This window comes from Clostridium sp. AM27-28, from assembly GCF_003480955.1.
GTDB classification, from domain to species: domain Bacteria; phylum Bacillota; class Clostridia; order Lachnospirales; family Lachnospiraceae; genus Otoolea; species Otoolea fessa.
Genome location: NZ_QUJT01000005.1, coordinates 57,672 through 173,014, shown reverse-complemented (window position 1 = coordinate 173,014; position 115,343 = coordinate 57,672). Strand labels below are relative to the sequence as shown.

94 protein-coding genes, 3 tRNA genes, 1 other RNA gene, 1 pseudogene, 1 riboswitch and 1 other annotated feature (2 of these 101 cut by a window edge) are annotated in these 115,343 nt (G+C 49.4%); of the genes and pseudogenes, 12 read left to right on the top strand and 87 right to left on the bottom strand.

All coding sequences use genetic code 11. From position 1 onward, the window contains the following. Together DW720_RS07595 and DW720_RS07590 are read left to right on the top strand one after the other, a co-directional pair. A protein-coding gene (locus DW720_RS07595) for a CvpA family protein (RefSeq protein WP_243023720.1) crosses the window boundary here: on the top strand, nucleotides 1-1,712 show its 3' portion. 4 nt of this gene lie to the left of the window's left edge; the window shows 1,712 of its 1,716 coding nt (coding positions 5-1,716); the start codon falls outside the window, past its left edge; its stop codon occupies nucleotides 1,710-1,712. A 7-nt stretch (nucleotides 1,713-1,719) separates the two neighbouring features. Continuing rightward, nucleotides 1,720-2,730 (top strand): nucleoid-associated protein, encoded by a 1,011-nt coding sequence (locus DW720_RS07590; RefSeq protein ID WP_117795671.1) that lies wholly within the window; start codon nucleotides 1,720-1,722, stop codon nucleotides 2,728-2,730. Nucleotides 2,731-2,797: 67 nt separating this feature from the next. Here DW720_RS07590 and DW720_RS07585 read toward each other — a convergent pair whose 3' ends face one another. The 43 genes from DW720_RS07585 to DW720_RS07375 all read right to left on the bottom strand — a co-directional run bounded on the left by DW720_RS07585 (nucleotide 2,798) and on the right by DW720_RS07375 (nucleotide 47,426). Beyond that, entirely contained in the window at nucleotides 2,798-3,526 is a 729-nt protein-coding gene (locus tag DW720_RS07585) for a histidine phosphatase family protein (protein ID WP_118570419.1), read from the bottom strand. Nucleotides 3,527-3,612: 86 nt separating this feature from the next. Further along, on the bottom strand, nucleotides 3,613-4,425 hold the full coding sequence (locus DW720_RS07580; protein WP_118749460.1) for a hypothetical protein: 813 nt from the start codon (nucleotides 4,423-4,425) through the stop codon (nucleotides 3,613-3,615). After that, nucleotides 4,422-5,642 carry a DUF5716 family protein gene (locus DW720_RS07575; protein WP_118522717.1) on the bottom strand — a complete coding sequence of 407 codons (1,221 nt, stop codon included), beginning with the start codon at nucleotides 5,640-5,642 and terminating at the stop codon, nucleotides 4,422-4,424. The genes DW720_RS07580 and DW720_RS07575 overlap by 4 nt, the downstream gene beginning before the upstream one ends. 27 nt (nucleotides 5,643-5,669) lie before the next feature. After that, nucleotides 5,670-9,248, bottom strand: coding sequence for a DUF5717 family protein (locus tag DW720_RS07570; protein WP_118742601.1), 3,579 nt, complete (start codon nucleotides 9,246-9,248; stop codon nucleotides 5,670-5,672). Nucleotides 9,249-9,833: 585 nt separating this feature from the next. Then, nucleotides 9,834-14,723 carry a prepilin-type N-terminal cleavage/methylation domain-containing protein gene (locus tag DW720_RS07560; protein WP_118749458.1) on the bottom strand — a complete coding sequence of 1,630 codons (4,890 nt, stop codon included), beginning with the start codon at nucleotides 14,721-14,723 and terminating at the stop codon, nucleotides 9,834-9,836. 81 nt (nucleotides 14,724-14,804) lie between these two features. Beyond that, entirely contained in the window at nucleotides 14,805-15,476 is a 672-nt protein-coding gene (locus DW720_RS07555) for a type II secretion system protein (protein WP_117795685.1), read from the bottom strand. Between the two features lie 11 nt (nucleotides 15,477-15,487). Beyond that, the gene (locus tag DW720_RS07550) at nucleotides 15,488-15,913 is read right to left on the bottom strand and encodes a hypothetical protein (RefSeq protein ID WP_146143891.1); all 426 of its coding nucleotides are present in this window, start codon (nucleotides 15,911-15,913) and stop codon (nucleotides 15,488-15,490) included. Then, the gene (locus DW720_RS07545) at nucleotides 15,903-16,766 is read right to left on the bottom strand and encodes a hypothetical protein (protein ID WP_118749457.1); all 864 of its coding nucleotides are present in this window, start codon (nucleotides 16,764-16,766) and stop codon (nucleotides 15,903-15,905) included. Before DW720_RS07545 ends, DW720_RS07550 begins: the two co-directional genes overlap by 11 nt. Nucleotides 16,767-16,769: 3 nt before the next feature. Beyond that, nucleotides 16,770-17,465: a hypothetical protein gene (locus DW720_RS07540; RefSeq protein WP_118749456.1), complete on the bottom strand. Its 696-nt coding sequence runs from the start codon at nucleotides 17,463-17,465 to the stop codon at nucleotides 16,770-16,772. Further along, nucleotides 17,462-18,088, bottom strand: a complete 627-nt coding sequence (locus tag DW720_RS07535) for a hypothetical protein (protein WP_118749455.1) — start codon at nucleotides 18,086-18,088, stop codon at nucleotides 17,462-17,464. Before DW720_RS07535 ends, DW720_RS07540 begins: the two co-directional genes overlap by 4 nt. 12 nt (nucleotides 18,089-18,100) lie before the next feature. Continuing rightward, nucleotides 18,101-19,162: a pilus assembly protein PilM gene (locus DW720_RS07530; protein ID WP_182426172.1), complete on the bottom strand. Its 1,062-nt coding sequence runs from the start codon at nucleotides 19,160-19,162 to the stop codon at nucleotides 18,101-18,103. 13 nt (nucleotides 19,163-19,175) lie between these two features. Further along, a complete protein-coding gene (locus DW720_RS07525; protein ID WP_107000047.1) occupies nucleotides 19,176-19,952 on the bottom strand; it encodes an A24 family peptidase in 777 nt (258 codons plus the stop codon). Nucleotides 19,953-20,070: 118 nt separating this feature from the next. Further along, nucleotides 20,071-20,604, bottom strand: a complete 534-nt coding sequence (locus tag DW720_RS07520) for a type II secretion system protein (protein ID WP_118468771.1) — start codon at nucleotides 20,602-20,604, stop codon at nucleotides 20,071-20,073. Nucleotides 20,605-20,703: 99 nt separating this feature from the next. Beyond that, nucleotides 20,704-21,150 carry a prepilin-type N-terminal cleavage/methylation domain-containing protein gene (locus DW720_RS07515; RefSeq protein WP_117795698.1) on the bottom strand — a complete coding sequence of 149 codons (447 nt, stop codon included), beginning with the start codon at nucleotides 21,148-21,150 and terminating at the stop codon, nucleotides 20,704-20,706. Nucleotides 21,151-21,254: 104 nt separating this feature from the next. Continuing rightward, nucleotides 21,255-22,478, bottom strand: a complete 1,224-nt coding sequence (locus DW720_RS07510; protein ID WP_118749454.1) for a type II secretion system F family protein — start codon at nucleotides 22,476-22,478, stop codon at nucleotides 21,255-21,257. Nucleotides 22,479-22,823: 345 nt separating this feature from the next. After that, a complete protein-coding gene (sufU, locus tag DW720_RS07505) occupies nucleotides 22,824-23,258 on the bottom strand; it encodes a Fe-S cluster assembly sulfur transfer protein SufU (RefSeq protein ID WP_107000051.1) in 435 nt (144 codons plus the stop codon). Next, nucleotides 23,248-24,459, bottom strand: a complete 1,212-nt coding sequence (locus DW720_RS07500) for a SufS family cysteine desulfurase (protein WP_107000052.1) — start codon at nucleotides 24,457-24,459, stop codon at nucleotides 23,248-23,250. The genes sufU and DW720_RS07500 overlap by 11 nt, the downstream gene beginning before the upstream one ends. Nucleotides 24,460-24,538: 79 nt before the next feature. Then, nucleotides 24,539-25,681 carry a SufD family Fe-S cluster assembly protein gene (locus tag DW720_RS07495; RefSeq protein ID WP_118749453.1) on the bottom strand — a complete coding sequence of 381 codons (1,143 nt, stop codon included), beginning with the start codon at nucleotides 25,679-25,681 and terminating at the stop codon, nucleotides 24,539-24,541. Between the two features lie 91 nt (nucleotides 25,682-25,772). Continuing rightward, nucleotides 25,773-27,179: a Fe-S cluster assembly protein SufB gene (sufB, locus tag DW720_RS07490; protein WP_118749452.1), complete on the bottom strand. Its 1,407-nt coding sequence runs from the start codon at nucleotides 27,177-27,179 to the stop codon at nucleotides 25,773-25,775. A 99-nt stretch (nucleotides 27,180-27,278) separates the two neighbouring features. Beyond that, the gene (sufC, locus tag DW720_RS07485) at nucleotides 27,279-28,049 is read right to left on the bottom strand and encodes a Fe-S cluster assembly ATPase SufC (RefSeq protein ID WP_107000429.1); all 771 of its coding nucleotides are present in this window, start codon (nucleotides 28,047-28,049) and stop codon (nucleotides 27,279-27,281) included. A gap of 259 nt (nucleotides 28,050-28,308) precedes the next feature. Then, nucleotides 28,309-28,758 (bottom strand): SpoVA/SpoVAEb family sporulation membrane protein, encoded by a 450-nt coding sequence (locus DW720_RS07480; RefSeq protein ID WP_107000055.1) that lies wholly within the window; start codon nucleotides 28,756-28,758, stop codon nucleotides 28,309-28,311. Nucleotides 28,759-28,773: 15 nt separating this feature from the next. Continuing rightward, nucleotides 28,774-29,337, bottom strand: a complete 564-nt coding sequence (locus DW720_RS07475) for a stage V sporulation protein AB (protein WP_118749451.1) — start codon at nucleotides 29,335-29,337, stop codon at nucleotides 28,774-28,776. Beyond that, nucleotides 29,327-29,962, bottom strand: a complete 636-nt coding sequence (locus DW720_RS07470) for a stage V sporulation protein AA (RefSeq protein ID WP_118468785.1) — start codon at nucleotides 29,960-29,962, stop codon at nucleotides 29,327-29,329. Before DW720_RS07470 ends, DW720_RS07475 begins: the two co-directional genes overlap by 11 nt. Beyond that, entirely contained in the window at nucleotides 29,959-30,171 is a 213-nt protein-coding gene (locus DW720_RS07465) for a hypothetical protein (protein ID WP_022358678.1), read from the bottom strand. The genes DW720_RS07470 and DW720_RS07465 overlap by 4 nt, the downstream gene beginning before the upstream one ends. Nucleotides 30,172-30,291: 120 nt before the next feature. Continuing rightward, on the bottom strand, nucleotides 30,292-31,014 hold the full coding sequence (locus DW720_RS07460; RefSeq protein ID WP_118468787.1) for a SigB/SigF/SigG family RNA polymerase sigma factor: 723 nt from the start codon (nucleotides 31,012-31,014) through the stop codon (nucleotides 30,292-30,294). Next, nucleotides 31,007-31,465 carry an anti-sigma F factor gene (gene spoIIAB / locus DW720_RS07455; protein WP_118742714.1) on the bottom strand — a complete coding sequence of 153 codons (459 nt, stop codon included), beginning with the start codon at nucleotides 31,463-31,465 and terminating at the stop codon, nucleotides 31,007-31,009. The genes DW720_RS07460 and spoIIAB overlap by 8 nt, the downstream gene beginning before the upstream one ends. A 142-nt stretch (nucleotides 31,466-31,607) precedes the next feature. Then, the gene (locus DW720_RS07450; protein WP_022358681.1) at nucleotides 31,608-31,955 is read right to left on the bottom strand and encodes an anti-sigma factor antagonist; all 348 of its coding nucleotides are present in this window, start codon (nucleotides 31,953-31,955) and stop codon (nucleotides 31,608-31,610) included. A gap of 246 nt (nucleotides 31,956-32,201) precedes the next feature. Then, nucleotides 32,202-33,623: a tetratricopeptide repeat protein gene (locus DW720_RS07445; protein WP_233430161.1), complete on the bottom strand. Its 1,422-nt coding sequence runs from the start codon at nucleotides 33,621-33,623 to the stop codon at nucleotides 32,202-32,204. Between the two features lie 6 nt (nucleotides 33,624-33,629). Continuing rightward, nucleotides 33,630-33,785, bottom strand: coding sequence for a hypothetical protein (locus DW720_RS15715; protein WP_022358683.1), 156 nt, complete (start codon nucleotides 33,783-33,785; stop codon nucleotides 33,630-33,632). A 54-nt stretch (nucleotides 33,786-33,839) separates the two neighbouring features. Next, on the bottom strand, nucleotides 33,840-35,183 hold the full coding sequence (locus tag DW720_RS07440; protein WP_118749450.1) for a Mur ligase family protein: 1,344 nt from the start codon (nucleotides 35,181-35,183) through the stop codon (nucleotides 33,840-33,842). A gap of 297 nt (nucleotides 35,184-35,480) precedes the next feature. Further along, nucleotides 35,481-35,553: transfer RNA gene (locus DW720_RS07435), tRNA-Thr, on the bottom strand. A 45-nt stretch (nucleotides 35,554-35,598) separates the two neighbouring features. Next, nucleotides 35,599-35,670: transfer RNA gene (locus DW720_RS07430), tRNA-Glu, on the bottom strand. 18 nt (nucleotides 35,671-35,688) lie between these two features. Continuing rightward, nucleotides 35,689-35,762 (bottom strand) — tRNA-Pro (locus DW720_RS07425). 130 nt (nucleotides 35,763-35,892) lie between these two features. Beyond that, entirely contained in the window at nucleotides 35,893-36,228 is a 336-nt protein-coding gene (locus DW720_RS07420) for a metal-sensing transcriptional repressor (RefSeq protein ID WP_022358560.1), read from the bottom strand. Between the two features lie 73 nt (nucleotides 36,229-36,301). Continuing rightward, nucleotides 36,302-38,974, bottom strand: a complete 2,673-nt coding sequence (locus DW720_RS07415) for a heavy metal translocating P-type ATPase (RefSeq protein WP_118749449.1) — start codon at nucleotides 38,972-38,974, stop codon at nucleotides 36,302-36,304. 211 nt (nucleotides 38,975-39,185) lie between these two features. Then, nucleotides 39,186-39,692 (bottom strand): small multi-drug export protein, encoded by a 507-nt coding sequence (locus tag DW720_RS07410; RefSeq protein WP_022358562.1) that lies wholly within the window; start codon nucleotides 39,690-39,692, stop codon nucleotides 39,186-39,188. 3 nt (nucleotides 39,693-39,695) lie between these two features. Beyond that, nucleotides 39,696-40,271: a zinc ribbon domain-containing protein gene (locus tag DW720_RS07405; protein WP_118472868.1), complete on the bottom strand. Its 576-nt coding sequence runs from the start codon at nucleotides 40,269-40,271 to the stop codon at nucleotides 39,696-39,698. Nucleotides 40,272-40,520: 249 nt separating this feature from the next. Beyond that, nucleotides 40,521-42,938 carry a DUF6449 domain-containing protein gene (locus DW720_RS07400; protein WP_118472869.1) on the bottom strand — a complete coding sequence of 806 codons (2,418 nt, stop codon included), beginning with the start codon at nucleotides 42,936-42,938 and terminating at the stop codon, nucleotides 40,521-40,523. Further along, a complete protein-coding gene (locus DW720_RS07395) occupies nucleotides 42,913-43,812 on the bottom strand; it encodes an ABC transporter ATP-binding protein (RefSeq protein ID WP_022358565.1) in 900 nt (299 codons plus the stop codon). The genes DW720_RS07400 and DW720_RS07395 overlap by 26 nt, the downstream gene beginning before the upstream one ends. Continuing rightward, the gene (locus DW720_RS07390; protein WP_107000076.1) at nucleotides 43,799-44,191 is read right to left on the bottom strand and encodes a GntR family transcriptional regulator; all 393 of its coding nucleotides are present in this window, start codon (nucleotides 44,189-44,191) and stop codon (nucleotides 43,799-43,801) included. Before DW720_RS07390 ends, DW720_RS07395 begins: the two co-directional genes overlap by 14 nt. Before the next feature lie 183 nt (nucleotides 44,192-44,374). Next, nucleotides 44,375-44,668, bottom strand: coding sequence for a hypothetical protein (locus DW720_RS07385; RefSeq protein WP_118472870.1), 294 nt, complete (start codon nucleotides 44,666-44,668; stop codon nucleotides 44,375-44,377). Between the two features lie 329 nt (nucleotides 44,669-44,997). Then, nucleotides 44,998-45,795: a TIGR03915 family putative DNA repair protein gene (locus tag DW720_RS07380; protein WP_118472871.1), complete on the bottom strand. Its 798-nt coding sequence runs from the start codon at nucleotides 45,793-45,795 to the stop codon at nucleotides 44,998-45,000. 20 nt (nucleotides 45,796-45,815) lie between these two features. Next, entirely contained in the window at nucleotides 45,816-47,426 is a 1,611-nt protein-coding gene (locus DW720_RS07375; protein ID WP_118749448.1) for a putative DNA modification/repair radical SAM protein, read from the bottom strand. Between the two features lie 287 nt (nucleotides 47,427-47,713). On the opposite strand from DW720_RS07375, the gene galE reads away from it, so the two are divergent. Beyond that, on the top strand, nucleotides 47,714-48,739 hold the full coding sequence (gene galE, locus DW720_RS07370; RefSeq protein ID WP_117795725.1) for a UDP-glucose 4-epimerase GalE: 1,026 nt from the start codon (nucleotides 47,714-47,716) through the stop codon (nucleotides 48,737-48,739). 199 nt (nucleotides 48,740-48,938) lie between these two features. Here the strand turns inward: galE and sigK are convergent, their stop codons facing one another. Together sigK and DW720_RS07360 are read right to left on the bottom strand one after the other, a co-directional pair. Next, nucleotides 48,939-49,568 carry an RNA polymerase sporulation sigma factor SigK gene (sigK, locus tag DW720_RS07365; RefSeq protein WP_022358454.1) on the bottom strand — a complete coding sequence of 210 codons (630 nt, stop codon included), beginning with the start codon at nucleotides 49,566-49,568 and terminating at the stop codon, nucleotides 48,939-48,941. Nucleotides 49,569-49,701: 133 nt separating this feature from the next. Continuing rightward, nucleotides 49,702-51,039, bottom strand: a complete 1,338-nt coding sequence (locus tag DW720_RS07360) for an MATE family efflux transporter (protein ID WP_118749447.1) — start codon at nucleotides 51,037-51,039, stop codon at nucleotides 49,702-49,704. Nucleotides 51,040-51,514: 475 nt separating this feature from the next. Between DW720_RS07360 and nhaC the strand changes: the two genes are divergently transcribed. Together nhaC and DW720_RS07350 are read left to right on the top strand one after the other, a co-directional pair. Next, the gene (gene nhaC / locus DW720_RS07355; RefSeq protein ID WP_118749446.1) at nucleotides 51,515-52,903 is read left to right on the top strand and encodes a Na+/H+ antiporter NhaC; all 1,389 of its coding nucleotides are present in this window, start codon (nucleotides 51,515-51,517) and stop codon (nucleotides 52,901-52,903) included. 155 nt (nucleotides 52,904-53,058) lie between these two features. Further along, on the top strand, nucleotides 53,059-53,937 hold the full coding sequence (locus tag DW720_RS07350; protein WP_118749445.1) for an MBL fold metallo-hydrolase: 879 nt from the start codon (nucleotides 53,059-53,061) through the stop codon (nucleotides 53,935-53,937). A 94-nt stretch (nucleotides 53,938-54,031) separates the two neighbouring features. Here the strand turns inward: DW720_RS07350 and DW720_RS07345 are convergent, their stop codons facing one another. The 11 genes from DW720_RS07345 to DW720_RS07295 form a co-directional block, all read right to left on the bottom strand. Continuing rightward, the gene (locus DW720_RS07345) at nucleotides 54,032-54,826 is read right to left on the bottom strand and encodes an ATP-binding cassette domain-containing protein (RefSeq protein ID WP_117796464.1); all 795 of its coding nucleotides are present in this window, start codon (nucleotides 54,824-54,826) and stop codon (nucleotides 54,032-54,034) included. A gap of 47 nt (nucleotides 54,827-54,873) precedes the next feature. Beyond that, nucleotides 54,874-55,779 carry an ABC transporter permease gene (locus tag DW720_RS07340; protein WP_118749444.1) on the bottom strand — a complete coding sequence of 302 codons (906 nt, stop codon included), beginning with the start codon at nucleotides 55,777-55,779 and terminating at the stop codon, nucleotides 54,874-54,876. Nucleotides 55,780-55,871: 92 nt separating this feature from the next. After that, nucleotides 55,872-56,951 carry an ABC transporter substrate-binding protein gene (locus DW720_RS07335; RefSeq protein WP_243099715.1) on the bottom strand — a complete coding sequence of 360 codons (1,080 nt, stop codon included), beginning with the start codon at nucleotides 56,949-56,951 and terminating at the stop codon, nucleotides 55,872-55,874. A gap of 85 nt (nucleotides 56,952-57,036) precedes the next feature. Next, nucleotides 57,037-57,373: a binding site (T-box leader), on the bottom strand. A 292-nt stretch (nucleotides 57,374-57,665) separates the two neighbouring features. After that, the gene (locus DW720_RS07330; RefSeq protein ID WP_118749443.1) at nucleotides 57,666-58,085 is read right to left on the bottom strand and encodes a C-GCAxxG-C-C family protein; all 420 of its coding nucleotides are present in this window, start codon (nucleotides 58,083-58,085) and stop codon (nucleotides 57,666-57,668) included. A 347-nt stretch (nucleotides 58,086-58,432) separates the two neighbouring features. Beyond that, on the bottom strand, nucleotides 58,433-59,335 hold the full coding sequence (gene argF, locus DW720_RS07325) for an ornithine carbamoyltransferase (RefSeq protein WP_022358782.1): 903 nt from the start codon (nucleotides 59,333-59,335) through the stop codon (nucleotides 58,433-58,435). Between the two features lie 2 nt (nucleotides 59,336-59,337). After that, the gene (locus DW720_RS07320; RefSeq protein ID WP_107000102.1) at nucleotides 59,338-60,516 is read right to left on the bottom strand and encodes an aspartate aminotransferase family protein; all 1,179 of its coding nucleotides are present in this window, start codon (nucleotides 60,514-60,516) and stop codon (nucleotides 59,338-59,340) included. A 123-nt stretch (nucleotides 60,517-60,639) separates the two neighbouring features. Beyond that, nucleotides 60,640-61,506 (bottom strand): acetylglutamate kinase, encoded by an 867-nt coding sequence (gene argB / locus DW720_RS07315; RefSeq protein WP_118472016.1) that lies wholly within the window; start codon nucleotides 61,504-61,506, stop codon nucleotides 60,640-60,642. Beyond that, complete coding sequence (argJ, locus tag DW720_RS07310; protein WP_118749442.1) at nucleotides 61,506-62,714, bottom strand: bifunctional ornithine acetyltransferase/N-acetylglutamate synthase; 1,209 nt, start codon at nucleotides 62,712-62,714, stop codon at nucleotides 61,506-61,508. Before argJ ends, argB begins: the two co-directional genes overlap by 1 nt. 295 nt (nucleotides 62,715-63,009) lie before the next feature. Next, nucleotides 63,010-63,948, bottom strand: a complete 939-nt coding sequence (gene argC / locus DW720_RS07305) for an N-acetyl-gamma-glutamyl-phosphate reductase (RefSeq protein WP_118749441.1) — start codon at nucleotides 63,946-63,948, stop codon at nucleotides 63,010-63,012. 22 nt (nucleotides 63,949-63,970) lie between these two features. Further along, the gene (argH, locus tag DW720_RS07300; protein WP_022358445.1) at nucleotides 63,971-65,362 is read right to left on the bottom strand and encodes an argininosuccinate lyase; all 1,392 of its coding nucleotides are present in this window, start codon (nucleotides 65,360-65,362) and stop codon (nucleotides 63,971-63,973) included. Nucleotides 65,363-65,491: 129 nt separating this feature from the next. Further along, nucleotides 65,492-66,742 carry an argininosuccinate synthase gene (locus tag DW720_RS07295; RefSeq protein WP_022358444.1) on the bottom strand — a complete coding sequence of 417 codons (1,251 nt, stop codon included), beginning with the start codon at nucleotides 66,740-66,742 and terminating at the stop codon, nucleotides 65,492-65,494. A 400-nt stretch (nucleotides 66,743-67,142) separates the two neighbouring features. On the opposite strand from DW720_RS07295, the gene DW720_RS07290 reads away from it, so the two are divergent. Further along, nucleotides 67,143-68,297, top strand: coding sequence for an NADP-dependent malic enzyme (locus DW720_RS07290; RefSeq protein ID WP_117796457.1), 1,155 nt, complete (start codon nucleotides 67,143-67,145; stop codon nucleotides 68,295-68,297). Between the two features lie 87 nt (nucleotides 68,298-68,384). Beyond that, on the top strand, nucleotides 68,385-68,924 hold the full coding sequence (locus DW720_RS07285; protein ID WP_107000108.1) for a DUF4364 family protein: 540 nt from the start codon (nucleotides 68,385-68,387) through the stop codon (nucleotides 68,922-68,924). Between the two features lie 152 nt (nucleotides 68,925-69,076). On the opposite strand, the gene glmS is transcribed toward DW720_RS07285, so the two are convergent. Further along, the gene (glmS, locus tag DW720_RS07280; protein WP_118749440.1) at nucleotides 69,077-70,918 is read right to left on the bottom strand and encodes a glutamine--fructose-6-phosphate transaminase (isomerizing); all 1,842 of its coding nucleotides are present in this window, start codon (nucleotides 70,916-70,918) and stop codon (nucleotides 69,077-69,079) included. Nucleotides 70,919-71,806: 888 nt separating this feature from the next. Between glmS and DW720_RS15930 the strand changes: the two genes are divergently transcribed. Then, on the top strand, nucleotides 71,807-72,070 hold the full coding sequence (locus DW720_RS15930; protein WP_243099714.1) for a hypothetical protein: 264 nt from the start codon (nucleotides 71,807-71,809) through the stop codon (nucleotides 72,068-72,070). A gap of 159 nt (nucleotides 72,071-72,229) precedes the next feature. Here the strand turns inward: DW720_RS15930 and DW720_RS07265 are convergent, their stop codons facing one another. Then, nucleotides 72,230-73,771: a carboxypeptidase M32 gene (locus tag DW720_RS07265; RefSeq protein ID WP_118749438.1), complete on the bottom strand. Its 1,542-nt coding sequence runs from the start codon at nucleotides 73,769-73,771 to the stop codon at nucleotides 72,230-72,232. A gap of 358 nt (nucleotides 73,772-74,129) precedes the next feature. On the opposite strand from DW720_RS07265, the gene DW720_RS07260 reads away from it, so the two are divergent. Beyond that, entirely contained in the window at nucleotides 74,130-74,582 is a 453-nt protein-coding gene (locus DW720_RS07260) for an NUDIX hydrolase (RefSeq protein WP_022358438.1), read from the top strand. A 524-nt stretch (nucleotides 74,583-75,106) separates the two neighbouring features. Further along, nucleotides 75,107-76,423 (top strand): 6-phosphofructokinase, encoded by a 1,317-nt coding sequence (locus DW720_RS07255; protein ID WP_118490580.1) that lies wholly within the window; start codon nucleotides 75,107-75,109, stop codon nucleotides 76,421-76,423. A 203-nt stretch (nucleotides 76,424-76,626) separates the two neighbouring features. Here the strand turns inward: DW720_RS07255 and DW720_RS07250 are convergent, their stop codons facing one another. The 8 genes from DW720_RS07250 to leuC all read right to left on the bottom strand — a co-directional run bounded on the left by DW720_RS07250 (nucleotide 76,627) and on the right by leuC (nucleotide 85,340). Next, nucleotides 76,627-78,933, bottom strand: coding sequence for a SpoIID/LytB domain-containing protein (locus tag DW720_RS07250; protein WP_242995777.1), 2,307 nt, complete (start codon nucleotides 78,931-78,933; stop codon nucleotides 76,627-76,629). A gap of 47 nt (nucleotides 78,934-78,980) precedes the next feature. Then, complete coding sequence (locus DW720_RS07245; RefSeq protein WP_107000114.1) at nucleotides 78,981-80,237, bottom strand: AI-2E family transporter; 1,257 nt, start codon at nucleotides 80,235-80,237, stop codon at nucleotides 78,981-78,983. 120 nt (nucleotides 80,238-80,357) lie between these two features. Beyond that, a non-coding RNA gene (gene ssrS / locus DW720_RS07240) (6S RNA) lies at nucleotides 80,358-80,538 on the bottom strand. Between the two features lie 137 nt (nucleotides 80,539-80,675). Further along, nucleotides 80,676-81,338, bottom strand: a complete 663-nt coding sequence (locus DW720_RS07235; RefSeq protein ID WP_118482037.1) for an HAD family hydrolase — start codon at nucleotides 81,336-81,338, stop codon at nucleotides 80,676-80,678. Between the two features lie 299 nt (nucleotides 81,339-81,637). Beyond that, the gene (locus tag DW720_RS07230; protein WP_118749437.1) at nucleotides 81,638-82,459 is read right to left on the bottom strand and encodes a cell wall hydrolase; all 822 of its coding nucleotides are present in this window, start codon (nucleotides 82,457-82,459) and stop codon (nucleotides 81,638-81,640) included. A gap of 438 nt (nucleotides 82,460-82,897) precedes the next feature. Further along, the gene (gene ybaK, locus DW720_RS07225; protein ID WP_117796452.1) at nucleotides 82,898-83,365 is read right to left on the bottom strand and encodes a Cys-tRNA(Pro) deacylase; all 468 of its coding nucleotides are present in this window, start codon (nucleotides 83,363-83,365) and stop codon (nucleotides 82,898-82,900) included. Between the two features lie 40 nt (nucleotides 83,366-83,405). Further along, a complete protein-coding gene (gene leuD / locus DW720_RS07220; protein ID WP_022359393.1) occupies nucleotides 83,406-83,891 on the bottom strand; it encodes a 3-isopropylmalate dehydratase small subunit in 486 nt (161 codons plus the stop codon). A 183-nt stretch (nucleotides 83,892-84,074) separates the two neighbouring features. Continuing rightward, nucleotides 84,075-85,340, bottom strand: a complete 1,266-nt coding sequence (gene leuC / locus DW720_RS07215; RefSeq protein WP_022359392.1) for a 3-isopropylmalate dehydratase large subunit — start codon at nucleotides 85,338-85,340, stop codon at nucleotides 84,075-84,077. A gap of 338 nt (nucleotides 85,341-85,678) precedes the next feature. Here leuC and DW720_RS07210 point away from each other — a divergent pair, with 338 nt between their 5' ends. After that, on the top strand, nucleotides 85,679-86,563 hold the full coding sequence (locus tag DW720_RS07210; protein WP_118749436.1) for a LysR family transcriptional regulator: 885 nt from the start codon (nucleotides 85,679-85,681) through the stop codon (nucleotides 86,561-86,563). Nucleotides 86,564-86,674: 111 nt separating this feature from the next. On the opposite strand, the gene DW720_RS07205 is transcribed toward DW720_RS07210, so the two are convergent. From DW720_RS07205 to DW720_RS07115, 19 genes are all read right to left on the bottom strand, one after another. Beyond that, nucleotides 86,675-87,838, bottom strand: a complete 1,164-nt coding sequence (locus DW720_RS07205; RefSeq protein WP_182436525.1) for an acyltransferase family protein — start codon at nucleotides 87,836-87,838, stop codon at nucleotides 86,675-86,677. 144 nt (nucleotides 87,839-87,982) lie between these two features. Beyond that, the gene (gene ilvC / locus DW720_RS07200) at nucleotides 87,983-89,005 is read right to left on the bottom strand and encodes a ketol-acid reductoisomerase (RefSeq protein ID WP_118482033.1); all 1,023 of its coding nucleotides are present in this window, start codon (nucleotides 89,003-89,005) and stop codon (nucleotides 87,983-87,985) included. Nucleotides 89,006-89,141: 136 nt separating this feature from the next. Continuing rightward, a complete protein-coding gene (ilvN, locus tag DW720_RS07195) occupies nucleotides 89,142-89,642 on the bottom strand; it encodes an acetolactate synthase small subunit (protein ID WP_118651104.1) in 501 nt (166 codons plus the stop codon). A 260-nt stretch (nucleotides 89,643-89,902) separates the two neighbouring features. Continuing rightward, a complete protein-coding gene (nudC, locus tag DW720_RS07190; RefSeq protein WP_118749434.1) occupies nucleotides 89,903-90,901 on the bottom strand; it encodes an NAD(+) diphosphatase in 999 nt (332 codons plus the stop codon). Between the two features lie 169 nt (nucleotides 90,902-91,070). Further along, on the bottom strand, nucleotides 91,071-92,243 hold the full coding sequence (gene nspC, locus DW720_RS07185; RefSeq protein ID WP_118749480.1) for a carboxynorspermidine decarboxylase: 1,173 nt from the start codon (nucleotides 92,241-92,243) through the stop codon (nucleotides 91,071-91,073). Between the two features lie 102 nt (nucleotides 92,244-92,345). Beyond that, the gene (locus tag DW720_RS07180) at nucleotides 92,346-93,548 is read right to left on the bottom strand and encodes a saccharopine dehydrogenase family protein (RefSeq protein WP_022360539.1); all 1,203 of its coding nucleotides are present in this window, start codon (nucleotides 93,546-93,548) and stop codon (nucleotides 92,346-92,348) included. Between the two features lie 206 nt (nucleotides 93,549-93,754). Further along, nucleotides 93,755-94,630, bottom strand: a complete 876-nt coding sequence (speB, locus tag DW720_RS07175; protein WP_118626931.1) for an agmatinase — start codon at nucleotides 94,628-94,630, stop codon at nucleotides 93,755-93,757. Continuing rightward, nucleotides 94,611-95,471 carry a polyamine aminopropyltransferase gene (gene speE, locus DW720_RS07170; protein WP_107000123.1) on the bottom strand — a complete coding sequence of 287 codons (861 nt, stop codon included), beginning with the start codon at nucleotides 95,469-95,471 and terminating at the stop codon, nucleotides 94,611-94,613. The genes speB and speE overlap by 20 nt, the downstream gene beginning before the upstream one ends. Before the next feature lie 28 nt (nucleotides 95,472-95,499). Next, entirely contained in the window at nucleotides 95,500-97,077 is a 1,578-nt protein-coding gene (locus tag DW720_RS07165) for an aminotransferase class I/II-fold pyridoxal phosphate-dependent enzyme (RefSeq protein WP_227589718.1), read from the bottom strand. Between the two features lie 60 nt (nucleotides 97,078-97,137). Next, nucleotides 97,138-97,905 carry an adenosylmethionine decarboxylase gene (gene speD, locus DW720_RS07160; RefSeq protein WP_022360543.1) on the bottom strand — a complete coding sequence of 256 codons (768 nt, stop codon included), beginning with the start codon at nucleotides 97,903-97,905 and terminating at the stop codon, nucleotides 97,138-97,140. A 669-nt stretch (nucleotides 97,906-98,574) separates the two neighbouring features. After that, on the bottom strand, nucleotides 98,575-99,639 hold the full coding sequence (locus DW720_RS07155) for a glycosyl hydrolase family 18 protein (RefSeq protein ID WP_118749432.1): 1,065 nt from the start codon (nucleotides 99,637-99,639) through the stop codon (nucleotides 98,575-98,577). A 96-nt stretch (nucleotides 99,640-99,735) separates the two neighbouring features. After that, complete coding sequence (locus tag DW720_RS07150) at nucleotides 99,736-101,610, bottom strand: hypothetical protein (RefSeq protein ID WP_118749431.1); 1,875 nt, start codon at nucleotides 101,608-101,610, stop codon at nucleotides 99,736-99,738. Next, nucleotides 101,603-103,474, bottom strand: coding sequence for a glycosyltransferase (locus DW720_RS07145; protein ID WP_118749430.1), 1,872 nt, complete (start codon nucleotides 103,472-103,474; stop codon nucleotides 101,603-101,605). Before DW720_RS07145 ends, DW720_RS07150 begins: the two co-directional genes overlap by 8 nt. A gap of 8 nt (nucleotides 103,475-103,482) precedes the next feature. Then, a complete protein-coding gene (locus tag DW720_RS07140; protein ID WP_118749429.1) occupies nucleotides 103,483-106,593 on the bottom strand; it encodes a polysaccharide deacetylase family protein in 3,111 nt (1,036 codons plus the stop codon). Further along, complete coding sequence (locus tag DW720_RS07135; RefSeq protein ID WP_243099713.1) at nucleotides 106,581-107,921, bottom strand: nucleotide sugar dehydrogenase; 1,341 nt, start codon at nucleotides 107,919-107,921, stop codon at nucleotides 106,581-106,583. Before DW720_RS07135 ends, DW720_RS07140 begins: the two co-directional genes overlap by 13 nt. A 44-nt stretch (nucleotides 107,922-107,965) precedes the next feature. After that, nucleotides 107,966-108,077: riboswitch (cyclic di-GMP riboswitch) on the bottom strand. A gap of 151 nt (nucleotides 108,078-108,228) precedes the next feature. Beyond that, on the bottom strand, nucleotides 108,229-109,020 hold the full coding sequence (locus DW720_RS07130; protein ID WP_118749428.1) for a prolipoprotein diacylglyceryl transferase: 792 nt from the start codon (nucleotides 109,018-109,020) through the stop codon (nucleotides 108,229-108,231). Nucleotides 109,021-109,212: 192 nt separating this feature from the next. Continuing rightward, the gene (locus DW720_RS07125; RefSeq protein ID WP_118749427.1) at nucleotides 109,213-111,312 is read right to left on the bottom strand and encodes a heavy metal translocating P-type ATPase; all 2,100 of its coding nucleotides are present in this window, start codon (nucleotides 111,310-111,312) and stop codon (nucleotides 109,213-109,215) included. Nucleotides 111,313-111,418: 106 nt separating this feature from the next. Further along, on the bottom strand, nucleotides 111,419-111,733 hold the full coding sequence (locus tag DW720_RS07120; protein WP_022359851.1) for a DUF6110 family protein: 315 nt from the start codon (nucleotides 111,731-111,733) through the stop codon (nucleotides 111,419-111,421). Between the two features lie 176 nt (nucleotides 111,734-111,909). Continuing rightward, nucleotides 111,910-112,185 carry a transcriptional repressor gene (locus DW720_RS07115; protein ID WP_118651120.1) on the bottom strand — a complete coding sequence of 92 codons (276 nt, stop codon included), beginning with the start codon at nucleotides 112,183-112,185 and terminating at the stop codon, nucleotides 111,910-111,912. Between the two features lie 431 nt (nucleotides 112,186-112,616). Here DW720_RS07115 and DW720_RS07110 point away from each other — a divergent pair, with 431 nt between their 5' ends. Then, nucleotides 112,617-113,123 (top strand): flavin reductase, encoded by a 507-nt coding sequence (locus DW720_RS07110; protein ID WP_107000129.1) that lies wholly within the window; start codon nucleotides 112,617-112,619, stop codon nucleotides 113,121-113,123. 123 nt (nucleotides 113,124-113,246) lie between these two features. On the opposite strand, the gene nadA is transcribed toward DW720_RS07110, so the two are convergent. Continuing rightward, the gene (gene nadA / locus DW720_RS07105; RefSeq protein WP_117796479.1) at nucleotides 113,247-114,158 is read right to left on the bottom strand and encodes a quinolinate synthase NadA; all 912 of its coding nucleotides are present in this window, start codon (nucleotides 114,156-114,158) and stop codon (nucleotides 113,247-113,249) included. A gap of 346 nt (nucleotides 114,159-114,504) precedes the next feature. After that, nucleotides 114,505-115,343 (bottom strand): annotated as a pseudogene (locus tag DW720_RS07100) (IS1182 family transposase) (it continues 644 nt past the right edge of the window).

Here is a 115,343-nt window from a genome sequence, read left to right as displayed (position 1 = left end):
AAAAATTCACTTCGGCGTTTGGGCGTCTGTTTCTCTCTGCCGTCCTTATTTTTCTGGTGTTCTACACCATGATGCCCGCCATCAATCTGCACGATCAGGATTTCATCGTATTCCTGATTATCTGCATTCTGATTGTACTGGCAGTCAACTTTATGGAAAGCATTCTCATATTCCTGAAAACAGTGCAGCAAAACCGCGGCGTCGAGGTCGTGCGCGATCCTGTGACCGGACGGATGGTTCTGCGGCGCAAGTACTCCAACGTCTCCGGCAGTCCGTTTGCCGGTTTTAAGGCGATGGGACGCCCGTGCAAATATGGCATGATCGCGATCGCTGTCCTGATCTTCTTTTCCCTGATCGCCTCGGCGGCGGGCATCCAGCTTTTTAATGCGTCCCGCTACCGCGATCTGATCACCGTTACCGAGGGCGATTTTGCCTCAGATGTCGCAGAGCTTGGCATGTCGCAGATCCCGGTCGTTGATAAGGATACCGCCTCCCGGCTCGGAAGCAAAAAGCTCGGTGAGATGACCGACCTGGTCTCCCAGTTTGAGATTCAGGAAAATTACACACAGATCAACTACAAGGGGACACCGTACCGCGTGACGCCTTTGCGCTATGCCGACCCGATCAAATGGCTTTACAACCAGAAGAAGGGACTTCCGGCATACATTGCTGTCAATATGGTCGATCAGAATACCGATCTCGTCTGGCTGTCCTCCGGCATGAAGTATTCCACCAGTGAATATTTCTTCCGCAATATCAACCGCTACATCCGTTTCTGCTACCCGACACGGATGTTTGAGACGGTCTCCTTCGAGATCGACGACGATGGAAACCCATACTGGGTGGCGCCGACCATCGCCTACCGGATCGGCTGGTGGAACGGCAAGGACATCGACGGCGCGATCCTCGTCAATGCTGAGACCGGCGAATCTAAGTGGTACGCCAAGGCGAATGTCCCGCAGTGGATCGACCAGCTCTATGATTCGAACCTCATCATGGAACAGCTCGACGACAACGGCAGATTCCAGAATGGTTATTTAAACTCTATCTTCGGTCAGCGCGGCGTGCGTCGGACGACCTACGGCTACAACTATCTCGCCATCGACGACGATGTGTGGCTGTACACCGGCATGAGCTCTGTAACCTCAGATGAGTCGAACATTGGCTTCGTCCTCGTCAACCTGCGGACGAAAGAAACGAAATTTTACACCGTTCCGGGCGCCACCGAGCTCGCCGCAATGGATTCCGCGCGCGGACAGGTGCAGCACTTAAATTACAGTGCGACCTTCCCGCTTCTCTTAAATATTTCCGGACGACCGGCATATTTCATTTCCCTGAAAGATGCTGCAGGGCTTGTGAAAATGTATGCGTTCGTCGATGTCGCGCAGTACCAGATCGTCGGCACCGGACAGACGATCGATGAGGCGAAGCGCAATTACCGTGAGACGCTGGGACAGGAGGAAATTGAAGATCCGACTGCCAAGGAACCGGCGGCAAGCGAAACTGTCTCCGGCACGGTCGAGGCGATCGAGAATGTCGTCGTTTCCGGTAACACCTACTACTATTTCACGCTGACCGATGACCGCACCGACAGCGTCTACACCGCTGCGATCACCGTTTCCGAGCGGCTTCCGTTCGTGCAGGCGGGCGACTCCGTTTCCTTTGAGTGCGTCGAGAATGGTTCTACAAAAGAAGTTATAACCTGGAGGTAAGATAACATTGAAAAGTGAAGATATGATTTTAAAGGCAGCCATCGTACACATCCTCGATTCTTCGGTGGGAATCCCGGTTCTCTCCGACCAGAGCATGGAGGTCGGACCCGATTTTTCCGACTTCCTGAAAGCGCATATCGAGAAAATAACGGAAAGTGACGATGTCAAGCACTGTACATTTGCAGAAGGATCCGAGGTCAAAGAGCTGCTGCAAAACTGCACCCCGGACAATTTCGTCGAGACGAGCAAACAGCTCGCCGAGCGCCTCTACGACATCATGAATGCGAATATTGACATTCCAGCCGCCGATGTGGCGATGACCGTGTTCGGCTGCAAGGGCAAGGATTATCTGGCATTCTTAAAGATGAACTACAAGACCTCCTACACGCATCAGACCAGGGAAACGGACGGCGGCAACAGCAACGAGATCATTTTACAGCGCGCACTGCTTCCGGGACAGGGACAGCGCCTCTCCGAGGCATTTGTCCTCGATCTCTCCGACGGCTCCCTGATTCTGGCTGAGAAAAAATATGAGGTCAACGGCGAAAAATGCTTCTATTTCTCCGAGCTCTTCCTCGAATGCCGCGCTCCGCTCTCCCAGAAATCCAAGCTCGACATCGTCACCCGCGCCGTCGATCAGGTTGCCAAAAAATATTACGGCGACGAGGATGCACAGAAAAAGATGGAAATCAAAGACATTATCTGTAATGAATTAGAGGAACAGGGCGAAATCAAGGTGTCCGAACTGCGCGAAAAAGTATTTCCCGGCAGCCCGGAGATGCTCGAGGAGCTGGATGAAAAACTCGACCGCTACAACCTCTCCTACGAGACGGTCGCGCCGAAAAATGAACAGACGATCAAGAAATTCCAGAAACAGAAGCTGTACACTGACACCGGCATCGAGATCACGATCCCGATGGAAGAATACAGAAATCCCGACCATGTGGAGTTTATCACCAACATGGACGGGACAATCTCGGTGTTGATTAAAAATATTGGGATGCTGAGCAGTAAATAGCCTCTCACACAAAATTTATTTATCGGCTGATTCAAACGATTGCGATACATAATAACAGAAACATCCATCAGTCATGCCGTTGATCAAACCGTGTATACACCTCACAGAACCGCGCCGCAAACGACGGCTCGCGTCCACCCGCATACAGATGAGAAACATCCCCAAAACGGCTCATGCGGAAGGATGCAACGCCGGAGCGGCGCTCTTCTGTATAGAGCACCGTCACCGACGACGGTGCCGCACAGGTTCCGTGCCAGAGCTGCATCGGAGAGATATTTAAAAGATGGGAAAGCAGGACGCACTCGACGCCAAAATGACAGAATAAAACAATCGTGTCCTCATTCGGTGCCACGGCCCGGTAAAACAATCCATTTCTCACATATCCGTGCCGTCTGAGCAGCCGGTCAAGCTCTCCAGTCACCCAGTCGTACTCTTCTTTTACATGGGCGTTCTGAAAGACTTCTGTTTCATGCCAGTGATCCTTATCAAAATACTTCGGCTCCGCCATCCACGCATCCGGCAGCCAGTCCCAGACACAGTGCCCGGAATCCTTTCCCGGATGTACCGCCTGCGGGGCAAATTCACGCAGCCAGCTGCAGATTTCTGCCGTGCGGCAGGCTTTTTTTAAGGTCAGGGACGCCGTGTCCTTCGCACGCCCCAGCGGCGATACATAATAAGCCGCCACCGGAATCGGCGCCAGACGGTCTGCCAGAAGCTTTGCTTCCTCCCAGCCAGCCGGGGTCAGGGAATCAATTGAGTAATCAGGATCCGCATGGCGGACAATCAGAAGGCGCATAGGAAAACTCCTTTCGTAAAGAAATGGTAACTAGGAATGATCTTGATGACCGGGTATACCTGGAAAGGACACTGGCGCGAGCAAAATTAGAGCATCTTCCGATACTCCTGCTTCCACCCATTTAAAAGTTCTCCCGCACTCTCCATCCGCCGGACCGGATTGCGGTCAAACATCGTTTCGACCATGCGGACATTCCCGCACTTCTCTGCGGTCTGGTTCGCCTCGTCGAGTTCCCGTTTCCAGATCTCCTTCTGTTCCGGCGTCATCGCAGCCGCATGGCGCTCCTTAAGCTCCAGCTTCGGGTCAATCAAGGCAAGCTGGTACAGGTGCTTCAGCATCTCCGGGCTCTTGTCGAAATTGTACGCCATTTCATAAGCGGTAAACGCTTTCTCAAACCAGAAAATCCCGGCATACGCTGCCCCGATATTGTTCCAGATCTTCGCGGTAAATTCGTCCGTCAGCGATTTGACCCGCCAGTCCTCCAGAATCCGGTTGTAGTAATAGATCGCCGTCCCAAACTGCCGCAGGCGGAAATAGTAATCCGCCGTCTCCTTCTGGAACTCCGCCGCATTCATTTTGCGAAATGCCGCCAATTTCTGGCGGTATGCCGCAATCTCCTTTGCCGTATAATAACAGCACTCCTGCAGAATCACGATCGGCAGCTCGTCCTGGCTCTCGCCGCTCCGCTGCCATGCCTCCAGTTTGCCGGCCAGAAACGAAAGTCCCAGCTCCGAACGGATAAACTCAATCAGGCGGTCATCCACAAATCCATCCAGCGCCAGAAGCGGATTCTGATAAATGACATAACACAGCTCCTGCGACGATGCGATATGGACGCCCAGCCGTTCTATGTAAAAAGGATGTCGAACCGGCTCCTGCCGGCAAAGTATCAGACTCATAATGAAACCTCTTGTTTAATCATCCGGTTTGTCGCCGGAAACAATTCTCCAAATCCCAAATCACGTATCATGACGATCATCGTGTCTTCCCCGGTAAATCCAAATGCCATCTCGATCCGGGTCGTCCGGTCCGGGCGTTTCGGGAATCCCTCGAGCGGAATCTTCACCGTCTTCTTTTTGCGCGGTTCCAGCGGCTGGAGTGAAAATTCTACCTCCGGCGTGCCCGACACGATAAATTCCGCCGTCATTTTCGTCTCATACCAGCTGTCCCCGGCGGATGCCAGCACCAGCTGTCCCTCTTTTTCACGCTCCTGAATCTTTAAGGAAACCGTTGTTTTCAGACGCCCCTCACAGATACAGGTAAAATGGTACGCACTCTGCGCTTCACAGAGATCTTCCGAGCGGATCAGCGCCCCTCGGGTAAATACATCCATCTCCGCAAACACCCGGCGCCGTTTGCAGATCTGCTGCATAAAATCTGCCGCCCAGTCCGTCTGTGCAAATCCCCTGCCGGTCAGGATGATCGCTGAAAACAGGCGCTTCTGCAGCAGCCGTTCCGCACAGGAGGAAAGAATCCGGTCTGCCATCTGGATGCCCGCGTCGCTGTCCAGCACATTTAAGTGGAATGACTCCTCCAGTTCCTCCTGATCCGCGACCACCTGCATCTGGCGCAGCCCGCGCTGCACTCTCAATTCATAATAATGAAGACCATTCTCCGAAAGCTCAAACATTCCCACCTGGTTGCTCCAGACTTCCCGTTTCTGGCTCATCACGTAATATACAAAGCTCTCCGCGTGACTGATCACATGAACCCGGCTCCGGTCGATTTCCAGAAAATCGGCACAGTACATCAGGCAGTCCACCAGCTTTACCTCAAGCTTTGGCACCGTGATCACCAGGTTTTCTATCTCTTCTTTTCCGGACGCCTGTCTGGGAATCGCAAGCACCTGCTTCAGGAACATTTTCAGCAGATATAAGCCCTCGTAGCGAACACCATCGATCGTGGCGGTGCCGTCCTTCATCGCCAGGGAAAGCAGCTTATCTTCCACTACCATGCCCTCTAACGCGCCCCCGGCACTCTCCTCTGCCACCCGCCAGACGTCCGAATCCGGTTCTTTTCCGATCCGGGTCGGAACCGACCAGATCGTCTCCTGACCCTGACAGGATATATGTGTGCATGAATCACACAGATCCATGCCAATTATAAGTCCATTCATCTATCGTTTGTCCGTCTATCCCTTTCCTCAGGCGATCGGGAAAAGTGCGCTTACCGCCGCATCTCTCTTCTGGTACTCCCGCATCTTTTCCCGAAGCGCCGTCTCGTTATTTACCTTTAAAGAAAGACTCATCTCATTGAGCGCCGCAAACCGGCTTTCCCGGCTGCGTCCCGGAATCTCCCGGCAGGAAATCTCTCCCTTTTCTTTCGTCTTCCGGACGCCGTCCTCTTCCTCTTCGATCTGATATTCCAGCGTCTCGCCCTCAAAAATCACCTTTTCACGGATGTAAATATCCCGGTAAACGAGACGCATTTCCTCATAGTGGAACTCTTCCTCCTGCGGCAGAATCCGCAGCCGCAGATACGGGCGCACCGCCCGGTTTCCGTGATACTCGATGATTTCTTTATCTAAAATATTGCCCGGGATATGGATAAACCGCGCCAGATCCTTAAAATAGGCAAAAATCATACCCGCATCTAAAAGCACATCCACCACCGACTGGCATAGGCGCCGCTGTTCCTCCGAAAGCTCCGGCAGCGTCGCATAATACTTTGTCAGCGCCAGCAGATAAATATCCGGGATCCGCTCCCGATCAGAGCTTCCCTGCACAGCACCCTCCAAAAATGCGAACACCTTGTCGTCCGTCGGACGGTTTTCCAGAAAATATTCCACGCTCTTGACCGTGAAATACGCGCGCACGATATTTTCCCCTGTTTTCTTGCGTGACGCATAAAGCTCGAACACCCGGTCTAACTTTGCTGTATTGCCGGTAAAGAGCATCTGCGCCACCAGCCGTTCCTCCAGATCGTACGTCTCCACCCGGAGCCGCAGCCCCTGCATCAGGACGCGGTACATCTGATCCACCGTACCGTTGAAATGTTCGCAGAGATAATCGAGAATCACACTGTCCGGCTTCTCGTGTTCAAAGACATACCAGGTCAGATAAAGCAGGTGGTCATCCCGGTCAAAGAGATTTTGAAGCAGCATTCTCCCGCAAAGCCGCAGCAGCAGATTGACCGGCAGACCTTCTAGACCATACCGGCACACCATCTCATACGCCTCGCTGAAATGCCCGCACCGGATCAGCGTCCCGCAGACGCCGTTTCTCTCATCCCGCGTCAGCTGGTCCTTGTCAAGACTCAGAAGGTATGAAACACTTCCATCCTTTTTCGCATCCTCAATCCCATCCGCCATCCTCTTATAATACCGCACGATCGCTGACAGCACCTTTGCCCTAAACAGCGGGTGCAGCTCCATCTTCTGATCCGCGTGCTCCAAAAGGATCGCATCGTCCCCGGTCAGCACCTCCTTGCGGCAGGCTTTTGCACACGCATTCATAAAGAGGAACGGATGCATCGGATTCATTTCAAAACAGGTCTGTAAAAGTTCCTCCATATCCGTAAATACCGGCTGGATGGCGCAATTTACCCGCGCATACCGCGTCTCATTTTCATCCTGGAATAGAACCAGATCGCGCTCCGAAAACAGCGGCACATACGCCGTGCCCTCGTTCAGCACATACGCGTCCTCCGTCATCTGCTCCTCATGGCGCACCACCACGTATTTCATCGCCGGTTCCCGGCATTCTACCCGGCAGGATTTCAAAATCCCCGGCAGGACACGCGCCATCTGCGTATCGATCAGTTCCGGATAGATCAATTTCCGGTACAGGACCGCCAGGGCACCGTCTATCCGTTCCTTGAAAAGCTGATCCACCGCAAACTCTTCCATCGCCCGCTCGTACATCCGGTAAATATCCGAATCCGGCGTTCCATATGTAAGAAGGTTCGCATAAAGCTTCGCCAGTGACCCCGCATCCAAATTTGCCGAATACGAAAAGTATAAAAATACCTCACGCGACATCAGGCGGTCATAATTCTCCGGCATCGCATATAAATAATATTCATACAGGCGCGTCAGACTCAAATCTGCCTCCAGCGCCCGGCTATACCATTCAAAACAGGCTGTCTCCCGGCAGTCTCCCCGGATCAGCATTGCACAGAGTGCCTCCAGAATCTCCGTCTCCGGATACAGCCCGTAAAGTTCCGTCAAAAGGCGTCTGTAAAACTCCCGGTACGAACGGGACGCACGCATCACCCGGACCGCCGCCAGTGCCAGCTCGCGGCTGATAATTTTCCGGCGTGCCCCATAGTACAGGGCATGAAGCTCAAAATTGCCCGCATTGTCTAAAAGGAGCGGATCACTCTCCAGAAGTTTCAGTCCCGCCGCATAGAGGAATGGGCTGTGACAGCCATCCTTAAACTCCTGCTCCATGCTGATCAGCACCGTAACCGGATTTTTCTGCAGTTCCTCATCCAGACGCAGAAGCATCAGATAATAAAACAGGCTGCTGCCCGTCTCCTCCGACGCATACTGCTGCAGCAGGCGGATCAAAGTGTCCTTCTGCTCGGCATTGCCGGTCAGCGTCACGTACAGATAGCGGTACAGGCAGTTAAGCTTCCGGTCGCCCGATATTTTAAGCGCCGCTGAATCCTGCAGCTCCTTTAAAATCGTCTGCGCTTTCTCACGCCGATCAGTCAAAAGGTATAATTCCGCCTGCAAAAGCCGCAGTCCCGCGTCATAGTGCGTCATTTTCATCAGATCCAGCTCCCGCTGCATCTGGTGAACCGCCTCCGGGCCGCCGATCCCATTTTCATACGCCAGACGGGCAGTCAGATAATTTCCAAGCTCTTTCTGGAATGACATATGTGCCCGGTCGCATCCGCCCGCATCGGCAGCCGATGCCTCGATCGGGATCCGCACGGTTTCTCTGGCAGTGTGAATCAGGACGGCACCGAAATTCTTTCCGGCATGCAGCCGTTCCGCCAGAATCCGTACCGGAAGACGGAGCAGACCATCTTCAAAATCCGCCTGCGTCGCACTCTTCTTCGGCAGATGGAGGAACTCGCCGTCTGCCGTCACCTCCAGGTACACACTGCCCCAGTTATCCATCCGGATCTCGATCGTGTCCTCGGCATTCTCAGCCAGCTCGGCATATACGCGCGCCCTGCCCGGAATCGTCAGACCGACCGGCTTTTTCACGCCCAGTCCAACCAGAAATTCTTCCATAAAATTTGCCCGGCTGCCGTGCCCCTTCAGGCCGTCATAGAGTGCGCGCACATGCAGATCCTGCATAAACGGCACTTCCACAAAATCCGGGTACTCCAAAAGCCGGAGCGCCGTCTCCATATCATTTTCCGCGATGTGCAGAAAATCTTCCGCCGTTTTCAGATCACCTAAAGTCTTCCCGGCGTCTGCCACCTCGACGTGAAACTCATACGGAATCTCCTCTTCCCCGCAGTTTGTCACCAGATAAAAAGAACCTGTGATCGTGTCGCCTGCCGTCAGGAACGAAGTGTCCACTTCATATACGATCCGGCACCGGAGTCCGCCAAACGAATTGTTATCCCCCGGAATCCGCACCCGCAGGTTTGAGGAATACACAAATCCCTTCACACTTAATCCATTTTCGCTCCCGATCCATAAATTTCTCTGCATCAGGGTATTCATCCGCAGCGTCTCGTCTATCTTTTCAGGCGACCAGGTCATCTTCGGCTGTTCCGAATCGATGATTCCCTTCGCCAGCCGGTTAATTCTCTCTTTCATTCCTATCACCTGCCGTTTCATTATCCTGTCCCGGTAACTGCTTTGTCTTCCCACAGTTCCGTCGGTTCGAAATCTCGTACCTTATATCATACCATATTTTGTCTGCATTTACATCAGGGAATTGGAGAATTTCGCTGATTGCCCATCCGGCATTTTTTCAAGTCGAACGTCCGTGAGACTTGGCGCGTGATTCTGGTCAGCGAAGCTGACATATTCGTTGCTGTTCACTTATACTGTTCTCAGCAACGGGATTTTGCCGATGCTTCGCATTCCAAATCGGCAAAATCTGCTGCCAGAGCTGTATCGTACGGAATTTTCAGTTCAGAAAATTCCTATATGCAAGTAAAACACTTATTCTGTGCAGAATCACTGCGCATCCTCGCGGAGCGTTTATCTCAGTCGGAGACCCAACTCCCACTGAGACAAATTTGCTATTACTCACCACCTGAAGAGGTGGGAGTCTTCTCGACTGAGATAAAAACAAGCGCTATCCTGCCTGCCGGGCAAAAATTTGATGATTCCGCCCGGTATGTGGAATAGCGCCTGTTTCCAGTTTTCGATCGTTTTCTAATTTTTCTTAATTTCCTAATCCCAGTCGCCCACATACAGGCGTGTGCCAGTCTGCCAAGCTGTTGGTTCATAGATCGTCCAAATTGGATATGGATATGCTTTTCCTTGCAGAGAATCATCTATTGCGATCGTCTGATCAACGCCATTTGTGCCTGTTTTGGAGGACAGGTCAGCGGCACTCGTCCTAGTAATACTGGAATAGCTGTCCTTTACAGAGCTGCTGTCCACATAAGGTGCGCCGATGATTGCGTCGCTTAACTTTGGCAGATACCAGCATTCTTCCGGGACCGAAAGAATGCCAGCTTCCAGCTGGGCTCCTGGTCCCCACCACCAGGTATTGTTCAACTGACCAATATAGTATCCAAGGAACCTTGAGGTTCCAGCCGCTTTCACACTTCCTGTTGTATAGCAGTTCGAAAGAACCAGTTTTGCAGAATCATATTTTCCAAACAAACCGCCTGCGATGGCATCATATGTTTTTCCACACACATCCGCTGCACTGAAACTCCGTATTACCGAAATCGGACCATCCATCCATCCCACCAGACCTCCGGCACACCAGCCGCCTGACACATTTTTTCTATCTGACAGCATCTTCGCACCACTTTCCGTATAACCGTAAGGGCGGTTCCGTCCGCCGACATAACTGTTTTCAATGCTGAATTCTTTCCCGGCAGTTCCGCCATTCTGGTTGTTTTTCAGATATCCATACAAACCTCCAGCGATTCCAATTGTATCCACATACCCAGAGAAGAAACTGTTTTGCAGCTTCATCTGACCAGAGCTCTCGGCAAAGCCGACCAGACCTCCGCTAGCATCGGTTCCCTGTATCCGTGCATTTTTTCCTGAAACATATACGTGATTCATCACTAAATCACTTACTTTTGCTTCCCCGATCAAGCCTCCGGTTTTTCCTCCGCTTATTTGCAGCGTCGGTGCATCTACAACTACATGTTCAAGTGTCAGACTGCCATTATTTGTGCTTCCAACCACCGCGCCTGTTGCCAGCGTTCCAGAAATCCGGGATTCTTCTCCATATATATGGATATTTTTAATCGTTAGATAGCTGTCCGCCGAAGTGCCTGCCTGCGCCACCAGCCCTGCTGTATTCTGCCCCTGACAGGAAATGTCCGGATCCTTCAGATTCAAGTTTGATATCGTCAGATGATCCGTCTTCTGAAATAAAGCCGCACCATTCCAGGCAACAGGAGTTATCTTTAAGCCTGCAATCGTATAACATTCACCCAGTTTTGCTTTTTCTTTCTCATCCACCTCCGCATCATAAGAGATAATATCCGGGTTGTTAATCGGCCAGAAACTTCCACCTTCATACTTGGAATTTCCCGGACTGTAGATCGTCATCTTTCCGTATGCATCTTTCACCTCTTTACAATACGCTTCCGTCTGTGAGGTAATCGAATCATCCTCCTGCCAGAGAATATTATCGGTCTGAATGACCCGTGTGATCTTTAAACCACCATAGCCTTCTCCGCAGAAATTCAGATTCTGCAGATGACGTCCATTGGCGACCTTAACCGTATAGGTATCCGTTCCATCACCATTTCGTTCAATTACATCGGCAAAGCAGCTGTTGAACTTGTATGAGAGCTTTGTATTTTCTGTCGGCGGATAGCCATCCTCGCTCAATTTTACGATAACATTTTCTCCATTTATGTAACCGCCCGGCTGATAACCTCCCCAGGTACCCAGACTACAGAAATTTCCACCCTCACGTGATAAATCATCCAGATAGAAACGCAATTTCAACTTTTTATCTTTCGTTTTGCCTATTTCAAAACGATTTACCCTGTTTTTTTCATCAAAGCCGTTCCAATTGCCATTTTCCTCATTTTCTGCACAGCTGGCAGCTTTCCTTTCCGTATCTACAAAGCAAAATTTCGATCCCTTTCTCAGAGTATCTTCCTGCAAATCACCAGTATTGACTTGGAGAACATACCACATCGTTTTATGGCTCAATTCGCCGGTAATCGAAAATATCAGATGTATTCTCTGATTTTCTTCAAGCGGAGACGGAGAGACATAATCGATATACAGCCTGTTTCCAGTATGCAGCGCCTCTTCGTTCTCTTCCTTGTCCCAGTCCCCGACATGGTTATTCAGAAACCAGGACAATCCCTTTGATACGTTCTGCGCAGCAAGTTTTTCCGCTACCTTCTGGATCGTCGGCATGGGATAAATCGGTATCTCTGCTTTCTTTAATTCTGGATCATACGGATATGTATTCTTGCTGTCTGCACCCGTTCCCTCAGCACCAAACAGTTCTGAAAGTTCTTCTGCGTATGCGAGCACATACTTCTCATTCACCTTACTGCACGCATAACAGCCCGGATAAACTGATTTTTTGTTTGTTCCCGTACCGCTCGTCTCCGACGGCAGCATTCCATCCGTTCTATTTGCATAATCATAGAACGCAACAAACGCAGGTGCTTTCAGCGCCGGATTCTCTGTTTCATCCGCTGCCGTTCCGCTTCCATCCTCCGTTTCATCCGATTTTTCCTCAGCCGTCGGCGAATACACCGACGCCGACACATATGTATTCGCTATCTGACTGTCTGCCGGAAGCTGTGCGGCGAGACCTCCTGCGAATCCGCCGGTATATGCCGCTACATTATAACGTCCGGTAAGATTCTCAAAGGCTGCATTGGCATTTGCCCCATTCCCCGGTTTCTGGGATGTGTCAAACTTCTTGTTTGCTGTATGACCGCCGACATAACAGCTCTGAATCTGCACCGTGGGACCGCTTGCGGCGGCTGCAGTTGATGCTTTCTCAACAGTTCCGACCAGACCGCCGGCGTACATGCCTTCCACATAGAGTGCCGCTGCGCTGTCGGTCAGAGAAATTTCCCCCTTTGCCGTGCCGATCAGGCTGCCCGCCGTTCCCTTTAAAGCGCGGATCCGGTATTTGCTTTCTTCCTCCTGCTTCAGATCTGCCGCTTTTTCTGTGCTGCTTCCCAGCTTATCACGGAAATGGTTCTCCACCAGTGCATCCTGGACGGTCAGAGTGACGCCCTCAAATGTGCCCACCAACGCACCGGCAGAAGCGCCGGTCTGCTCTGCCTGTACCTGCGGATATTCAATCTGCACATTTTTAATTTTCACCGTTGCCAGATTCGTAGTTCCCCGGGAATCCGTTCCCGGCGTCACCGCACCAATCAAAGCGCCTGCACTCGCCTTCGTCCGGACCACCGGCTGGCAGATCAGCAGGTTTTTAACACTCATATCCTGTGTTACCGTTCCAAACAGTCCACCCGTCCCATCTACTGCTGTGATTGAACTTCCCGCCGTTTTTCCTACCTGCAGACCATCGATCCGGTATGTATTTCCCTGATAGTCCAGTGGATACGGCAGACTAAGCGGAAGATAGCTTCCCGCCTCCGTGGTATATGCCTGTGCCGTCGGGTTCGTCCGATCTGCATTCGTTTGATCCGTCACCCGGTAGGCAATCGAGATGGTTTCCGCATTCTGATTCAAAAAATTCGAGCCAAATGCCGTATGCAGCTTCGCCACATGTCCGCAGTAACCGCTCTCGTCCGCAATGTTTTCTCCCGCTTTCCAGGTCAGATCACTATTCTGCATCGCCGTAACCGTTTTGGATGTAGTCACCGCCCCAGTGTACAGCTGATCCGGATCCCAGCCTGAAACCCGCTCATCCAGATTTTCCAGATGGCGGAAGCTGCCAATCTCCGCGCTTCGGTCCGTACTGATCGATGCAAAGAGGCTGCTGCCGGATTCTATATTGCTCGTCTTAACCTGCGAAAGCGCTTCATTGTTGAAAACCTGCGCGTACACAAAGATATTTTCGTCCGGAATAAAGGAGGCAAAACCTCTTTCATCCTGCTGAAATATCATATCCGTCTGTGCCGGCTGGTTGAAATCCATAAATTTGAATCCTGTACTTGTGCCCGTGCCGGCTGGTGCCGCTATGTCATCCAGAATGACCTGATACGTTCCATCCGAATTGCCCGAAGCTCCGGACACCTTCGCCACACGCGCCGAGCGGCTGGTTCCCGGGGGATTGATCTCGATGTATCCGGTTGTACCGCTCTTTTCTCCCTTTACAAACAGACTCAGTGAATGTTCATTTTTATTCGGATCCTCGATTTTTGCATATAAAATATCATCATTCACCAGTTTCACTGTCGGCGCCTCGAATTCCTCCACCGGCAGTTCCGGGACTTCCAGATTTCCTGATGCGTAATATCCGATCGGCAGTTTCTGATCCTTATAATTGGAGTTAGCTCCCGTAAACCGCTCCCGTTTTCCGGCATCAGACGCCGCCGCCATAAGTGCCTCGCTTCCGATATCCGTCTGCACAAACTGATAATGATCCGAATACCACACCTCGCGGACCAGTCCTGCCTCCGGATCATAGAAAATAAGATAGCTCCCGTCTCCACGGACGGTCTCATCAATCGATCCAAACGGAAGAAGGCGCTGCCGGATCTCCTCGGTCACATTCGCAGATGCCAGCGCCATCTCACCGCCAGACTCTTCTTGTTCCGATTCAGGCTGCCCTGCCTGTTTTTCCGGCACATAGAGAACCCCGTAGATATTTCCCTCTTTCTCCTCCGCCAGCACTGTATTATCTACCGAAATTCCCAGCTTTGCCTGCTTTTGATCGTCTGAAAATTCCCCCTGTGCCTCCATATGGAGCAGACGCGGAATCGTCCCACTGGAGACCTCCAGTGTCAGATGATTCTGCGCCGCCAGAAAGATCTCCTTCGCCGTCTGATCCATCTCCAGACGGCGGAGCTTTCTTTGGTAATGAATCACCGCAACAAAAGAAAGACTGGCAAGAATACCGACAATCGCAATCACCGTCAAAAATTCCGCCAGTGTAAACGCCGCCCTTCTCTTCTGTTTGTTCTGTCTCTTCTGCTCCATCTGTCCTCGTTCCTCTTTTTATTGTAACTGTTCAGTACCTTCACAGTCACGCGCAGACCTGCTGAACAGTTAGTTTTTATTTTATTTCTGATCCAGGTTGACTGCACGCACGGTCAGGTTAATCGGCTTTACCACCGCTTTCCGGGAGGTTCCCATCGTATCTTTTTTCCGGTAGATCGCCAGATTTTGAACCGTAAAGCATGCTGTCTCCTCCGAATAGGTATAGCCGTCAAATGCCGTATAGTATTCATCCGAAATCGCCGCCTGCGTCAGCAAGGATATCTTATTATACGCATCATCGTAAGTATAATCCCCATACCATTTTTCAATGCCCGTGCCAGACCAGTCTGTCGCACTGAAGTGCAGCCACAGGTGGCTGTTTCCACTCCGCAAAAGAGGTGTTACCAATTCTCCTGTTGCGGAAGTCCCGGCAGAATTTTTCACTTCCAGCGCATTCGCAAATTCATCGGTCATCAGCTGCGCCGTGAGCGACAGCGCCTGCTCTGCATCTGCCTGTTCCTGCGTCCTCTGGTAAACATTTTTTACCATCATCACGCCGCCTCCAAGCACCGTGCCGATCATACCGAGAATCACAATCGCCGCCAGAAGCTCCGTCAGCGTCATACCGTTCTGTGACCGGAGTTTTTTCTGACATACTGAAAAGAGCTTCCGGTGACCCTTGGATGCCGTCTGTTTCTGCTGCCTGCAATGCCTATTTCTGCATCTGCGGCATTCACATCTCTCCTGTCCCATCTCTGTCTCCTCTATCGGTATCTGTAAAGCAGCTCTTGTAAGTTTACCTCTTCCTCTTCTGCATCCGAATCAGCCTGGCTCACATACAGCACGATGGGATACTGTCCCGTCCGGTAATTCGTCTGTGTGCCTGTCTGGTAGGCATTTGACGCCAGGCTTTTCTTCATGCCGCCGGTTCCAGATGCCTCCAGCTCCAGAACATATCTGCCCGACGCCTGTTTCGCTGTCCGGTTGTTCTCCAGCTGATTGCGGCTGTCATAATAGCTCGCCATCTGCTCTTCGCCCTGCCGCAGCATCCTGCCGGACGCCAGAAATGCACTCAGAAACATCGTCATTCCCAGTGCAATCACAAGAACCGATATCAGTACCTCTGTCAGTGTCTCGCCCGTACTGGCACGCAGCTTTCTTCCAGCTGCCCATTTCATTCTACTTATCATTCTGCAGCAGCTCCTTCTCTATTGTTCCGTTCTGCCAGCGGATCGTCGTAATGATGGTCGTCGTCGTGATCGTGTAGGAATCGTCGTCGTCCGATTCGTCGTCATCGCCCGGTACTGTGACCGTCTTACGCTCGAAGCTATGTGCTGCTTCCAGCTCCAGCCGTTTCTCGCACCGCTCTTCCTTCCTGTCATCCGCCATTACTGTATCTGAGATAACCGCCTTGATTTTATAATCATCCGTCATCCACAGACGTACACTGGTCTTTAACGGATCAATCGTGTTCCCGCTCATTCCGTCTTTCTTCACTGACAGGGTAAAATCTTTGTACGCCATTTCTTCCTCCGACGCATCGTCCCTGTCTGCCAGCTTCCGATACTCATTATTTCTATAAATATCCACGATCAGTGAATCGAGAATCGCGCTATTCCCACTCTCTGGGCTTGACAAACCCGAATCCGTTCCATAGAACTTCTGCCACGACGCCTCATTATCCGTGTTTTTCCGGCTGCCGACGTAGTAGCAGTAGAAATCATCCTCATCGTTTTCCTCGTCTTCCCGGCTGTCATGCACGATCACTTCCTTGATCTTGACTATATTTTCCGTCTTCTGCAGTTCATCCCGCAGAAATACCGCCGCCGAGTCCACCGCATACCGCTTCTGATCTTCTCCCGGAAGATTCCGGATCTTACCAGCCGATGCAGAGGCGGACGCCAGAATGATCGACGCGCCTACCCCGCAAAACACAAAAAACAGGAGCGCCGCCATCAAGCTGGCGCCATCCTGATTTTTCATACAGCTGAAAACCCGCTTCCAGATTTCCGGGTGTTTTTCACTGTTCTCTGCTTTTTTCATGCTTTATTCTCCCAGCGCCGCCTCTGCCGCTGTCTCAAGGTCCGAACGCTGCAGGTTCGACACATCCGCATTCGCCAGTCCCGACGGTGCCTGCGTCTCCTCCGGTTCCAGATCCAGACCTTCTTCTGATTCCGCATCGTATCGGGTCTCAAAATAGGTCAGCTGGAACGCCACCGCCACTGAGTGGATGCGGATATCCTCTAACTCTTCATTTTCCAGATCTTTATCATCCTGAATGCTCAGATCCTCGATCAGACAGCGGTACGGTCCTTCGACCACCTCATGAAGCATCGAAACAGCGTGATCAAACGAATCCGCCGTAAAAGAAATATTCATCGCGCGGCGGATCTCCATTCCGTCCACCTGCGGCTCTGAATACTGGAAAGTAAAATCATACGCATTCGCAAAAATACGGTTCAGCTCCTCCGTCTCCGTCTTGAAATGATTGTAGGCCGGAACCATCGGCGCATTCGATGTCTTGTTTTCCTCGATCTCTTCCTCCATCTGCCGGATCTGCATCGCTTTCATCTGCTCCAGCTGAATCTGGGCATCCAGCTCCGCCGTGTCCGCCGCCTCAATCCGCCTCTGCACCGGCAGGTAAAATCCGGCATAGTAGCCGCCCGCGATCAGGGCAAAGACTACAACCAGCAGCACTATTTTCTGTGTTTTTGTTAATACATATTTCCCTAACGAATTCATTTTTCTTTGCCCTCTTCTGGTTCGTTAAAAAATACAGCCATTGACACTCCCACCTGCTTCAAGGATGCCAGAGCTCTCTCTTCGCCATCTTTCTTCACTGTTTCCTCCAGCGAAGCGGTCACATAGCGCGCATTCGGATCCGCCTGTGCATCACGGACCAGCTGCGAAAAGAGTGTACCATTGGGAATGGTTCCTTCCAATGACATCTGATCCGAGGTGATCGAAACACTCGAAACTGCCGTCAGCGGGAAAATCTGTGATTTCAGGGAATCCAGCATCATCCGGCGGTCCGGAAGCTTACTCTCTTCCTCATTCAGATACCCATTTCCATAATGCGCGTACTCTGCCAGGACCTCACCGTACACCTCGTTGGATTTCTCCAATGTACGAAGCTCCTTCTCTGTCGCCGCATAAACCGCCTCTGCCCGGTCTGCCTCCTGCAGGGGAAGCATTACGCCAAATCTCGAAAATCCGTAGACAAAAACCATAAAAACGGCAAACGCGCCCAGCTCCGCCGCTATTTTCCCTTTTTTAGTCCGCTTCTGATACAGATTGATGCGCCGTTTTTTCGGATACTTCGGACCGCCAATCTGCATATTCGCGATTGATTTTAAATCAGCCACCGCTCTTCCTCCTTATGCAAGTAATACACCGTATGCCTGTGGGCTGTCGATCCACTCGTCTTCCTCATCCAAAGAGACCTCCGGCAGAAGCTCCGCCACACTCCGCACCGGCAGATCCAGCGTTTCTTTCAGCGCATCAATCAATTCCCCGTATCGTGCGCCTCCGCCGCAATAATAGAGGCTGTCGATCGTATTATTCACATTGTTGAAGCTATAAAAGTTCAAAACTCGCATGACCTGGACGGCGCGGGTCCGGTACTGCTCCTCCAGCACGGCCGCCATCTTTTCTTTGTCGGTCTCCTCGCGGTTTTCTTCCTCCACCTCAATTCCCAGTTCCTGCATCTTGTTCTTATCTCCCAAACGGATCTGCTCGATCTCCTCACAGCCCGGCTCCATGGTACGGGTAATATCATAGATCCCCTGGCGAAAGAAATGGATCCGCAATGCTTGGGTTCCCAGATCGAGAATCGCATAGTCTTTCACAGTTTCCGATTTTTCTGCCCCCTCTGCGTTCTCTTTTTCTTCCTTTTTATGAGGTTCTGCATTCAGCTTTGTCTCCAAAGCCTTCTTCTCATCCGCCATTCTCTCTTCTGCATATTCCAGAATCCATTCCAGTCCCAGCACGGCCGGAACCAGACCGACCAATTTCAAGTGTGCCATCTTGGCCAGTTTTTCAAATTGCTGCGACAGCTCTTTCGTACACGCCGCACCAATCAAATCCATTTTTTCCTGATCCGCATAGATCATCGCATAATCAAAGACGTACTTATCCATCTCGTTTCCGATATAATCATGGAACTCATATGGAAGATTCAGCCGGAGCTGTTCCTCCGTCATCAGCGGCAGCTCAAAGCGCCGCACATACGCATCCTCCTGCCGGATGACAAACACGACGTTCCGGCAGCGGATCGCATACTCCTTCAACAAATCCTTTATTAAATCCGCATATTGACGCATATCGTTCCGGTCGATCCCCTCGACCCGCTCGCTGATAAATTCGCGAAGCTCGCCATTTTCCGCATATGCAATCTTGATACGGTAATGTCCAATCTCAATTCCTAAACAATTCTTCATCTCTGCACTCCCTTTAAAAGAGCCCTGTATACCATTGTGTCCATATATCTCCATACAGCAGCATACAAAAACATGCCGCCGCAATCGCCGGCCCAAACGGAATTTTCTCCCTCCGACCGATGACAGAACCTGCAATTCCCAGCACACAGCTGAGAATCAGGAAAAATAATACCTCCCAGGCGGAACGCATATACAGTCCCGTCACAAAAAAAAGTTTTACATCGCCGCCCCCCAAGCTTTCTTTTCCGGTCAGGCGGTCAAACAGCAGGGAAAGTGCCAGCATACTGACAGCCAGTCCGGCACCGGTCAGAACTCCCCGCAGCATCTGTCTTCCCGGTTCCGGTAAGCCCAGCGCCGTGCCGAAAAAGATCAGGATTCCGGCTATCTGAAGCCGGTCCGGTATGATCCACGCATGCAGATCTGTGAGTGTCAGACATAAAAGCACCATCCAGAGCAGAATTCCCCGCAGTGCCAGCACCGAGACATCGTATCGGTACATAATCAGGCAGCATGCAATTCCTGAAACAAGTTCCGTCCAGAATGCCTCCGCCGGGATCTTCGCTCCGCAATAACGGCACCTGCCCCGCAGGCACAGCCGTGAAAAAAGCGGTACCAAATCCAGTACTCCCAGCACATGACCGCAGGCATCACAGTGGGATCTCCCTTTCAAAACGGACGTTCCGTTTAACATCCGCCCTGCCAGACAGTCTGTAAAACTTCCGAGCGCACAGCCCAGAATAAAAGTAATCATCAAAATGTAAATTGTTAAAAATGTGGTTTGATGCAGCATCAATGGAATATCTCCTGTCCGTACCCATGTTCTGTCTGTTTGTAACTCCCCAATATTTTATATCTTCCAAGATATGTAAAACGCTATCTTTATCTTAAAACGCCCAATTTCATTTCTTTTATTTGGCGCCAAATCCCGGCTTTGGACCAAATGGATTCTGGCTGGTTCCCCCAACTTCATTTCCCTCATAGAAAGGAGCGGTCTGAAGCGGAGACGTATTCGCATATGGATTAGCCGCCGGATTTCCGATGTAAACCAGAATATCTGTACACGGTGTCTTGGCTTCCATCGCCGTCTTCCGGTATTCCTGCCCCAGGTCATTTACCTTCTTTGTTCCACTTCCCTGTGCATACTCAATGTGCGCGTTCTCTCCCTCTGCCTGACAGACAATTTTTCCTTCTTTTACATTGTACCGGTAATAGCGGTATTGCTTCTGCGGCTGGTTCTCGTAGCGTTCCAGGCTTTCCTTGCTTCCATACAGCATCGCCACGGCCGCTGCCTTCGCCGCACGGACATTCGCCTGATTGGCTGCGATGACCGCTTTTTTCCGCTGTGCCGTAAAAATCGGAATACTGATCGCCACCAGAATTCCTACGATGGCTACCACTACCAGAAGTTCTGCCAGTGTGAAACCGCCTTGTTTCTTTTTCATCTGCTATCTTGCCCCTTAGTAATACACCTTTTTATATTTTTAGCAAAAATGGATGGGAAAACCCCATCCATTTTGCCACGTATGTGGTTTTATTCTTCATCAACCTTTTTCCTTATCAGCAAATAATTTAACTGTTGCTCCGCTCAAGGTGTCATCACTATTTGTGCCACTTGTTGGTTCAATTTCAACACTGATTTTCTCATATTTATTTTTTGAGGATACCGCAGCGTCCATATTCTCCACTTCATAACTTGCTGCTTTTGTGGCATTCTCACCAAGCTTTGTTGCTACACCTGTACTAATATCATAATCATATGTAGCTTTTGCAAAAGTATCCTTATCATCAGTTAAATACTCCGCAACCGCTGCCGCCTTCGCAGCTCTCAAGTTTGCCTGATTTGTAGCCTTTCTAGCCTTGCTCAGCTGTGCCGTAAATACCGGAATCGAGATTGCAACCAGGATACCCACGATCGCAACAACCACCAGCAGCTCAGCCAGTGTGAAACCTTTTTTGTTCTCACGAACTTTCTTGATTAAGCCCTTCATAAAATCAATCTCCTTATTGTATAGTATTTTATTAATGAACAGAGAATTTCCTCTGCGCCATCCAGCCTCTGCCGTATCACATTTCACATGTGTGCAGTCAATTCTTACATCAGATCATACATTGTAAAGATAGGCAGATAAATCGACACTACAATGATACCCGCAAAAATCGCAAGCACAACCAGCATCGTCGGTTCCAGCAGTGCCAGAAGCCGCTGGATTCGGTAATCCGCCTCGTTGGTGTAATAATCGGCGACATTGTCCAGTGTCTCCTCGAGTTCACCGGTTTCTTCTCCGACGGAACACATATCGACCATCGTCGGCGGGAAATATCTCTTTCCCTGCAGACATTCCACCAAGCTGCGTCCCTGTTCGATCCCTGCCCGCATGGAGCGGACATCCTCGCTCAGAAGTGCATTGTCCATGACCTTCGCCGTCGTGTCAACCGCCTGGTTGATCGTGATACCCGCTGCCAGAAGCATCGACATCGTATTAGCAAACTGTGCTGCGCCGTTCATCTGGTTGATCACGCCCACAAGTGGAAGGGATAACGCGATCTTTGCTTTCTGAATCCGCCCCTGCGGCGTATTGCCGTAAACCTGCGAACCAATCTTCAAAAACGCCAGCACCGCCAGCATCAGCAGCCACCACTTCGCGAAGAAATGAGAAGTCGCGATCAGCATCCGCGTCATCAGCGGCAGCGTACCGCCCAGATCGGCAAATACATCTGCCAGTGTCGGGATAACCTTCGCCATGACGATAATCAGGACAACCACCGCAACCGCAACGACAAACAAAGGATAGGTCATCGCTCCCTTGATCTTCTCCGTCGTCTTGTAGGACTTTTCGTAAAACTTCTGAAGCCTGTCAAAGGATCGTTCCAGCGTACCAGACTGCTCGCCTGCCCGGATCGTCTCGATAAATGTGAGCGGAAAACGGTCGCTATACTTTTCCAGCGCCGACGCAACGGTACTTCCTGCAGCTACTTCCTCTGCCGCAGCCCCCAGGATCTTCCGGATCCGCTTGTCCTCATTCTGATCTGCCAGCATACGCATCGCGTGTGCCACTGTCATGCCCGAATGAAGGGTGAGCGCAAACTGTGAACACAGGATCGCCAGCTTCTTCGTCTTGATCCGCCTGCTTCCGATCTCCATTTCCAGGAGACTGCCTTCATCAGGTCTTTTCTTCTCTTTCTTTTGGCTGATGCTCAAAAGAATCGGATAGTTTTCCCGGATTCTGGAAGCGGCTGCCGCTTCACTCTCAGCCTGGAGCACTCCCCGGACTTCTTTTCCATCCCGTCCCAGCGCTTTATATGAAAAATTTGGCATCTCTCATACCTCCAGCCACAGGATTCAGCTGTACGCCATCCGTATGTACATCGCCATCTGCATCCTTTTTATCATTATTTTAACATCTTTGTTTGTTTTTGTAAATATGCCGTCAATCTTTTGGATATTTTATACGAAACACGCATCTAGATCGGCTTTTTTTTGCTATTTTCTCTATACGTGTTTTGTTTTTGCCAATCTATTTTTGTATATATTTTCACCAACACATCTGACTTTTCTTTCTTTTCCAGACTATTTCAGGTATATAGATCATCAGAGCGGAAATGGTACGTCCCGCCCTGACACTCCCAAAAGAATAGCTCCCGTTTCTTTTTATCTTCTCTCTTATTTCTCGTTTTCCTTATCCAGCATCTCTTCCATCGTATGCCATCCCAGCACCGCGCATTTGACACGCGCCGGCATATGGGAAACATCGACCAGGGCACCGGCTTCCTCGAGTTCTTCGATCTCGTTCTCGCCTGCCTCGCCCTTGATCATCCGCAGGAACAGATCCGCCAGATGGCGTGCTTCCTCTTCGGATTTTCCGATGATCAGATCCAGCATGATATCAGCGGATGCCTGGGAGATTGCGCAGCCGCTTCCCTCAAAAGCACCGTCTACCACCTGTCCATCTTCGACCTTCAGCTGAAGAATGATGTCATCTCCACAGCTCGGATTGACGCCCTCTAATACCAGATTGGCATCCGGCAGCTTTTCTTTATGTAACGGATGCAGATTGTGATCCGTCAGTATTTCATTGTAAAAGGTTCTATTCTCCATATCCCATTTTCCTCCGGATTTCTTTCAGGTTCTGGACAAAACGGTCGATGTCCTCCTCCGTATTGTAGAACGCAAAGCTGGCACGCGCTGTTGCAAATACACCCAGATGTTTTAAAAGCGGCTGGGCGCAATGGTGGCCTGCGCGCACATTGACATTTGCGGCATCCAGAATCGACGCGATATCGTGCGGATGTACGCCGTCCACGGTAAAGCTGATAATTCCGTTGTGCTCTTCCGGCTTATCACTTCCCTGGATATGAACGCCCGGAATCTGCTGCATCGCCGTCATTGCCCGTGTTGTCAGCAGCTCCTCACGCTTCCGCACCTCGTCAAATCCGACGTTCATCAGATAATCGATCGCCGCCTGTAAGCCGACCGCACCGCCGCCATTGACGGTACCGGCTTCGAATTTGTGCGGCAGTTCGGCAAAGACTGCGGATTCCCGGCTGACCGAATCGATCATCTCGCCGCCCGTCAGGAACGGCGGCATCGCATCCAGAAGGGTCTCTTTTCCGTACAGGACGCCGATTCCCATCGGTGCCATCAGCTTGTGACCGGAAAATACAAGGAAATCTGCATCCAGTGCCTGCACATCCACCGGAATATGCGGGGCGCTCTGTGCCGCATCGATGACGATGACACCGCCTTTTTCATGCACCAGTTTCGTCAGCTTCTCTACCGGATTTCTGCGGCCAAGGACATTGGAAATCTGCGGCATGGCTGCGATCTTTGTCTTTTCTGTCACCAGGGCTTCCATATCCTCATCCCGGTAGGAACCATCCGGCTGACATTCCAGATAAACGAGCTTCGCGCCTGTCTGTCTGGATACCATCTGCCACGGCAGGATATTGCTGTGGTGGTTATCAATGCTGATTAAGATCTCATCGCCTGCTTTCAGACTGGTTAAACCATAGCTGTACGCGATCAAATTCAGGCTCTCGGTGCTGTTGCGTGTAAACACGACCTCGCTCGTCTTTCCAGCATTGATAAATTCCCGCACGCGCTCTCTTGCCGCTTCATATGCCTCCGTCGCCTCGATTCCCAGCTCATAGAGCCCGCGGAGCGGATTGGCATTTTTCTTTGTATAGAAATCTTCCACTGCCTTTAATACCGCCTCCGGGCGCTGTGCCGTTGCCGCATTGTCCAGATATGCGATATCCGAACCCGCAAGCAGGGGAAAATCTTTCTTGTAATCTGTCATGTTCTGTTCCTTCTTATATATTTGTTTGTATACTTGCTGCAAAAACAAACCGCAGCCAACTTACAGTTTTTTCATTTTATTATCGCTTCTGGTTCATGAACTCCTGAACCTGCTTCTGTACTGCCTCGTCAGCTACCAGCTCATTCAGCGCGTCGATTCTCGCCCGCGCTACCATGCGCTCAGCTTCCTCTCTCGACAGTCCGCGGGAGCACAGATAAAACAGCGTTGCATCGTCCAGATCGCCCATCGAAGCGCCGTGATTTCCTTCGACATCTTCTTCCGCACACAGAATCAGCGGAATCGTCTGGTTTACGATGTCATCGCCGAGCAGCAGCACATCCTCGCGCTCAGTTCCCTTTGCCCCGGCGCATCCCGGCACGAAATCGATCGTTCCGCGGAACAGCTTGGAGGAACCGTCCTGCAAAACGCCAGAGACTTTCATCATACTCTCTGTCTTTTTGCCGCGATGGCGTACTGTATAGTTCATATCCAGCTTCTGGTTTACACTGGTGTAATAGCCGATCTTCGCGTCAAATGCGCTCTTTTTTCCTTCCAGCTCGGTCAGGCAGCCCGCGTAGACCTTGCCTGCGCCCAGCTCCAGTTTCAAAAGCTCAAATGTGGCATTTTCCCCGCAGGACGCACCGATATCACTCAGGCAGGTATATCCTGCGCCGAGAAGCTGCACTTCCTGAAGCTGTACCTTTGCATTCTTTTCCGCATGGACCTTTACCTGGAACGAGGATGTTCCCTGTGCGTCCTCCCCGGAGCGGAATACGATCAGCACGTTTAAGCGGCTGTTTTCCTTTGCATCCAGGCAGAGGCGGTTCTGGTAACTGCCGTTTTTGTAATCGACGCAGAGAACCGTCCATTCTGTATTTTCATTCTGAAGCACAGCTGCCGCTTCCGCTGTCAGCCGGTAGATACTTCCCGCACCGGCATTTTCTTCTGCAACAGCCGTTCCATTTACAGTGTCCGTTTTATTTGCGCCAGCCGTTCCGCATTCCGCCGCCATCGCATCGTACTCGCGTCCCATGCCGGTCTGGATCTCGTCCCACTCTTTTCCGGAGATTTCTTTTTCCCAGGTCACACCTGCTGCCAGGCGCTCCGGTTTTATCAAAACACTTTCCTCCGGCCACTCAATCTGTATCTGGCTTTCGTTCATTCCCAGCCGGTTCCAGGTTCGGGTCGGAAGAATGTTTACTATCATTTCTTTCTGTCCCATTGTTTCCTCCTGTCGTTACCATTCATGCACTTGCATGCCCCGCAGCAGAATCTGTTATTTCAAAATCCCCGCTGCAAACAGTAACCATCTATTATCCGATACTGCCTTTCATCTCAAGCTGAATCAGGTTATTCATCTCAACCGCGTACTCAAGCGGCAGCTCCTTCGATACATCATCCGCAAATCCGCTGACGATCATTGCGCGCGCGTCCTCCTCGCTGATGCCGCGTGACATCAGATAGAAAACAGCCTCGTCGCTGATCCGTCCAATCTTTGCCTCATGGCCGACGTTCGCGTCGCGGGTTCGGATATCCATCGCCGGAACCGTATCGGAACGTGAAATATCATCCAGCATCAGGGACTGGCAGGAAACCGATGCCTTAGAACCGGATGCCTGTTTTCCAATCTGTACGCTGCTTCGGAACGTGCTGACACCGCCGTCCTTGGAAATAGATTTCGTATTAATATAGGAAGAAGTCCGTTTGCCCGTGTGGACTACCTTCGCACCGGTATCGAGGTTCTGACCTTCTCCGGCAAAAGTAATGCCGGTAAATTCCATTCTTGAATCGTCGCCCTTTAAGATACTCATCGGGTACAGATACGATACGTGGGAACCAAAGGAACCCGATACCCACTCGATCGTGCCGCCCTCTTCCACAATCGCGCGCTTGGTGTTCAAATTGTACATATTTTTCGACCAGTTCTCGATCGTCGAATAGCGGAGTTTCGCATTTTTGCCGACGTACAGCTCAACACAGCCCGCATGCAGGTTTGCTACGTTATATTTCGGCGCAGAACAGCCCTCGATGAAATGCAGATATGCCCCCTCATCAACGATGATCAGAGTATGTTCAAACTGTCCGGCTCCCGGTGCATTGAGTCGAAAATAGGACTGAAGCGGGATCGTAACCGACACGCCCTTTGGCACGTACACAAAAGATCCGCCGGACCAGACCGCCCCGTGCAGCGCTGCAAACTTATGTTCCTGCGGTTTGACCAGATGCATAAAATGCGTCCGGATCATTTCCGCATATTCGCCGTGCATCGCACTCTCCAGATCGGTGTAGACAACGCCCTGCGCCGCTACCTCTGCGCGCACGTTATGATATACTAACTCCGAGTCATACTGGGCGCCCACGCCTGCCAGCGATTTCTGCTCCGCCTGCGGGATTCCCAGACGTTCAAAGGTATCTTTGATGTCCTTCGGAACCTCTGACCATTTGGCACTCATCTTGGATTTCGGACGGACATAGGTTACGATGTTGTCCATGTCCAGATCCTCGATATCCGGTCCCCAGTTCGGAACCTGCAGGGAATTGTAAATCTGTAAGGACTGCAGACGGAACTGCTGCATCCATGCCGGGTCATTTTTCTCCTTAGAAATCTTCTCAACGATCTCCGGGGTCAGACCCGCTTTTACTTTATATGCGTCATTTTCTTTGTCTTTTATATCGTAGACGCTGCGATCAATGTCATCTACATACGTTTTTTCTTTCATGTTTGATGCCTCCATATTACCCGTGCTGATTCGTTATTACTGTCGCATTATCCTGCAGCACCTTCGATTCCAAAAATGCCTGCCTGCGAACAGTAACGATTAGTTCCGGGCGTCTGCCACACCCGCCTCACGGATAAAGGATTCGTAGCCTTCCTGGTTGATCTTATCAACTAGGGAGCCGTCACCGGTTGCCACGATCTTTCCATCTACCATGATGTGCGTATAGTCAACATGCAGTGCATCGAGAATCCGGGTGCTGTGCGTGATAATAAGAAGCGCGCCGTTCTGGTTCTTCTGGTACTCTTCCACACCCTTAGAAACCAGACGGACTGCATCAACATCCAGACCAGAGTCTGTCTCATCGAGGATTGCCAGGCTCGGATTTAAGAGCATCAGCTGTAAAATCTCAGATTTTTTTTTCTCACCGCCAGAAAAGCCCACGTTTAAGCTTCTCTGTGCATACGATTCATCCATCTGGAGAATGTCCATCGCCTTTTTGAGCTGTTTATGAAATTCCCAGATCTTTAAGTTCTTGCCAGTCTGCTGGCGCATCGCGCTCCGCAGGAAACTTTCCAGCGAAAGTCCCGGTACCTCCAGCGGCTCCTGGAAGGACAGGAACATACCGGCTTTGGAACGCTTGTCCGTGGACTCATGTGTGATATCCTCACCCTTAAATAAGATCTGACCACCCGTGATCTGGTATCTCGGGTTTCCCATCAGGACGTTGCCGAGCGTCGATTTTCCAGCGCCGTTCGGTCCCATCAGGACATGTACCTCCCCTGCACCGACGCTTAAATCAACGCCGTGCAGAATCTCTTTTTCTTCTATATTTGCCTTTATCTGATTTACTTCTAACACTTTTTCTGCCATAAAGCACTCCATTTCCGGGACCGGCTGAGACATTCATGCTCGGTCTGTCTGATCTGTGACAGCCGCCTCGTCACGAAAGCGGTTATCCTTCTTAGCAAACGTCCATCTCTCTGGTTCCTTTTTTCTATAATGAATCTGGCTGTTCAGACGGTCAGATTACCCTATGGCTATTATAGGTATTTATTTCCGGATTGTAAACCCTCATTTTTCACAAAACAAGAAAGATTCTTATTATATTATTGAGACTTTTTCTCGTTTATTATTGAGTCAGCATCATCCACCCCCAATACACAACCCCTAATCCCCACGAACTCAGAATCCCATACAGGATCACCGGACCCGCGATTGTAAATATTTTGCATCCGACACCAAACACCTGTCCTTCCGCCTTGTATTCCAGCGCCGGGGATGCAACTGAATTGGCGAATCCGGTGATCGGAACCAGCACACCAGCTCCAAAAACACGAGCCAGCCTCTGGAATACATTTGCCCCTGTCAGGATAACGCTGAGCAGAATCAGTCCCAGCATCGTCCAGAGCGCCGCCGTTTTCTCCTCCATGCCTGTCTGAACCAGACAATTTGTGCTGATCTGCGCCGCCAGGCAGATCAGCCCGCCGGAAATACCCGCCATCAACACATTTTTCCATGTACTGTGGACGGGCGTAACCGATTTGACATATGCTTCATATTGATCTTTTCTGGCTTCCATGGTTTCTCCTCTCTTCTACTGTCTTCCAATTCCATGTAAGAAATAATACAGCGAACCCGCACATTTCCCCGCCGCAATCGCGAGAAGGAGATATGGCAGCCCCACTGCCAGACGCAGGCGGCGGCTCAGCACCGGCAGGGCTTTCAATGTCTCTGCCAGCGACATGACGAGGCAGCCCACAAAAATACCACAGGAAAGTCCCGCAGCCGCTAGAAGCAGCTGTCCGGAGACATTTCCAAGCATCACCAGAAATCCAGCACCAGCTCCCGTTCTGCCACCGCCTTCTGCTGCCTTCTGCCACAACTCTGCCTCCGTCATTGCCGCTGGCCACGCTATTCTCAGAAAACTCCCGGTCAGCTGTTTCACCTTCTCTGTAAATAAATCCACCACATTTCCAAACAATCCTCCCAGCGCGATAATCGTCTCATACAAGAAGATTTTCCCCTTCGACGCCGTCGCCGTCTTTCCAATCAGGCGCGGATAAACGCCGATGACCACCAGAAAGGCGTAGACTCCCGCTGCCACCGTGCTTCCCGCCGCCAGCCCCGCCAGCAAAAGCAGCGCTTCTTTAAGAAACATCGATGTCATCCTCCTTCCGCTCCTCGTTCTGAATCAGCGTTTTATTGACATTTTCCTCATACAGGCGCATTTCTACCTCCAGCGGCGTCGGATCGAGACTGAATTTCCACGAAGTAAAATGATTAAAAAACAGCAAAATCCCCACCGGAAGCCCGATCGAATAACCGATCTCCAGCGCCGTTGTTCCGTCCGACGCCTGCCCCGTCGTGATCTCATATATTTTCTTGAATACATCCAGCACGTTTGCATCGTTGTTGAATGTCATGATCGCAAATGCCGCCCCGAAAAAGCAAATCAGGCAGACGAACAGCGTCTTGCACCACTGCCAGACAAGCGCCTGACGGTGCGGCGGCTGATAATGAATGACATAATCCGTCTCCCCCAGATTCTGCACCGATGTCCCCGGAATTTCCCGTTCAATCTGCTGGATAATCTCCATGACGTTTCCAACCAGACGGCTTTCGCGCTGTTTCCCGCCGCCGCGGATCCTCTTCACGATCATCGCACGGCAGCGGCTTTCCACGCTTTTTTCACTGCAATAAACTTCTCCCAGGCTTGCAAGCGGTACATTTTTCTCATGTACCTGCGTGATCTGGCTGAGTTTCAGATAGACCGTCTGTGTCATAATGCTGCCTTCTCCGTCTGTGCCTCCGGTCTCAAAAATGCCTCCGCGCTGTCCCCGGAATGCTGTACGAAGGTTCCGTCAATGTAGACGCTGTCCCGCCCCACTGCCATCAGACAGAGACAGAGCGCTGCCACAATCAGAATCATGCATCCGACCCAGATACAGATTCCCATCTTTTTTTTCATTGTCACTTTCACATTTCCCGTCATTTTTTTCCATCCTTCCTGTGTATTCTGGAAACTCCAAAAGTTCCTGTATCCAGTAGTATGGCTGTCTTTCAATGGAGTATGCACATTCATATATTCTGAATTATGAGCCTGTCTTTTTTCTCATGTTTCTTCCAGCTTTGCGCGCATCTGCCCTAATATTTTCCGCTCGATCCGCGACACCTGTACTTGTGAAATGCCGAGCTGCGCCGCGATCTGAGTCTGTGTCTGATCATAAAAATAGTGCCGCACAATGATCTCCCGCTGCCGTCCATTGAGCATTTTCAGTAAATCTCCCAAAAGCATCCGGTCAAGCAGAACCTCATTTTCCGCTGTCTCCCCAGCAATCCGGTCCTGAAGCAGAAGGCCAGTTTCTTCCCCGGCGCTGGCTGGTGCAGAGAGCGATTCAACCGGACTGTCCGCCGCCATCGATGCGGCAGCTTCCTCACAGCTCACTCCAATCTGCGCCGCCAGCTCTTCCAGCGTCGGCTCCCGCCCAAGCGCCGTGCAGAGCGCTTCCCGCGCTGCCCGGAGCCGCTGGTTTTGCTCTTTGATGGAACGGCTGACCTTGATGATCCCGTCATCCCGGAGAAAACGTTTGATCTCCCCCGCAATCATCGGCACCGCATACGTCGAAAAACGCACCTCATATGATAGGTCAAACTTATCAATCGCCTTCAACAGCCCGATACTTCCGATCTGAAATAAGTCCTCCGTCTCACACCCCCGCCCCGCAAAGCGGCGGACGATGCTCCATACAAGCCCCAGATTGTCTTTTACCAGCGCCTCCCGCGCCGTCTTATCGCCCTGGTGTGCCCGTTTGATCTGCTCGATGGTTTTATCCATAGAACTCCGCCGTTTCTTTTTCTTCCTGTTCTTTATTCATATATCCCCTTCCAATTCGCTTTTTCATCGTCACACACGTTCCGCAGCCCACCTTGGACTCCACCTCGACCTTATCCATAAACGCTTCCATAAACGAAAAGCCCATCCCCGAGCGCTCGCCGGTCGTGTCTGTCGTATACATCGGCTCCATCGCCTTTTCCACATCCAGGATTCCTTTTCCCTCATCCCGGACCGAAATTATCAGTTCTTCTCCCTCAATCCGCGCTTCTATGTAAATAATTCCGATTTCATCGCTATACCCATGAATCACCGCATTTGTCACCGCCTCCGAGACCGCCGTTTTCACATCCTCCAGCTCCTCCATCGTCGGATTCATCCGGCTCATAAAGACTGCCGCTGTGACACGGGCAAACTCCTCGTTCGATGAATGGCTGTCTATCTCCAGGTGCATCCACGTGCCATTCTTCTCTGCTTGTCTCTGTTCATTCTGTTTAAATTTTCTGTATTCTTCTGAATCTTTTATTTTTTTAAGTTTTCCTTTCACTTCCGTTTCTGATACAGATATATCATCCGCATACATATTCATCTCTCCTTTAATGTCTCCCATCCAGTGCCTCCTCTCTCGTCCGGTACGACTGCACCAAACGATACACGCCGCCGATCCGCAAAATCCGGCGCATCCGCTCGCCTGCCCCGTACACCGCCACCGTGCCGCTGCTGCCCTCCATCTGCTTATACCGGTTGAGAATTACACCGATCCCGGAACTATCCATAAATTCCGTCCCTGAAAAATCAAAAATAATCCGGTTAATATAATTTTCCGCCAGAAGCAGGTCTGTTTCATATTTGAGTGTCAGGCAGTTATGATGATCTACCTCCTTCGGCAGATGAATCACCAGCGCCGAATCGATCGCTTCGTATGTAAACATATTTCGTTCCATATCAGGATTCCCCCTTTTTCGATTTTTTATGCGGCCTTTTCCTATAGGCCTAAAAGAATGTGCCTTGGCACATTCGGGCGTCTCGCGCGGTCGCTTGCAGCATGTTTCTGCTTCGCGCGAGTGCGCATCCTCACGGAGCGTTTTTTGTTTCATAGGACATGATTTCCTAGGAAAGCAAAAAGCACCGTAAAGTTTTTATCTTTACAGTGCTTTTCTTCTTAATTATCTGTCGTATTATATTTGTACTTACTGCGCCGCCTGCGTCTCCGCTCCGCTGCCTGCTGCCGTTTCATCCGCCGCAGTCTCTCCCTGACTGATGATGGACTGACCTGGAACTGCAGCCTGCTGGTTATCCGGCGCAAGCTCGGCGAGCTGCTGTCTTGCCTTGTCCGCCTGCTCGGAATCCGCATACTGGGTCACAATCTGCGTAAACATTTCGACCGCCTTGTCTGTCTCGCCCTGTGCCCGGTAAATCATACCCATGCTGAAGATAACCTTCGGGTTTGCCGGACGGATCGCCAGACAGGTCTGGTAATCTGCCAGTGCTTCCGCCATACGGCCTGCCGACCACATCGTGTATGCCAGATCCTCCAGCGTCTGGTAGCCGTTTGTCTCGATGTCCTGCTTTACCCCGTTGGCAATGGAAACGACCGTCTCGTCCGTAAATAACGACGGATCAAAGCCCTCATAATAGGTAACCGCCTCTGCCAGGTTATTGTTGCGGTATGCCTGCAGCATTTTGACGAGCTTCGCATACTGGTTCAGAACGCTGTCATTGCTGTTGAGCATCGTATCCAGCTTGTTCTCCGCCTCTTCTTTGTCCTTTTTCGAGGTCTCAATGCTCTCATTTAAACTGTCAATCTCTTCATTTTTCTGATTGAGCTGCTCGTTGTACTGGAGCATTTCCTGCGTATGTGCATTATTTGCCTGCTTAATCTTGGCTGGCATCACCAGGAAAAAGATAACTGCCGCGCCCAAAAGCAGTCCAGCGCCGATATTGAGCACTGACTGCAGTCCCGTATTCTCCTTGTACGTCGGCGGCATAATGACATCATCATCCTGCATCTGGCGGTGGGAAAATGCGTTTTTCAACTTTCTCCGCTCGATATCCGCCTTGCCGGTATGTTCCTTAACAATCTCCATATACCAGTTCGCCTTGGGATTGTTTTTATCAATCTTGAGTACCTTATACAGGGATTTGCCCGCTTTCGTATAATCCTCATGACTAATATGCAAAAGAGCCAACAGAAGATGTGCTTTTACAAATCTTGGATTAGCTTCTACAACTCTTGTAAGCTGTAAGGTCGCCAGATCGTCGCTTCCGGTCTGCGCCTGCAGAAGCGCCTGATTATATTTCTGAATCGTCGCGCTCGCCTGATCCAGACGATCCTGCTTGCGCTGAATCTGGTCTAAATAATAATCAGCCCGGTTATCCTGCTCCTTAAAGTTCATGCTGATAACCCACTGCACCAGCGCCTCCGACACCTCACCCATCTCATAATAGATAAGTCCGAGAAGATTTCTGGCATCAATATGATACTTGTTCAGGTTCAGGCATTTTTTCAGATACTCGACCGCCCCTGTTAAATCCCGTCTCTTTGCCCGTTCCAGCCCGGCATTGTAAAAGCTGTTGGAAATCAGGCGAATTTTTCTTGTTCGATCCATCATGTCCGCCTATTCCTTCATATGTTTTAAAAGTTCCATCATAATATCCGACATATCTGTCAGGTCACTCTTCACGATCGCCTCGCCGACCTCCTCGACCTCCAGACTCGGTTTAAAATGTTCGATTTCTTCTTCGAAATTGATTGTCATTCCTTCGCCACTCATGTTTTTCCTCCAGAGTTTCTTCCTTTATTACATGGATATACATTCCCGCTAATCTTACACCATTCTGGCGGTGCTGTCAAATCCAGTTCGGGAAATCTTTTTCTCCAGCTCTCCGATTAAATACAAAGAACCCACACAGAAGCAGGTATCCTCCGGACGTTTTTCCTGAACCAGTGTCTGATAAGCTGTTTTTACATCTGGTATACTTTGAACCTCACAGCCATCTGCCACCCGGTGTGCTGCTTTTTCCATCGCCTCCATCGAAAGTGCCCGCGATGTATATAAATGAGTCAGCACCAATCGATCCGGCTTCAGTTTCCGCATCAGTGTTTCCAGCATCGATTCATAATTTTTATCTGAAACGGCTGCAAACAGCAGAAAAATCCGACCATCTTTCCCGGACTCTTCTCTTCTGCGCGCTGCCACCTCTGCCGACGCGCCCACAAACGCACGGATTCCGCCCTCATTGTGAGCGCCATCCAGATAAACTCCGTCCTGGATCTCCTCCATGCGTCCGTGCCATACCGCATTCCGGATGCCCGCTGCCGCTGTCTCCCCGTCCACTGCAAGAAGCCGTGCCGCCTGGTAAGCGATGCAGGCGTTGACCGCCTGATATTCCGCTTCGAAGGGAATAAACAGACGCTGGCTTTTCTCTTTTATCCTTAGAATCATCCCGCCATGTTCCCGCCGAAGATCCGTATACACTGCCGGGCTGATCGGATATGCCGGACAGGAAAGTTCCGCCGCCCGATTTCTGATAACTGCCGAAGCCGCCGCATCCGTATCATCGTACACCACCGGCATATTTTTTTTCAGGATTCCCGCCTTTTCGCCCGCGATCTGTGTCACCGTGCCGCCCAGGTATTCCATATGGTCAAGGCTGATTGAAGTGATGACCGTAAGCGCTGGATGCTCGATGCAGTTCGTTGCATCCAGCCGTCCGCCGAGCCCCGTTTCCAGAATCACATACTCCGGCTTTTTCCGGCGCACCATCCACATGAACATCAAAAACAGATATTCAAAATACGTCGGACGCCCCAGTCCTTCCTGCTCAAAATGAACATATGATGCCTTAACCGCCTCAAATGCCTCCAGGAACAGTGCATCGTCTGCTTCCTGTCCATCAAAAGAAAAACGCTCCGTCACGCGCACCAGATGAGGAGACGTAAACCGCGCCGTCCGCTTCCCGGCTTTCTGCAAAACCGCATCGAGAAACGAGCAGACCGACCCTTTCCCATTCGTTCCGGCCACATGTACGATTCTTTCCTCCTGCGGCAATGCATTCAGGTATGAAAGCATCCTGCGAAGCCCCTCCGCCGTATGTTTTTCACTGGTAAATTTCGGTATCTCATTCAGATATGCATCTGCCGCTTCTACCGTCCATTCTTCTTGTCTCATGGCATGAAATATCCTTTCCTGGCAAACGGAAGCGGCAGTACGAACTCTGCCGTCTGCCGCCTTGTCTTTTGTATGTTATTATTTTATATCATTTGCGGAGATCGTGCAAGTGGTTATATGGAATAAAGGCTGTACCGTTACTGTTCACAGATAGGGATTTTCTGAACTGAAATTTCCGTACGACACAGTTCTGATTGCAGATTTTGCCAATTTAAAAAGTGAAGCATCGGCAAAATCCAAGGTATTTCCAATTATACAAGAAACCCCTCTTGATAATCAAGAGGGGTTCCACTCATCAGCTCCCTGCCGGACTTGAACCGGCGACCTACGCATTACGAATGCGTCGCTCTACCAACTGAGCCAAGGAAGCATTTTAATTTGAAAAATGCTCTGGAAAACCCAAAGCAACTTTCGATGACCTGTCCGGGAATCGAACCCGGGTTTACGCCGTGAGAGGGCGTCGTCTTGACCGCTTGACCAACAGGCCGTATGTTTTATAATAGAATCGAGGCGACGTGATTCGAACACGCGACCTCTGCGTCCCGAACGCAGCGCTCTACCAAACTGAGCCACGCCTCGATTACATGACGTAGTATAATATAAATCCAGGAGAATGTCAACACTTTTTTTGAAGAATTTTTAAAAATATTTATTATGTTTAATATTTCGCTATAGTTGCTTGTGTTTACTCAATTCAATAAATTTATATTTACTTCATCAGCTTCTGAATGGTCTTGCACAGCTCCTCAACCGCTTCTTCCCCATTTCCCGCCTCTATATCATCGACCACACAGGTTTTGATATGGTTGGACAGCAGGACTTTGGAAAAACTGTTCAGCGCCGCCTGAACCGCTGATACCTGGTTTAATATATCGACGCAGTATCGCTCGTCTTCCACCATCGCCTTCACACCGCGCACCTGTCCCTCGATCCGGTTTAAACGTTTCAGCAGATCTTTTTCTTCGGTCAGATTTCTGTGTTTGTGGCGTTCCGTCTCTCCTCCCTGACAGACCTGCGCTTGTGATTCACATTTACAACAGCCCATGCTTTTCTCCTATCTTTTATCAAAATGCTGCGAAATGGCATATTAATTCCACCATTTCGCAGCTTTTTTCATCCTACTGAATCGAGTCCACCTTATAATCCTGTGCCTCAACCGCCTCTTTCAACGTATCGTCTGCCACATCCGCACTCATGCTTACGACCGCGGTTCCTTTCTCATGGCTGACCTCTGCGCTCTCCACGCCTGCCAGTGCCTCCAACGCCTTCTTTACGCGTGCCTCACAGTGTCCACACATCATTCCTTCGATATTCATTGTCTTTGTCATCGTTATTCCCTCCATATTTATATTATTTTTTTGATTCTCACTTTTTTGCATTTCTTTTGAAACAGTTTCATTTCCATTTGCTGTTTGCCCAATTGACCGGGTATCTTCTGCCCCCACCCTAACTGCACCTGCGTTTTCTGCCTTTTCTCCACCTTTATTAGCAGCCTTCTCAGCCCTCTTCCGCATCGGATGATCCTTCGATGCATCGTGCATCTTAAACAGATTCAGCCGCAGCGCGTTCGTCACTACGCAGAAGCTGGATAAGCTCATCGCTGCAGCGCCGAACATCGGATTTAATTTCCATCCAAAGATAGGATACCACAAACCGGCTGCAAGTGGAATACCCACAACATTGTAAAAGAATGCCCAGAACAGGTTTTCGTGAATATTTCGAAGCGTCGCACGGCTTAGACGGATTGCCGCCGGAACATCACTCAAACGGCTCTTCATCAACACCACATCCGCGGCATCAATCGCGATATCTGTACCAGCTCCGATCGCGATACCTATATCGGCACGCGTGAGCGCCGGGGCATCATTGATACCATCACCGACCATTGCCACCTTACCCTGTTCTTTCAGGCTGCGGATGACACTCTCTTTCCCATCCGGAAGTACTCCGGCAATGACTTCATCCACACCAGCCTGTGCCCCAATCGCACGGGCGGTCCGCTCATTATCTCCGGTCAGCATAACCACACGGATTCCCATGTTCTGCAGTTCCTTGACCGCCTGCGGGCTGTCTTCCTTGATGACATCTGCCACGGCAATCATACCAGCCAGACGACCATTTTTCATAAAGCACAGCGGCGTCTTGCCTTCCGATGCCAGACGCTCAAAGGATGCCTGTTCCTGTGCGGACACCGTCGTATGTCCGCTGATATAGGAAAAACTTCCGCCTGCCAGTGAAGCGCCGTCTAACGTACCGGAAAGTCCATTACCCGGCAGCGCCTGGAAATCAGCCGCCTCCGGCGCATCAATCTGCTGTTCTTTTGCATAGAGAAGAACAGCTTTCGCCAATGGGTGCTCACTCTTCTTTTCCAGGGAAAGCGCCAGGCTTACCAGCTCCTTCTCAGTCACACCTCCAGACGGGATGACGTCGGTCACACGCGGCTCGCCGCTGGTGATCGTACCCGTCTTATCAAGCGCTACAATGTCCATTTTTCCGGTTTCTTCCAGCGAAACAGCTGTCTTGAACAAGATTCCGTTTTTCGCGCCCATGCCGTTGCCGACCATAATCGCAACCGGCGTAGCCAGTCCCAGTGCACACGGGCAGCTGATAACCAGTACGGAAATACCTCGCGCCAGTGCGAATCCAAACGTCTGTCCTGCCAACAGCCAGATAATCGTTGTCACCACTGCGATCGTGATAACCGCCGGGACAAACACGCCGGAAACCCGATCTGCAATCTTGGCGATCGGCGCTTTCGTCGCCGCCGCGTCGCTGACCATGCGGATGATCTGCGACAGGGAGGTATCTTCACCGACTCTGGTCGCCTCACAGCGCAGATAACCAGACTGGTTGACCGTTGCCGCCGAAACCGGGTCACCCTGTGCCTTATCCACCGGAATACTCTCGCCGGTCAGTGCTGCCTCGTTGACCGCGCTTGTTCCTTCCAGGACCACACCGTCCACCGGGATATTTTCACCTGGGCGTACAACAAATACATTACCCTTCTTTACCTCGTCAATCGGAACCTTTGTTTCCACTCCATCCCGGATGATAACAGCTGTCTTCGGTGCCAGTTTCATCAGTCCCTTTAAGGCATCCGTCGTTTTTCCCTTGGAACGCGCCTCCAGCATTTTTCCGACTGTGATCAGCGCCAGAATCATTGCCGCCGACTCAAAGTAAAATTCATGCATGTAGGACATGACTGCCGTGTCGTTGCCCTTTAACTGGGCGTCCGTCATCGCAAACAACGCATATGTGCTGTAGATAAACGACGCGCCGGAACCAAGTGCTACCAACGTGTCCATGTTCGGGGCGCGGTGTAAAAGTCCCTTGAAACCGCTGATAAAGAATTTCTGGTTAATCACCATGATAATTCCGGCCAAAAGGAGCTGCAAAAGTCCCATCGCCACATGGTTGCCATCCATAAAGTGCGGCAGCGGCCAGCCCCACATCATATGTCCCATCGACATATACATAAGGACTGCTAAGAATCCCAGCGATGCGATCAGACGGTGTTTTAAGACCGGCGTCTCCCGATCTTTTAAGGCGTCCTCTGCCTCCGACGCGCTCTGCGCCTGCGCTGCAGTGCCCTGTCCTTTCAGGGATGCGCCATATCCGGCATCTTCCACCGCATGAATCACGGTCTCCGGGGGCACATCGCCCTCGACGCCCATCGAATTTGTCAGCAGGCTGACCGAGCATGCCGTGACACCCGGCACTTTCGATACTGCCTTTTCAACCCGGCTGCTGCATGCCGCGCAGCTCATGCCGGTTACTGTATATTGCTTCATGGTCTCCTCCTATCTCTTAACTGCCTTTATAATATACCCCCATAGGGTATATGTCAACCCCAATTTCATTTATGATCTCTTTTTCTCAACAAAATAATAATGGACGCAAAAAGACTCTGTCCGGAGAATTTCCCCTTACAGAGTCTTTTATACATTCGCATCCATGCCGCCCTTTTGCGGGCATAGACATTATTCCATTTTTATCTGCGCATCATCCAAACAGCACGCCCAGCACGCCGTAGGACAGAATCGACATAATCACCGTCGCCAGCGCGATACCGACTAAAATCGCGCCAAATGCCTTGCCAAATTTCATGTGGAGCAGGGATGCCACCAGCGCGCCTGTCCATGCGCCGGTTCCCGGAAGCGGGATGCCGACAAAGAGCATCAGCCCCCAGAACTCATATTTCTCGATCTGCCCTTTTTTGCTCATCGCTTTGCGTTCCAGCCACAGCGCAATACCACGGAAACACGGAACCTTCTTCATCCACTCCAGCACATGGCGGATCAGAAGCAGGATAAACGGGATCGGCAGGATATTTCCCACGATACAGATCGGGATCGCCCGCAGGATCGGCACGTTTAAGAGTGCCGGTGACGCAGCCAGAAGCCCGCCTCGAAGTTCCAGAATCGGAATCATCGAGATAATGAAGATAATTGCCTCCTTCGATATGACTCCGGATAAATTAGCTGTAAACCATTGTACCAGTGAATCCATAAATTATGCCTGCTCCCCGCTGTTATTTTCATTCTGTGCCGCAGTATCGGTGGTGTTCTCCGAAACAGAGTCCGAAGCATCCGCGGAATCCGCGTCTGGGCCAGCCGTGCCTTCTGTTTCTGCGTTGTCAACCGCCTTATCTGCTGCAGCTTCATCCTTCTCTTCAAAGATAGTCTCCTGCATCTCCTCTGGTTCTTCCGGCTCATGCACATCTGCAGATGTCGTCGAATCCATCGGCGCACCGCACCGGCTGCAGAATGCCGCATTTTTCTCCACCTTTGCGCCGCACTCCGCGCAGACTCTTGTGCCCTCTAACTCGGCAATCTCATCCTCCAGGGACGCAATCTTCACAAGCCCTGCCTGGATAGTGTGGAACTCATCTGCAAATTTCCCTTCCAGCTCGCCCTCATGTCTGTCATAGTATGCTTTTCCCAGTGTGATATATGCCTTATTAATCTTATCTTTCTCGGCGGACAGCTTCGATTTCAGCTGTAATACGCCTGTGATGTCCTTTACCCGGTTCGCAGCTTCCTTGCTCTTATCGCTGATCACCTTTCCAAGTTCATCGAAAAATGCCATATTTCTTCCTCCTCTGCGGGATATGTACGCCTCAAATTTTGTTCTGCCTGATGGGACAGCGCATCGCTGTTCTAAATCCAAAGGCAGGTTCATGCAAAACCAAAGCGTCTGATATTTTCTCATAACGATTCAGCCGGTTTTTGCATCAAATACATAAACCGGCTGAACCGCTACGTTTCCCTTTATTTTAGCCCCTACGGGGGAGAAAGTCAATCTTTTGCATCCCTGAATCAACTCCAGGCAGCTTTTTTAATACGCAAACACCCGGTTCAGCCGCATCAATTCCGGTGTCAGGCCGAAGGTCGATTTCACAAACTCCGGAACCTTGCCATAGCGGAATGAGCGCTGGTAGATGCCATACTGACCCGATTCATCCATTTCATAGTCCGCCGCATATTCCCCATCATACAGGGCATTCTGACCGGCATCCACCGTATATGTCTGACCTATCTCATTTTCCTCCATTGAATTTACCGAATCCCTCAAATCATCCTCTGAAACTGCCCCTGTGTCCTCTGTACTGGACACATATACTGCAATATTGATCCCCTGATATGCCTCCGCCATTTGATTGATCTGCACCATATCATCCGAAGCGGAGTTTGCAAGAATTTCTGCAATCTGTTCCGGATCTGTAATCGTTACCTCGCGTCTGCTGTCATTCTGAAGATACTCCCGCTGGCGTTTTCCAAGCTCTGTATCTGCCGGTGCCAGCTGATCCTCCGGAATCTTGCCGCCCTGATACTGAAGCACGATTTTTTCTGTGTTTTCCGGTGTCACCTTGCTGCCGACCTCGGTACCACACTGTTCCAGAATCGCGATCGTCTCCTGGAAGGACGGATAAATCGGATAATAATCAAACTGGTTAAATGTGTCATAATAGCCGCCATTTTTACGAATCACATCAATCATCGCCTGCATCTCATTTGTCTTAAACTGAATCTCCGCGATCGGCATCTCCTCCCGGCGCATATCCGGCGTCAGAGCCATCAGCTCTTTCTGGTATGCAGCAAGAAGTGCCACCTTCGTCTGCTCATCCGGAAGCTTCACATGGCTGCAGTCCTCTTCCTCTTTGTAATTGATGCCTGCGGCATCGTCTGCCTGTAGGGACAGCACCGGGTACATTCCCAGTTTATAGCTCTGATTTTCATAAATGGAATCTAGCTGTTCCCGCAGCTCCGATACATTGATCGTGCGGTAATTACGGTAAACGGTTTTTCCATTGTTCAGATGCCAGGACAGCACGATCGAATCATAGCGTGAATCCAGATCCGCCTCACTCATCCAATCCTGTCCGCCGTTCAAATGCTTCCGCTGTCTGGAAGCTGTCTCGATGCCCTGCGCGCCAATTTCCCGCAGGACACGGATTCCATCCTCATCCGAGATCTGCATTTTATCTGCCACATCTCCCTGGGACGCCCATTCCATTCCAGCACTGTAGCCATCCCTATACATTCTCGGAGTCACATGGTAAGCCCCTACCGCATTGTTGTCCAGTGCATCACAGTAAATACCCGCGTATGCAACCTTGTCATCATCCGGCAGATAGCTGTCATATCCTGCCACATCCAGGCGGAACCCTAAGAAAATGGCTGCCACTGCCACCGCACTGATGACAAGCTGTCTCTTATGCGCAAACAAGCTCTTAAAATCGAAATGATAGATAATTTCGATCAGGCAGCTGGTGATGAGCAGTCCGCAGATCAAGCCAAACACGGTCCAGATATCATCATTCAGGATTGACCGGAAAATCATTCCGGAAAACAGCGTGATCGGCACAACCAGAAGGAAACGGATCACCGGCTCACTTACCTTAAATGCCATCGCTCTTCCCGCCGCCTCAGACGGGCGTTTCCGGTACAGGAACATTCCCAGGCCAAAGAGCAGGGCTGCCACTGCCAATGCAATGACTGCCATCCGGGTAGGATGATCCGAACCAGTTGCCGTGCCGTACCAGAAAACCGGTGAGGTCCGCTCGCACCAGCGCAGCAGGAAATTGCCATTGTCATAAAACGTCATGAAGTATTCGGAAAAATACGTCGATACCACTGCAGCCACACCCGGTCCCCAGCTAAAAAGCACGCCGGTTCCCAGTAAACCCACGATCAGATTGCCTGTCAGAATCACTGCCAGCACAACCGTCATGTACACCAGTGTAAAAAAGCACATATGCTGTACATACCCAATCAACAGGGTTCCCCATGAAAATGGTGCGCCCTTTACCTGCAGCATCACTCCTGCCGCCAGCAGAAATACCAGATACGGGACTGCCAGATACAGGATACCGTCCAGGCAGGTCACAGTATAAAGCATTTCACGGCTGATCGGAAGGCTGTGAAAAAAATCCGTTTTCTTTTTCGAATGGAGATACGAAAAACCGGACGCTGCCAGCACCACTGCCGCCACAATCAGGATAAATACCAGCATTGCATTCTGGATCGAATACATATTCAGCATCTCATTGGTCAGCTTTAATTTTGCTTCTGCTAACGCCGCTTCGACGCTCAGATCTTTAGACAAGTTATCCGGACGCAGCATTATGCTGGTTTCCAGCGCTGTCAGGACCGGAAACAGAAAAAAGCACAAAAGTGCGGTAAGCGCCACGCTCCAGAGACGCTGCTTCGTATTTTCTCTCATATATTTAAAAAACAAGCCTTTTGATGTCATAACCAGCCACCTCCGTTTCACTGATAAAGATCTCTTCCAGGGAAAGCGGTATCATTTCAAAAAACACCGGATGATACGCCTGTAAAATTGTCTGAATTTCTTCCCGTTTTCCGCGCACGGTAAGCGTCAGGAGACTTCCCCTCTGTTCCGTCTTTATAATATCGATTCCCTGCAAATCGCTGCTCCCCACTCCCGCCGGAAGCACACACTGAATCTTGTGAATATTTAACTTCATATCGTCCAGATCCTTTGAGAGAAGCATTCCTCCCTTGTGAAGCAGACCTACATGGTCGCAGATATCTTCCAGCTCCCGCAGATTATGGGAGGCGATAACCGGCGTGAGGTTCCGCTCCTCGATATCATTGGCAAAAAGACTCTTGACCGTCTGCCGCATGACCGGATCCAGCCCGTCAAACGTCTCGTCGCAGAACAGATAATCGGTTCCCGCGCAAATGCCCAGCAGCACAGCGAGCTGTTTTTTCATACCCTTCGAAAAGGTCTGCACCTTCCGCCGGCTTTCCAGTTCAAAATTCTTTAGCAGTTTATCAAACCGGGCTGCATCAAACTTCGGATAAATCCCCTGATAAAACACCTTCATATCTTCCGCCGTTCCATTGCTTAAGAAATACGGCTCATCCGGGATATAAAAGCACCGTGCCTTTACCTTTGTATTCTCAAATACCGTCTCATCATCAACCGTAACGCTTCCTTCGTCCGGCTTTAAAATACCGGCTGCCATCCGCAAAAAAGTACTTTTTCCGGCGCCGTTGGTTCCAATCAGACCAAAGACACTTCCATTGTGAATCTCCGCATGGATATGATCGACTGCCACTGTATCATAAAAACGCTTCGTCAGGTTCTCAGCCTTTATCATTCCTGTTTCCTCCTTCCTCACTTCCATAGCTCTGGATGACCTGCTCCTGGAACTCCAGCATCGTGATGCCGGTTCCTTTTGCATCCCGGATCAGAAGTTCCAGCTGATCCCAGATCTCCTGCCGCTTCCTCTCCCGAATCTGCCGGTTATCCGCCACAAAACTGCCCCTGCCCTTAACCGAATAAATATATCCCTGGCGTTCCAGCTCTGCATACGCCCGCTGGATCGTATTCGGATTCATCGACAACTCCGTTGCCAGACTCCGCACGGATGGAAGCTGACTGTCCTGCTCCAAAATCCCCCGGACCATCAGATCCGACAGCTTCTCAACAATCTGCTCATAGAGAGGTCGTCGATCTTTATAATCAATCAGAATCATGCTCACATTCTCCTTTCCTCCATTCTGCCCTGTATCAAAAATCATAAGTGTATTAGTTCATTTAATACAGTTATAGTATACAAAAAGGGCAGTCGATTGTCAACCGACTGCCCTCTTACGATTTTCTTAACAACCTTTTTGGTTATATCCGAATAGAAACAAACTTCTGCAATCAAAGATTGATTACTGAGCCTGTGTCTCCTCAGCTGCCTCAGTCTCTTCTGTTTCAGCCTCAGTCTCCTCAGCTGCCTCAGTCTCTTCCTCAGATGCCTCTTCGGTCTCTTCCTCGGAAACTTCCTCAGTCTCTTCTGTTTCAGCCTCAGTCTCCTCAACTGCCTCAGTCTCTTCTGCTGCTACAGTCTCCTCTGCTGCTGCAGTTGTCTCCTCTGCTTTGCTGCCGCAAGCGGTCAGAGCAGATGCTGCTACCATTGCACTCATAACTAAGATTGCTGCTGTTTTTGTAAGATTCTTTCTCATAATTATTCTCTCCTCTTTAAAACATACGATTTATGTTTTCTTGTACCTCATCGGTACAGGACTTATAATAAAAACAAATTATGTCCAAAATATGAACAGATAATTAACATTCACTAAATAAATCCCATATTTCTTACAAAAAACGAAAGTTTTCGTAAGAAAAATCCTTGTTTCTGTTGGTTTTACATCATTTTTTTAAGTCTTTAAATCTTAATATATATGCGGCAGTTTTCTCGTTTCAATGCTGCTTTTTCCCAGTTTCCAGCTTATTTCTATTCTTTTTTCGTTTCTTTATGAACAATTTTCCCGATTTTGTGTTTACGATTTGTTCACAATTTAGCCAAATTTGAACGGTTGGAACCGGACTGAAATTCCGTCATATATTTCCGGTAGCGAAGCGGCAGGCGCGTTCGCTGGCAGGCTGGATTTTCCCGCTCCTTAATTCCTATCTGATGAAAAAATGCACTCCAGAGCGCCGCATATTCGCTCTGATCGGTTTTCCCGGAAAGCGCCTGCAGGGGTTCTGTCTCAGCCCCGCGCATCATATACCACCGCCCCTTTCCTGTCCAGACTCCCGCTTCCTGATGATTTTTATCATAGATAATAAATGGTTCCGATGGCAGGCGATCCGTAAAATACGGCATCAGCAATGCCGTCACCCGGTTTTTCGGACCAATCTCAGAAAACAGTACCTGATCGGAATATTCCGCAAACCGCATAAATTCTATCTGCAAATGCGCTTCATTGGCAACCGCGCGGTTGATCTGAAAGACTGTCTGCACCGCCGGTATCTGTAAATTGTCCGTGATACGTCTCCCTGCTGCCCCTGCGCCAAATCCACAGACCAGAAACCGGTAGACCGCCTCTGCCCGATCCTCCCGTTCACTCAGTGCCGTGCGGTAAATCCAGCTGTACGCCAGTTCTGACAGGGATCTGCGCACCGAGCGCACGACTTTCTGCGCCTTGAGCTGATCCACCGCCACCTCCCGGTACTCCGAAAACAGGCTGTAATTATATTCGCCCTGTACTTCCAGCCGCACGTTCTCATGCCCCAAGCGGCTGCTCCAGGCATCATATACTCCTGTGAATATGCCTTCCGGACTGTCTTCACATACAAATACAACCATTTTTCTCTCCTCCGTTCGTTTCATACCTGCGCCATATGAAAATCATCAAACAACGACATCTGGCGGTACAGCCCGCTCTGTGACAGCTGCCACTGCTTCCGCTTTTCTTCACTGACTAGCTGTGCCGCGATCGCATCCTCATGGATCTGCACCGGGTACATCATCCGCCCTGAACAGGTAATGAAGTATACCGCCCGCTTCAACACAACTCCCATCTTTTTCAAATCTTCAAACCGAAGCGCCGTCTGCTTTCTCGCAGCGACAATCCGCATCGCAGACTTTACCCCGATGCCCGGAACCCGCAGAAGCATCTCATACGGTGCCCGGTTTACCTCCACCGGAAACTCACCCAGATTCTGCAGCGCCCAGTCGCACTTCGGATCCAGAAACACATTAAAATTAGGGTGCTTTTCACTCAGAAGTTCCGATGCCCGGAAGCCGTAGTAGCGCATCAGCCAGTCCGCCTGGTACAGACGGTGTTCCCGCAGAAGCGGCGGTCCGTCCGGAAGATCCGGAAGCAGGCTGTCCTCATTCACCTTGATAAACGCCGAATAAAAGACCCTCTTTAATCCAAAATTCCGATACAGCGCTTCCGCGACCGCAACCATCTGATAATCACTCTCCGGAGTCGCCCCGACAATGAGCTGTGTGCTCTGACCGCCAGGGACGAAATAATTCTTGCGGTTTGAGATATTTCCCAGTCCGAAACTGCCATAGATCGATCGTCCTGGGATGACACGGGGGATCTCCGGTGTATGTGTCCTTTCAACCCTTTCATCCATTCTCCCCGGTTCTTTCGACCTCATAAATCCTTTTACACTGTCTCCACCCTGCCCCCACTCCCTCTTATTCAGGCTCAGAATTCCCTTGTCAGCCTGCAGACATTCCCTTTCCCCTTTTCCTATCGCTTTACCACCAATTCCATATCTCCCGTCTCCCGGAATCTGAATTTCTCCGCGCTCTTTCTGCGGAATCCATGCTCCTCTGCTCTCCAGGCGTCCTTCCTGATCCAGCTGTCTCGCGATCCCGGTCTGGATCTGACGCATCGGGCGCAGTATCTTGTCCCGCGTCTTTCCCGGCGCCAGGCGCGCCAGACCATCAGCCGTCGGAAGCTCCAGATTCACACTCATACGGTCCGCCAGAAAGCCTACTCTCTCAATCAGCTCCGGATCTGCCCCCGGAATTGCTTTCACATGGATATAGCCGTTAAACCGATGGATGCGGCGAAGCCGGTACAAGGTCTGATACAGTAGTTCCATCGTGTGATCCGGCGTGTCCAGCACGCCGGAGCTTAAAAACAATCCTTCTACATAGTTGCGCCGGTAAAATTCCATCGTCAGACGGCAAACCTCCTCCGGCGTAAAGGAGGTGCGAACCGTGTCATTGCTCCGCCGGTTGACACAGTAATGACAGTCATAAATGCACTGGTTCGTAAACAAAATTTTCAGCAGGGAGATACAGCGCCCATCCGAAGCAAAACTGTGGCAGATGCCGTCCACCCGGCTGTTTCCAAGAAAGCCTTCCTTTCCCTTTCTACCCACGCCGCTGGAGGTGCAGGCGGCGTCATACTTTGCCGCATCCGATAAAATACTTAACTTTTCTTCGATTGAAAGATTTTCCTGTATCAGCATGAGATTCTGCCTCCTCCCGTTTCTCGAACATTAGTTCTGTACTTATCATATCACACTCTCTTTTTAAATGCAAGCTGTTTTTCGAACACACATTCTATTGTCATGCACACTATATCCGAGCCTTTCCAATCTACGCAAAGCATTGTTAAATTTCCTCTTAAAATATAATTTCGATAACACATGACAATATTTCCGATTGTTTTCCTCGCAAGCCGCGTTTATAATAAAGAAAGATTGAAGGTATAGAATGAATTATTCTTATAGGTAGGATGAAGGAGGAGTTTACAATGGCTATTTTAGTTACTGGAGGCGCCGGTTACATCGGCAGTCATACCTGCATCGAACTTTTAAACGCCGGATATGAGGTTGTTGTCATGGACAACCTTTACAATGCCAGTGAGGAAGCGCTGCGCCGCGTGGAGAAAATCACCGGCAAGCATGTAACCTTTTACAAGGCAGATATGCTGGATCGCGAGGCAGTCAATGAGATTTTTGAGAAAGAATCCATCGATTCGGTCATTCATTTTGCAGGCTTAAAGGCAGTCGGGGAATCCGTTGCGAAGCCACTGGAATATTACCACAACAATATCACCGGAACCCTGATTCTCTGCGACGTAATGCGCAATCATGGCGTCAAGAAAATCATTTTCAGCTCCTCCGCTACCGTATACGGAGATCCGGCATTCGTCCCGATCACCGAAGAATGCCCGAAAGGCAAAATCACAAACCCTTACGGTCAGACAAAGGGAATGCTTGAGCAGATTTTAACTGACCTGCACGTGGCAGATCCGGAATGGAATGTCGTTCTGCTCCGCTACTTCAACCCAATCGGTGCACACAAGAGCGGTCTGATCGGCGAGGATCCGAAGGGAATCCCGAACAACCTGGTTCCTTATATCGCACAGGTTGCTGTCGGCAAGCTGAAATGCCTCGGTGTCTTCGGCAATGATTACCCGACTCCGGACGGAACCGGTGTGCGCGATTACATCCACGTAGTTGACCTTGCAGTCGGTCATGTAAAAGCACTCCAGAAATTTAACGATAAGCCAGACGTATATATCTACAACCTCGGCACCGGCAAAGGCTACAGCGTACTCGATGTTGTCAAGGCTTACGAAAAAGCCTGCGGCAAAACAATTCCTTATGAAATCAAGCCGCGCCGCGCCGGCGATATCGCAACCTGCTACTCCGATGCTACCAAAGCAAAAAATGAACTCGGCTGGGAAGCTCAGTACGGCATCGAGGAGATGTGTGCTGACTCCTGGAAATGGCAGTCGATGAACCCGAATGGATATCGGGACGCTGAGGACTAAGAGATGAAAAAGAATGTGCTTGGCACATTCTCGCGCCGAGCGCGGTCGCTTGCGACATGTTTCTGCTTCGCGCGAGTGCGCATCATTGGCACGTTAGCGCCTTTTTGTGTAATAGGGAATTCCAGGAAATTTCCTATTACATGACAAAAGCGGCTGACAGATGTCCATCCTAACATCTGCCAGCCGCTTTTTCTGTTCTTTATTTGTGTTCCGCAAATCCCCGCCGCATTTTTTCCAGCGCCCGCTTCTCGATCCGGCTCACATAAGAACGCGAAATCCCAAGTCTGGCGGCAATCTCCCGCTGCGTCTGTTCCTTTCCGCCAAACAGCCCGTACCGGCTGCGTAAGACGATTTTCTCTGTTTCTTTTAAACACGCTTCATAGGCGCGGTAAAGCTGTTCAATTTCCTGCTTTAAAATAATGGTTTCCAGAACTTCTTTTCCTTCTGCCTCCAGCACATCCATCCGGCTGACGGTTTCTCCATCTTTATCTACCCCGATCGGGTCATATAACGAGATATCCTTTGCATATTTTTTACCAGCACGGAAGGTCATCAGAATCTCATTCTCAATACATTTCGCCGCATATGTCGCCAACCGCGATCCCCGCTCCGGATGAAACGTATTGACCGCTTTAATGAGCCCGATGGTGCCAATCGACAGGAGATCTTCCATTTCATAATCTGTACCCTGATATTTTCTGGTCACATGCGCCACCAGCCGTAAATTTCGCTCTATCAGAGTATTGCGTGCCTCATGGTCTCCCTCTTTCATGCGTTCCAGACAGGACCGTTCCTCTCCAGGTGTCAAAGGCTTTGGAAATGTATGCAAAGAAAAAGCCACCCTGAAGCTTACTTACTGATAGTTTATGCTTCGGCGGCTTTTCCAGTGCACCACTTGCTTTTCCGATTTTAGAAAGGGATCTAAAAATCATACCATCCAGCCGGTTATTAATCCGTTGCGTCTAAAAATATTGATACCTCTTTCTCTTCGCCACCAAAAAGATAACTGACACCGTCACGGACATACACTCCGCCACGATAATTGCGCCCCAGATTCCGTTCAGGCCCAGGAGCAGCGGCAGAATGATAACCGATGCACTTTCAAACACAAGAGTACGCAAAAAAGCTATCAGCGCCGAGGTCAGTCCATCTCCCAGCGCCGTAAAAAAGGCGGAACTGAAAATGGAGAAACCGCAGAATAAGAACGAAACCGCATAAATGGAATACGCATGTACCGTCATGTCCAGAAGCCCGGCATCATATCCTACGAAAATAGCTGCCAACGGTGCCGCCATCACCTCGGACAGCAGCAGCATGCTCAGAGACGCCGCCGCGATCAGAACCACACTGCGCTTTAGCAGGTTATTTAGCTCCTTTTTATTTCCTGCGCCGTAGTGATAGCTGATAACCGGAGCTACGCCGGTCGCATAACCGATGAAAATCGCAAGGAAAATAAAGTCCACATACATGATGGTTCCGTAAGCTGCGACTCCGTTTTCTCCCGCGTAGCGCATCAGCTGCGCGTTATACAGCATGCCGACAATGGACATGGAAATACTGCTCATCAATTCCGATACACCGTTGGTGCAGGCACGTCTGAGCGCTCCTCCATCCCACTTTGGTCTGCGAAGGCGCAGGCTGCTGCTGTTCTTCCGCAGGAAATAAACCAGCGGTATCGTTCCGCCTATGATCTGTCCCATCGCAGTCGCCATCGCCGCTCCGGCAATTCCCCAATGGAACACTCCCATGAACAGAACATCTCCCGTCATATTGAGCACACCCGAAATGATCGTTACAATCAGCCCCAGCTTCGGCTTCTCCGCCGTCACAGAAAGGCTGCCAAACGCATACTGCAGCATTAAAAACGGAAGCGCCACCAGAATGATCCGTCCATACCGGATGCAGTCCGCCAGCATCTCTCCCTTCGCGCCAAGAAAGGAAGCGATCTGCGGTAAAAACAGAATACTGATAACCGCAATTACCAGACCAGAAACAACGGTCGCAGCGATCAGAAGGGAAAAAATCTCCTGCGCCTTCTCACGCCTGCCCTCGCCCATAATCCGGGCGATCAGGGCACTTCCACCCGTGCCGAACATAAATCCCATGGCACCTACGACCATCAGAAACGGCATAATGAAATTGACCGCCGCAAACGGCGTTTTTCCTACAAAATTCGATACAAAATATCCATCTACCACTCCGTAAATGGAGGTAAAAATCATCATTAAAATAGATGGAATTGTAAACCGGATCAATCTCCCAAAACCGAAATGATCCGATAACTGAATCCTCTGTTCCATAACATTCTCCTGTCAAATTTTTAAGTAATTCTGCCATTATATCACGATTCGCATCTTCGATGCTTACCGCTGCTGACGCAGCTATCGTGATCGCCATTCGCCGTTCGCCAGAAATCTGCAAGCAGCTTTCTGGCTCACTTGCGCTCATTATATCATAATTCTTCACATCACGGAACATCACCTGCACCTCTTCTCCGTTACTGTTCACGCATACGTGCCCAGTAACGGAATTTGCCGTGGCTTCGCATTTAAATACGGCAAATTCCTGCTGCCACCACGTTTTCTTACGGCACTTTCGGTTCCAAAAGTGCCTACCCGTGAATACTCTCCCCTTGAGCCAAATAATTATTATTCCTACGGTTGATTTTTTCGGAATTATTCTGTATAATGAAAATAAATTTACAATTTAACGCGTTAAACCTCAACGCATTAAATTCAAAAAAGCACGACTTTCACATTAGGGAGGAACTATGTTATGAGCGAAGACAAAAAATTAAACATGCCTCAGTCGCTTCTGCTTCTGCTCCTGATCATCGGAGCGGTTGCAGTCTGCATCCGGCTGAAAACGGGCGGACCGATGATTGGACTATTTATGAGCTGGATCATCATCTATCTGTTTTGTAAGGTATTACGCATAAATTATGAGCATGTTGTAAACGGCGCTTACGACGCGATCCGGGTTGTCGTTCCTACCCTGTGCCTGCTCATGGCAATCGGCGTCATGATCGGTACCTGGCTGCAAAGCGGCACGATTGCAACCATCATTGTCGGCGGTTTAAAACTGATCAACCCGACCTGGCTGCTGCCTCTGACCCTGATTTTCTGTGCCGTATTAAGCCTTGTGACCGGAACCTCCTACGGTTCCGTCGGCAGTGCCGGTGTTGCCATGATGGCAATCGGCAACGCGATGGGCATCCATCCTGGCATGGTGGCAGGTGCTGTCATCTGCGGCGCGATGTTCGGTGACAAATTAAGCCCGCTTTCCGACACAACCAACCTGGCTCCAGCGGTTGCTGGATCTAAATTAAACGACCACGTGCGTTCCATGCTCTGGACCACGCTTCCGACCTTTGTCATCAGCCTGGTTCTCTTTGTAATTCTTGGCATCAGCCAGACTTCAGGGAACTATGAAACTGGAAATCTTCTGACATACATCGATGCCCTGCAAGGTGAGTTTAAACTTGGCTTCATCACTCTGCTGCCAGCCATCGCAATCATTATTCTGCTTTTATGCAAAGTAAACGCGGTTGTCTCCCTTGGTCTTTCCGCCATCTGCGCCGGAGCTGTCTCTTTCTTCTATCAGGGCGCAACTCTGCAGAGTATCATCCGTGTTGCTTACAACGGATACAGTACCAGCATTGAGGAAGGTATTTTACAGACCATCTTAAACCGCGGCGGTATGAGCAGCATGCTTCAGTATGTGGCAATCATCTGCTTTGCAGTTGGTATGGGCGGTATGCTGGATCGCCTCGGCGTTCTCGGCAATCTCTTAAACGCCATCGTAAATCACATCAACAGCGATGGCAGCCTGATTGCAGCAAGCCTTTTAGTCGGCTATGTAACCAGCTTAATCAGCTGTTCCCAGCCGATGTCCCACGTCCTGACTGGAAATATGATGAAACCGCTGTTCAAATCCAGAAAAATCGCACCAGAAATCCTTTCCCGTACCCTTGAGGACGCAGGTACTTTATCCGGTCCGATGATTCCGTGGCACGGTTACTGTGTATACATGGCTGGAACCCTCGGCGTTGCCTGGTCAGTATTCTTCCCATACCTGTTCTTACTGTACTTAACACCTTTGTTCAGTATTTTCTATGGATTTACGGGAATCTCCATCCGGCATACAGACGACGCTCAAAATTAAACCTTTCACTTGATGAAAACAAAAGGATCGAAACATATATGCAGCCTTTGACACAGTGTTTACCTGTGCAAAGGCTGAACACATCTAATTTGCCCGAACTTTTTTCATGATTTCGCGCAAAATATATTACATATGAATTTAGGAGATGAATATTTATGATGGAAACAAAGCTTGTACTTCTCGGAACCGGTACCCCGAATGCCTGCCCGAATGCCAGCGGTCCTTCTTCCGCAGTTGTCGTAGGCGACCGCGCTTATCTTGTAGATTTTGGTCCTGGCGTTGTCCGTCAGGCGGCGAAAGCATACCAACAGGGAATTGATGCCCTGCGCCCGGACCAGCTGATGATCGCATTCTGCACACATCTGCACACCGACCACACGGCCGGCTATCCGGATCTCATTTTTACCCCGTGGGTGCTGGAACGCCCAAAGCCGCTGAAAGTATTCGGTCCAAAAGGCATCCAGAACATGACCGAACATATTTTAAAAGCATATGAGACGGACATCGACTTCCGTATCCACGGCTTTGAAAAAGCCAACGAAAATGGCTACAAAGTCGAAACTACCGATATCCAGCCTGGTATCATTTATCAGGATGACCGCGTGACGGTTGAGGCATTTCCAGTCAGCCACGGTACGCTTGAAAGCTACGGATTTAAGTTTACAACGCCGGATAAGGTGATCGTGATCAGCGGTGACACGGCTCCGCTTGAGATCGTGGCGCAGAAAGCGGAAGGCTGCGATATTCTCCTCCATGAGGTCGAGTACACCGCCGGACTCTCCGCCAGAGAGCCAAAATGGCAGAAATACCACCAGGAAGTTCACACTCTCAGCGTTGATCTGGCAAAGATTGCCGCCAAAGCGCACCCGCGGCTTCTGGTTACCTACCACCGTATCTATCACATGGAAATCCAGGACAACACCCGCGATGTCGAGGCTGAGATGGCGCGCAGAAACACCGCCATTTTGCAGGAAATCCGTGATGCCGGATATGAAGGTGCCGTTGTAAATGGACAGGATTTAGATGTATTCTAAGAAAAATTTAAGGGGCTGTGAAATAAGTCCCTAAACAAAATGGGGATGTAAAAACTCAATCGAATTTTTTTACATCCCCATTTCGTTTTATCTTCTACGCCAGCATCATCCGGTCATTATCAAATGCCTTCTTCTTTTTCTCCGCATAGCAGTCTAAAAGGTCATTTACCCCCATTTTCGCTCTCTCCTCACCGCCCAGATCCAGGATGATCCGCCCTTCATCGAGCATGATCGTCCGATTTCCGGTCGTGAGCGCCTGCGATAGATTGTGGGTGATCATCAGCGTCGTCAGGTGGTTTTCCGACACAATCGACCGCGTGATCTCCATGACCTTATCCGCCGTCGCCGGGTCAAGCGCCGCTGTGTGCTCATCCAGAAGAAGGAGCTTTGGCATGACAAGCGTACACATGAGAAGCGTCACAACCTGTCTCTGACCACCTGACAGAAGCCCTACCTTCGTCTTCATACGGTTTTCCAGATCCATATGGTACTTCTCAAGCTCTGTCCGGAATAGATCCTTTTCCTGTTTGCGGACCGCACTTCGAAATGGCTTCCGATCTTTCCGGGTATATGCCAGCGCCAGATTTTCCTCGATCGTCAGATGCGGCGCCGTTCCTTTCATCGGATCCTGGAACACGCGCCCGATCTGGCGCGCCCTGCGGTGCTCCGACAGAAAAGTAATGTCCTGACCATCCAGGAAAATCTGTCCCTGATCCAGCCAGTAATTGCCGCAAATCGCATTAAAAAGCGTCGATTTTCCCGCTCCGTTGGAACCGATGATCGTCACGAACTCCCCATCATCCAGATGCAGGTCCAGTCCGTTCAAAGCGTGGTGCTCGCTCGCCGTACCAGCGGAAAATACTTTGGTTGCCTGTTTTACATCTAACATAGTACATCTCCATCTTTTATCCCTGTTTGTAACTGCTTTCCAGGTTATTATTTACACATATCTTTTTCTCTCGTCCGCTTCATCTTTGAAAGCCCCATCTGATAACGGATCGCCGGAAGTGCCAGCGCCGCTGCTACGATGCACGCCGATACCAGTTTTAACGCATATGCCGGAAAAATCTGGCTCTTGGTTGCCGCTGCGATGATATAACGGTAGATGATCGAACCGAAAATCGAGGAAAAAAATCCGATTTCCAGACCTCTTTTTCCAACAATCACTTCGCCAATGATGACCGATGCCAGACCTACGACCAGCATACCGGAACCGGAATTTACATCCGCAAATCCCTGATACTGGGCAATCAGACCGCCGCTGACCGCTACCAGTGCATTGCTGAATGCCAGCGCCGTGATTTTCATCGCGTCTACATTGATGGAGGACGCGCTCACCATCGCCTCATTATCGCCCGTCGCCCGGATGCAAAGTCCCAGATGCGTCCGGAAGAAAAGAATCAGCAGCACCAGGCAGACTGCTGCTGCCGTGATCGCAATCACGAGTCTTGCCGCCTCTTTTGAAAGTCCCAGGCTTTCTGCCGCTTTAAATATGGTCGGAACATTGATGAGGGAAATATTCGGGCTGCTTCCCATCACAATCAGGTTGATGGTGTAAAGCCCGCACATTGTGAGGATGCCAGCTAATACCGCATGAATCCCCATCTTCGTCTGGAGTACGCCTGTCACACAGCCTGCCAGCGCCCCGGCCATAGCTGCTGCCACGATCCCGGCAACCGGATGCCCCGCCAGCGTGCAGACCGCCGAGGCTGCCAGTCCCAGCGTAAAACTCCCCTCCGCCGTCAGATCCGGAATATTTAAAATGCGGAATGTGACGTATATTCCAAGCGCCAGTATTCCATATAAAAATCCCAACTGCAGGGATCCGATCACCAGTGTCATGTGCGCTTCCTCCTATTTTCAAGTTCGTTTGTAATTACTCCGCAAATTTCCACAATCAATGAATGTGCGTACCAGCCAGACTGCTATATATCTTACTCCGCATCCTTTACAAAGGTTGCCTCGTTCTGCACCTCATCCGAGAATGTGATTCCCAGTGCATCGGCTGTATCCTGATTGATTACCATATTGGAAGCCGGTACCACAACAGCTGCAATATCCTCCATCGCAGTTCCGTTTAAGTATTCCAGTGCCATATCTGCGGTCTGTGCGCCGATCTCGGTATCGCTAATCGCAATCGTTGCAAATGCACCGGAATCAACCATAACAGCGGAACTTCCATATACCGGAATCTTCGCATCTCTTGCCACTTCCGTTACCATCGGCATTGCACTCTGGATGACACTGTCATTCGGTACGAAAATCGCGTCAACCTCACCCGCTAAAGACTGTGCCGCCTGCTGTACTTCAGATGAGTTCGTAACAACCGCCTCTTTATAAGAAAGTCCCTGATCGTCTAAATATTTTTTTGCATTCTCCACGGTGCTGACGGAATTGATCTCGCTTGTATTATACAACATTCCGTAGGTCTTACAATCTGGTGTCAGCTTATCGCTCAGTGCGAAAATATCCTCAACCGGAATCGCATTGGAAGTACCGGTTGCATTCTTATCCGGCTTTTCCATATCGGTAATGACACCCGCGCCGACCGGATTGGAAACAGCGATAAAGAATACCGGAATATCCGTCTCCAGGTTTACCATCGCCTGGGTCGCCGGAGTCGCAATCGTTGCAATCAGGTCAACACCGCTGTCTGCCATCTCCTGGCAGATGGTATTCAGCGCTGCCGCATCGCCCTGTGCATTTTTGTAAACAATATCGACTTTACCACCTGTATATTTTTCAGTCAGCTCCTCCGAGAAACCATCTCGCATATCTGCAAATGCACCGTTATCAATCATCTGGATCACGCCAACCTTGATATCGCCCTTTGCCTCGCTGGCTGCTGCCTCCGATGCGTCTCCATTTTCAGAAGCCGCCTCAGAATCAGCCGCTGCTGTCGTCTCTGCCGCATTCGAGCCGCCACAGCCCGCCATCGTCAGTGCCATTGCCGCTGCCATCGCTGCTGCTGTTCCTCTTTTTGCCATCATTCCAAATCCATTCATTTTTCTCATAATACTCTCCCTTTCCGCCATCCTGGCTCTCGCTGATTTTGATTCCCAACGAAATATAAAATCCCCGGCGCAGACAAACTCCTGCGCCGGGGACGAATAAACAAATATCGTGGTGCCACCCCTGTTCTCAGACCTTCAAACTTTATATAAAAAAGCAGATATTCTCACATAATGGAAAATATCTGCCATCCAGTCTGACTCATTCTACGGTACGGAAAACATAAACGTGATTGATAATGCGAAATCAGATATGCTCTCGATACCCTACCCTTTAACGCAGAGTTACGGCTGCAGCTACTCGAATCACTCTTTCACCTCGCATCTCCCAAATCCATTCCATACAGCCCTTCATACCGGTTTCCACCAAGCCCGGCTCTCTGTGATGTACCTCTGTATGTACTCGTTTTGTTCATCGACTTTGTAGTGTTGTATTTAATTTTTTCATAGTTTACCACTATGTTTTTAAGTTGTCAACCCTATTTTTGAATTTTTCTTTATCATCGGCAAAATCGGGTTACTGTTCACAGGTAGGCACTTTTGGAACCGAAAGTGCCGTAAGAAAACGTGGTGGCAGCAGGAATTTGCCGTATTTAAATGCGAAGCCACGGCAAATTCCGTTACTGGGCACGTATGCGTGAACAGTAACAAAGTCGGCTGCCCGCGCGTTGCTGTACGGCACTTACAGTTTCAAACGTGCCCATTTGCGAGGATATATTAGAACAATACTTCTCCGATAATCTCCACCGCATCGCTGATGCAGTCCGGACAGGCACGCAGCACATTTCCCGTTTCCACACCCTTCAAATCCCTACAGACCACGCTCTGGTTCTTCTCAAGGAAACGCGCGATGCACTCTCTGGCATCCTTATAAGAAACCGCCTTCGAATTCGCCAGCTCCAGATCCCCGGTACTATCCTTCAGCCCCGCCAGCACAGCCGCCGCCGAAATGGCCCCGCAGGTACCATTCATGCCGCCCATGCCAAGACCAAGCCCCTCCGTCACCTTAAACAGCGCCACCTTGTCCAAATCCACCTTATCCGCAAACGCACACGCCACCGACTGGGCACAATTATACCCCATTGCATGAAACTGAGACGCCTGCTGCTGACGCGCTGAAATCTCCTCTTTTGTCATACTGATACCTCCTAAAATTTTCTTAATCTGCTAAATTTTTTATATTGTACTATTTATGCCAATTATAACATACATTTCCACCTTTTAAACACCCCAAAAAGCATACAACATACAGCGCCAGAAGCCAAATGCCCTCCGTTGCATTTGCAGGAGTCTTGGTAACTCTTGGCTCGCAGAGATTTGTGTTAGAGTTCAAAATACACCTGTCTGAGCGAAGCGAGTTTGTATTTTGGACTCTGCTTTTAACAAATCTATGCAAGCCTAGTGTTACCGGCTCCGAAACCGCAACGGAGGGCATTTGGCTTCTGGCGCGTCACCTTGCCATTTTTATGCATTTCTATATATTTCTATTTCATCAGCGTAACCATAACCGCCTTCTGGGCATGCAACCGGTTTTCCGCCTCTTCAAAGATCTCTGACGCATGTTCTTCAAAGATCTTCTCGGTAATCTCCTGTCCACGGTAAGCCGGCAGACAGTGCATTACCATCGCCCCCGGTTTTGCCGCAGCCATCAGTTCATCATTGATCTGATATCCCTGGAATGCCTGCTGGCGGATCTTCTTCTCTTCTTCCTGACCCATGGAAGTCCATGTATCTGTGATGACAACGTCTGCATTTTCCACTGCCTTGATCGGATCATTTACCAGTGTAAATGCGTCATTGCCAGCTGCGAAATCCAGCACTTCCTTCGCCGGACGGTAATTATCCGGAGTTGCGATAGATACCTGCATATCCGATTTCAGACCGCCTACGATCAGGGAGTTCGCCATGTTGTTGCCGTCGCCGATGTAACACATCTTGAGCCCTTTCAGTACGCCGTATTTCTCACGGATCGTCATCAGGTCAGCCAGTACCTGGCACGGATGGCAGAAATCAGTCAGACCGTTGATGATCGGGATAGAACCGTATTTTGCCAGATCCTCCACTTCTTTCTGCTCATAGGTACGGATCATGATGCCGTCCAGATAACGGGACAGTACGCGTGCGGTATCCTGTACCGGCTCACCGCGTCCGATCTGTAAGTCGCGGGAGGAAAGGAACAGTGCCTGTCCGCCGAGCTGGAACATACCTGTCTCAAAGGAAACTCTGGTACGGGTGGATGACTTCTGGAAAATCAGGCCGATAGATTTGCCCTCCAGAAGACGATGTGAAATGTGATGTTTTCGTTCATATTTTAACTGATCTGCCAGATCCAGGATCGAGGTAATCTCCTCCGGTGTGCAGTCTAACAGCTTTAATAAATGCTTCATGTCTAAAATACCTCCCTCATAGCAGCGATTGCCTCGTCCATCTCCTCTTTCGTGATGACAAGCGGCGGAAGCAGACGGATCGCCTCTGTACCGGCTGTCAGGACCAGGACGCCTTTTTCCATCAACTGACTGACCATCGCAGCTCTCTCATCTTTGTCCACTACGATGCCTAACATCAATCCCATGCCGCGAACAGTCTTTACCTTTGGAGAACCGATCGCTAAAATCTCCTTTTTCAGGTACTCGCCCTTTTCCTGAACCGATTTCAGGAATTCCGGCTTATTTACGATATCTAATACGGTATTGGCAGCCGCACAGCAGAGCGGATTGCCGCCGAAGGTTGTACCGTGCGTACCGGCGCCCAGTACATCCTGGCATTTCTTATCCGCCATAACAGCACCGATCGGAACACCGCCGCCGAGTCCCTTGGCCATACTGATGATGTTCGGCTGAACGCCGTACTGCTCATAGCAGAACAGGCTTCCGGTACGTCCAATGCCCGTCTGAACCTCGTCAATCAGAAGCAGGATGTCCTTCTCCTTGCAGAACTCGGCAGTTGCCTGTACAAATTCCTTATCAAGCGGAAGGACGCCGCCCTCGCCCTGAATCATCTCCATCATGACAGCGCAGGTCGTACCATCGATCTTGCGCTTCATGTCTTCGATATCATTGGCTGCCGCATAATCAAATCCTTCCGTAAATGGGAAGAAATACTGATGAAACTTGTCCTGTCCGGTTGCCTTTAATGTCGTCACGGTACGTCCGTGGAAGGACTGTTTCAGCGTGATAATCTTATTTCTTCCCTCGCCGTATTTGTCAAAGGAATACTTTCTTGCCAGCTTGATCATACCCTCGTTGGCTTCCGCACCGGAGTTTGCAAAAAAGATTTTTCCCATTCCGGCTGCATCGACCAACTTCTTTGCTGCCTGCACCATAGGCTCGGTGTAATACAGGTTGCAGGCGTGCATCAGCTTATGTGCCTGCTCCGATATCGCAGTCGTCAGCGCATCGTTGTCATGACCAAGACTGTTGACACCGATGCCGGAGGTCAGATCAATGTATTTCTTTCCCTCCGTATCCCACAGCGTCGCGCCTTTTCCGTGATCCAGCGCAATCGGAAAGCGGCCGTATGTATGCATGATATATGTTTCTTCGCCCTGCTTGATTTCTTCAAATGTCATAAAAAACCTCCTAAGTCATAAAAAACCTCCTAACGCCCACATCTGCCCGCAAAGCTTCCAGCATCCGTCCTGCATTTCAGCTAAAACAGCCCGGATTCGTGCAGAATCTAGTTCATCTGCTGTTTACGAGAACATGGTTCCTACACCGTCATTGCTCAAAAGCTCGACCAGAATCGAGTGCGGCACACGACCATCCTGGATATTGGCACGTTCTACGCCCTGGCGCACTGCCTCAACGCAGCAATCTACCTTCGGAATCATGCCGCCGGAGATCACGCCCTCTTTGATGAGTGCCGGAACCTCGGAAACTTTCAGTCTCGGAATCAATGTCGAATCGTCTTTCGGATCGCGCATCAGACCGCATACATCCGTCAGAAGAATCAGTTTTTTCGCTTTCAGTGCCACCGCCAGCTTCTCCGCTGCCGTATCTGCATTGATGTTATAGTTTGTCTCCTCGTCCATGCCTGCTGCCACGGATGAAACAACCGGGATAAAGCCCTCATTTAAAACATCGAGAACGACTTTCTCATTGACTTCTTTAATATCTCCCACATAGCCGTATTCCGTTCCATCCGGATCGACTAACTGGATCGCCTTGAAGAGTCCGCCGTCCATGCCGCCCAGACCAACGGCATGTCCGCCTGCTTTCTCAAACAGGGAAACAAGGTTTTTGTTAACCTTGCCGCAGAGAATCATCTGGACAATATCCATCGTCTCGCGGTCTGTGTAGCGCAGACCTTTGACAAATTTAGACTCTTTTCCGGTTTTTTTGAGCATCTCCGAAATCTCCGGACCGCCGCCGTGTACCAGCACGACCTTGATTCCTACCAGATTTAAAAGGACGATATCCTCGATCACCGCCTGCTTTAAATCTTCATTAATCATGGCGTTTCCGCCGTATTTTACAACGATAATTTTACCTGCATATTCCTGAATATAAGGCAGTGCCTCTACCAGGACTTCTGCGCTCATTTTTGATCCTGTTTTCATCACGTCCGATAATCTCCATTAATCTTCACATAATCATAGGTCAAATCGCATCCCCAGCAGGTAGCGCTTCCGCTGCCTTCCTGAAGTGTTACATTGATCTCCACTTCATCCTGGCTTAAGATTTTCTTTGCCAGATCTTCATCAAAATCAAGTCCTCTGCCGTCCTCACAGACCGCAATGCTGCCCTCTTTGGAAGCAAACTCGACTAACACTTTCTCCGTGTTAAACTCAGCTCCGGAATAGCCCATCGCGCAGAGAACGCGTCCCCAGTTCGCATCGGAACCGAACATTGCTGCTTTGGTCAGGGAAGAACCGGCGATGGATTTTGCCAGTACCTCGGCTGTCTCCTCATCCTTCGCTCCCTTCACGGTACAGGTCATCAGCTTGCTTGCGCCCTCGCCGTCTGCCGCAATCTTACGAGCCAGATCCTGCATGACCGTCTGCAATGCCTCGCAGAATGCCTCGTATGCCGGACCTTCTGCAGTAATCTCCGCATTGCCAGCCATACCATTTGCCAGAACGGTACACATATCGTTGGTGGAGGTATCGCCGTCAACGGTCACACGGTTGAAGGTACGTTTTACATTGAATAACAGCGCCTTGCGGATCATCTCGCTGCTGACTGCACAATCGGTTGTGATGAAGCACAGCATCGTTCCCATATTCGGGTGGATCATGCCGGAACCTTTGCAGATACCGCCGATGTGGCAGGTTGTTCCATCTATATCAAATTCAACAGCGATCGTCTTCACTTTTGTATCGGTCGTCATGATCGCTTCTGCAGCTACCAGGGAGTTGTCATATTTCATCTCCATCTCGCCTGCATGAGCCTCGATCGCCTCAACCGGAAGCGTCTGACCGATGACGCCGGTCGATGCTACGATTACATTTTCCTCCGAAACGCCCAGCGCACGCGCGCCTGCCTTTGCCTGTCTTCTTGCATTCTCCATGCCAAACGGAGCGCACGCGTTCGCATTTCCGGAATTGACAATAACCGCCTGTGCCTTTCCGTCGGCCAGATGTTCCTTTGTCAGTAAAATCGGTGATGCCTTGACGCGGTTGGTCGTATAAACCGCCGATGCGTTGCAGACACAATCCGAAAGGATCATCGCCAGATCCTTTTTTGTATGAGATTTGCGGATTCCACAGCGCATCGCGCCCGCTTTAAATCCTTTTGCAGCACAAACACCGCCTTCGATTATCTTCATATGACATTCCTCCTGTCATTTTTAATGTACTCTCGGAATCTTTCTGTGCTTGATTTTGTGAGATGTTTTTTTGTCAGTTGTGCCCAAATTTCTGAGGCGTACGCGGTGCGTACGTTGATGAAATTCGGGTGCGGCTGGCGGAAAATCAGCCACAAAAGCAAGTGCAGAAAGACTCCGAGAGTACATTTTTATATAACTTCGCGTCTATAGTCCCCCGCAGCTATTTTATGGTTTTATCTCTCAACCCCAAAATATCTAAAAAAACCATCTGCCGTTCTTTTATTATAGCACTTTTCTATAGTGCCAGTCCAGTTGTCTCCTCAAATCCGAGCATCAGGTTCATGTTCTGAACGGCTGCGCCTGAAGCACCCTTTCCAAGATTATCAAAGAGCGCCGTCACCATGGTCTGTTCCCCGTGACCATTGACAATCAGCTCCAGACTGTCTCGACCTGCCATATCTGCCGCCGCGATCATACCGTCATATCCAAACGGATGTACCTTAATGAGCTTCTGTCCGTCATACCAGCCAGCCAGCTTCTCATAGATATCTTCCGCGGTCGTCCCGCCGTTTAAGAGGCGGTTCTGAAGCTGGATCGTGACCGCCATTCCTTTATAGTAGTCATCCACGATCGGACTAAAGACCGGCGGATAATCAAGTCCGCAGACCTTCTGCATCTCCGGTAGATGCTTATGTTTCAGCGTCAGACCATAAATACGGGGTGCGAAATAGCTCTGCGGCTTCTCCGGCGATTCATACTCGGCAATCATCTTTTTACCGCCGCCGGAATAGCCGGTCAGGGAAAAGACTGTCATCGGATAATCCTTCGGGATGATCCCCTGCGCCACCAGCGGATAAACGGAAGTGATAAATCCAGTTGCATGGCAGCCTGGATTCGCCACCCGGCTGGATGTTTTGATCGCCTCGCGGTGCTCCTTTGAAAGTTCCGCCATGCCGTACGCCCATCCTTTGGCTGTCCGGTGCGCGGTAGATGCATCAATGATGCGCGCCCCAGAACCTTCCGCCAGTGCAACTGCCTCAACCGCTGCCGCATCCGGCAGGCACAGGAATACGATATCCGCCGCATGAATCAGCTTTCTTCGCTCTTCCATGTCCTTGCGCTTTGCCTCATCGATCAGAAGCAGCTCGATGTCCCCTCTTTTCGCCAGACGATCGTAAATCTGCAGTCCGGTTGTTCCTTCTTTTCCGTCTATATAAATCTTCGGTTTCGCCATTGTTCGTCCCCCGTTTCCTGTCCTACTCCTGAACCTTGTGTTCGCTTACAAATTTCTCAATCACAGAAATCTGGCGGGTTACTTCTTCCGGAGCCGGTCCACCAATCACCTTACGTCCACGTACACAGGTCTTTAAGTCTATCGCTTCATATACGTCATTCTCAAAGACATCCGAATGCGTCTTGTACTCTTCCAGAGTCAGATCGGCTAAAGACTTGTCCTCACGTACACACTGTGCAACCAGCTGTCCGACTGTCTTGTATGCATCACGGAACGGCATTCCCTTCTTGGTCAGGTAATCTGCACAGTCCGTTGCGTTGATGAAGCCTTTCAGAGCCGCTTTCTTCATATTGTCTTTCAGGATCTGCATCGTGGAGAACATTGGAGTCAGCACGCGCAGGCACTGTTTTACGGTGTCAATCGCATCAAAAACTGCCTCTTTGTCTTCCTGCATATCCTTGTTGTATGCCAGCGGAATACCCTTTAACATGGTAAGAAGGGTAAACAGATCGCCGTACACGCGACCGGTCTTGCCGCGGACCAGCTCGCAGACATCCGGATTCTTCTTCTGCGGCATGATGGAGGAACCGGTTGAAAATGCGTCATCCAGCTCTACAAACTTGAACTCCCAGGAACACCAGGAAATAATCTCCTCAGAGAAACGGGACAGATGCATCATCAGAATGGATAACGCTGCCGTCAGCTCTACGCAGTAATCACGGTCGGAAACACCGTCTAAGGAGTTGTTGGTCACTCTGGCAAATCCAAGCTGCTGGCGTACAAAATCACGGTCGATCGGATAAGTCGTGGAAGCCAGCGCGCCAGAGCCGAGCGGCATATCATCCATGCCCTCTAAGCAGTTTTCCAGACGGATTACATCACGGCGCATCATATTGGCATATGCCATCATATAATGTCCAAATGTAACCGGCTGTGCACGCTGCAGATGTGTATAACCCGGCATAACAGTTTCCAGATTGTTCTTTGCGCTCTCGCAGAGTGCTTCCATGAAATCGAGAATTTCCTTTTTGATCGCCACGATCTCTTTCTTCACGTAAAGACGCATATCCAGTGCAACCTGATCATTTCTGGATCTCGCCGTGTGAAGACGTTTTCCGGCATCGCCGATGCGCTCGGTCAGAATCTGCTCTACATTCATATGAATATCCTCATAATCCTGTGAGAAATGAATCTTACCTGCCTCAATATCCGCTAAGATACCTTTCAGTCCTTCGATAATCTTGTCTGATTCTTCCTTCGCAATGATGCCCTGCTTGCCCAGCATAGCCGCATGGGCCATGGAGCCTGTGATATCTTCCTTATAAAGACGACAGTCAAAGGAAATCGATGAGTTAAAATCATTTACCTCCAGATCTGTCTCTTTTCCGAATCGTCCTGCCCATAACTTTGCCATAAGTGTAAACTCCTTTTTATTCTCTGATTTAGAACCAATGCGACCATTGGAACCGGCAGATACCGGAAAACCAATGGTCACCATCGGCTGCGGGCTTGTCGCCTGCAGATTATTTATTATTTTCCTAAATTATTCTACGCTCGGAAAATGCTCGCCGGTCTTTGCTGCCAGAACTTCGTCGTTCAGGGCGCGAACCTTGATCGGAAGTCCGAACAGGTTGATGAATCCAGCGGAATCTGCCTGGTTGTAGCAGTCATCCTCATCAAATGTAGCCATGCCTGCGGAATACAGGGTGTATGGAGATGTAACAGATGCCGGAATGATGTTGCCCTTGTAAAGTTTCAGTTTTACATCACCGGTTACGGTCTCCTGTGTGGAATCAACAAACGCGCTCATTGCTTTGCGCAGCGGTGTGTACCACTGACCATTGTATACTAACTCAGCGAACTTGAGAGCCAGCTGCTGTTTGTAGTGCTGTGTCTCTTTGTCCAGAGTGATTTCTTCCAGTTTCTCATGAGCTTTGTAAAGGATAGCTCCACCAGGAGTCTCATATACACCACGGCTCTTCATGCCAACCAGACGGTTCTCTACAATATCCAGAAGTCCGCAGCCGTTCTCACCGCCTACCTTGTTCAGAACCTCGATTACCTTCTCTGCATCCATCTCCTCGCCGTTTACACTGGTCGGAACACCTTTCTCGAAGTGGATGGTTACATAAGTAGCTTTATCCGGTGCATTCTCCGGAGATACGCCTAACTCAAGGAATCCAGGTTTGTTGATCGGAGCCTCGTTTGCCGGATCCTCCAGATCCAGACCCTCATGGGACAGATGCCACAGGTTCTTATCCTTGGAGTAGTTGGTCTCTTTCGTAATCTTTAACGGAATGTTGTGAGCCTCTGCGTACTCGATCTCTTTTTCACGGGAATTCAGTTCCCAGAAACGCCACGGAGCGATAACATCCATCTGCGGAGCAAATGCCTTGATAGCCAGTTCGAAACGAACCTGATCGTTTCCTTTACCGGTACAGCCGTGGCAGATAGCGTCTGCGCCCTCTTTCTTCGCAATTTCAACGATTCTCTTAGCGATAATCGGACGAGCGAAGGAAGTACCTAACAGGTAATGCTCATAAGTAGCGCCAGCCTTCATGGTCGGGATGATGTACTCATCTACGAACTCTTTCTTCAGATCCTCGATGTACAGCTTGGAAGCACCTGTCTTTAATGCCTTCTCTTCCAGACCATCCAGCTCCGCACCCTGACCTACGTCAGCGGAAACTGCGATAACCTCACAGCCATAGTTTTCTTTCAGCCACGGGATTAAAACCGATGTGTCCAGACCGCCTGAATATGCAAGAACAATTTTATTATATTTCTTAGCCATTTTTCATTTCCTCCAATCATTTGCCTGCGTGATGCTTTTTTCTTTGTCCATCCAGTCAACTAAGACCGGCAGATTTATATGCCTCACGTGAAATTACCCAGATTATACCTCCTTGATCCTAATTATGCAATACTTTTTTTGCATTTTTATGAATAATTTTTGTATAAAAACGTGTTTTATGCATTTTTCATGTGTTTTATGCATAAAAATAACATTTACGGACTTCATTTATATGCTATGCTACATGATAGGTATAAGTATTATAAATAAGTGGTACTGTGTGTGTACAGTAACATGGTACTGCCCTTCCCGCATTCTAAAATATGCATCTTGATTTAAAATGTCAAAATTGCTATTATAATGTAAGAATAAAATGAAAGCATTCGAAAGGATAAAAACCATGACGATCAATGAAAAAGCACTCGAACTTCATGAAAAATGGAACGGCAAGCTCGATACCGTCTCCAAAGTACAGGTAAAAACCAGAGAGGATCTGGCTCTGGCATACACACCGGGCGTTGCAGAACCATGTAAGGTAATTGCAGAAGATCCGGAAGCTGCATACCGCTACACCATCAAGTCCAACACTGTAGCCGTTGTCTCCGACGGAAGCGCCGTTCTGGGACTTGGCAATATCGGACCGTTAGCAGCTATGCCGGTTATGGAAGGAAAAGCCGTTCTGTTTAAAGAGTTCGGCGGCATCAATGCATTCCCGATCTGCCTCGACACACAGGACACCGAGGAGATCATCGAGACAGTTGTCCGCATTGCCCCGGCATTCGGCGGTATCAACCTGGAGGACATCTCCGCACCGCGCTGCTTTGAGATCGAGGAACGTTTAAAGAAACTGTTAAACATTCCGGTTTTCCACGATGATCAGCACGGAACCGCCATCGTCGTACTGGCAGGCATCATCAACGCCCTGAAAGTAACCGGCAAGAAGAAGGAAGACTGCCGCGTCGTTGTCAACGGCGCCGGAAGCGCAGGCGTTGCCATCACCAAACTGCTCTTAAACTACGGATTCCCGCATATCACCATGTGTGATAAGACCGGTATGCTCTGCAAGGGCATGGAAGGGCTTAACTGGATGCAGGAAAAGATGGTCGAAGTTACCAACTTAGAGCACAAGACGGGCACACTTGCCGATGCATTAAAAGGCGCTGACATCTTCGTAGGCGTGTCTGCTCCGGGCATCGTTTCCCAGGAGATGGTTGCTTCCATGAATAAAGATTCCATTCTCTTTGCAATGGCAAACCCGGTTCCGGAGATCATGCCGGATCTGGCAAAAGCTGCTGGTGCAAGAGTCGTAGGAACCGGACGTTCCGATTTCCCGAACCAGGTCAACAACGTTCTCATCTTCCCAGGCATCTTCCGCGGCGCTCTGGAAGGACGCGCAACCGCTATCACCGAAGAAATGAAACTGGCTGCTGCCAACGCAATTGCTGCTCTGGTTGATGACAGCGAATTGAGCGACGAGAACATTCTTCCGGCAGCATTTGATCCGCGTGTAGCTGACGCTGTTTCCAAGGCTGTGAAGGAACACATTAAGAAATAAACGTAACAATTCAAGCAATTCTCGCATTTACCGTAAGGACCGCACAAAATTTACACCGTTACGAAATAATAATAAAGGAGTTTTTCCATGCTGGCTGAACCGATGACACTTTACAAACTGATGAATCTCTATATGCTGCACCAGGTCAATTTTCCGCTGACCAACGCGCAGCTCTCCAATTTTTTCCTGGATCGCGAGTACACCACGTATTTCACACTCCAGCAGGCCTTGAACGAGCTTCTGGATGCAGGTCTGGTAAAAAAAGAGACGATGCGGAACAGCTCCCGCTATGAGATCACTAAGGAGGGCGAGGAAACGCTGGAATTTTTCGGCAAAAACATCTCTCCTGCCATCGTCAGCGACATGGATGAATACCTGAAACAGAACCGCTTCCGCATGCGAAACGAGGTAGGACTGATCTCCGATTTCTATAAATCGACCAATCAGGACTACATCGTTCACTGCGAGGTGCGGGAAGGAAAAGCCGTTCTTGTCAATCTCGATATCTCCGTTCCGGATAAGGAGCAGGCGGAAATCATGTGCAATCACTGGAAGGATCGAAGCCAAGAGATTTATGCTTATGTGATGAAATCTTTGATGAGTGAGCATGGGGTGGAGAAAAAATAGCAATATTCGCGATAGAGACGAAAAAAGAAGCCCCATCAAGATGCGTACAACTGATTCAGGGAAAACCTGTTCTGCATCTTGATGGGGGCTTCTTTTTTCTGTATTAATTCCAGGTTTTTTCTTGCTATGCTATAAATAATTAAAAAACCATCTTACTCTACCGTAACGCTCTTCGCCAGATTTCTCGGCTTATCAACATCCAGTCCCTTCGAAACACTTACATAATATCCCAGCAGCTGCAGCGGCACTACCGCTAAGCTCGGTGTGAAATGTTCGTCGGTCTTCGGTACATAGACTGCAAAATCGACGGTGTCTTCGATGTTGTAATTGCCTGCGGTTGTGAGTCCCATGAGGTACGCACCGCGGCATTTTACTTCTACCATGTTGCTGATCATCTTCTCATACAGTGCTTCCTGGGTCAGGATGCTGACTACGAGGATACCATCCTCAATCAGGCTGATGGTTCCGTGTTTTAATTCTCCGGCTGCATATGCTTCGGAATGGATGTAGCTGATCTCTTTTAATTTCAGGCTGCCTTCCATGCTGACTGCGTAGTCGATGCCGCGGCCGATGAAGAACACGTCTTTTGCATTGGCATATTTCGCTGCGAACCACTGGATGCGTTCTTTGTCATCTTCGAGCAGCTTCGCGATCTGATCCGGCAGTTCCTGCAAGGCTGCAAGAAGTTCTTCATATTTTTCTTCTGTGATCGTACCGCGCACATGGGCAAACTGTACGCCCAGAAGATATCCGGCAACCAGCTGTGTGCTGTATGCCTTGGTGGTCGCCACCGCGATCTCCGGACCTGCCAGTGTGTAGAAAATATGATCTGCCTCACGCGCAATCGTGGAACCCACTACATTGACAATCGCCATCGTAGGAACGCCCTGGCTCTTTGCCAGACGCAGGGCTGCCAGGCTGTCGGCTGTCTCGCCCGACTGGCTGATGATAATAACCAGACTGTTCTCTTCCAGAATCGGGTTCCGGTAACGGAACTCGGAAGCCAGCTCGACGCGGACCGGAATACGCGCCAGATCTTCGATCACATACTGCGCTGCCACGCCTGCATGGTAAGCAGAACCACACGCTACGATATAAATACGCTTTAACGAACGAATGACATCATCGGAAAGTCCCGCCTCGGTCAGGTCAATATGACCATCGCGGATGACTGAATTTAATGTATCCCGAACCGCACGCGGCTGTTCATGGATCTCCTTAATCATGAAATGCTCATAACCTCCCTTTTCAGCAGCTTCTGCATCCCACTCAATCGTCACAAGTCCTTTCTGAATCTCTTCCTGATCAATATTATAGAAAGTAATCTCTCCCTTATGTAAGCGTCCCAATTCCTGGTTGCCGATATAGTATACCTTGCGGGTATATGGAAGCAGGGGCGGAACATCTGACGCGATAAAGGATTCACCCTCGCCTACTCCGATGATCATCGGGTTATCCTGACGGGCTACAAAGATCTCCTCCGGATAATCCTTAAACATAACCGCCAATGCATACGTGCCACGGATACGCATCATCGCACGCGCCATCGCATCGAGCGGTCCATCGTTGTATTTCTTATAATAATGATCGATCAGCTTTACAGCCACCTCTGTATCAGTATCTGAATAAAACGTATATCCACTTTTAATCAGTTTTTCGCGAATTTCCTGATAGTTTTCGATAATACCATTGTGAACCGCTACCACGCTGCGGTCATCCGTGCAGTGCGGATGTGCATTGTTCTCAGACGGCTCCCCGTGTGTCGCCCAGCGGGTATGACCGATACCGCAGTTGCCCCGCATTGCGCGTCCGTTGTCTGTCTTCTCTGCCAGCGCGCGCAGACGTCCCTTCGCCTTTACAACCTCCGGTACACGTTCTCCGTCTCTGACTGCCAGACCTGCTGAATCGTATCCACGATATTCAAGCTTCTCCAGACCCGCTAATAAGATCGGAGCCGCCTGCTGGTCTCCTGTATATCCTACGATACCACACATACAATTATTCCTCCTTTTTTCAACCAGGCGAGCCGCTGCCATCATACCGCCTCAGACACTCCCGCCTTCGTATCTCTATCTCAAGAATATGATAAATCTATTGATTCTTCAAAATAGAATCTTCTATAAAATATGTCGTTTATCCCTAAATAGCGCCTGACTGGCGCCTTCGATATAGACTTTCTTCTCAGTCATGTACATATTCTGTCTCATTATACCAAAAAAGAATCTTCTTGTCAGCATTTGCTGTAATATTTTCGTCAGTCATCATATCGGATTATGAAAACCGAATTCGAGGCACGTCCTGTTTACGTCAGACGTGAGGACAGGATTAAAGCACACTTTCTGACCTGCTATCTCAGTCTTCTTATTTACCGGTTATTAGAAAAAAGCTGGATGATAAATACACTTGCAACGCTCTTCTCACTACCCTGAGAGCCATGCAGGTAACGTTATTGCCTGGAAATCTTGGATATACTCCATCTTACAAAAGAACGGATTTAACGGACGATCTGCACGATCATTTCGATTTCCGTACAGATCTGGAATTTATTTCGAAATCCAGAATGCGAACCATTATAAAAAACACAAAAAATCTTCAGAAATCTGCCAGATATATAGCACATATCGGCGCGAATCAAAAAAGCCGCTCAAGCCCCATAAATAAAAGGTTTGGAGCGACTTTTTTTATTTACAAGTGTCAAACTCGGGATTATACCAAAAAAGAATCTTCTTGTCAGCATTTGCTGTAATATTTTCGTCAGTCATCATATAGACACATCTCATTTCAAAACCATCCGCCATAAGCAGTCACATATTTCTTCTGCATATCTACCTGTAAAATAACGATTGTCCACGACAACTATTTTTTATACAGGAGGTTTCATCATGAAAAACGAAACAATGTACTTTAACGATCTTCTTTCCATCTGGCTGGAAAAGCAGAACTCATTTTATCCGGTCCCAAAAGCATCTCCTCCAACCGTTTGGTTCCCCTGCCCGCTTTCCTTCTGTCGATCCTACAGCCCTATTCTCATCCGGAACACCCGGATTATTTTCTGCTGTCACAATCTGCCAGCTCCCCGATGGATCCGCGAACCTTCCAGAATCACTACCAGCGCATTCTATCACAAGCCGGACTGCGCTATCTGAATTTTCATGCAATCCGACACACGTTTGCCACCCGCTGTATCACAAATGGCATGGATCCCAAAACGCTCAGCGAAATTCTGGGACACTCCGATTTGAAAGTCACGCTTGAATACTATTTTCATTCCTCTCTGGAATTCAAGAAAGAACAGATCGACCGCCTTACTGCTCTTTCTCCGGCCGTCCATACTTCTCTTCCAGATATGCCACATAATATGACGGATTAAAATCTTCCCCCGTCATATCGCGCAGGATCTGACGGCTGTCCTTCAATTTGCCATACTGGTGAATATTTTTCCGCAGATATTCGCGGATTTCCCCCAGGTTTCCAGCCTCCAGTAGTTTTTCTAGCGGCAATTCCTTCTTCATCTGGTGATAAATCTGCGCGCCAAAGGCATTTCCTAATGCATAGGACGGAAAATAGCCGATCGATCCCTGTGACCAGTGAATATCCTGCAGTACGCCCTCCCGATCCGTGGATGGGCGTACTCCCAGGTATTCTTCATACTTATCATTCCAGATCTGCGGCAGTTTCTCGACCTCCAGATCCTCCTCAATCAGCATTTTCTCAATTTCATAGCGCACCAGCACATGCAGCGGATAAGAAAGCTCATCCGCTTCCGTCCGGATCAGCCCCGGAACGGTTCTATTAACCGCCGCCAGAAAATCCTCCAGACTCGTCTCCGTCAGCGGGCTTCCAAACATCTGCGCCACTTTTCCATAAATCGGTTTCCAGAATGCACGGCTGCGTCCCACGATATTTTCAAAGAAACGGGACTGGCATTCATGCATTCCCATCGAAGTTCCCTGCCCCACCAGCGTCTGTGTCAAGTCATCCCGGATGCCAAATTCATAGATAGCATGTCCCGTCTCATGCAGCACGGAAAAAATCGAAGAATCAATCCGTTTCTGATAATGCGTCGTAATCCGTACATCATGATTGTGCAGATTCGTCGTAAACGGATGGGCGCTGAGTGCCAGTACTCCCCGGTCAAAATCAAAGCCCTCATATTCTGCTAGGAAACGCGCCACCTCTGCCTGCGCCGCCTCCGGATAATCTGCGGATAAAAAGGCGTCCGGAACCATCTTCGAGCGCTCTGCCGATTCTTTCAAAAGCGGCACAATTTTCCCTTTCATCAGCTCAAAAAATGGATCTAACATCTCCATATTAAAACCTTTTTCGTAGGTATCCAGCATCACATCGTAAAGCTTCTGTCCCGGCTTTGCCCGGTACGCCGCAAATTTCTTCTGATAGGAAATAATCTCCTTCAAAACAGGGGCAAATGAAGCAAAATCATTTTTCTCTCGCGCACGCGTCCAGATTCCCGTCGCACGCGCCGTAAGTTCTGCATACGCACGGTATTCCTCCGGCGGAATGCAGGAAAGCCGCTCCTGCTCCTCGGCTGCTTCCCGGAGAATTGCCGACTTCACCTCATCAAATACGCCCGCATTCTCTTTTTCTGCCTTCTGGCAGACATCCAGCAGCTCCTTAAAACGCATTGACGCCAGAATCTCCTGATACTGCTCCGAAAGTGAACCTATCACCCGCGCGGTATGCTCCGCTGCACCCTTCGGCGCCAGCGTCTCATCATCCCACTCAAACAAAACCATCGACGTCTGAAGCGCCATCGCCCGCTCCAAAAGAGACTGCAGCTCCTCAAACTGTTTTTTTACATTCTGATTCTTCTGTTCTGTCTGTGCCATTTTCCTGCCTCCTGTCTTTTTTTCGTAATTCTATCATCCAAATTCTGTGTATTTTTTAGGTTCCGCTGCACATATGCCTGCATTCTTTTGTAATATGAGCCATTTCCATCTTCATCATACCAGATTTTCTTTCTTCTGTTTCTTATATCTTTCTTATGATTTTTTACAGTTCACACATTGTACAAACTGTAACAGGATTTTCTCATGATGCCTTATGTGACTTTCCAATCTTGCATAATCATGCAAAACGCGGTATACTAAAACCAGTATAAATCATATGCATAAAGCTGGTTCCCGGCACACGGATATACGCCACGAATCAACTTCCATGCACACACCAGGACAGGAGGGATTGCAGATGATCGAAGCAACGAGCTGCGGCGGTGTGGTTATATTTCGGGGAAAATTACTCGTTCTTTACAAAAACTACCGGAACAAATACGAAGGCTGGGTTCTTCCCAAGGGAACCGTAGAACCGGGCGAAGACTTCAAGCAGACCGCCCTCCGGGAGGTTCATGAGGAGACTGGCGTCGCCGCCTCCATCATCAAGTACATTGGCAAAAGCCAGTACACCTTCAACACCCCTCAGGATACCATCGAAAAGACCGTGCACTGGTATCTGATGATGGCGGACAGCTACTACAGCAAGCCGCAGCGCGAAGAATACTTCGTCGATTCCGGCTACTACAAATTTTACGAAGCCTACCACCTTCTGAAATTTTCCAACGAAAAACAGATCCTGGAAAAAGCCTACAATGAGTATCTGGATCTGAAAAAGGCAAATTTGTGGGGGAATCGGAAATACTTTTAATCACAAGAACAAAGAGGCTGTTGCAAAATCATTATCAAAAATAGATGATTGAGCGGCAGCTTCCATTTCTCTGCAAGCTAATCTGGGTTAAAATTCGCGGTTTTCCTGTTAAAAAAGGCTTTTCGGTAATTTCCTATGAAACAAAAAAACACCCCGTCCGCTGCACAAAGCCAACGAACAGGGTATTAAAAAGGGGAGGATAAGTATTCAAAAATTTCTCTTTTGTGATACTAACAGTATGACCCGTTTCTGTTATTCTATACATCAATCTCCAAATTTTTATACGCCTTTTATCTGCTTCCGAGTATCCGGTTTTCATATTATTTATCATACATACCTTTTTCCCTTGCTTTCTTCCTCTCTTTCCGTTACAATAGATACGTTTTGAGTTGTACTTTTTAATTTATTTTTACCTCTATGAAAAATACAACTCCAGCAAATCATTTTATGTACATTTTTATATTGATTTGAAACTTTTTATATCATAAACCTTGTACTTACCTCACAAAAAGGAGATTTACCTTATGAACAAGAAAAACATCTTAGTCGGACAGTCCGGCGGACCGACCGCGGTTATCAACGGGAGCCTTTACGGCGTTATCTGCGAAGGTGCGCGCCACAGCGATGCGGTTGGCTGCGTCTACGGTATGATCAATGGAATCGAGGGCTTTCTCGCGGATTCTTATATGAACCTTTCAGAAACACTCTCCGATGACGATCTGGAACTTCTTCGCCTGACTCCGGCGGCGTATCTGGGTTCCTGCCGTTTTAAACTCCCTGAGAACCTCTCCGACAGCTTCTACCGCGTCCTCTTTGAAAAACTGGAGCGGCTGGACATCGGCTATTTCTTTTACATCGGCGGCAACGACTCGATGGACACCGTCAGCAAGCTTTCCCGCTATGCGGCGCAGATCAAAAGCCCGATCCGCTTTATCGGCATTCCCAAGACGATCGACAACGATCTCGTCCTGACCGATCACACGCCGGGATACGGCAGCGCTGCCCGCTATGTCGCTGCATCCGTCCGTGAAATTGCGCTGGACGCCTCTGTCTATCAGCAGAAATCGGTCACCATCGTTGAGATCATGGGACGCCATGCCGGATGGCTGACGGCTGCCTCTGCCTTAGCACGCAAGGAAGCCGGTGACAATCCGCTCTTAATCTATCTGCCGGAAGCTCCATTTGAGCTGGCACAATTTAATGACGACTTAAAGAAAGCGTTTGAAAAGACAGCGAATGTCATCGTCTGCGTCTCCGAGGGCATCCGCGACCACGGTGGTCGTTTTATCTGCGAATATTCAACCGAAGCCCAGGTCGACACCTTCGGTCACAAAATGTTAGCCGGATGCGGCAAAATTCTGGAAAATTATGTCCGCAACCAGTTCGGCGTCAAGGTGCGCTCGGTTGAGCTCAACGTCAACCAGCGCTGCTCCGGTCTCACCGTTTCCGGTACTGATTTAAACGAGGCTGAAATGGCAGGTCGTTTCGGCGTCCAGGCAGCCCTGGACGGTCACACTGGACAGATGGTCGCATTTGAGCGTGAGACTGATACAGCTGCTTCTGAACCTGTTCATGCAGCTGCTGCCGTTTCAAACGCTGCGGACTTAGGCGCAGCATCCGCTTCATGCGTAAAACATCGTAACACTGTATATAAAATTCATCCAGTTCTCAAGGATGTCAATCTGATCTGCAATCAGGAAAAGAAAGTACCTGCTGAGTGGATCACGAAAAACGGTACCGATGTCAGCGATGATTTCCTGGCTTACTCGCAGCCGCTGATCCAAGGGGACGTTTCCCATATTATGGAAAACGGACTTCCAAAATATTTGTACCGCAAATAGTCCGTCACACAGTATAACTGCTTCATCCTTGAAATCCATACAAGCAACAGAAAAAGAGACGCTTCTTTCATTTTACGAATGCGTCTCTTTTCTACTTAATAATACATAATACCTGAATTTTTTCTAATTTACCCCAATCACACACTCTTATCATTTGGGGAGGAATCCTGACCGTGCCCTTTCAGCGCAGCCATCTTCTAAATCTAATCTTCCTCACAATCCCGAATTTCAACCCCATCATAAAAGAACATCAGAATCTCTTCATAATTCTTGCCTTCGCGCGCCATCTCCTGTGCGCCGTTCTGGCTCATGCCGACTCCGTGACCGTAGCCGCCGCCCCAGATGGTAAATGTGCGGATGTCTTTTTCCTCATCCCTGGCAGTTTCATCCACCGAGAAAAAGGCACTCGGTAGCGTACTCCATCCTGTCAGTTCGGTTCCGTCATTTTTCTTATAAACGAGTGATTCCGAGCCGAGGACACTCCGGATCTGACTCTGACCTTTCAGTGTCTTGGTTCCCTCGCTTCCGACGATCTGCACCGTCTGGGCGATGCCACCCGTACCGCGGGAAGTCACAAAAATACCCTGAATCTCGCCGATGGTATCTACCTTCTGCTGCAGCTTCTTATTCGTGATCGTTGTTTTCCAGCGGTACATCGGGAACGAGGAATCATAATTCTGCTCACCCTGTCCCTGGATAAACTTGAGAAATGTGTCGTTGTCCGTCAAATCCGGAATCTTCTTCTTTTCCGTCAAACCGATCCCTTTCAGATACGGAACCTCGTCTTTGCTGGCGCCCCAGATCGTTCCATCGGTCGAATATCCGCAGGAAGTTGAAAAATAATACGTTTCCGCCGGAGTATCGTTGTAATATACAATCTTCCCGTCCGTCTCCTTGACTGCCAGATTCGTCCGCTCACTGCTCTCTGTATTATTGTACACCTGATAGTTCGTGCTGTCATCAACGTGTGCGCCGTAACGGCTGTATGCATTCGCCTTGATCTGCCGGTAGGCATACGTCCGTGCGCAAACTGCCTGCGCCTTGAGCGCCTCCAGCTCATAATTAGATGGCATCTCGCTCGGCACTACGCGTGTCAGGTAATCTTCGACGTCCAGCTCATTGATCAGAAGCAGCCCATCCGACTCCTCGCTCAACTCGAAGCTGCCGAAATACGACGGCGTTCCCTGCGCCCGCTTGGTACTCAGGATGCGGATCTCCTTCTGCGGGTCTTCCAGCGTGATCGTCATGCGCCCTTCTTTCAGACGGTCATCGCCAGGACTCACGGACAATTTCGTTCCCGGGCTCAAAGTCTCCTCTGATTCGCCCCAGGTCACATGCATCGTGCTGTCCGACTGGAGTACCACCTTCGTGTGAAACAAGGAGGAATAATCATCATTCATGATCAGCACGCGGATGTTCGTCGCTGAAAAATCATGATTTAAGAGTGCTGCGCAAACCTTTTTGCCAGCCACGACAAATTTTCCCAGATCATAGCCGACCAGCACATCCCGCTTTTTCTGCTCCTTGACGACTCCATATGTTTTATATACTTTAAAATCATCGTCCAGTTTCAGCGTTCCGTACCCGTCAATCTCGATCGTATCATCCTTGACCGAAAGTACCTTTCCTTCGATCATATCTTCCTTGAGCGACAGCTTGCGGATCTTGCCCTTATCCAGCTCGACATCCGCCAGCACGCCATCGGTACGATCCTTGAGCTTTTCTTCCTCTGGAAATGTCCGGACGATCGTGCCAATATACACATCCATCCCACCCGATTCTCCCGGAACGATCCAGACATTCTTATATGTAACTTTTTCAGACTGTACGCCGCACAGCGTGATGATCGAACCATCACGCTCATAGACCTCGATCTTCCGATCGATGCAGGCATCCAGCGACACGCCCTCAAAATTCATCGTTCCCTGATCCGTATATGCCGTCCATGCCGCTGCTTCCTTCACATTTTTCGGTGTTCCATAAAGCACCAGCTTCTGTTTTTTGACCGCGTTTTCCGAATCTGCCTTTTTTAAGAATGACTCATAAAACCGCCACCATTCTTCCTTCGGCATTGCCTTTTTATATTTATTTTTAGATACATTCAGGGCGCTCGAAAGCCCTTTTGAAACGCGATCTGCCGCATATGCCGCTTCGCCATAGGTCAGTGCGCCCATCGCGTAGCTTTTACTTATCTTCTCGTCTCCCGGCTCCAGATAGCCTTCCTCAATCATATAGTCAATATATTTGGCATACCATTCATCCTGATCCGGCGTTCCAAAATGGCTTCCGTGTTCTCCCTGCGACGCAACGATGTCGTCCCGGTCTGCAAATGATAACGCCATAGCTTTCGATGCCATGGCGCGTGAAATATCATTATCCGAGTGATCCAAAAATACAATTGCAAAGAGCAGGAGTGCCAGAAAAGCCGGAATCGCCACTGCCCAGTAAACCAGCTTTTTAGGTTTCAGAGACTGTACTGCCTTTCGCGATCTGCCTGTTTTCTTTTCCATATTTCTCCAGCCGCCTTTATTTTTTAACTGTCCTTTCTCATTCACAGTCACTTTTTATTTAACTCCATAAACGTTCCTGTTTTCTCATCAATGTGGTCTAACTTCCGGTATTCGTCTGTCTCCATCGGCAATTTCCGAAGCCGCAGCGACCGGTGCACCGCGCGGGAGATCAAGTCATAAATAACCGCAAATGCCGGTACTGCGATAATCATGCCGACGAAACCAAAGAGTCCGCCAAAGAAGAGAATCGAAAACAGTACCCAGAAACTCGAAAGTCCTGTCGAATTGCCCAGGATCTTCGGTCCCAGAATATTGCCGTCAAACTGCTGCAGAAGCAGAATCCAGATGAGGAAATACACACACTGGAGCGGACTGACCAAGAATACCAGGAACGCTGCAGGTATCGCACCGATGAACGGTCCAAAAAAAGGTATCACATTCGTCACACCGATAATGACGCTCAAAAGCATCGGGAACGGCATATTTAAGATCGTCACACCGATGAAACAGATAATACCGATAATGAGGGAATCCACCAGCTTGCCGATGATGAAGCCGCCGAACATCTGATTGATAAACCGGAGCTCCTCGATTACCAGATTCGCCTGTCTTAGATTCAGGCAGCCATAAACAATCTTCTTTCCCTGTGCTGCCAGTGTATCTTTGATATTTAGCAGATACACCATGACGATCAGACCGATCAGCCAATTTTTGATAAATTCCAGGACACCCAGCACGCTGCTGGAAAGGCCTGTCACGATCTGTCCAATCCGGTGCATATCAATGTTGGTAAACGATTTCTCCGCCCAGTTCTGAAAAACTGCCAGGTTATTTTCAAAACTGCTCAGAACCATATTTTCGATCTCCGGATTATTTTTCAAAATACGCTGAATCCATTCATACACATTCTGCACATACAGCGGAAATGAATCCTGAATGCCGATCAAACTCTCGATCAGCTGCGGGATCATAAGCTGGAACATCCCTACCACAAGCACAATAACCAGCCCCAGACATGCTGCCGTCGCAAGCATCCGGGCTGCACCACGGACGTATTTGGAATTCTTAGTGACAGAGCCAAGGGTCTTTTCCACGATCCCTGCTACCCAGTTATATGCCGGGGCGGTCAGATACGTCAGCACCGCACCGCAGAGAATCGGCGCAAGGATTTTCACAACCTTGCGGGTGCCCGCCGACACCACATCCCAGTGTTGGATGCTGAACCAGAGCAGTATGCAGACCGCAATCACCGAAACTGCCGTCATACCCATATAAATGTATTCTTTGAAATCTCTTTTTTCCATACTTATGTTCTTATCCGTTCCTCTTTTCTGATTTTACAATGTGCTTCTGGAAAATGTTACATTTTCTTTACACACTTTCTTTTACAGAGAAAGCAGCGATTGCTCGCTGCTTTTATCCTTTGTAACCCCAAAATGCCGGCTCTTACCATATTGACGCCTAGCGCTGCTAGGTGGGCAACCTCACTTAGATTTCTGTCTTCCACTCGAGAGGAGGCCTGACATCCATCTAAAAATATCGGAATCCCGTTAGTCAAAATGTAGGTTCAAAAAAAGCAAGAGTTGTCGAGCATCCCAGGAATTACAAATATTCTCTTTTGATACGGCTATTATACCGCAAGTCGGATGTTTTTTCAAGTTCCATTTTCTGATAATGCGGTCAGGTTGTTACTGTTCGCGCATACGTGCCCAGTAACGGATTAAGAAGCTTCTTTTTGTCTTTTATACTTCTCCCCACTTCATCAGGAAATCTCCCAGCTCTTCCACCGTCTCAATCTGGTAGTCTGCCCCGTTTTCCGTAAACTCTTCCCGGGAACCATATCCATACAGCACTGCCGCACATGGGAGCTGATTTTCATGCGCCCCGATAATATCGTGCTTCCGGTCGCCCACCATGATAACCTTCGATTCCTCCGGTGTTGTTCCCAAACGGTCCAGCGTGTAGGCAATCACATCGCCTTTGCGGACCCGGATCTCCTCCATATCCGCCCCGCCAACCAGGGTAAAGTAGGAAAGCAGATCAAAATGCTCCAGAATCTGAATAGCAAACGGTTCCGGCTTTGAAGTTGCCACCGCCAGCGTAAGACCGGCATCCTTTAAACGTGTCAGCATCTCCCGGATTCCCGGATAGACTTTATTTTCAAACATTCCCTGTTTCGTAAAATATTCGTGGAAATGGCCGATCGCTTCGCGCGCCTGCGCTTCGCTGAATCCGTAATATTCTTTAAAACTGTCCGACAGCGGCGGTCCGATGAACGGACACAGTTTATCCAGATCCGGCTCATCGATCCCGTATGCCTGCAGCGCATGCTGGACAGACTTTGTGATGCCTTCCTTCGGATCTGTAAGGGTTCCGTCGAGGTCAAATAGTATGATATGGTTCATATGGTTCGTTCTCCTTATTGTAGTCCGCAGTGCATTACTCCGCAGCACACCAGCTTGAAAAAACTACATTTTCATTGCTTACGACCATTCTAATACATTTTACGCAAAAAAGAAAGACAACTTTTCTCCAGCCATCTTTCTTTTCTGTGTTTCCGTTACTGTTCACGTATACGTGCCCAGTAACGGAATTTGCCGTGGCTTCGCATTTAAATACGGCAAATTCCTGCTGCCACCACGTTTTCTTACGGCACTTTCGGTTCCAAAAGTGCCTACCCTTGAACAGTAACGTGTTTCACTCTTTATTTGTAAAATTCATGTCCACCATGCTGCATGACATAGGTCAGCTTGCCATCGAACCAGCGTACATTGGAGGAAGCAGAGATTCCGCGGTTCATGAAGTACAGGGCGCCGCCCGAGTAATCCTCGCCTTCCAGTGCACGGTTGACGCAGTCAATTGTCTGCTGCGTTACCTTACAGCTGTTGATCGTTCCATCCAGTACCGGTGAGAACTGGGATGGTTCGTACACAACGGCTTTAACGCTGTTCGGGAATTTCTTGTTTTTCACCCGGTTGATGATTACATTTGCAACCAGTATCTTTCCCCTGTCGTCGCACACACCCGCCTCCGCCTGCACAATTTTCTGCAGAACACTGTAATCTTCATCGCTGTAAGAGATGACTGCGCGTTCCCGGCGCTCCCGTTCTTCTGCTTCCTGCGCCGCCTGCTGGGTCTGCATTCGTACTTCTCGTTCGATTACCTCTACTTCCAGAGCTTCCTTCGCAAGTTCATCCTGAATCCCCTGCTCCAGCCTCTGTCCAAGTAGATGCTGACTTTCCTCGTTGGAGGCGAGAATCGTAAATTCTGATAAGCTCTCTGTCTCTGTCGTTTCTTCTGACTGCAGCATTTCTGTCAGTTCCACATCATCCGGATATTCCCGGTGTGCCGAGGCTGCATTTTTGCCAACGCCGCCAAAACTGACCGAATTAAATGCTATCACCGTCACAACCGCTGCCCCCGTCATCAATACGGCTACGGTCCGGTACATCCTTTTTGTCACACGGACAAATAATGCCTTTATAAACTGATAAGCAGTCTGAAGAAATGTGTCAATGCTTGGCATACACTCTCCTCTTTCTATCAGTGCAGTCCTCCCAAAACCGGTCTGACTGCCATTTAACATCTGCGGCATCTTCTTTGGCTGTCTGATTTTTTCTGACAGCTAAGGACAGATCCTCTCTGCCTGTGCCGCTTCCTTCAAGTGACGGGAGACATTATATGTGGTTTCCGGCTTCAAAGTCAACGTCTTTTTTACATTTTTGTGACAAATCACATTCTCATTTAACTTTTCCTTAATATTTATGTGAGCATTTTATAAACTTTTTTGCTTTTTCTTCCCAATTTTTATAAACTTTGGCTGGTATAAAATTTTCAATTTTTTACAATTCTGTTAAATTCTGCCCGTCAAAAAAACAGGCGAATCAAGTCGCCTGTTTTTTATGTCAACTGTAATAGAACAATTATGGTATCTGTAAAGGTGTCAGACAGACTCCTTACCACTCTAGATCAGCGCTACAAACTGTGCATCCACATATTTTGCAAGTTCCTCCGGATTCAGAATGACCTGAACACCTCTCTGACCCGCGCTGATGCTGATTTTGTCGAAAATCTGCGCTGTTTCTTCTATATAAGTAGGGAACTTCTTTTTCATGCCGATCGGGGAACAACCACCTCGCATATAGCCGGTCAGCGGAAGAAGTTCCTTCATATGGATCATCTCCACTTTCTTGTCCTTGGAAGCCTTTGCCACCTTTTTCAGGTCCAGCTCCTCATCGACCGGGATACAGCAGACCAGATAACCGTTCTTATCGCCCTTTAAAACGAGCGTTTTGAACATCGTGTCATGGTCCATCCCCATCATATCCGCCGCATGGCTGCCGGATAAGTCGTCCTCATCTACTTCATACTCGCCTGCTTCATAATCGATTCCAGCCGCGTCTAAAAGACGCATTACGTTTGTTTTTGTCATAAGCTATATCCTTTCTGGAGACAGATTTAGTGCACTCCTCTTATTTCTGGTTGATATAGTTTACCAGTCCACCGGCTGTGATGATCTTCTGCATGAACTCCGGGAACGCCTGCCCCTGGAAGCTCTGGCCGGTGGTTTTATCGGTAATCACACCGCTGTCAAAATCAACCTCTACCTCATCACCAGCCGCGATTGCTTTTGCAGCCTCCGGGCACTCGATGATCGGCAGACCGATATTAATAGAGTTGCGGTAGAAAATACGTGCAAACGTCTCAGCAATAACACAGCTTACTCCTGCACATTTGATTGCCAGCGGCGCATGCTCGCGGGAAGAACCGCAGCCAAAGTTCTTATTTGCTACGATGATATCACCCTTCTGTACTTTATTTACAAACTCTTTATCAATATCTTCCATACAATGTTTTGCCAGCTCGTTGCCATCCGGAGAGTTTAAGTATCTTGCCGGGATGATAACGTCTGTATCTACATTGTCTCCATATTTAAATACATGTCCATTTGCTTTCATTTCTATATCCTCCTGCGATTTATCCTGTTATTTTATTCCAATTCACGAGACGGCACCTACGGTTGCAGGAACCCCTTCCCCGAACCGTAATATCCGTTTGTAACTGTTCAGCACCTTCACAGTCACCCGCAGATCTACTGAACAGTTACATCCGTTTTACTTATTCCTAAACTTTTATGCCTATTACAGTCCCAGTTCCGCCGGTCCGCTCACTTTTCCGGTAATGGCGCTGGCTGCTGCCACTGCCGGGCTTGCCAGATAAATCTCAGAATCCACGTGTCCCATACGTCCAACGAAGTTACGGTTGGTCGTGGATACACATCTCTCGCCTTCTGCCAGGATACCCATATAACCGCCCAGGCACGGACCGCAGGTCGGAGTGCTGACAACAGCACCAGCCTCGATGAAGGTCTCTAAAAGTCCCTCTTTCATGGACTGTAAATAGATCGCCTGTGTCGCCGGAATCACGATGCAGCGCAGACCTTTTTTCACTTTTCTGCCCTTTAAGATCTCAGCTGCGATACGCATATCCTCGATACGTCCGTTCGTACAGGAGCCAATGACAACCTGATCGATCGCAATGTCACCCACCTCATCGATCGTTCTCGTATTCTCCGGAAGATGCGGGAAGGATACGGTCGGCTTTAACTCGGATAAGTCTATGGTGTACTCTTCGTCATACTCTGCATCCGGATCTGCCTCATATACCTTGAAATCACGTTTAGAATGCTCTTTTAAGTACTCGATGGTCTTCTCATCAACCGGAAAGATACCGTTCTTGCCGCCTGCCTCGATCGCCATGTTGCAGATCGTGAAACGGTCATCCATGGAAAGGTTCTTGATGCCCTCGCCGACAAACTCCATGGAACGGTACAGCGCGCCATCTACGCCGATCATACCGATAATGTGAAGAATGACATCTTTACCACTGACCCATTTTGCCGGTTTGCCGATCAGGTTGAACTTGATCGCGGACGGTACCTTGAACCAAGCCTTACCGGTTACCATGCCAGCTGCCATATCGGTACTGCCGACACCTGTAGAGAATGCGCCAAGTGCGCCGTATGTACAGGTATGGGAATCCGCACCGATGACTGCGTCACCTGCTACAACCAGACCTTTTTCCGGAAGGAGTGCATGCTCGATTCCCATCTCTCCTACGTCAAAATAGTTGGTGATATCATGACGACAGGCAAATTCACGACAGCATTTGCAGTTTTCCGCCGACTTGATATCCTTATTCGGGATAAAATGATCCATAACCAGCGCAATTTTGTCATGATTGAATACCGTCTGGTTGTCCATCTTCTTCATCTCATTGACCGCTACCGGCGTTGTGATATCATTTCCAAGAACCAGATCCAGATCTGCTTCGATCAACTGTCCTGCTTTTACCTCTGCAAGACCCGCGTGCGCTGCCAGGATCTTCTGTGTCATTGTCATTCCCATGATTTATTTCCTCCTGCATATACATACTTGGCAACGGCTCCGATGCCCTTACTGTTATAGGAAAAAACTCTGTTCCAACGGTGCCGCTGCCATCTTTTGCTTTTTTATGTTTGTATTATAGCACCGGTTCTGTTATAATACAAATATATATTATTAATAGATACTATGAGTCGAAGTTATAGTGTTACTGTTCACGAGTAGGCACTTTTGGAACCGAAAGTGCCGTAAGAAAACGTGGTGGCAGCAGGAATTTGCCGTATTTAAATGCGAAGCCGCGGCAAATTCCGTTACTGGACACGTATGCGTGAACAGTAATTTTATAGATATAAAGGAGTATTATGGAACAACATTTAACCCAGTACCGTATTTTCTACGCCGTTGCACGCGCCGGCAATATTTCCCGCGCCGCCAAGGAACTTTTTATCAGCCAGCCCGCGATCAGCAAATCAATCAGCAAGCTGGAAGAAAGCCTCGGCATAGCACTTTTTATCCGCAATTCCCGCGGCGTCTCCCTGACCGCAGAGGGACAGGTCTTATTTCAGCATGTGGAAGCCGCCTTTGAAGCACTGGATCGCGGTGAAAATGAGCTAAAACAGATCCAGAACCTCCACATCGGACAGCTCAAGATCGGCGTCAGCAACACTCTGTGCAAATATATTCTTCTTCCTTATTTAAAAGAATTTATTGCACAGTACCCGCATGTCCGCATTTTGATTGAAAGTCAGGACACCGCACGCACAATCTCGATGCTAGAACAGCAGAAGCTCGACATCGGTCTGATCGCCGAGCCCAAAAACCGCCGCTACCTTTCGTTTCTTCCCGTCATGCGAATCGAGGACACCTTTGTCTGTACCCGGTCTTATCTGGAAAATCTGCGGATCCGCGAAGGTGCCGATGTCGATCCCTTCGAATCCGGGACAATCCTGTTGCTCGACCGCAGCAATATGACGCGCACCCACATTGATGCGTACTTTGCAGAGCACGGAATTGAACCAAAGCAGATTTTAGAGGCGACGACGATGGATCTTCTGATTGAATTTGCCAAAACGGGGCTCGGAATCGGATGTGTGATCCGCGAGTTTGTGCAGGAAGAATTAAAGGATGGTTCGCTGATCGAACTCCCGCTGGAAGCGCCAATCCGAAACCGGACGATTGGATTTGCTTATCATCCGTCGGCGATGACGCGGACGATGAATGATTTTGTGCAATTTTGTTCGGAATAATGAAATAATTGGCAACACGGACGTCATTTCCTATGAAACGAAAAAGTCCGGCGCATGGCGGTCAAGCTGCCATATGCCGGACTTTTTCTGTTTAGTTCCTATTTTTCAATTTTATTTTAAAATATTCTTCGCACATTTCCACACACATGGGAATATTTTCCCATCTACCAGCCAGACATATACTTTCGAACAAATTCCAATTAAAATACAGCTCAGAACCAAATTCACCCCGATCGCCAGCTTTTCCCCCGCCTCGGAATAAATGCTGTAAAACCAACAGGAAAAGCTGGCAATCACAAGCCAGTGCGTCAGGAAGATTCCCATGCTATACTCGCCGATCCACAGAATGATTTTTTTGAGAGTCTCCGGAAGCCAGGTCTCCAGACCGCCGAGCCAGAAGAGACGGAAGCCTAAAATCATCAGGAATGCAGCAACATGACCATAGAATTCCATGGTTCCGAGTCCGCCTGGAAATCCATGCGCTCCCAATGTGGTTCCGATCCAGAACGATTTTCGGACGAACCAGATGCTGAAAATCCAGAGGGCAGCGCCAAAGATGCCATATTTTCCTTCTCCATCTTTAAGCAGATTCTCTTTTCGCTCTCTTTCTTTCATGGACTTCTCAACTGCCCGCATCAGCAGACAGATCCCATTTCCCAGAAGCAGGCAGATATAAAAGCTGTTCATTCCGATCAGAACTGCCGCGACGCCTGCCAGAATCAGGATTTTCTGGCGGGTTCCTACTTCCCGGAGGGCGGATGAAAGTACAAGAGTCAGAATACTTCCCATGAAAGTGTAGGTCAGCATCCAGGACGGACCATAGTACGTTGAATCAGCCTTGAAGATTGTATCAAACCAGGCATAGCGGAGCGCCTTCAGACCGCCTGGCAGATAGCTGTAAAAGTTGCTCAGCCACTCATTTTCCAGACGCGGCGCAACCCGCACTGTGTAGAAGAGACCGCCCCGGTAAAATAGATATGCCAGCAGAAATGTGACCGTCAACGGGCAGGTCAGTTTCAGATAGCGGCGCAGGATCTCTAAGCTCCACGAAGTAAATCGCCCGGAATATACCTTATCGGCTATCAGCATTCCGCTGATCATCAAAAAAAGACTAACCCCGAAGGTTCCATAGCGGAGCAGGGGAAGCGGTCCTATTTCCATCAGCGCATTTACCTTATTGCTGCCCCAGCTCCCGAATGTACCGAACCAGTGACTTCCAAAGACCGCCAGACAGGCGTATGCCTTGATTATATTTACGTCATCATAGCGTTTCATCCGCGTTTCCTTTCCCATTCATATAAAAAGAATGTGCCTTTTTGTGTAATAGAACATTCCAAAGAATTTCCTATGAAACAAAAAAACAGGACCGCTGCAAACCTGCAGCAGCCCTGTATAAGATTTCCTATATTCGAAAAACGATTAGTTGTTGATCAGCTTATCGTTCTCGTTGTTCCAGCTGTAAAGCTTACGGATCTCTGCGCCGACTTTCTCAGACGGATGCTCGGAAGCAAGCTTTCTCATAGCCTGGAAGTGTACCTGACGACCTGCCGGGGACATATCCAGTAAGAACTCTTTTGCAAAGGTACCGTCCTGGATATCGGACAGAATTTTCTTCATAGCTTTCTTTGTCTCAGCGGTAACGATCTTCGGTCCGGTTACATAATCACCGTACTCAGCTGTGTTGGAGATGGAGTATCTCATACCAGCGAAACCAGACTGATAAATCAGGTCTACGATCAGCTTCATCTCGTGGATACACTCGAAGTAAGCATTTCTCGGGTCATAACCAGCCTCACACAGAGTCTCGAAACCAGCCTGCATCAGAGCACAAACACCGCCGCAAAGAACTGCCTGCTCACCGAAGAGGTCTGTCTCAGTCTCGGTACGGAATGTAGTCTCCAGAAGGCCTGCTCTAGCGCCACCGATGCCAAGACCATAAGCCAGTGCACGGTCAAGTGCCTTGCCTGTGTAATCCTGCTCTACTGCTACCAGACACGGTGTACCCTTACCAGCCTGATACTCACTTCTTACAGTGTGACCCGGTGCCTTCGGAGCGATCATGGTTACATCGACATTCTTCGGCGGTTTGATGCATCCGAAGTGGATGTTAAAGCCATGAGCGAACATAAGCATGTTGCCCTCTTCCAGATTTGGCTCGATGTCTTTCTTGTACATATCTGCCTGAAGCTCATCGTTGATCAGGATCATGATGATATCAGCCTGTTTTGCAGCCTCTGCTGCGGTGTATACTTTAAATCCCTGTGCCTCTGCTTTTGCCCAAGACTTGCTGCCCTTGTAAAGACCGATGATAACATCGCATCCGGACTCTTTTAAGTTCAGGGCATGTGCATGACCCTGGCTGCCGTAACCGATAATAGCAATCTTCTGTCCTTCTAATAAGGATAAATTACAATCTTCCTGATAGTAAATCTTTGCTGCCATTTTTCATTTCCTCCTTGGATCTAACAAAAATAAAATAAATTTATTATAAAGCATAGACCGGCGCCTCTCTGTGCGTCTTTGGACCAAACTTTGTAAACCTGTTGAATGCCTTGTATCCAGTCTATCGACTGATGTACTATGGCAGATAGCGGATATCATCGGCACCTCTGGAAAGACCTGTAAGACCTGTTCTGGCTAATTCCAGAATCTCATAATCTTCCAGAAGATTAATCAGCGCGTCCTGTTTGGACTGGTCGCCTGTCAGCATAACAGTGACAGATTCTTTTCCCACATCGACAATCGACGCACGGAAAATCTCGGAAATCGCATTGATCGCCATCCGCTGGTTCGCATTTGCCCTCACCTTGACGAGCATCAGCTCACGGTATACGGAATGACCTTCCCGCAGTTCCTTTATGTCGTGTACATCTTCCAGTTTTCCAAGCTGCTTCTGAATCTGCTCCAGAACCTGATGATCGCCCAGCGATACAACCGTCATACGGGAGTATCTCGGATCCGCGGTCACGCCAACTGTAAGACTTTCGATATTATATCCGCGGCGGCTGAAAAGTCCAGCCACACGGCTTAAAACGCCGGCAGTATTATCTACCAGCAGTGATAACACAATTCTGCTCATGCAATCTTCCCACCTTGATCTTCTGTCTTGTTCGTATAGCCTTAATGATAGCAACCAATTCTCAGTTTGTCAACTAATTAAAAGGAATGCTTAGTATTCCCCAGAGCTATATCATTACTGTTCACGCATACGTGCCCAGTAACGGAATTTGCCGTGGCTCCGCATTTAAATACGGCAAATTCCTGCTGCCACCACGTTTTCTTACGGCACTTTCGGTTCCAAAAGTGCCTACCTGTGTACATTAACGATATATCAACACATCATTTCTGGTGTTCCTGCCACTTTTTCTCCCAGTCCGGACCGTATTTAAAATACATCTTCATCTCGGTTCCGACACTGATGAGGCGTGCATCGTCCGGGATCTCCTCTCGCGTATACCAGCCTGCCTCAGAAAGCTCGTCCTCCTGCAGCCGGATCTTATCATCCCCATCCAGTTCTGCAAAAAATCCGATCATCTCCGTATCAGTAAACGCCCACGGCTGACTCTTGAAATAGCGGATATTTTTAACTTTCAGCCCGACTTCCTCCATCACTTCGCGGCGGACGGTCTCTTCAAATGTCTCTCCGATCTCGACAAATCCAGCGATCAGCGCATACCCACGGTAGGTACTGTGGTTGACGCGGTAGCGCGACATAAGAAGTTTGTTCCCGTTCGTGATCGCCACGATGACTGCCGGGGAGATCTTTGGATATTCCGTCTGACCGCAGACCGGGCAGACGAGTGCCCGCTCGTTCTTGCTGTCCTGCGTCTTTGCCCCACAGCGTCCGCAAAACTGACGGCTCTGTCTCCAGCGCCACAGCTGCACCGCCGTGATCGCTGCAAATGCCTGGTGCATCGGCTCCATCGCACGGATGTCGGTTGACGTTTTCCATGCATAGCAAAGCTGCTCCGGCTCTTTTTCTGCCCCTTCCAGTGCACCAGAAGCCATCTTCCCAGCTTCCATATGATTTTTGTCTGAAACAGGCATCTGACCAGCACCTTCTTTTAGCTTTGCCAGAATCTCTTCCGCTTCTTTCTCCGGCACACTGACCAGAAAATACGGCTTCTCATCAACCGAAAAGAGATAAACCGCCCGATCCATCAGTTCCGGAACTGCCGCCTCAATCTCCTCCCGGCGCGGGATAGTAAGCACATGTTCCTCCACGGTCTCACGCAGAAGAATCCGGCTTTTCTGGATGCAGAAGACGTAGTCCTGTGCTCCAGGTTTCTGAATGTGGTATGTATTGTCATAGCGATGTGGTGCGATATCCTGTATCATAACTTTATCTCTCTATCCTTTTATTCTCTAAAACTTGTGTAACCGTTATTCCCATACTGTGTAACAATGTATAACGGCTGTACTCGCAGACATTCTTTGTAATCTTTCTGCAAGTCATTTCATTTTACTCTTTTTAATAAAAAAATACAATCCCCGATTCGCCCCAAGCTTACAACCGTCCCACAAAATTCTCATATCCAAACGCCCGCACCACTTCCGCTGTCCCATCTTCATGCCGGTATACGATCGACGGAAGCGGCATTCCATTAAAGGTATTATTTTTGACCATCGTATAGAGTGCCATATCGCCAAACACCAGCCGCCCGCCCTCTTTTAGCGGTGCATCAAACGAATAATCCCCGATGCAGTCTCCCGAAAGACAGGTTGGTCCGCCCAGGCGGAACGTATACGGCTTTTCGCCCGCTTCTCCCGCTCCGATAAGCGGCGGACGGTACGGCATTTCCAACACATCCGGCATATGACAGGCCGCCGAGGTATCCAGAATTGCAATCTGCATGCCGTTTTCCATCGTCTCCAGCACGGAAGTCACAAGAAATCCTGCGTTTAAGACAACTGCCTCGCCCGGTTCCAGGTATACTTCTACCCCATATTTTTCGCGCAGCCCGCGCACCAGACGGATCAGGCGTTCCCGATCATAATCTTCTCTCGTAATGTGGTGTCCGCCGCCCAGGTTCAACCATTTTACCTTTGAAAACCAGGCTCCAAACTTCTCCTCCGCTGCCCGCAGCGTCGTCTCCAGGTCATCTGAATTCTGCTCGCAGAGCGTATGCATATGGAATCCATCCAGATACGGAAGGATAGTTTCTTCAAAGCTTACAGCCTCCGAAAGCATCGAAAGAGTCGTCCCCATGCGGGATCCCGGCGCACACGGATCATAGATCGCGTGCCCCTCCTGCGTGGAACACTCCGGGTTCAGCCGGAGTCCCGCCTGTTTTCCGGCTTTTTTTACTTTTTCACCGAATTTCAGCACCTGCCCCGGCGTGTTAAAAACGATGTGGTCGGCATAATTTAAAATCTCATCAAACTCATCCGGGCGGTAGGCGGCAGAAAACACATGGGTCTCCCCGCCAAACTCCGTTTTTCCAAGCCGTGCCTCATAAAGCCCGCTCGCCGCGGTTCCCGACAGATACTGGCGAATCAGCGGGTAGACCGAATACATGGAAAATGCTTTCTGTGCCAGCAGAATCCGGCATCCAGCCCGCTCTGCCGTATCCTTCAAAATTTCCAGATTTTTCTTTAAAAGCGTCTCATCCACCACATAAAATGGTGTGCGGATCGCCGCCGTGTCCCGGAGAACCCCAGCCGCCTCCCGTTCCTGCATCTGTTTTCCTTCCTTTCTTTCTTCCATCTTCCGTGTCCGTTCTCTTCCTGCGCCTAAAAAAACGCAAAATAAAACCATTTTCTTAATGGAAGCATTTTTACCTTAATCCACCAGTGCCGGATCCCAGGATTCCTTCCACGGAAGTCCCCATTTATTTAACGCATCCATAAATGGATCCGGATCAAATTCTTCAATATTATAAACGCCCGGTTTCTGCCAGGTTCCATTCATCACCAGCATCGCGCCGATCATCGCCGGTACACCGGTTGTGTAGGAGATCGCCTGGGAACCAACCTCTTTGTAGCACTCCTGATGATCGCAGATATTATATAAGTAATACTTCTTCTCTTTTCCATCCTTCTTACCCTGGAAAATGCATCCGATATTTGTTTTTCCAACGGTACGCGGACCAAGGGATGCCGGATCCGGAAGAACTGCCTTTAAGAACTGCAGCGGTACGATCTCTTTTCCTTCGTACATAATCGGCTCGATCGAGGTCATGCCGACATTCTCCAGGCACTTTAAATGGGTCAGGTAGCTCTGACCGAAGGTCATGAAGAAGCGGATCCGCTTGATTCCCGGCATATTGAGCGCCAACGATTCGATCTCCTCATGGTGAAGCAGGTACATATCCTTCATGCCGACGCCGTCAAAATCATACTCTCTCTTGATCTCCATCGGTTTCGTCTCTACCCAGTGTCCATCTTCCCAGTAAGAACCGTTTGCCGACACCTCCCGGATATTGATCTCCGGGTTAAAATTGGTTGCAAACGGATAGCCGTGGTCGCCGCCGTTGCAATCCAGAATGTCGATGTAGTTGATTTCGTCAAACTCATGTTTCAGCGCATACGCTGAAAATACGCCGGTTACACCCGGATCAAAGCCGCTTCCCAGCAGTGCGGTAATGCCCGCCTCTTTAAATTTCTCACGATATGCCCACTGCCATTTGTACTCAAATTTTGCCGTGTCCTCCGGCTCATAGTTCGCAGTATCGATATAATGGGTCTTCGTCGCCAGGCAGGCATCCATGATTGTCAGATCCTGGTACGGAAGCGCCAGGTTCAGCACCACATCCGGGTTAAATTTCTCAATCAGGGCAATCAGCTCGTCCACGTTGTTTGCATCCACCTGTGCGGTCTGGATCTTCGTCTTGGTGGTTCCCTCTAATTTTTCTTTCAGCGCATCACATTTGGACTTTGTCCGGCTTGCAATGCAGATCTCCTCAAATGCCTCGCTGTTCTGGCAGCACTTGTGAATTGCTACGGAAGCTACGCCTCCACATCCGATAATTAACGCTTTTCCCATCTTTTTTCCTCCTGTATTCTGAAATGTACTCTGTTTTTGTTCCATTTTATAATCCAAATTTCACATTTGCTTTTGTTCAAACACTTTTCAGTTCATGTCTCAAACACACACTTTTATTTGATGATAACAGGGTCAAAAGGTCAGAAGTTCGACGCAAGCTTGCTTGCAGGAGAATTTTTGACCTTGGGACCCGCCAAAAACATTTCTTACCTAATCTTTGGATTTCCCAGCAGCGCCAGCAGCATCTCCCTTACAATCTTGCACGCCACCGCCGTCGATGCACCGGACGCATCCAGCGCCGGGGATAATTCATTCACATCACATCCAACAATCCGTGCCGTGCTGCAGATCTGCGTGACTGCCCGTCGAAGTTCCTCAAAACTGATTCCGCCCGGTTCCGGCGTTCCTGTTCCCGGAAATACACTCGGATCCAGCACATCCAGATCCAGGGTAAAATACACCGGTTTTCCTTCCAGTTTCCGAAGCGTTTCCTGAAGGACTTCCATATCCACGATAAATGGATGCGTCGTCACGTGTTCTTTTCCCCAGCGCCATTCCTCCCGGTCGCCGGAGCGGATACCAAACTGCGTGATCCTGCCGTCTCCCAGGACTTCCCAGCAGCGGCGCAGCACACAGGCGTGGGAAAGTTTCGCGCCCAGATAATCGTCCCGCAGATCGGCGTGTGCATCAAAATGAATGATATGCAGATCCGGATATTTCTCTGCCAGTGCCTGCACCGGTGCCAGCGTCACCAGGTGCTCGCCGCCCAGCATAAATGGGATCTTGCCATCCCCGGCAACCTCCGCCGCCCGCTCCCGCAGATCCTTTAACGCTAACGATGCATCGCCAAAGCAGAGCTCCTGGTCGCCCGCGTCAAACACGGCGTAATCGGTCAGATCACGGTCCTGGTACGGTGAATACGATTCCAGCCCATAGGATTCCGAGCGGATCGCCCGTGAGCCGAACCGGGTGCCCGGGCGGTACGAAGTGGTCGAGTCAAACGGCGCGCCGTAGAGCACGATCCCTGCCTTCTCATAGCTGGCGTCACACGCCAGAAACGTCTCAATATTTGCCTTCAACATCTTCTAACATCTCCTCCACATATGCCGGCAGGTAAAATGCCCCTTTATGCAGGGTCGTCGTATAATACCGGCAGTCCAGCCCCCGCAGGTTCCATCTTGTCTCATCCAAATTCTTTAACGGATGGTATTTCTTCGACGCAAATCCAAACAGCCAGTGCCCGGACGGGTAAGTCGGGATATGTGCCTGATAGACGCGGCTGATGGGAAATGACTCCACGATCCGCTTATGAGCCCGCTTGCACGCCTCCGCGTCTTCGGCATAAAACGGGCTTTCATGCTGATTGACCATGATGCCGTCCTCTTTTAACGCCTTATAACAATTCCCGTAAAATTCCCGGGTAAAAAGCCCCTCGCCCGGTCCAAAGGGGTCAGTCGAATCCACGATGATCAGATCGTATTCATTTTCCTTAAAGCGGACATATTTCAACCCATCCTCATAGTGGATCGAGAGTCTCGGATCATCGAGACGACACGCTGTCTTCGGCAGATATTTCCGGCAGACCTCCACCACCAAAGGGTCGATCTCCACCATGTCGATGTGCTCGATCTCCGGATAGCGGGTCAGCTCCCGGATCACGCCTCCATCCCCGGCTCCAATTACCAGTACCTTTTTGACCAACGGATGCACTGCCATCGGCACATGCGTGATCATTTCGTGATAGATAAATTCATCCTTTTCCGTCAGCATCATATATCCATCCAAAGTCAGAAACCGCCCAAATTCCGGCGAATCAAAGACATCGATCCGCTGAAACTCGCTCTTTCCGCTGTAAAGCTGGCGATCCACCCGGATGGAAATTTTTACATTTGGCGTATGATTCTCTGAAAACCAGAAATTCATAATTTTCCCCTTTCTATCTACTGCTTATCTATTTCAGCACATTCAGGCGCTCAATCCCCGGATCCTCCGGTCCAGTCATTGAACATCCTTTTTCCAGCGCATACGCAATGTAGTCAATGATCTCTTCCGTGATCTGCTCGCCCGGCGTCAGAATCGGGATGCCCGGCGGGTAGCACATGACAAACTCACTGCACACACGTCCGGCTGTCTCGCGGATCGGAAGAGATTCTTTTTCTCCGTAAAATGCCTCCTGCGGCGACATCGCCACGATCGGGTCAATATAGTCAAAATCCATCAGCGTCGATTTATCCCGGCTGAACCGGCGCTTGATCTCCGCCAGTGCGCTGACCAGGCGCTCTACCTCCCGCTGCCGGTCACCGATGGACAGATATGCCAGAATATTTCCCAGATCACCAAATTCCGCCTGGATATCGTACTCGTCCCGGAGCAGATCATAAACCTCGATCCCCGCCAGCCCGATATCGCGCGTGTGAATTGAAAGTTTGGTCACATCGAAATCATAAATGCTGTCGCCGTTTACCAGCTCCTTCGAATAGGCATAATAACCGCCAATCCGGTTGATTTCTGTTCTCGCATACTCCGCCAGCTCCACCACCTGCTTAAATGCCTCACGCCCGCGAAGCGCCAGGTTTCGTCTGGAGATATCGAGGCTGGAAAGGAGCAGGTAGGAACCGCTCGTCGTCTGCGTCAGATTGATAATCTGGCGGACATACCCGGCGGACATACCCGGACCCGTCAGAAGAATCGAGCTCTGCGTCAGGCTTCCGCCTGATTTGTGCATCGAAACCGCCGCCATATCCGCCCCAGCTGCCATCGCGGAAACCGGCATATTTTCCCCGAAATAAAAATGGGTTCCATGCGCCTCATCAACTAAACACAACATCCCATGCTCATGTGCCAGCTTTACGATCGAGCGCAGATCCGAACAGATGCCGTAATACGTCGGATTGTTCACAAACACCGCCTTAGCATCTGGATTTTCCTTGATCGCCCGGCGCACATCTTCCACGCGCATTCCAAGCGGAATCCCCAGTCTCTTATCACCCGCCGGATTCACATAGACCGGAACCGCGCCTCCAAGCACCATCGCGCCCATGACGCTGCGGTGGACATTTCGCGGCAATATAATCTTCTCGCCCCGCTTGACTGCCGTCAGCACCATGCTCTGGACCGCCGATGTCGTACCGCCGACCATCAGGAATGCGTGTGCCGCCCCGAATGCCTCAGCCGCCAGCTGCTCCGCATCCGCGATGACAGACACTGGGTGGCAGAGGTTATCGAGCGGCTTCATGGAATTGACGTCCAGCCGCATACAGGTCTCTCCTAAAAGTTTCGTCAGCTCCGGGTTGCCGCGCCCCCTCTTGTGCCCCGGAACATCAAACGGCACCACGCGCATCTTCTGAAATGCTTCCAGCGCCTCATAGATCGGCGCGCGCTCCTGGGTCAGCGCGTCATCTCTTCGACTGCCTTCCCCCGTTTCCTTCTGTCCTGAAGCTTCCCTTCTGCGCCGTGTACTCCTTCCGACGCCCGGCTCCAGATTTCTTCTCTCTTCTTCCATCTGCCGTTCCTCCTGAAACTCACTCATTCGTTTCTTCTATCGTATTTTCCAGTCAAACCGTTTTTTTCCTCTCAAAAAGCATTTCTTTTAAAACACATTCCTTCCGCTGAAAATTTCAATCATCTCCCGCCGCAGGCTGTCCATAATACTGAGCCTGGTGGTCGGCGGAAGTTCATAGACATCTGTCTTAAACAGATAATTCTGCAGGTCGATCTCTTTCAGCATCATCTTGGTATGGAACAGATTTGCCTCGTACACATTGATATCGACCACATCGTAGCGCCGCAGCGTTTCCTTGGAGATATAATCCTGAATCGAGCGGATCTCACGATCCATAAACAGCTTTTTTCCGTCCACATCCCGCGTGAACCCGCGCACCCGGTAGTCCATCGTGATGATGTCCGAATCAAACGAACCGATCAGGTAATCGAGTGTCGAAAGCGGCGTGATCTCCCCGCAGGTCGCCACGTCAATATCCACCCGGAAGGTCGCCAGACAGGTCTCCGGATGGTATTCCGGATAGGTATGGACGGTCACATGGCTCTTGTCCAGATGCGCCACCTGCGTCTCCCCCTGCACCGGCATCATGGAACCTTCTGCAATCAGAAGCGTGACCGAAGCCCCCTGCGGATCGTAGTCCTGCTGGGAAATACTCAATACCCGTGCCCCGATCATATCCGTCAGCGATGTTAGGATCCGGGTCAGGCGTTCCGAATTGTACTGCTGATCGATGTAGGCAATATAATCCTTCTGCTCCCTCGGTGTCTTGGCATAACAGACATCATAGATATTAAAGCTAAGCGCCTTTGTCAGGTTATTAAAGCCGTATAATTTTAATTTTTCGCTGTGATCCATATCTTCCTTCTCCTGAAATATAAATGGTGTTGATCATGTAATAGGAAATTCCAAGGAATTTCCTATTACACATAAAAAAGAATGTGCCTTGGCACATTCTCGCGCCGAGCGCGGTCGCTTGCGACATGTTTCTGCTTCGCGCGAGTGCGCATCCTCGCGGAGCGTTTTTTTTCATAGGACGTAATTTCCTATGAAAAAAAGCGGATGACGTGTCTCCACATCATCCGCAAAAACGTTTTTTTCTGCTTCGCTCTATTTTTACAAATCTGCCGTATAGCTACGAAATCTTCCCTTGTCTCTATTTACCGCATATACTGCAAAACCTTTTTATCCACAGAAATCTCACATTCAGAGTCTATATAGCAAATATCTACTTTTACCACTCTTATTGACCGTTTTACAAGTTGATGTGCATGAGCACTGGTTGTAAAGTAACCAACTTATAAAATTGAGCTTTTAACTCAATCAATAGGGCAGTTCGCACTGCCAATCGGCATTTGACCCGGCTGTCCGTATGGCCATTCCCTGTTTCACAGGTGGTCAGATATATTTGCATGGATGACTCTTAAAATGTTAAGATTTTCCATATCAGAGGTATCATACAGCAATTTTGGTAAAATGTCAAGAATGATTTTTATTTGGGTTGACATTTGGGTTGGACATTTTTTGTCACAGCCTCCAGAGACTCACATGAAGTGGATCCGCGCCTTCTTCTTTTAACCATTCAGCCCAGAGTTTCAACGTCTCTTCATCCGCATACCACACCGTATGTTTCGTCCCGCTTTTCGTATACTCAAAGTGCAGCGCACCGCTGGCTACGTCCCGCACCGGCTTGGCTTCGTATCTTTCTGCCATTTCTGCCGCCTCTGATGCCCGCAGCTGCTTTGCTTTCTGTGAATCTCCCTCCCAGTCAAATCCGCCGTCTGCAAATGCATAGGAGATATCCGACAGCATTCCAAACCGTTCCTTTAGTTCCTTCAGAAAATCCCGATCCGCCTTAGGGCCCGGTTCCGTACCACCCCCATACAGATTGTAGCACATGACAACATATTCCGCCCCCTCCGGGAAAGTAAGGTCCTCAACCGGCGTGGACGGTTCCAGCACAATCCGCACTTTCAGATTTTTCTCTGACGCTGCTTCCAGAAGGAAATCCTCAAACCTCAGAAAATCATCCCAGAGTTCCATGTCCGAACGGATCTTCTCATAATCAATCTCGACTCCGTCATATCCTCCCTCTGAGGCGATCTCCACCAGATGTTCCGCGTGTGCCCGCGCCGCCACCTCACTTCCAATGTGCTTTTTCAAAATATCTGTATCCTTCTGGACAATCGTTCCATTCTGATCCACATCATTGACAAATGACAGAAACACCGTCATATCCCGCATCGTTTCCCGATTCCGGATCTGGTTCAATGTCTTCTCGGTTGCCTCCGGGATCACAATCTCATCATCCTTAAAATATGCCTCAAACAGACTAACTGCCTGGATGTACTCTTTCTCTGAGCGAAGCACGCGCAGGGTATCGGCACAATCCCAGTACGCACTCCAGACCGTCGTTTCATCCGCTGTTTCTGCTAACGTGTGTACTTCTTCTTTCGAATACGAATCATCCACCTCCTGTGCCGGTCCAGCCTCCGCTTTCTTCCCAGGAAGGGCACATCCTATCACTGCCGCCGCTATCACCACGCAACATGCCGCGCATAAACCATCTATCCAAAATCTCTTTTTTCTCATGTTCTCTTCCTATCTGCCCTCATTCATTTCGTTATCGTTTACGCACATGTTCATCAGTGAATTTTTCGTTTAGAAAATTCCAGTCCGCAAACCATATTATAAATTCTTAATAAACCAGTTCACCACTGCATTCCACTTGTCATTCAGCGCATTCGCTAGTTTCTCAACTTCCGGAAGACGTCCGTCGTATACTGTTTTATCTCCGTCCGTAATCAGCAGCTTGCTGAATACGCCGTCATACACATCATCGGCCACATTTCTCTGACTGTAGCCAAAGCCGCCCCAGCTCGCCCCAAGGCGGACCATACCCGCCCCGGAAACAGACACTTTGATCGTGCCTGTCACATCCGTGCCGTTGACCCATACCTGAAGTTTCTCTCCCTCCAGGCGGATCTTGAGATCCGTATCTCCCAGATCATTGATCTGAAGCTCCGGTATGTACTCATCTGCCCCGTCGGCGACCGATCGTGTCTTGACCTTTCCGGCTTCTCCTGCCTCTCTGTAAAATACCAGGCTGTCCGCCGCACTGTCAGCAAAGCGTCCCCGCATTTTATATTCGGCTACCAGCGAATCTTTTTTATCTTCTTCCACCGAAATCCGATCTGAAACATCCACTAAATCATGCAGATCCTTGTCCATCATGGTTGTGCTGGTGGAATTCGCTCCTTTTTCAGACAGGATCAGATGATTATTCTGGACAGATACCGCAATATACCGGGAATGATCCTCCGAATCCCGCAGATAGATCGTCTGACCACCGATTTTATTTCCCTGAAGCTTAACCGATATCTCCGCATTTTCAACCGAAACATTCTTTAACGAGATCAGTCCCTCTCCCTGCGGCTCACTCGTCACGACCAGACTGTCTTTCTTAAACTCGTCCGCTCCGCTTTTTAAGGACCATTTTCCCGCTCTCTCCTTATCCCGCTTTGTTTTTCCCGTCACAAACACAATCTTCTGTTTCTGGTTTTCCGGAAGATCCGCTTTCACACGCATCAGAAGATGGTTTGTACTCCAGTACGCCTGCGGCTGGAGACGCGTCAGATCATAGATGGACGACTTGACCGTATTTAGCGCATAACCATCCCGGTTAAAGTTCATTTCAAACAGCTCCTCGATATTATCCCCATTTACCTGGCTGACACTGGTCGTATTGCCATAGCGTCCCGTGTTGGAATGCATCAGGCAGTAAAGCTCCGGCACCGTCCCTACTTCTTCACTGTAAATCTGTTCCATAAAGTGGTAATCCTGCGTGATGCGGCTCTCCATCGCCTTGTCGCTCTCGACCGGAATCCGGTTTTCATCCCGTATATAGTCCATCAGATAATGGTTATAATCCCGCCCCAGATACTGATTCACACGGACAAATTCATCACTCGTCATCTGCCCTAAAAAACGGTCATACCGGTCATAACTGTTGATGTAAGAAAGCCGGTATCCATTTGTTCCAAGCTCCCAATAGCCATTGTCCTGAAGTTTTTTCAGATCCTTGGCGGATAAAAACTTCGGATCCTTCTCAGCAAATTTGTCCGCATAGCTCAGGATGGTCGCCTTATAATTATATTTTTCCAGAATCTTTTCAGAAAACAGCACGGTATCCCGGCGTCCGTCCTCAAACATCAGAAACAATGCCTTATCCGGAAGCGGCTGCTTTTTCTGATAGTACGCCTCGATGTCCGCCTGACTGATCGTCACATACCCCAGATCATACAGTGTCTTTAACTGCTCATCCAGCTCCTTCGTTGAGATCAGCATATCCGTTCCCTGGCGGTCCACGCCAAAATAGGACACGGCCAGAAAGCCGCATTCTTCGCCGCTTACCAGACTCTTATCCTGCGGATCATATGGCATATAGACACTGTTGACATTCAGCGTGCGTACAATCGCAAACACCAGAGTTAAAAGAACCGCGCTCTCCAGGATGGTACGGATGATTTTTATTTTATCTTTTCGCGTCTCTATCTTATACATCCGCCGTTCCCCCTTGTTTTTTCTGCTTTTTCTTCTCTTTCTTTTCCTTTTCTTTCACATCACTCGGTGTCATGCGGGTCCCCCAGGTCGATTTCCAGAATGTCACCCATGCCACCGGCATCTGCCACAAGAGAACAATCTCGTAGTAGAGGCAGAATAAGAATCCAAAATACCACGTTGTACTCTTCCGGAAGAAAAGCTGTGCAATACTCATCATCAGAGACATCAAAAGCAGGCCGACCAGAAAGGTCGTCGGAAAAATATGCTGTGTAAACGGCACATAAAAAAGGTTATACACCACCACAACCGGTGCCAGAATCGGCACCAGCAGACCGATAAAAAAGTTGACCGCCGCAAACGGTTCTTTTCTCCACATAAATTCTCCTGCCATCAGCGACTCACGAAGCCAGGAACGTTTCCAGCGCATCTGCTGCTTTAAAAATACTTTCTGCTGATTCGGCACGATCGTCGAACAGATCGCCGTATCCTGATAATAGGTCCGGTGGTTCTTCAAAACGAAATTCGTCATCGCCCGATCATCTCCAAACGTCGCCTTGTGTCCTAGAAAACGCTGATTTAACCAGTCCTCTTCATGTTTCTTCACAATTTCCTTCCGGTAGCAGGACAGCGGTCCCGACAGACAGGTAACCGTGTCAAACAGGGCCTCCGACGCTTTCATCACACGAAATGCGATATAATAGCGAACGGCCTGCATTTTGGTCAGGCTGTTGGTATAGGTATTTGCCACATCCGTTCTTCCTGCTACACCACCCATCTTCGGATCCTGGAACGGCTGAACCAGGTTAATAACCGCATATGGATCCAGGAAACTGTCGGAATCAACGAAAATAACCAGTTCCCCCTTTGCCACATCCACGCCCCGGCAGAGCGCCGCCCGTTTTCCCGCATTTTTCTCCTGGACAATATAGGAGAGGCGGTTATTGACGCGCAGACGTTCCCCTACGGAAGATTTTATCTCCTCGATCGTCTCTTTTATTACTTCAACGGAGCGGTCCGAAGAACAGTCATCCACCACAATGACCTCCAGCTTATCCGACGGATAATACTGGTTCATGCAGGAGAGAATCGTTCTCCGAATCCATGTCTCCTCGTTAAAACACGGAATGATGATCGTCACGCTCGGTTTAAAATCCGGATTGATTTTCACCGGACGGTACAGTGCGCCGAACGCATAGCGGCTTAAAAGAAACAGCGCCGCCACCAGACTGTATGAGTACAGGAGCGCATTGTATTTGAAATAAATAACACTCTCTGCGCGCATCAGTGCAATCATCAGGCTGATTCCAAATAAGAGGATCAGACTGCCAAGATAAAGATACCGATCCTTATGTCTGTGCATATACGTCCTGAGATCTTCCACAAATTCGAATCCGGCGTAGAATTCACCGTCTTTTTCAAACGTTCTGACACAGGATGCCGCCATGTGAACCTTCATCTCCCGCCCCTCCGGCATACTGCCCGGCGGGATCTCAAATTTCAGCCGCATCCCGTGTCCTTTTCTTAAGCGTTCCACGCTTGCAAGATCCGGGAAACGGAGCGATATACCCGTTTCCGATATATCGCCGCTGACCGCCGAAATGGTCTTCCTCTTTCCCGCCATATCCTGAAAGGAAACTTCCACCGGAAATCCGGCAACAAAGCGGATTCCTGACTTGCGGTTCAAAATGACGGATTCGACACTATCATTATCTGCCGATATACCGCGCCGGTCAAACTTGGAGCGGATTCCCTCCGGATCCGGCACATCCGGCAGAACTCTTCGATCCGCCCGTTCATTTAACAGAATATCTCCGTCAAATGTTTTTAAATCCCATTCTTTTTTCTTAAAAAGCTTTTTACCCATAATTTATCCTATCTGCCAAGATAATCATCAATCCGCGCAAATGTATACCCCTGTTCCTTCCAAATCGGTATCATCGCATCCAGGGCCTGCGCCGTGTATTTGGCATTTTCCTGCATATGCATAACCAGGACCGTTCCGTCGTGTACCCGCATATATTCATTTTGTGAAATTCTTCTGCGCTGCAGACGTTCCAGCATGTCCTCATAACTGCTTGCCTCATAATCTCCTGTCGAAATTTCTCCCGAAACAGAATAGTCAAATCCGACATCGAACACCTGGCTGATGCCGTTCTTGCTGACTGCCAGTGTCGGCGGACGGAACATCTTTGATAACGCCGGTTTTCCCGCTACCTCTACGTTTCCGGTATATTTGTACAGTTTATTATAAGAAGTCACAATGTCCTTCCGAAGATTCAGTGCCTCCTCGTCCGTCAGAGTCAGATCGACACTTTCATTTTCATCCAATGGATTCGCCAGCGGTATATGTCCATCCGTATGGCAGGCAATCTGATGCCCTTTAACCGCGATCGTGCGAAGCAGGTTCGGGTTTGCATCCACATACTCTGTTTTGATAAAGAAAGTAGCCTTGACATTCTGCTTTTCCAGCACATACAGAAGCTCATTTAAGGACTGTTCCGTTCCCCAGTCATCAAAGGAGAGGAAAATCACTTTATCATTCGTGAAGACACCGCTCTTGTCCAGACTTTTGACTTCGCTCGCAGAAAATCCCGGAAGCTTCTTTCCCGTGTCGATAAACCGGGTTCCGATGTAGTGATCCCGAATCCAGTTAAAGCGGTCCTGATCGGTCGCCATATTCGTCAGAACATTCTTATCCAATGTGATATCCGTCTGTTTCTGATTGCTCAGCGTATATTTTTCCGGTGAATCCAGCATACGGCTGACTGTATGTATTTCAAATCGGCTCGCATCTTCAATTTCTCCTGTGTCATGTGAGCGGTACGCCAAGGTGTCCACATGTGCATTCATAAAGCCATCCAGCATGACACCAAAAATGGTGGATCCCCGCTGCGTATAGCGGTCATTCTCATAATATCCCATATTAAAGCTGACAAATGCACCTCTCGTCAGACGGATACGCTCCAGTTTTCCAATCACTTCCGGAATGTTATCCAGAACGATCTCCTTATCTTCGGTTTTTACGACACGGAAAGTACTCTCTATCAGGCTACATCCCGCCGTATGCAGCGCTTCCTTCGTCTCATTCTCCGCCTTGCCATTCGGCATAAAAACAATCTCTGAATCGATTCCATAACGCCATTTTGCGTAGGTTTCCCATGCATTCAGATATTGTGTCACCGCATCAAATGTCTGCGGATATTTCTTCGTTGCCTTATACGCAATATCCACCTCGTGACCATCTGCCAGAATTGCCTCAATCAGAGAAGGCTTTGACATCAGTTCATCCAATGTGACAAAAAAGGTAGCGTTTCCATTTCTCGCTTTCATCGCGTCCAGCGTATCCAGAACGGCGTTTTCATGTCCCAGATCATAAAATGAAAAACTGAACGCACGCTCCGTCGTGTAGACCATGTTCTGCGCTTCTACCTGTTTTTGTTGATTATTCCGACGCATTTCATTGACCTTTTCTGGTGCCAAAACCGGGATCGTGCCGGAATTCTGAATCAGCGTCTGTATATCCGAAAGCGCCAGACCTGCCCCTTCCGCTTTCTGTTTCAGTTCTTCTACTGTTTTCCGGTTCTTCGGATCCAGAATATAGAACGCTCCCGCCTGCATGGAATTCTCCGCTTCCGTCTGTACTACCTTCACATTTAAAAGCTTCGCAGCGCTCCGGACCGAATCCAGATTTTCTTCACTCTGTACATAGTACAGCCGTGCCGGATCTTCTGTATACTGATACAGCGCATGGAGTCCCGACTGCATGGAGTCAAATGCGGCTCCCGCCGTCTCCACCTTCTCCCCGCCATCCGTCAATCCAATGCTATATCCGGCTTCTGCAATTTCCCGGATCTCCTCGCCGCGCGTCTCAAGTTCTTTCGGACTGACAAAAAAGGTAGCTGATGCCGCATTTTTTTCCAGTTCTGCCAGAAGGGAACGAAGCAGGCTCTTCTCCGGAAGGCTGATAATTCCCACTCCGATTTTTGCTTCTTTCGTCAGGCAATAATGATATACGGCTGCCCGTTCGGCATCCGGCGCATCTGCCTGCTGCCGAAGTACCTGTATGCCCGGTGTTCTTTCCATTCCTCCGACGGGACCGGTTGGAATTTCTTTCTCCTCCAGCACCTCCGTCAGCCACTGAAATTCTTCCTGCACCGAAATGGTTTCTTTTTCCGCCTCTTCCGGCGTTTCTTTCAGTTCTTCCTGTTTATCGATCACTGGCGCTTGTGCATAAACCGCCTCTTCCTGCGCCGGCTGCCATTTCCCCCGCAGATCAAACACGAGGATCGTCTGACCCTGCAGCGAATTGATTTCTTTTTCTATCTCTTCCCGGCTGGAAAATGTATCATCCGTGATGACACGATCCTCGTTCGGATCCACCAGTGCCTCATAACCGCTGACCGCCGCCGCATTCAAAAGCTCTGCTGTCACCTCACTGTCACAGTATAAAAGCGGCACTGCCACATCGGCGCCGGTCGAAATTGCCTCCCGGGATGTAAGCATATCCTCGATCATTTCTCTGACTTCCCGGCTCTGCAGGTTTCCGCTTCCATCCGTTCCATTGCTTACCAGCTCCTGACCGGTTTTTAACATTCTGGCAACATAGTCCTTATTTTCCAGCGTTTCTGCCGCAGACAAGGCAAACGATGCCTTGATTCCTGTCTCCTCCAGGCGTTTTAACACCGCTTCATTGACGTTCACATCCTCATTTAAACCCCGGAACAAAATTCGGATGGTTTTCTCCGGATTTTCTTCCTGATCCTGGATAAGCTCCGCTGGTTCTGATAAAAAGAACTTCTCATATGCCTTATCTATCTCCGAATCTCCTGTCTCAATTCTTCCATCCACATAGGCTTTCGCATTCGGTGAATAGCTTTTATTCATAAAAAAGATGCCCCAGATGCCGGCAGACATCACTAACACACCGGCAGCCAGTCCCAGAAAAATCCAGCTTTTTTTCCGTTTGTTTTTTACATTCTCCACCAGATAACCCCCGATTTATTCAGCGCATCGACTGACCATTCGCCCTTGATATCCAACAGTATTTTCTTACTCCGCTCCGTTCCCATCAGAGAAACGACTCCTTCTAGTCCGCGGTCGCGAAATTCTCCATGTGCAACCGCATGAATCACGCAATCTGCATTCTGGATCTCGCTCCATTCTTTTAATTCGACGCCGTATTCCTGTTTTACCAGTTCTTTATCCGCCCATGGATCGACTACCTGCGGCTCGATCCCGTATTCCCGCAGATGATTGATGATATCGAGCACCTTGGTGTTCCGGATATCCGGGCAATTTTCCTTAAAGGTAATTCCCAGAATCACTATCTTCGCCTTAGACGGATCAATTCCTGCACGGATCATCTTTTTCAATGCCATATCTGCCACAAAAATTCCCATATGGTCATTGATTCGGCGCCCGGATGCTACAATCTGGCTGGTATATCCAAGCCGTTCTGCCTCGTAAATAAAATAGTACGGATCTACGCCGATACAGTGCCCTCCGACCAGTCCCGGGCGGAATCCCAGCGCATTCCACTTCGTGTTCATGCCATCCACGACCTCATTGGTATCGATTCCCATCCGCTCAAATACCATTGCCATCTCATTCATAAATGCGATGTTGATGTCCCGCTGGCTGTTTTCCACTACCTTGACTGCCTCCGCCGTCTTAATAGAGGATACCGGAAACGTTCCTGCTTCAATAATTGTATCATATATCTGCCCGATCCGGTCCCGTGTTTCCGGATCCATTCCCGATACGATCTTCCGGATCGATTTGAGCGTGTGAACCCGGTCGCCCGGATTGATTCGCTCCGGTGAATATCCAATCCTGAAATCCACGCCGCACTTTAATCCACTTTCTTTTTCAAGGATCGGGGCACAGATCTCCTCCGTCACGCCAGGATACACCGTACTCTCATACACAACGATCGCTCCGCTTCTCAAGTTTCGTCCTACCGTCTCACTCGCCCGGATCACCGGCGACAAATCCGGTGTCTTATCTCCATTGATCGGAGTCGGGACTGCCACCACTACAAACGATGCCTCTCTAAGCTTTGCTTCTTCATCTGTAAATTCAACACTACAGCTGGAAATAACCTCATCCCCCACTTCCAGTGTCTCATCAATTCCCTTTTTATACTGTGCAATCTTCCGGCTGTTTACATCAAAACCGATAACTGGAAATTGTTCCGAAAATGCGACTGCCAGCGGCATTCCAACGTATCCAAGTCCCACTATGGCAATTTTAAATTCGCTGTCCTCTTTCTTTTCCATATATTTTTCTCCCTCCATGCTTTTTTGTTTCATAGAACGCAGCTTCCTATGAAATAAAAAAGCTGCAATCAATATCTGATTGCAGCCGAACCACCTTAATGTAATATATCTGACACTCATTTTTCATATCACATGTTAGGCTTCTATGCTTTGCGTCCCTGTATTTCTACAGGTTTGCCAAACGAATCTATCCTGTTTTTCAGGCTGTAATATACACTCATGACGTCTTTTCTTTAATATTACACCCTTTATTTCTACATTTCAAGCATTATCTGCCGATACACATTGCTCTGTCATCATAGCAATATGGTGTTCCATACGTGACCTCTATAAATAGCTTTTATTTTTCCTGACTCACTGTCTCCTCTTTTAGCGAAACTGCCTGCGCTTTCTTCCCGCAAACCACAAACATCGCCACGCCCGCCGCAAAGATAAACAGTGAGATAAACTGTGAAGTCGAGAGGAACCCGACCGCTCCCCGGTTCAAATCACCGCGGAAAAATTCCAGCACGAAGCGTCCCAGACTGTAGCAGATCAGATACAGGGATACCACCTGCCCCTGTTTTTTGCACTTTTTCGCCGCATAAAGAAGCAGCAGGCAGTGCAGAAAATCCAGACCGCTTGAGATGAGCTGGGTCGGAACCAGGGGAATGTTGTTCGGGGCAAAGTCCGAATTGTGGAACACGATCGCAAAATGGCTGTGGGTCGGCATACCGTAGCAGCAGCCAGCCAGGAAACAGCCGATCCGTCCAAAGCCCTGTGCGAGCGCAACCGACGGCATGACCAGATCCGCATACTGGAAAAAGGAAATATGCTTGATCCGGCTCAGCACATAGCCGCCCAGCACGCCGCCGATGATGCCGCCATATACGACAAATCCATCGCTGATATCCAACAATTTCTTCGGGTTTTCTACAATCTCATCCAGAATTGTGACATAGTACAGAATTTTTGCACCTAAAATTCCACATACGACACCGCAGATCGCGATGGAGAGGATCATATCGACGTCCATCCCCCGCTTGTTTGCCCGGTACTCTGCCATGTAATACGCAGCGATAATGCCGATGCCGATCATCAGACCGTAGCCGTGGATCGTGATGCTGCCGATTGTGAATAAGTCATTTTTCATGAAAGGTTTATCCTCCTATTTAGTTTACGTTCCCTGATGCTTTTCGATTATAGCATTATTTATATAAAAAAACAAATGTTAATAGATAGCAGAAAAACAGATGTAAAACAGGCTTTTTTCTTCCCATTCTACATCTGTTTCACTATACTTATTTTATAATTGAGGATACAATCAAGCCCGTATCCAGACTCCTTACGCCTCTTCCCGCTCTTCCTCCGGCAGCAGGTTCGTCATGCTCTTTAAGCTGATCGCCAGTGTCGAGCTGTTGTGCAGCAGCGCCGACATAGACGGTGTGATGATACCAGCCACCCCCAAGAGAATCAGACCTAGGTTGAAGCTGATGACGAAACGGTAGTTTCCATGGACACGTTTCATCAGATCCATGCTCAGATGACGCAGAAGCACGACTTCATCCAGGGAATCTTTCTTGATCGTGATATCCGCGATCTCTCTGGCAATCTCCGCACCCTCGCTGACTGCGATGCCCGCGTCTGCCGCTGACAGGGCCGGTGAATCGTTGATGCCGTCACCGATCATGATAACTTTGTGGCCCTTCGCCTTCTCCTCCTCAACAAAGCGCGCCTTATCCTCCGGAAGTACCTCGGAGAAATAATCATCCACGCCGACCCTCTTCGCGATCGCCGCTGCGGTCCGCTCGCTGTCGCCGGTCATCATGACAATGCGCTTAAATCCAGCCTCTTTTAACTGGCGGATGACAGACGGTGCTTCCTCACGCAGCGGATCCTCGATGCAGATAACGGCTGCAAGCTGTCCGCCGATTGCCATGTAAAGATGGGAACAATTTTCCGGAAGGTTCTCAAACTTCTCTTTTCCATCCTCCGGCAGTGTGCACTTCTCATCCTCAAATACGAAATGGTGGCTTCCAATCACGACGCGTTCTTCGCCCACATAGGTAGCGATACCGTGCGCTACGATGTAATCCACTCTCGAGTGCATCTCTTCATGTACCAGATGACGTTTTTTCGCTTCCTGTACGACCGCATTTGCCATCGAGTGCGGAAAATGCTCTTCCAGGCAGGCTGCGATACGAAGCAGTTCTTCCTTCTCCATGCCGTTGAAAGATACCACATCGGATACAACCGGCTTTGCCTTGGTCAGGGTTCCGGTCTTGTCAAATACGATCGTCTCCGCTTCGGCAACAGCCTCCAGAAACTTGCCGCCCTTGACCGTAATGTGATGCTGGCTTGCCTCACGCATCGCAGACAGGACTGCAAGCGGCATTGCCAGTTTCAGTGCACAGGAGAAATCAACCATCAGGATCGACAGTGCTTTCGTCGCATTGCGGGTCAGCAGATAGGTAAGCGCGGTACCGCCCAGACTCCACGGAACGAGTGCATCTGCCAGGTTTGATGCCTTGCCTTCAACAGAGGATTTAAGCTTCTCCGAATCCTCGATCATCTGTACGATACGCTCATAACGGGTGGAGCCGGCGGATTTTTCTACCTTGAAGGTAATCTCGCCCTCTTCCAGCGCGGTTCCTGCGTAAACATAGCTGCCCGGCTCTTTTCTGACCGGCTGGGATTCGCCGGTCATCGAAGCCTGGTTGATCATCGCCTCGCCGCTCACTACGACGCCATCCAGCGGAATCACTGTACCCATATGGACGGTCAGCTCGTCGCCCGCGGTAACATCCGAAAGCGGTACAAAGACTTCGGTCCCGTCCACTTTCTTCCAGACCTTTTCCACGTTCAAGGACATGCTCCGCGCCAGATCACCAACGGATTTCTTATGTGTCCACTCCTCCAGAAGCTCACCGACGCCGAGCAGGAACATAACGGAGCCAGCTGTATTGAAATCGCGGCGCAGAAGGGAAACACTGATCGCCGTCGCATCCAGCACCTCCACATGCAGCTTGCGCTTAAATACGAGGCAGTGGATACCTTTCACGATATAACGGATCGCCTGCACGGACGTGTATACCGCACGGACCGGCGCCGGGAGAAATGTCTTCGTCGCAAAACGGGTCAGTACCTTCTGAATCAGCTTTTCTTTGTACTCCTGATTCAGGGCGCGTCCGCTGCTTTTAACTGCCATCTCCTGTTTTTCGGTAATCTGACCATCAAACGCCGCTACCTGTACGAGAACCGCCTCCCGATCCTCCTTATAATAGATAACCGCATCTGCTGTCCGCTCATACACCTTGGCCGCCGTCACGCCGTCCAGACCAAGCAGATACTGTTCCAGAACATCCGCTTCGCGCACGGTGTGAAATTTCCGGACAAGGCTGATACGGATTCTTCCTTTGATTTCATGCTTTATAATGAATTTCATGATTCATCTTCCTCCGGTTATAGAAGAGCTGCCGCGAGACAGCATCCCATGCTATCTTGCGGCAGCCCCCCCTGTTATTTAGATTCATGTATTCTTGGAGTTGCTATTACTGCTCTGCCTTCTCAGCCTCCGGTGCGGCCTCGGTTGCCTCAGCAGTCTCGTTGAAATCCTCATCCTCACCAAAGCTCTCATAGCCGCGAGCCTCGTTGATCTGCTTTGCCTCAGCCAGGATGTCCTCAGCGTTCTCCTGAATATTGGTAGCGGTGGTCATCACACAATCACGTGCACGAAGTCCGGCTGCTACGCAGTTTACGTAAAATTTCTTTGCATCCTCGCTGCCAAGAATCTTAACACCTGCTGTTCCGAACAAAACGCCGCCTGCAAATAAACCTAATTTTTTTAATTTGAAAATGTCCATCATGATTACTCCTCCTCTGATATTATCTAATTATATTCACATATGATTTTTGAAAACTATTTATTCCATTTCAAATGCGAATATTGCTGCGTTTAATGACTCATTTCTGAGGTACAAGTAGATGGTAACAGCTTACCCCCATGATAGTCAAACCTAACTTTCCTTATTGAGATTTTTTATCAGCTGGCATCCGAAGTTATACTTGACAGCTCATCCTCATTCCGCAGAGAATACTGGCGGCAACGGTTTAAAACTCCGATTTCTTCCAGCACTGCAATCATCCGGTACACCGTTGCCTTTCCGATCCCCGGGTCGCGCTTGGATGCCTCGTAGTAGATCTCCTTACAACTGCTCCATCTTCCCTCCAGGATCACATCCAACATGATCTTTCTTTGATCGGTCATCCGTTTCCCCCGTCTCTTCAGTTCGCCGATAATCTGCTCTCTCTGCTGCATCGTATCATCTCTCTTTCCATATCTTCTAAATTATTTTGCCGCACATCTGCCGTTTCCGTCCACAACCCGGCTTTTTATTAGCGCAGACTAACTGTTCGTTTAAAATATATAGCATACTCTGCTTGCCACTCTTTTTGCAAGTACTAAATTCCGCTTTTGCCTCTGGCTCAGCCTCATTAAGTCCTTAGATACGACTCGCACTAAGTGCTCATATTATATTGTGTTTCATCAAAAACAAAACATAATTAGCATGAACAAACTCAGGTTAGAATGCCGCAACTCAAGTTAGATGTCTCTAACCTTAATTTAAAGACTACCTCTTTTTTTCTCATCTGTCAATGAATTTTCGAAAATATATTTGATTTTCTTCTCTGATAATGGTAAGGTACTCACAGAATAATCAATTCAGACAGGAAAGGAAGGATTTTTCGATGAGCTTCAAAGAAATAAAGCCAGAAGAATTAAATTTTAACCCGTTTACCCGCATCGGTTCCGACTGGATGCTTTTAACCGCCGGCACCGAGGATAAATTCAACACCATGACTGCCAGCTGGGGCGGCGCAGGCGTATTCTGGGGCAAACCGGCTGTTACCTGCTATATCCGTCCCCAGCGCTACACCAAAGAATTTATAGACAAAGAAGAACTCTTCTCCGTCAGCTTTTTAAAAGACGGACACCGCGATGCCCTCAAACTCTGCGGCTCCGTATCCGGCCGTGACCACGACAAAATCAAGGAAGCCGGCCTGACCCCGGTCTTCATCGACGGCGTACCGGCATTTGAAGAAGCTGACACCATCCTCATCTGCCGCAAAATGTACCGCACATCCATGAATCCGGCAGATTTTATCGATAAGGACGCTGACAGCAAGTTCTATCCGGAGAAGGACTATCATGATATGTATATTGCGGAGATTGTGAAAGCGGTTGTGGCTGAATAAGCAGAGCCGCTCCATTTAAAATTTAAATCCCACAGGAAACGCTGATTTGCAGCATTTTCTGTGGGAATCCTTTGAATGATCCTTTTGGGTCTATTTGTTTATATTGTGTCTTTATTTATTCCTTTATTTTGCCAATTCCAGCATCCGCGCCAGCGGACCAACCGCCCTCTGCCGCATCGCCTCATCCATCTCCACTTCCTCTTCCGGATTTTCCAGCGCCCGCAGTACGCTGTCCAGATGAATCTTCTTCATATTCGGGCAAAACTGACGGTGACCTACGGAGAAAAACTTCTTCTCCGGGTTCTTCTGCAGCAGTTCATAGAACACGCCCATCTCGGTGCAGATCAGGAAGACTTTCTCATCCGAATTCGTCGCATAATCAATAATCTGGGAGGTACTTCCGACAAAATCTGCCAGCTCCAGCACATCGCCGGTACACTCCGGATGCGCCAGCACAACTGCCTCCGGATGCAGCTCTTTTGCTTTCTTTACATCTTCCGCATGAATACTCTTATGTACATGGCAGAAACCGTCATTGAAAATAAAATGTTTCTCCGGCACTTTTTTTGCGATAAAACGTCCCAGATTCTCATCCGGAATAAAGAAAATATCCTTGTTCGGCAGTTTTTTCACGATTTTGAGTGCATTCGATGAGGTAACACAGACATCCGATTCTGCCTTGATCTCCGCCATCGAGTTCACATAACAGACAACGGCTACATCCGGATACTCTTTGCGTACTTCGCGGATCTTCTCCACCTCAACCATGTGAGCCATCGGACAGTCCGCGCTCCGGTCTGCCATGATAACCGTCTTCTCCGGGCTTAAAATCTTCGCACTCTCGCCCATAAATGACACGCCACAGAAAATGATCGTCTTCTGCGGCACCGTCGTCGCCAGCTCCGCCAGATAATACGAATCGCCCACATAATCGGCAATCTCCTGCACTTCTCCATCTACGTAATAATGTGCCAGAATCACGGCATCCTTCTCTTTTTTTAATGTCTCGATCCGCTGCTTTATCTCCTGATCCATCTCTTTTCCCTCTCCTTTTTTCACCGCTCTGTTCACGCTTCCGAATCCCCATCGATTGACAGAAACCATACCATTTTTCCGACAGCTGCGGTTCATTTTCTTCTTTACAATGTATCCGACATCTTTGCCACGCCATATTTCTCTGTCCATATAGCTTCCACACGGTAAACTTCTGTGATTATACCTCTAAGAGAAAAGCTGTGTCAATGAAATTTTGACACTTTTTATTACATCTGTCTTGTCATATAGCGATTCACAAATATTCAAACTGAAAGTTGGCTTTGCCTGTAAAAAAAGAATGTGCCTTGGCACATTCTCAAACTGTAGACAAAGTGGTGTTTGATCGTTAGGTCAGGCACCACTTTTCTGTTGCGTTCATTTCATTCAGTAAAATTTCAACTTTAAACATAAATGACATCGATTTTCTATTTCCCATAGCCAGTATCTTAGCTAGTTTTTTCAGATTCATGCATGCAAAAGTAAGCCCGGCTTTCATTTCCATCCGTGCCTTTCCTATGTACTGAGTATATCGAAAACCATGATGGTCTTTCGCTGTTCCAAAGATTCGTTCTATCGTTTCTTGTCGTTTTTGATAAATCTCTTTGTTTCCCAGTGTATGACGGATATCTTCTGCTTTCTCTATGTATCTTTCCCATACATGTTGTGTTACCAGCTTCACATGATCTTTGCTTTCTGTGCATTTAGATTTCTGAGGACAATTACAGCAAATATATCCACGGCTTTTGTATTCACGATAGCCATCCCGATTTGTTGTGCTATAAGAAAGCACCTGATTTTCAGGGCAAAGATAGCAGTCGTAATACTCGTCATAAACGTATTCATGCTTTCTGAAATAGCCTTCTTTTGTCATCGGGCGCTTATACGGAAACAAAGGTTCAATTCCATCTAATAGCAGCCTTCTGGCAATCGCCGGTGTCCGGTATCCTGCATCTGCAATAATCATAGAAGGATCAAATGACTTTACTTTTTCATACAGTGCCTTAAACGTTCTACTGTCATGCTCATTTCCAGGATGAACTCTATATCCCAAAATCCATCCATGCTGATCACACGCGGTTTCGACTGCATACGCGAAAACATGTTTATGTTCCCCTTTTCGAAACCAGCCACTTTCTGGATCAGTGATACTGCTTTTTTTGTGTTTTGACATCGGACGGAATTTCT

Coding starts and splice junctions, on each gene's coding strand:
- DW720_RS07510 (WP_118749454.1), bottom strand. CDS start 22,478: ATGCCAAATTTTTCATATAAAGCGCTGGGACGGGATGGAAAAGAAGTC.
- DW720_RS07135 (WP_243099713.1), bottom strand. CDS start 107,921: ATGAAACAAAAAAGCATGGAGGGAGAAAAATATATGGAAAAGAAAGAG.
- speB (WP_118626931.1), bottom strand. CDS start 94,630: ATGTTGAAGGCAAATATTGAGACGTTTCTGGCGTGTGACGCCAGCTAT.
- nspC (WP_118749480.1), bottom strand. CDS start 92,243: ATGCAGGAACGGGAGGCGGCTGGGGTTCTCCGGGACACGGCGGCGATC.
- DW720_RS07470 (WP_118468785.1), bottom strand. CDS start 29,962: ATGACACAGACGGTCTATCTGAAACTCAGCCAGATCACGCAGGTACAT.
- argH (WP_022358445.1), bottom strand. CDS start 65,362: ATGGCAAAGTTATGGGCAGGACGATTCGGAAAAGAGACAGATCTGGAG.
- DW720_RS07480 (WP_107000055.1), bottom strand. CDS start 28,758: ATGGAAGCCAGAAAAGATCAATATGAAGCATATGTCAAATCGGTTACG.
- ybaK (WP_117796452.1), bottom strand. CDS start 83,365: ATGACAAAAACAAACGTAATGCGTCTTTTAGACGCGGCTGGAATCGAT.
- DW720_RS07390 (WP_107000076.1), bottom strand. CDS start 44,191: ATGATTCTGATTGATTATAAAGATCGACGACCTCTCTATGAGCAGATT.
- DW720_RS07575 (WP_118522717.1), bottom strand. CDS start 5,642: ATGAATGGACTTATAATTGGCATGGATCTGTGTGATTCATGCACACAT.
- DW720_RS07515 (WP_117795698.1), bottom strand. CDS start 21,150: ATGAAGGGCTTAATCAAGAAAGTTCGTGAGAACAAAAAAGGTTTCACA.
- glmS (WP_118749440.1), bottom strand. CDS start 70,918: ATGTGTGGTATCGTAGGATATACAGGAGACCAGCAGGCGGCTCCGATC.
- DW720_RS07110 (WP_107000129.1), top strand. CDS start 112,617: ATGAGCTTCAAAGAAATAAAGCCAGAAGAATTAAATTTTAACCCGTTT.
- DW720_RS07290 (WP_117796457.1), top strand. CDS start 67,143: ATGACGATCAATGAAAAAGCACTCGAACTTCATGAAAAATGGAACGGC.
- DW720_RS07445 (WP_233430161.1), bottom strand. CDS start 33,623: ATGATGGATCGAACAAGAAAAATTCGCCTGATTTCCAACAGCTTTTAC.
- DW720_RS07570 (WP_118742601.1), bottom strand. CDS start 9,248: ATGAAAGAGAGAATTAACCGGCTGGCGAAGGGAATCATCGATTCGGAA.
- DW720_RS07125 (WP_118749427.1), bottom strand. CDS start 111,312: ATGAAATTCATTATAAAGCATGAAATCAAAGGAAGAATCCGTATCAGC.
- DW720_RS07420 (WP_022358560.1), bottom strand. CDS start 36,228: ATGGGCTGTTGTAAATGTGAATCACAAGCGCAGGTCTGTCAGGGAGGA.
- speE (WP_107000123.1), bottom strand. CDS start 95,471: ATGAATTTCTGGTTTTCAGAGAATCATACGCCAAATGTAAAAATTTCC.
- DW720_RS15930 (WP_243099714.1), top strand. CDS start 71,807: ATGAAAAACGAAACAATGTACTTTAACGATCTTCTTTCCATCTGGCTG.
- sufU (WP_107000051.1), bottom strand. CDS start 23,258: ATGGAGAATAGAACCTTTTACAATGAAATACTGACGGATCACAATCTG.
- DW720_RS07545 (WP_118749457.1), bottom strand. CDS start 16,766: ATGAAAAAAGCAGAGAACAGTGAAAAACACCCGGAAATCTGGAAGCGG.
- DW720_RS07345 (WP_117796464.1), bottom strand. CDS start 54,826: ATGTTAGATGTAAAACAGGCAACCAAAGTATTTTCCGCTGGTACGGCG.
- DW720_RS07360 (WP_118749447.1), bottom strand. CDS start 51,039: ATGGAACAGAGGATTCAGTTATCGGATCATTTCGGTTTTGGGAGATTG.
- DW720_RS07250 (WP_242995777.1), bottom strand. CDS start 78,933: ATGGAAAAGAAAACAGGCAGATCGCGAAAGGCAGTACAGTCTCTGAAA.
- nudC (WP_118749434.1), bottom strand. CDS start 90,901: ATGATACAGGATATCGCACCACATCGCTATGACAATACATACCACATT.
- DW720_RS07530 (WP_182426172.1), bottom strand. CDS start 19,162: ATGAAGAATTGTTTAGGAATTGAGATTGGACATTACCGTATCAAGATT.
- sufB (WP_118749452.1), bottom strand. CDS start 27,179: ATGAAAGAAAAAACGTATGTAGATGACATTGATCGCAGCGTCTACGAT.
- DW720_RS07395 (WP_022358565.1), bottom strand. CDS start 43,812: ATGATAAAGGCTGAGAACCTGACGAAGCGTTTTTATGATACAGTGGCA.
- argJ (WP_118749442.1), bottom strand. CDS start 62,714: ATGAAGATAATCGAAGGCGGTGTTTGTGCTGCAAAAGGATTTAAAGCG.
- DW720_RS07465 (WP_022358678.1), bottom strand. CDS start 30,171: ATGACGGGAAATGTGAAAGTGACAATGAAAAAAAAGATGGGAATCTGT.
- DW720_RS07415 (WP_118749449.1), bottom strand. CDS start 38,974: ATGAAGCAATATACAGTAACCGGCATGAGCTGCGCGGCATGCAGCAGC.
- galE (WP_117795725.1), top strand. CDS start 47,714: ATGGCTATTTTAGTTACTGGAGGCGCCGGTTACATCGGCAGTCATACC.
- DW720_RS07475 (WP_118749451.1), bottom strand. CDS start 29,337: ATGTTTCTTAAAGAAGCGCTGCTTTTGCTGGCGGGGCTGGCGGCGGGA.
- DW720_RS07375 (WP_118749448.1), bottom strand. CDS start 47,426: ATGCTGATACAGGAAAATCTTTCAATCGAAGAAAAGTTAAGTATTTTA.
- DW720_RS07145 (WP_118749430.1), bottom strand. CDS start 103,474: ATGGGTAAAAAGCTTTTTAAGAAAAAAGAATGGGATTTAAAAACATTT.
- DW720_RS07235 (WP_118482037.1), bottom strand. CDS start 81,338: ATGAACCATATCATACTATTTGACCTCGACGGAACCCTTACAGATCCG.
- DW720_RS07495 (WP_118749453.1), bottom strand. CDS start 25,681: ATGGGACAGAAAGAAATGATAGTAAACATTCTTCCGACCCGAACCTGG.
- DW720_RS07150 (WP_118749431.1), bottom strand. CDS start 101,610: ATGTATAAGATAGAGACGCGAAAAGATAAAATAAAAATCATCCGTACC.
- DW720_RS07580 (WP_118749460.1), bottom strand. CDS start 4,425: ATGAGTCTGATACTTTGCCGGCAGGAGCCGGTTCGACATCCTTTTTAC.
- DW720_RS07410 (WP_022358562.1), bottom strand. CDS start 39,692: ATGGATTCACTGGTACAATGGTTTACAGCTAATTTATCCGGAGTCATA.
- leuC (WP_022359392.1), bottom strand. CDS start 85,340: ATGGGAATGACAATGACACAGAAGATCCTGGCAGCGCACGCGGGTCTT.
- argC (WP_118749441.1), bottom strand. CDS start 63,948: ATGGCGAAACCGAAGATTTATATAGACGGAAAAGAAGGAACAACCGGA.
- DW720_RS07245 (WP_107000114.1), bottom strand. CDS start 80,237: ATGGAAAAAAGAGATTTCAAAGAATACATTTATATGGGTATGACGGCA.
- DW720_RS07330 (WP_118749443.1), bottom strand. CDS start 58,085: ATGACAAAAGAGGAGATTTCAGCGCGTCAGCAGCAGGCGTCTCAGTTT.
- ilvC (WP_118482033.1), bottom strand. CDS start 89,005: ATGGCAGCAAAGATTTACTATCAGGAAGATTGTAATTTATCCTTATTA.
- DW720_RS07585 (WP_118570419.1), bottom strand. CDS start 3,526: ATGCGCCTTCTGATTGTCCGCCATGCGGATCCTGATTACTCAATTGAT.
- speD (WP_022360543.1), bottom strand. CDS start 97,905: ATGGATCACAGCGAAAAATTAAAATTATACGGCTTTAATAACCTGACA.
- DW720_RS07555 (WP_117795685.1), bottom strand. CDS start 15,476: ATGGGACAGGAGAGATGTGAATGCCGCAGATGCAGAAATAGGCATTGC.
- DW720_RS07520 (WP_118468771.1), bottom strand. CDS start 20,604: ATGAAAAAGAAACAAGGCGGTTTCACACTGGCAGAACTTCTGGTAGTG.
- DW720_RS07440 (WP_118749450.1), bottom strand. CDS start 35,183: ATGAGACAAGAAGAATGGACGGTAGAAGCGGCAGATGCATATCTGAAT.
- argB (WP_118472016.1), bottom strand. CDS start 61,506: ATGAAAACAGGATCAAAAATGAGCGCAGAAGTCCTGGTAGAGGCACTG.
- DW720_RS07165 (WP_227589718.1), bottom strand. CDS start 97,077: ATGAGTGAGTTTCAGGAGGAACGGCAGATGGAAGAAGAGAGAAGAAAT.
- DW720_RS07205 (WP_182436525.1), bottom strand. CDS start 87,838: ATGAAACGCTATGATGACGTAAATATAATCAAGGCATACGCCTGTCTG.
- ilvN (WP_118651104.1), bottom strand. CDS start 89,642: ATGAGCAGAATTGTGTTATCACTGCTGGTAGATAATACTGCCGGCGTT.
- nhaC (WP_118749446.1), top strand. CDS start 51,515: ATGAGCGAAGACAAAAAATTAAACATGCCTCAGTCGCTTCTGCTTCTG.
- DW720_RS07335 (WP_243099715.1), bottom strand. CDS start 56,951: ATGAGAAAAATGAATGGATTTGGAATGATGGCAAAAAGAGGAACAGCA.
- argF (WP_022358782.1), bottom strand. CDS start 59,335: ATGAAGCATTTATTAAAGCTGTTAGACTGCACACCGGAGGAGATTACC.
- DW720_RS07550 (WP_146143891.1), bottom strand. CDS start 15,913: ATGATAAGTAGAATGAAATGGGCAGCTGGAAGAAAGCTGCGTGCCAGT.
- DW720_RS07120 (WP_022359851.1), bottom strand. CDS start 111,733: ATGATGGACATTTTCAAATTAAAAAAATTAGGTTTATTTGCAGGCGGC.
- sufC (WP_107000429.1), bottom strand. CDS start 28,049: ATGGCAGAAAAAGTGTTAGAAGTAAATCAGATAAAGGCAAATATAGAA.
- DW720_RS07350 (WP_118749445.1), top strand. CDS start 53,059: ATGATGGAAACAAAGCTTGTACTTCTCGGAACCGGTACCCCGAATGCC.
- DW720_RS07180 (WP_022360539.1), bottom strand. CDS start 93,548: ATGGGAAAAGCGTTAATTATCGGATGTGGAGGCGTAGCTTCCGTAGCA.
- spoIIAB (WP_118742714.1), bottom strand. CDS start 31,465: ATGCACCTGGAGATAGACAGCCATTCATCGAACGAGGAGTTTGCCCGT.
- DW720_RS07260 (WP_022358438.1), top strand. CDS start 74,130: ATGATCGAAGCAACGAGCTGCGGCGGTGTGGTTATATTTCGGGGAAAA.
- DW720_RS07255 (WP_118490580.1), top strand. CDS start 75,107: ATGAACAAGAAAAACATCTTAGTCGGACAGTCCGGCGGACCGACCGCG.
- DW720_RS07385 (WP_118472870.1), bottom strand. CDS start 44,668: ATGAGAAAGAATCTTACAAAAACAGCAGCAATCTTAGTTATGAGTGCA.
- DW720_RS15715 (WP_022358683.1), bottom strand. CDS start 33,785: ATGAGTGGCGAAGGAATGACAATCAATTTCGAAGAAGAAATCGAACAT.
- DW720_RS07525 (WP_107000047.1), bottom strand. CDS start 19,952: ATGCTGCATCAAACCACATTTTTAACAATTTACATTTTGATGATTACT.
- DW720_RS07405 (WP_118472868.1), bottom strand. CDS start 40,271: ATGGCATTTTTCGATGAACTTGGAAAGGTGATCAGCGATAAGAGCAAG.
- DW720_RS07460 (WP_118468787.1), bottom strand. CDS start 31,014: ATGGATAAAACCATCGAGCAGATCAAACGGGCACACCAGGGCGATAAG.
- DW720_RS07380 (WP_118472871.1), bottom strand. CDS start 45,795: ATGGTTGTATTTGTATGTGAAGACAGTCCGGAAGGCATATTCACAGGA.
- DW720_RS07115 (WP_118651120.1), bottom strand. CDS start 112,185: ATGCAGCAGAGAGAGCAGATTATCGGCGAACTGAAGAGACGGGGGAAA.
- DW720_RS07500 (WP_107000052.1), bottom strand. CDS start 24,459: ATGACAGATTACAAGAAAGATTTTCCCCTGCTTGCGGGTTCGGATATC.
- DW720_RS07230 (WP_118749437.1), bottom strand. CDS start 82,459: ATGCCAAGCATTGACACATTTCTTCAGACTGCTTATCAGTTTATAAAG.
- DW720_RS07210 (WP_118749436.1), top strand. CDS start 85,679: ATGGAACAACATTTAACCCAGTACCGTATTTTCTACGCCGTTGCACGC.
- DW720_RS07265 (WP_118749438.1), bottom strand. CDS start 73,771: ATGGCACAGACAGAACAGAAGAATCAGAATGTAAAAAAACAGTTTGAG.
- DW720_RS07295 (WP_022358444.1), bottom strand. CDS start 66,742: ATGGCTAAGAAATATAATAAAATTGTTCTTGCATATTCAGGCGGTCTG.
- nadA (WP_117796479.1), bottom strand. CDS start 114,158: ATGGATCAGGAGATAAAGCAGCGGATCGAGACATTAAAAAAAGAGAAG.
- DW720_RS07285 (WP_107000108.1), top strand. CDS start 68,385: ATGCTGGCTGAACCGATGACACTTTACAAACTGATGAATCTCTATATG.
- DW720_RS07400 (WP_118472869.1), bottom strand. CDS start 42,938: ATGACATCAAAAGGCTTGTTTTTTAAATATATGAGAGAAAATACGAAG.
- DW720_RS07540 (WP_118749456.1), bottom strand. CDS start 17,465: ATGAATTCGTTAGGGAAATATGTATTAACAAAAACACAGAAAATAGTG.
- DW720_RS07155 (WP_118749432.1), bottom strand. CDS start 99,639: ATGAGAAAAAAGAGATTTTGGATAGATGGTTTATGCGCGGCATGTTGC.
- DW720_RS07130 (WP_118749428.1), bottom strand. CDS start 109,020: ATGAAAAATGACTTATTCACAATCGGCAGCATCACGATCCACGGCTAC.
- DW720_RS07560 (WP_118749458.1), bottom strand. CDS start 14,723: ATGGAGCAGAAGAGACAGAACAAACAGAAGAGAAGGGCGGCGTTTACA.
- DW720_RS07320 (WP_107000102.1), bottom strand. CDS start 60,516: ATGACATTTGAAGAAATCAAGCAGGGCGAAGAAACATATATCATGCAT.
- leuD (WP_022359393.1), bottom strand. CDS start 83,891: ATGAAAGCAAATGGACATGTATTTAAATATGGAGACAATGTAGATACA.
- DW720_RS07340 (WP_118749444.1), bottom strand. CDS start 55,779: ATGACACTGGTGATCGGATCCCTGCAGTTGGGATTTTTATATGGAATA.
- DW720_RS07450 (WP_022358681.1), bottom strand. CDS start 31,955: ATGGAACGAAATATGTTTACATACGAAGCGATCGATTCGGCGCTGGTG.